The sequence below is a fragment of the Rhodococcus sp. 14-2483-1-2 genome (assembly GCF_002259405.1).
GTDB lineage: Bacteria > Actinomycetota > Actinomycetes > Mycobacteriales > Mycobacteriaceae > Rhodococcoides.
The window spans coordinates 1-114145 of the sequence record NZ_NPFW01000007.1; the positions used below are offsets into that span (position 1 = coordinate 1).

A 114145-nucleotide genomic window follows, 5' to 3' on the forward strand; every position below is an offset into this window, starting at 1 on the left:
GTCCCCGCCGCCCCCAGTCCCCGCAAATGCGCGCGCGTTTGCCATCCGCGCGCGATTTCGCGCCCGATCACCTCGCTATTCCGCGCGCACCTGACGAATGCGCGCGCGTTTGCCCCCCTGCCCCCCGCCGACGCGGTCGGCTCACTTACTCGGCGAGTCCTCTTCCGTCACCGAATCCGGCTCATCGTACGTGACGGTGATGTCCTGAAATCCCTTGTTGCGCTGCGCTTCTGCCTGGCCGGTGTAGGAGTTCTTGTCACCCTCGGTGAGTTCGACGTTGTCGGTGAACGGTGTCAACAGTGCCCGGGGATGTAGGTGGTCGACGCGTACGGCGTTGATTTCGATGCACAGCACGATCAGCACAGACGAGACGTAGAGAAAACCGAGCAGACCGAGGACTATCGCGAAGATGCCGTTGCTGGCGCTGGCATTGCCGACGACATAGCGAATGTAGATGCCGCCGAACGATTGCAGCGCCTGCCAGATCACGGCGGCGATCGCGGCACCGGGCAGAACCTCGCGCACGCTCAGGGCGCGAGCGGTCCCGATTCGGAACGCAGCGGTGAAGACCACGGCGTTGACCACGACCGCTCCGACGAGTGCCAGTGCACCGCCGGCAAACCCGAACACGCCCGAGGATGCGACTCCGTTGAGAACGGTCAGGCCGATGATGGCGGTGCCGACGGTACTGAGCAGCAGCAGCCCCCGCAGCCGACCCTTGATCGGATCCGGTTGTTCGTTTCGCGGGACGGACCATGCGGTGTTCATCGCGTACTGCGCGGCCAGTGACACCCCGAGTCCGCCGTACAGCGACCCCACCACGCCGATGACGATGGCCGTTGTTCCGCCGCTGAGTCGATCCGGCTGACCGAGTTGATCACCGATGACGGGGATCTGGCTCATTGCCGAATCGATGATGCGGGTCTGCAGTTCCGGGTCACCGGCCAGAACGATTCCCAGCACGGTGGTGAAGAGCAGCAACAACGGAAACAACGACAGGAACGAGTAGTACGCGATGAGAGCCGCGAGATATCCACCTCGGTCGTCGAGAAACTTGTACAGAACCGCGAGCGGGAAACCCGCCGACGGGTGTCTGCGCTGAAAGCTGTCCACCTTGCCGACCATCATCGATCGAATGTATCCGCCGCGCCGCTGCTGGAAACGTTGCCCGCGCACGTATCCTGTGTGACCCAGATCTCAGCGACCCGGCGTGCGCTTTTCGGTTCGAGCCTCGACCAACTTCTGACACCGCACGAAACGAGAAGGGAACTCACATGAGCTTCATCGACAAGGCCAAGAACGCTGCAGAAGATGCCATCGGCAAGGCCAAGGAAGTTGTGGGCGACGCCACCAACAACAAGGACCTCGAGGCCGAGGGCAAGAAGGACCAGGGTTCGGCAGGCGTGAAGAAGGTCGGCGAGAACATCAAGGACACCTTCAAGTAGGTCGCATTCGCGAGGGCCGTCGATCTCCGGATCGACGGCCCTCGCTGCATTCTCGGGTGTCGCTGCCGATGCACTTCGGTTCTAGGTACAACCTCCTGATGACAACGTATAAAGTGCACGGAGTCGACATTGTCGGCCGATACGGGCGTCCAGCAGAAGGCGTGTTCGTGGATCTCTCCGGCGAAGGCGGCGGAGGTCTTGTGCGAGAGGACTCTCTGAATGTCGCAACCATCGACCGGTGTACAGCTTCCCGGGTCTTCCCCCGCATCGTCGCTCGCCGAATTCGCGCGCTCCCTGCGCGACACTCGTCGGTCGATGCCGGAGACGGTGAGCGAGATTCTGCGCACAGCGATCCGGCTCATCCCGGGCGCGACCGTGGGATGTGTCACCACGGTGCGCAAAGGCGTGCGTACCGTCGTAGCGTCCACCGACCCCCTTGCCGAGAAGCTGTGTCGGCTTCAGTACGAGCTCGACGAAGGCCCGATTCCCACCGAGGTTCGCCACTTCGACGTCGTCGTATCGCACGACCTCACGGCGGAACCGAGATGGCCGGAGTTCGCGGTTCTGGCCGTGAAAGAGGGCTTCAAGTCCTTGGCGGCGTTTCAGCTCTTCAGCAATGCCGATGACCTCGGTGCGTTGATTTTCTACAGCGGCGAGCAGGGGGCCTTCGACGCCGACGCGGTCGAGATCGGCGAAGCCCTCGCAGCGCATGCCGCCATCGCGATGCTCAGCGCCCGCGACAACGAGCAGTTCCGGACCGGCCTGGCCAGTCGAGACATCATCGGCCAGGCCAAGGGCATGATCATGGAGCGCTACGACCTGGACGCGGTGCAGGCGTTCGATCTTCTGGCCAAGCTGTCACAGCAACAGAATCTCCCTCTGCACCGTGTGGCTCGTGACCTGGTGGAGACCGATCACCCGACGAACTCGACCTTCTGACGACCCGACGGGTTTCGATTCTCTGCTCACGAGGAATGGCTGTCAGTGGTATCGGCAGACAACACGCGATACCCGCGGGCGGTTATGTCGTTGAGACAACAGCGATCGACCGCTCGTCGCTACTGCTCCGGTTGGCACCTCGGACACCACCATGTCCGACGCCGATCGGGGTCACCGGGAACCTCCGCGACCACCCGAATCGACGTTCCACACCGCAGACACGGCTTTCCGGCTCGACCGGCGACCCAGTGCGCACGGCCCTTTCGTGTGTCTCCGGTGGTCACCTGCATCGCACCGGGAACTGTCGCCGAATGACGCATCGCTCGCTCGAGTAACGCGACCGATCTCTGCGCGTCGACATCACTCGACGGCGTCCAGGGCCACATCCCTCGGAGGAAGCAGAGCTCGTTCGCCCACAGATTTCCCGGCCCGGCGATCACCCGCTGGTCCAGCAACGTCGCGATGATCGGCCGCCGTCCCTGGGCGGCAATGTTGGCACTTGCGCGCTCGGCGTCGAACGTCGGATGCAGCGGGTCCGGTCCGAGATGCGCGATCAGCGCGTTCATGTCCCGCGTGTGTCCGTAGTCGACGACCGGCAGCAGAATTCCGTACGCCGTGGGCCCGTCGACCGTGGCGAGCCGGACGCGCACGTCGGGTCGGATGCGCTGCGGAATCGAGCGACCGGCCCGCACGACCGTCCACGATCCGCTCATCCGCAGATGCGTGTGCAGCGTGGTGTCGTCGTCGAAATCGGTGAGCAGATGTTTGCCGTGCGTCCGATGCGCGACGACGGTCCGGCCGGCCAGATTCTCCACTGCGTGCGCGGGCACCTGAAGCCTTCCGGCCCGCAACGATGCGCCGTCCAATGCTCGACGCAATCTCGCGGCCAATACGAACACGGTGTCACCTTCGGGCATGCGTGCTGTGTATCCCGGCTACGGAAAACGCAATCCGACGCCGCTCCTCACGGTGCAACCGACGACCGAAGGATGCCCGACGGCGTCGGCCGCAACACCGACGCGAGTTCCGCCAAGGGCACCGGCGCCTCGACGAGGGTCTCCCATGGATACTTCGCACCGGTGTCGTGCAGGAAGGCGACAGCCCGGTGGAGGTGACGAGGCTCGTAGTTGTGGATTCCGGTGATCGTCAGCCAGTTCCGCACCACTGCTTCGGGGTCGACGGCGATGGGTGCACCCGGCGCGACGGATCCGGCGAGCACGAGCCGCCCACCGATGTCGAGTCGCCCCAGGGCCGCCTGCACGGCCGAGGACGATCCGGAGAAGTCGATGGCCACATCCGTCCGTTCACCGTCGTCCTCCGCGGCCCCGAATACACGAGCTTGTCTCTGCCGCGCCGGGTCTCGATCGAGAACCGACACCGCTGCTCCTCGCTCGCTCGCCGCCGCGGCGGCGGTGACCCCCAGCATTCCTGCTCCGACGATCAGTACCCGTCGGCCGTCGACGACACCGGCGGCGTCGAGAGCGGCCATCACCGTCGCCGTCGCACACGCTGCGGGCGCGGCGACGGCGTCGGGCATGGTGTCGGGAATCCGGGCCACTGCGGTTCCGCGCGGGAGCACGATGTGTCGAGCGTAGGAGCCGCTGAGAACCCATGTGCTCTCGGCAGACTCGTGGCCCACCTTGCGCACGGACGAGCACTTGGCCGTGAACCCGCGGACGCATCGACTGCACCTGCCGCAGGGCACGGTCACCGACCAGACGATCCGATCCCCCACCTCCGCAGCCGACGTCGCGTCACCGACGGCAACCACACGACCGACGGCCTCGTGCCCGAGTACAGACGGGCACGCACCGTGTCGTCGCCCGGACACGGTGTGCAGGTCGCTGCCGCACACCGTGGCGAGGTCGACTCGCACCAGCAGGCCTCCCGGCTCGAGAGCGGGAATTCCTATGTCCCACATCTCGATCCCGCTCCCCGTCCAGACAGCGGCCTGCGTCAGACCAACAGTGATCTGATCCATCCGGAGATCCTTTCCACGATGTACACGACGACGAAGATGACGAGAACGATTGCACCGGCGACGTCGAAGTTCAGGGTACGAATCGACTCGAAGAGCAGGAAGCCGATACCGCCTGCACCGACTATCCCCAGGATCGTGGAGGTCCGAATGTTCACGTCGAGCAGATACAGGCTCGAACCGACCATCGACGGAATGGCCTGAGGAACAACGGCACTCAGAGTCCGGTTCCACCACCCGCCACCGACCGACGCCACCGCGTCGAGGGGACCGGGGTCGATCTCCTCGATCGCATCGGCGACGAGCTTGCCCAGGAATCCGACGGATCCGATGGCCAGTGCGCAGGTTCCCGCCACCGGACCCAGTCCGAGCGCTGCAACGAACACAACGGCGAGGATGAGTTCGGGGACGGCGCGAACCAGCAGGATCCAGGATCTCGCGACCCAGTACACCGCGGGATGCGGAGTTGCGTTGCGCGCAGCCAGGACTCCGACGGGTATGGACAGTACGATTCCGATTGCGGTGGCCACGACTCCGATGGCGACGGTCTGCACGGCGGCGTCGAACAGGTCCGCTCCCAGTGCGGAGAAATCCGGTGGGACCATTCGCCCGAACACCTCGACAGACGGTCCGATCCACGTCAGCAGCGACCGCGGATCCAGCTCGAGGACCACTAAGGACGCCACGACCGCGACGACGAGCACGGCCGACGCCCCGATTCGCATCAGTCGATCGCGCTGTGGGCCTGCCGCGGACGGCACCAGCAGCATGCGGCGAAGAGCCATCGCCGCCAATTCCATCGCGGCGATGATCACCAGGATCACCAGCACGATTCCGAGAGCACGCGGGTAGATCAGTCCGCGCAGAGCGTCCTGAAGGGCGAAGCCGATACCGCCTGCCCCGACGAAGCCGAGGACCACCGACATGCGCAGGTTGATGTCGATTCGATAGACGAAGGCTCCGATCCAGGCCGGAACAACCTGCGGAACAACGGCGTTGATCATCTCCCGGTAGTAACCGGCGCCAGCGGCACGGAGCGCCTCTCGCGGTCCCACATCGGTCTCTTCGATGGCGTCGGCGAACAATTTGCCGAGCATGCCGATGGAATGCAGTGCGAGCGCGAGGATGCCGGGCAGCACACCGATTCCCAACGCCCTGACGAACAGCACCGCGAACAGCAGATCCGGCATCGCCCGGCAGAAGGTGATGACGGCGCGAGCGATGCTGTACAGGATCGGGTGCGGCGAGGTGTTCCGCGCCGCGAGAAACGCCAGCGGTACCGAGACGATCGCGGCGAGCACAGTGCCCAGTACCGCCATGAGCAGTGTGTCGAGCGCGAGGGAGACGATCCTGCCGGTGTCGTCGACGCGGGGCGGCAGCATCCGCTCGAGTAGGTTGCCGACATCCTCCAGACCGTCGATCAAGGTCGTAGGCGCAAAGTCGATGTAGCCCGCCGAGAGCACGGTGAGAACGAGGGTGGCGACACCCAGCGCCGGGAACAACCATCGACGTCGCCGCGGATGATCCTGTACTGCAACGTTCGTGGGCTTCGGTTCCACGGTGACGGTCATGTCGGTGCCACCGTGGTCATGTTCCCTGGGTCGGGCGCGATCCTCTGATAGATCGGCATGATGTCCTCGCGCCGAAGACCGACGGCGGGGCGATCGAGCACCACCCGGCCGTCTCGCAGACCCACGAGGCGATGCGCCCAGCCGAGCGCGAGATCGACCTGATGCAGGGTGCACACCACGGTCAGCTTCTCTTCACTGCACACTCGCTGCAACAAGTCCATGACCACGCCTGCGTTCTCGGGGTCGAGTGAGGCGACGGGCTCGTCCGCGAGCACGATCCGCGGACGCTGCATCAGGGTTCGCGCGATTGCCACCCGTTGCTGCTGACCACCGGACAGAGTGTCGGCGCGGCGTTCGGCGAAGTCCGCCAACCCGACTCGGTCGAGGCACGCCCTGGCTTCCTCCCGCATCGCTTTCGGGTAGGTGAGCGCGCCGTAGCGCGGAATCGACAGGCGGCCGATGCCACCCACGAGTACGTTCTCGAGGCAACTCAACCGGCCCACGAGATTGAAGTGTTGAAAGATGAACCCGACGTCTCGGCGCAGTTCGCGTACTCGGCGCCGGTTCGCGAGGTCGACGCGAATGTCGAGTGCAGTGACGCTCCCCGAGGTGACGGGATGCAGACCGTTGATGCATCGCAGCAGCGTCGACTTGCCGGAGCCGGAAAGCCCGAGCAGTACCAGCATTTCACTGCGGTGCACGTCGAGGTTCACGTCCTGCAGCGCGGTGGTCGACCCGAACGTCTTGGTGACGTTGCGGACGCTGACCACCACGTCGCGCGGGTCCATCGGTGCGGATTTCATCAGCCCTGGCACTTCTCGGAACCGGTGACCTCGCATACGTGGCGCACGCCGTCGTAGTCGCTGTCCTGTGCCGGCACGACGCCCCAGGCGTCCTCGTCGGTGATGCGGCATTCCTCGGCGCAGATGCCGTCGGCGATGAAGGCATCCGAGTTCATGCCCTCGCTGAACACGTCCTGGAGTTTCGCGATGGCCTCGCTGCCGAGGTCGTTGTTGGCCGCGAAGAGCGATCCGGCGATCATCTCGGACTTCCACACCGTCTTGAGCTCACCCGGTGCGAGCTCGCCGTTGTCGATCATCGTGCGGTCGACCATGGTGTCGAATGCGAACCCGGCGTCGCAGTCACCGGCCTTGACTCCAAGTGCCGATGCGTCGTGCCCGCCCGCGTAGATCGGGGTCATGGCGGCGGAGATGTCTGCCTCCGAACCCGAGGTGATGACATCGTCCTCGATCAGTCCCGCTGTCGGATAGAGGAACCCGGAGGTCGAGCTCGGGTCGACGAAGCAGACCTTCTTGCCTGCGTAGTCGGCGAGACCGTTCACCGAGGCATTGTCCGAACGGGCGATTCCGTAGGACTGGTATCCGGGCGGACTTGCCTCGTCCTGAACGACGGCACCCAGCGGCGTCATGTCGGCTCCGTTGATTCCGGCAACGACGTAGGCGAAGGGACCGAAGAACGCGATGTCGACGTTGCCCGCGATCAAGCCCTCGACCACACCGGCGTAGTCCGAGGCCTGGACGAAGTCGACGGTCGCTCCGGTCTCGTTCTCGAGCCGCTCGATGACCGGGTCGTAGCTGGCTTTCAGATCCGTCGAGTTCTCGGCGGGAATTGCAGCGAGCGTGATGGTTTCGGGGAATCCCTGCTCGGTGGTGGCTCCCTCGGAGGAGCCCGAGCAACCGGCTACGACCAGAGCCGCGGCAGAGAGCACGGCTGCGGCGGTTCCGGCACGACGGCGAGAGGTGGTGATCATGGCATGGTTTCCGTTCGGTGACGTTCGAGTGTGGTGGTTGTTCGGGGCAGAGCTGTTCAGGGCAGAAGGACGGGCGGAAGGTCGGCGACGCTGTCGAGCACGTGGGTGGCACCCGCCTCGCGCAGCTGATTCTCGGAGTGAGCTCCGGTGAGCACACCGATCAGCAGAGATGCGCCGGCGCGGCGGCCGGACAGGATGTCGCTGGAGGTGTCACCGACGACGGCGACGGCGGACATGTCGGTCACCTCGGCGAGCAGGGCGGCCGACAGGACGAGATCGGGGTACGGACGGCCGCGACCGGCGCTCCCGGGTGCGAGGAACGCGTCGGGCAGATCCCGCCAGCCGAGCGCGTCGATGATGCGGTTCTGGGTGGGTGCCGAGAATCCGGTCGTCAGAACGACGGCGACTCCGGATTCGCGAAGCTTCGTGATCGCTTGGGCCGCACCGGGTACGGGTGAGACCCCGTCGTCGATGCGAGCGTCGTACGCCGACTCGAAGGCACGGTTGGCGGCCTGAGCACGGTCCTCTGCTCCGAACAGTGCACGAAACACCTCGATCTTGGACTGGCCCATCGTGTCCAGGACATAGCGGCGGGCCTCGTCACGTTCGGGACCGGCGTCGGCGAGTCCGACGGCGGTGGCAGCGGCATCGAACGATTCGAGGACCAGACCGTCGTCGGTGACCGTGGTTCCGGCCATGTCCAGAACGACGAGTTCGAAGGCCGTGCGGGTGTTCGGGCTGGTGGAGTTCGGCATGAGGGAGACACTGCCGTTTGGTATAGACCAATACGTGGAACTCGGGTGAACAGGCCGTGAACGTCGTACGACGAATAGGTCTAGACCAATTACTGCTATGGTTGGTCCATGGTCGTGGACACCGAACCTCGCGTACTCAAGCACCAGATCGTCCGCAGAAGTCTCGACGCCATGCTCGACGGCATGTCGGCGGGCGATGCGTTTCCTTCCGAGCGCGATCTCGCCGATCGATACGACGTGTCCCGCGAGACATTGCGTCAAGCCATCCGAGAACTGTTGGTAGCCGGTCGAATCGAACGACGGGGCCGTGCGACGGTTGTGGCCGAACCCAAAGTGGTGCTGCCGCTGGCCGTCGGCTCGTACACCGAGGCCGCACGCGAGAAGGGTATGAGCGCTACCCGAATCCTGGTCGGTTGGGACGTGTTCCGAGCCGACGACGTTCTGGCGGAACTACTCGGCATCGAGACCGGTTCGGAGGTGGTCCAACTCGAACGCGTCTTCACCACCGGTGACGTCCGAGTCGGACTGGAGACGACTCGCATTCCCGCGTATCGGATTCCCGGGTTGCAGGACAGTTTCGATCACCGTTCCTCGCTGTACGCCGAATTGGCCGCACGGGGAATCGCTTTCGGACGCGTAGTCGACACCATCGAAACCGTCCTCCCCGATGCCCGAGAAGCCGCACTGCTCACCGTCGACACCCGGACACCGATGTTTCTGCTCGGCCGCGTCTCCTACGACACGGCCGGGGTTCCCATCGAACACCGACGATCGCTCTATCGCGGAGACCGGATGACCTTCACCGCTGTCATGGACGCCTGACATGACCTCTCGAGAAAGACGCCTGACATGACATCGACGTACGACGTCGTGGTCGTCGGGGCCGGCATCGTCGGTCTCGCACACGCTTATCACGCCCATCGGCGTGGGCTCACCGTGGCGGTGGTCGATCATGCCGATCGTGTCGCAGGTGCCTCGGTGCAGAATTTCGGACACGCCTGCATCACTGCGCAATCCGGCACTGCACTCGAATACGCTCGAGTCGGCCGCAGTCATTGGCTCGACCTTGCAGGCAAGGCCGGCTTCTGGGCTGCGGAAGCGGGGACGCATTGTGTTGCCCGGCACGAGGACGAATACACGGTGCTCGAGCAGTTCGCCGAACTGCGAGGTAAGGAGCAGGTACAACTGCTCGACCGCGCCGAGATATCGAGCCGACTGCCCATCGCGCACGCCGACGTCGTAGGCGGCATGTACATGCCGACCGATGTTCAGGTCGACCCGCGTGCCGCCGCACCTGCCATCGCGCGCTGGCTCGCCGACTCCGGGGTGGACTTCCACTGGCGCACCGCTGCAACGTCGTTCACCCCGGGTGTCGTCCACACCTCGCGCGGCGAGCTGCATGCCGGCACCACGTTCGTCACCGTCAACCACGACATCGATCGCCTGTTTCCCGAGAGCGCCGAACGCGGCGGACTGGTGCGATGCAGGCTGCACATGCTGCGTGCCACGCTGCCGCTGCGTGCGCCGCTGCCCACCCCACTGTTCACCGGCTGGTCCCTGCTCCGGTACTCGGGTTTCGAGAACCTGCCGGCCGTCGCAGACGTCGCCGCCCGCCTGCAGGCCGAGTATCCCGAGTACGTCGAACTCGACCTGCACCAGATGTACACCCCGCAACCGGACGGCTCGATCCTGCTGGGCGACACACATGTTCGCGAGATCACCGCGTCGCCGTTCCAGAGCGAGCGCGGATTCGAGGTGTTGGTCACCGAAGCGAAGGCCCTGTTCGGGGTCGACCGCGTGGACGTCACGGAGCGGTGGCAGGGAACGTACTGCTCGGCACCGGGCTCGGAGTTCCTGCTGGAAGAACCGGTCGATCGCGTGTACGTCGCCACCGTCACCACCGGAATAGGCATGACGACAGCCATGGGCCTTGCGCTGTCCAACGTGGACAGCGCTCTGACCCCGGTCGCGCGGCGAGAGACCCGCCCTCGGCTCACCGCGCACAACTGAGCACATCTTCGTGTCAAGATGTAGCCATGCCGCCCGTCGTTCGTCCCTACCGAGGCGTCGCCGCCGACGAACGTCGACGTGAGCGACGCGAGAAGCTGCTCGACGCGTGCCTCGACGCCGTAGCGGAGTCCGGTGTCTCCACCGTCACGGTCGACGACATCTGTGCCCGCGCCGGCCTTTCCAAGCGCTACTTCTACGAGAGCTTCGGTGACCGCGACGCCATCCTCGTCTCTGCACTCGACGACGTGATCGATACCGTGGGAACCGCACTGAACGAGCTCGAGCAGGAACATGGATCGACGGAAGAACGCGTCGCACACACCGCCGCGGCCTTGGTGCGCGCTCTCACCGCCGATCCACGGTCCTCCCTGCTGTACACCGAGGCGTCGGCCAATCCCGCACTCGAGGACCGGCGCCGACAGATGGTCGACAGGTTCACCCCACTGCTGATGAAAGCAGTGCTCGACGCCGATCCTGCGGACCCCCGCGCCGAGGCAGCCACCGTGCTGATGATCGCCGGGACGACCGAACTTCTCGACCGATGGCTGCGCGGCACTCTGACATTCACCGAAGCCGAGTTCGTCGACACGTTGACCGCGCTCGGCGTCGCCCTGGCAACCTCGTTCTGAGTCGCGGGATCCGCACCTGTCGGCGCAGTCACCCGAGCAGGCTCTGACCCAGATAGCCGTCGTCGACCACTCCCGGCAGTATCGCGAACACCGCGGACCCGATCGGCGTCGTCCATTCGTTCAGTGCATCGAACTCGTCGAGGCGCTGCTGAATCGGTAGGAACTGGGTCAGCACATCGCGCTGATAGCTCGCGAACAGCAGCCCGGAGTTCGATACCGAACCGGGAGCAGGTGGATCGTCGTAGTTGTACGCCCGCCGGAAGATTCGCTCGCCGTCGTGAAGGTGCCGTGCCCTCGCGATGTGCGAGGACGGCGGGATGACCGGAATGCCGAATCGATCCGTCACGTCGAAATCGGCCTCGTCGAACTCTGCGGTTCCGGTCAACGGGGCACCGGTGTCGAGAGTTCTCCCCACCGACAACTCCCGGCCCGGTCGGTCCAGTTCGTCCCAGGTGTCCATCTCGATTCGTATGCGACGCAACACCATCGACGTTCCGTGCTGCATCCAGGGCTGGTCGCTGCCGTCGTCCCAGACCAGGCCGTCGAAGTCGGTACTTCCGGCCTTCGGATTGACGGTACCGTCGACCTGCCCCATCAGATTGCGCATCGTGGTGCCCGATTCCTCGGTACCCCGCGAGCGCCGGAACCCGCGCTGCGTCCAGGCGATCGTCACCAACGAGCGAACGTTCTTGGTGAGTACCCGAAGGGCGTGTGCAACGGTGACAGGATCGTCCGAGCACACCTGCAGCAGCAGATCTCCACCGGTGAATTCCGGTTCCAGACGGTCGATTCCGAAGGCAGGAAGCGGTGCCAGCCACGACGGCCGCCGATCCGGCAGACCGATCGCATCGAACACGCCGGGGCCGAGTCCGACGGTCACCGTCAGGCGTGCGGGCCGAAGCGCCAGTTCGGCTTCGGTATCGGCCAGCGCGGGTGCACCGGCAGTGAGCCGTCCGATGTCCTCGGTCCAGACCTTCAGAATCCCGATCAGCTCGTCGCGCCCGACTCGATCGTGCAAGGTCAGCCCGACGAACGTCGAGTGTGCCTGTGGCGGAACCGTATCGATGCCCGCTTGACGCAGGCCACGCCACGGCACCGTGTCACCTCCGGTGGCCGTCTCCTCGGCCCGGTTGCCGATGATTCCGTAACCGGTCGCGGCTCCCACCCCCGCGACTCCGAGCGCGGCGACGCCTCCACCGAGGAGACGTCGCCGGCTCAGCGAGCGTGGTGACCGGTTGTCGTTGTCAGCCACCGGGTGTCGGGGCAGGGGTTGCCGACCCGTCCATGTCCATGTCCATGTCCATGTCCATGCTGCCCGGCTCGTAGTTCTCCTGGGCACCGGAGAAGTCACGAACCTGCGCGGTGAACGTCGTACTCGACGCATCCTCGAACTCGAGAGTGAACTCCGCGTCGGCTCCTGGAGTGAGCGGAGAGGTCACATCCATGAGCATCAGATGGTCGCCGCCCGCGGCGAGCACATGCGTTCCGCCCGCCGGAATGACGAAGCCGCCCTCCTTCGGACGCATCACCATCGCTCCGTCGGCCCCGGTTGCCATCTCGTGCAGTTCCATTGTGCTCGACGCCGGCGACGACGCACCGACCACGTGCACATCGGAGTCGCCGGTGTTCTGCAATTCGGCGAACGCCGCGGTCATACCGGAGTCGGCGGCTTTGACCCATTGCTCGCGGACGACAACGGAATCGGACTCCTTCGCCGCGGCGACCGGCTCGTTGCTGGAACATCCGGTGAGGATCAGACCGGTGACCGACAGTGCGGCCAACATGGTCGAGGTACGTCGGGAGAGTGTCATGCGAGTTCGCTTTCGTGTCGAGAGGCAGCAGCATTGGCGGTTCTGGTCCGTGCTCGACGGATCGAGCCGAGGACCACGTCGACGGCGAGGAACGCCACCAGGCTCAGCCCGAGGAGTGGGACGAACCAGCCGACAGCAACCGCGACAACCGTCAGTGCGACGACGGACATCGGTGAGATTCGGCGAATGCCGCCGCGCAGCGGGGGACGCCCCGCAGTGAGGCCGGTTGCCTTGGTGGGACGGCGTTTCCACCACATCATGTAACCGCGGACGATGACCGATGCCAGAGCGACCGCAAGTGCAAGCAGCGCAAGCTGATTGGCTACACCGAACAGAGTCCCCATGTGCAGTTGGATACCCCAGGCCGAGAGCTTGGCAGCAAGGGGCCAGTCGGAGAAGTACAGGGTGTCGATCACCGTGCCGGTACTGCCGTCGATCGAGATGGAGTTGTTCGACATCACCCAGGGCTGACGGGTCTCGGCGACGACGAACGCTGCGTCGTCCGACGCCGGGATCGACGCCTCCACCGCCCCGTCGATACCGTTGGCCTTCGCGATGCCGAGGACCGAATCGATGCGACCGACGTTGTCGTCGGTCATCGACGCGTCGGCCGACATGTCCATCGAATGACCGCCGTGACCGGAGTGGTCACCCGTCGTCGTCGCCTCGGAGGAACCGATGGTCTTGGTGATGGCGGGGGTGGTCCAGCTCAGCGCCGTGCGGAGGTCGGTGACGTTCTCGCCCGCGTAGGTGGACCACGTGAGTCCGGTGGCGGACAGGAAGATCAGACCCACAGCGATCCAGATTCCCGCCACTCCGTGCCAGTTCAACGACCGATTGCGCCCATTCGACTTGCGATCGAAAGTGAGCAGTCGTGCCTTGTCGCGGTTGCGTCGATAGCGCTCGAACCACAGGTAGAGGCCGCCGAGCGCGATCACCCACAGCCACGAGGCGGCGAGTTCGCTGTAGAGGCGACCGGGTTCACCCAGGTGCAGATGGCGATGCAGCTCGGAGATCCAGGTACGCGCAGGCAATGAGCCGGACGAGCCGTACACCGTCAGCTCGCCCATGGAGGTCGCGGTCGCGGGATCGACGAAGACGGCCAGCCGCTTCGATTCACCGAGGGTGGGGTCGGTGAACATCACTCGGGTGGTGTCGCCTGCTTCGGCTGCGGGGCGAACGGCGGCGACGGTGAGATCGGGTCGTTCGGCCTGCGCTGCGCGTATCTGATCCGCTACCGGCACGGCCGGGCCGGTGGCGTCGACGTGCAGGTAGTCCCGATACATGAGTTGTTCGATGGTCGGTGCGACGGCGTACAGCCCGCCGCTGATGGTGGCGATGAGAATGAACGGTGCAACGAGAATGCCCGCATAGAAGTGCAGCCGCAGGATCAGCGGACGCCAGCTGCGAGGGCTTGTCGGACGGGTGGGCGGGGAAGGATCGGCGACGCGTTCCATTTCGGGTGTGGACACGAGGTCTCGTTTCGTGAAGAGATGAGTGGGCGCGCGGATGTGCGCGAGGTGGCATCGCCTACGGGACCGGGCCGCGCGGAGGCAGCGTGAATCACCGAGAGTGCGATGTGCGGTGTCGAATGCGGCAGCAACCCACTACCCGACGCCTGACGAGCAGGGCGGGCGAGACAGTGGGGTGTGCTCAGGCAGTCCGAGCCGGTGGTCCGCGGTTTCCGCAGCCCGAAAGGTCGAGAAGTCGTGGTGATCCCGGGATCCGGTACACCGGGAGTGGTGGGGCGATACGATTGTCGTCGACGACGAGCGCTGCCAGCATCGGCAGTGTTTCGCGGAGCGAGGTGACCGCGCGCCGGATTCCGTGCTCGGCTCCGCGGATGGCAAGTGCGCCGAACAGAACGGCAACGGCGTGCGCGGCGAGCATCTGCTGGGTGAGCATCGAACCGTGATGGTGACCGTCGACGGCGGTGAGCAGCAGGTGACCGATCGCCTGCGCCGTGGCCAGAACGACCAGCAGCTGCGCCCGGGGTGCTCCCGCTGTCGGTGCCACCGATGTCGCGTATCCGGCCGCCGCGCACACGAGCACCAGCAGCACTATCGCCGCGTCCGAGGGGAACATCCCACCGCCGAAGGTGTGTGCCGTGGCTGTGACCAGTGCGGACAGCGCGCCCACGGAGGCACCGCGCAGAGGCGCGAACCCATCCGTGGTGGCAGACATGAACGGGATACTACTACCAACTACTCGTCGTAGTAGCACGCAGCGGGCCGGCGAGCAGTCAGGACTTACCCACGACGGCCACGATCAACTCCGTCAGCTCCTCGGTTGCCTCGTCACGGGTGAGTGACCCCGAGACAGCGGCATGTGACAACGCATCCGCAGCACCGAAGATCGCCGTGAGCGCGGGCGTCGAGATACCACCGATGCTGAACGGCTCGAGTATCGCTCGGCAACGTTCGGAGTACGCCCGCTCGGCAGCGCGCTTGACCTGTTCGAGTTCCGGTGAACCTTCCAGCGCAGCAAGCACACCCGTCAGCTCCCGCCCCTGAGCCAAAGCGCAACCCACGTAGGAGTTCGCAATCGCCCGTGCGCGGCCGTCCAGCGACACCGATGCGGCGTCGAGGGATTCCTCGAGCATGGCCGTTTGCCGGTCGTCGAATTCCGTGAACAACGCTGCGAGCAATTCCGCACGTGAGCCGAAGTGGCTGTACACCACGGGCTTTGCAACACCGGCGTGTTCGGCCAGCCGGCCCAATGTCAGCGCGTCGGCGCCCTCGGCCCGCACGAGAGCCCACGAGACCTCGACCAGTTGGTCGTATCTGTCCGATCTGGACAGTCTCGTCCGAGCCATCACGGGCCTCCTTGCGCTATATACGAATAGTAACCTACTCTTGGTACATAGCCGTTCGCCTCATCGAAGGAACCAGCCATGACCACACTTGTCGTAGTTTCCCATTCCGATCCCGACTCCCTCACCCACCGTGCCGCCGGATCCATTTCGGACGCGATCCGCACCGCGGGCGACACGGTCGAGACGGCCGACCTCGCTGCGGAGAACTTCGATCCCCGATTTTCCACAGCTGACCTGAATCTGTTCCGCGGCAACGGAACCGTGCCTGCTGACGTAGTTGCAGAGCAACAGAGAATCGACCGAGCCGACCACCTGGTTCTGGTCTTCCCGATGTACTGGTGGTCGATGCCCGCCCTGCTGAAAGGGTGGATCGATCGCGTCTTCGTCAGCGGATGGGCGTACGAGTACAGCCCGGGAGTCGAGTTCGTCAAGAAGCTGGATCGCCTCACCGTCCACCTGGTGGTGATCGCAGGCGACGACGCCGAGAGCTTCGAACGCCACGGCGTGTACGACGCATTCCGCACACAGATCGAGCGCGGTATCGTCCAATACTGCGGAGCCACAGTCGGTTCCACCACATTCGTGTACGAGTCGGACACCAGAGACCGGGACGACCTCGCTGCCCAGATCACCGATATCGGTATCGCTGTTGCCGGTCGGACACGACATCGGCCACCGAGCGTCGACACTCGTCACACGCCGGCACTGGCCGACTCGAATCGAGTTGCTGCGATGCAGAACCGGTAAGGAGGCATCGTCCGGTCAGGCCGGCGTCAACCGAAAGATCGGGAACCGTCGCCCCTCGGCTGTCTCGACGTACTTCGCGAAGCCCTCGGACGCGTCCAAGAATTTCTGCCAGTTCGCGTCCCACTCGTCGTCGGGGATTTCCGACACGGTCACCGAGATGGTGCGGACGGCACCGTCTCCGGGAACCTCGACGTCGATTGCCGGGTGTGCGCGCAGGTTGTGCACCCAGGCAGGATCCTTGGGTGAGCCGGCGGCCGACCCGACGATCAGCCAGCTTTCGCCCTCCGGGATCGCCATCAAGGGGTTCAACCGAACCTCGCCGCTCTTGGCACCTATGGAGTGCAGAACGACGAGCGCATCGCCGAACCCCGCCGTGGACACATGTCCGCCGTTGCTGCGGAACTCATCGATGATCATCTGGTTGAAGTCGGCCATACAACGAGTATGACGCGCAGCACGTCGCACCGGACGTGATCGCATCCTGCGATTTCCATCGATGAGAACCAAAGGTTAGCCTGTGCTCATACGCACCTCGGTGCGCACCGCCGTCGGGCGATCCCCGACGGCTCGTTGCTGTCTGAACCCGAAGGACAATCTCACATGCTCGATGTTCGTCGCCGCGCAGGCACCCTCGCCGCCGCTGCCGCCCTGGTCGGATCGCTCGTCGCGTGCGGAGCATCCGAGGAGGTGCCGGACGCGGCCGCGGAAGCCACCGATGGTGGGACGTCCTATCCGCTGACTATCGAGAACTGCGGCGAAACGGTCACCTTCGACTCCGCCCCGCAGCGCGTGGTCTCGCTCGACCAGAACTCCACCGAAATCCTTCTCTCACTCGGTGTGCAGGACCGTATGGTGGGCACCGCGTCCTGGACCGATCCGGTCCGCGAGAACCTCGCCGACGCGAACGCCTCGGTTCCCCGACTGGCCGACAACGCCCCCACCTACGAGGTCGTGGTCGATACCGAACCCGACCTCGTCACCGCATCGTTCGGACGCCACTTCGAGCAAGGTGGCGTCGCTCAGCGGTCACGCTTCACCGAAACCGGTGCCGCCACGTACCTTTCACCCACCGACTGCGACGCCGGCCGCAGTGTCAACGGAGGCAACACCCGAACGACGCCGCTCACGATGGAGTCGCTGTACCAGGAGATCACCGAACTCGCAGCGATCTTCGACGTCAACGAGCGCGGTGCCGAGTTCGTCGACGAACTGAAGACCCGCATGGCCGACGCCACCGCTACCACGGCCGAATCGGATGTCTCCGTGGCATTCTGGTTCGCGGACACCAAGAGTCCGTACATCGCAGGCGGACGGGGATCGGCAGATCTACTCGCCAGATCGGTCGGCATGACGAACGCCTTCGCCGATACGGACGACGACTGGCCTGCTGTCGGCTGGGAGACCATGGTGGATCGGGATCCGACCGTCCTGGTATTGGGCGACCTGGCGCGCAACCGCTTTCCCGGTGACCTGCTCGCCGACAAGATCGCATTCCTGGAGTCCGACCCCGTCACCAGCACGATGGCCGCCGTCCGAGACAAGCACTACATCTCCTTGCACGGTGCAGAGATGAATCCGTCGATTCGGGCCGTCGACGGCGTCGAAAAGGTGTCGGCCGGACTGCGCGACCTGGGACTGTCGTCCTGACCGCGACCATCACCCGCCCGCGCATCGCCCAGCGATCGCAGACCTCCCGCCACCTGTGGCGTTGGGTGGCTGCCCTGCTGGGCGGTGTCGTGCTGTGCGTGGTGTCGATCCTCGTCGCCATCACCCTCGGGCCGGCGAACATCTCACTGGTCAACGTGCGCGATGTGGTGCTCAACCATCTCGGCGTCACCGACATCCCGGTGAAGGTATCGAAGAACGCGATCATCTGGGAGGAGCGACTCCCCCGTGCGCTCGTCGCCGCAGCCAGTGGCGTCGGACTCGGCATCTGCGGTGTCATCATGCAATCGCTCCTGCGTAATCCGCTGGCGGACCCGTTCGTACTCGGCGTCTCCTCGGGCGCCTCGACGGGTGCCGTCGTGGTCGGCGTTCTCGGTATCGGCGGGGCCGCACTCGGGCTGTCCGGTGGTGCGTTCATCGGGGCGCTCGTCGCGTTCGGACTGGTGTTGTTTCTCGCCCGAATGTCCGGCAGTGGAAACGATCGCGTCATCCTCGCCGGTGTCGCGACCACTCAATTGTTCTCGGCCCTGACGTCTTTCGTGATCTTTGCATTCGCGGACTCGGACGAGACGCGCGGCGTGATGTTCTGGCTCCTCGGTTCGTTCGAGGGTGTGCGATGGAACGACGTCGTGCTGTGTGTGACCGTGGCCGGCATCGGCGCGGTGGTGTGCTGCTACTACGCGTATGTGCTCGACGCGTTCGCGTTCGGCAACTCGGTGGCGTCTTCGCTCGGCTTCGATGTCAAGAGGGTCCGCTCGGCTCTGCTCGTCGGCACCGCCCTGATCACCGCGACGTTGGTCAGCGTGGCCGGTGCCATCGGTTTCGTCGGCCTCATCCTTCCGCACGCAGCGCGACTGTTGGTGGGTCCCAACCACAGCCGCCTCGTGCCCACCACTGCCGTCATCGGCGCGATCTTCATGGTGTGGGTCGACGCCCTCTCCCGAGTCGCGTTCGCCCCGACCCCACTGCCCGTGGGCGTCGGGACCGCGCTGGTCGGCGTTCCCGCCTTCATCGCAATCATGGCCCGTAAGAGGGGAATTCGATGACACTGCACGCGTCGAACGTCTCCTGGAAACGCGGCGGCTCTCTGGTCGTCGACGGAGTGACGCTGCACCCCGCGCCCGGCCGAACGGTGGGATTGTTGGGGCCCAACGGTTCCGGAAAGTCCTCACTGCTCCACCTGCTGGCCGGGGCGGTATCGCCCACCTCAGGCACCGTCGAACTGGACGGCACCGGGCTCGCTTCGCTCAAGCGCAAACACATTGCCCGCGCCGTCGCGGTCGTCGGGCAGCACGCGCACACCGACGTCGACGTGACGGTCGGCGATGTCGTGCGTCTGGGACGCATCCCGCATCGGGGGGCGTTCGGTGGAAGCGACCTGGACGACATCGCCGTGGACGATGCGCTCGCGCAGACCGGACTCACCGACAAAGCGGATCGATTGTGGCGCACGCTCTCCGGCGGTGAGCAGCAGCGGGCGCATATCGCACGCGCTCTCGCCCAGCAGCCCCGCGAGATGTTGCTGGACGAGCCGACCAACCACCTCGACATCCATCACCAGCTCGAATTACTGGCCCTCGTCGCTCGTCTGCCGATCACCAGCATCGTTGCGCTGCACGACCTGAACCTGGCCGCGATGTTCTGCGACGAGGTGTTGGTGCTCCAAGACGGCAAGGTCGTCGCAGGAGGCACACCTGCGGACGTGCTGACCGAAGAACTCATCGCCGAGGTGTATCGAGTGCGGGCGCGCGTTTCGGTGGACGGGGACGACGGACGAGTGCACATCCGCTTCGATGCAGCGGCCGGGTACGAGACCGTCGATGGGAAGCAGGACACCAGCGTGACAGCGGTTTCTCGCCTCTGATCGGCATCGGATTGCAGTCCCCCGGGGATTGGGTGCCACGATTCGTGGTACCCCTGAACCATGAGCGAATCCATCAGGCCTGAAGTGTCGACCACGAGCCTGCCCGCATTCGGGTTCGAGTCGACGTTGGCCGACGAGGTTCCCGGCGTCACGCTGCCGTGGCAGGGCGCCCACGCACCTGACCCTCGCGTGCTGATTCTCAACGACGGCCTGGCCCGGTCACTCGCGCTCGACCCGGTGTCCTTGGCCACCGCCGAGGGGGCAGGCGTGCTGTCCGGATCCATTCCTCCGGCCGAGACCGCCACCGTGGCGATGGCGTACGCGGGTCATCAGTTCGGCAGCTTCCAACCACTGCTCGGCGACGGCCGAGCACTGCTGCTCGGCGAGCTTCGCGACGATCAGGGGCGTCGAGTCGATCTGCATCTCAAGGGGTCCGGAGCAACGCCGTTCTCTCGTGGTGGTGACGGACGGGCTGTGGTCGCAGCCATGCTGCGCGAGTACCTGATCAGCGAAGCAATGCATGCTCTGCACATCCCCACCACCCGATCACTCGCGGTGGTCACCACCGGGGAACAGGTGGTGCGAGAAGGAGGTCCGCAACCCGGAGCGGTACTCGCCAGGGTCGCGTCCAGCCATCTGCGGGTGGGCACGTTCGAGTTCGCTGCCCGGCGTGAGGGGCTCACACAGCCCCTCGCCGACCATGCCATCGCCCGCCACTACCCCGCACTCGTCGAGCTGCCTGCCGAGGATCGCTACCTCGCATTCTTCGAGGCCGTCGTCGAAGCCCAAGCATCGCTTGTCGCGCAATGGATGTCGGTAGGATTCGTACACGGTGTCATGAACACCGACAACACGACCATCTCCGGCGAGACCATCGACTACGGGCCGTGCGCTTTCCTGGACGCCTACGATCCGGCTACGGTGTTCAGCTCCATCGACCACGGTGGACGCTACGCCTACGGCAATCAACCCGCAGTGCTCGGCTGGAATCTGGCCAGATTCGGCGAAACACTACTGCCACTGGTCGATTCGACGCCCGATACCGCAATCACAGCTCTCACAGCGGTCCTGGACACGTTCGGGGAACGCTACCGCCGGCACTACGCGGCCGCGATGTCCGCCAAACTCGGACTGGGAGACGGGGTCGTCGACGCGGAGTTGGTCGACGACCTGCACCGGGTGCTCACGGACCACCGCGTCGACTGGACCCTGGCCTTCCGCGCGCTCGCGGACAACCTGCGCGGGCACTCGTCACCGTTCGACTCCCTCGTTCCGCCGGACGCGTCCTCGACGTGGCTGAATCGTTGGCGTACTGCGGTTTCGGCACGGGGACAGGACTTCTCGTCGATCGCCGACGCCATGGACCGCGTGAACCCGGCGTACATTCCTCGTAACCATCTGGTGGACGCCGCACTCGGATCCGCCACAGCGGGCGATCTCGAGCCGTTCGAGCGTCTGCTCGACGTCGTCACGTCACCGTTCGACCGACGCGAGGACCGGTCGGACTACGCCCTGCCTGCGCCCGAGAACTTCAGTGCGGGATTTCAGACATTCTGCGGTACCTGAATCAGATCGTCGACCACTACTTCAACACGCCTGCCGAGGCCGAGTTCCGTTGTGCGAGTACTGCAAAAGCGTCTCTCAACTCCGCAGGGCCGACCACGTCGACATCGGCGTCGAAATGGTTCAGAGTTGCCGCGAGAGCTATCCACGACCACGACCCGCCCGTCAGACCACATCGGTCGGGCCCCAGATCCTCGACGACACTCTCGCCGGCGAACGGCAGAACCTCACGGGCCGGTCGGTGCAGAATCACGGTACCGACGCACGGCCATCGGTTCACCGAATCGGAGCCCTTGAACCTGGCCGAGACGAATTCCGCCGCATCGCCGCCCGGGATCGGTCGCGGCTCGAACCGTGGGCCGTCGGGCGTTCGTAAGGTGATGCGATCGGCACGAAAGACGCGCCAATCGGCGCGATCGCGACTCCACGCGACCAGATACCACCGTCCCAGCGAGGTGACGAGGTGGTGCGGTTCCACTGTGCGGGGCGGTCGCGCCTCGGCGTCGCTCCGGCCCCCGTAATCGAATCTGAGCACTACGCGAGACCGCACCGCGGCAGACAACGCAACGAGTACGTCCGTCGACACCGGGGCCGGATCGGTACCGCCCGGTGGATGAGTGATCGACGTGAATTGGAGTGCATCCACGCGATGCCTCAGCCGGGAAGGCAGCACCTGCCGGACCGTGGACAGGGCGCGCACTGCCGGTTCTTCCAATGCCGCGCCGACCGACCGCAGCGCCACCGTGAGCGCTACCACCTGGTCGTCATCGAAGAGCAACGGCGGCAACTGGTTTCCCGCGTCGAGGCGGTAGCCGCCCTCGGGACCCATCGACGCAGCGATGTTGTATCCCAGCTCGCGGAGGCGGTCGACGTCGCGTCGAACCGTGCGTGGGCTGACCTCCAAGCGCTCGGCGAGCACGCTGCCCGGCCAGTCCCGAGTGGTCTGCAGCAACGACAACAGGGTCAGCAGTCGGGAGGTGGTCGCCGTCATCTTTCCGATCGTAGGCGAAGTGGAGGACAGAAACTGACCTACATGACTGCCACAGTCGAATCACCGGGGAACGCCCCCGCACGTCGACGGCAGCAGGAGTACACGATGAGCATCCTCACCACCACCCACTTGAACTTTCGCGGTGACGCCCGAGCGGCCCTGGAGTTCTATGCGTCGGTATTCGGTGGACAGACGGCAATCTCGACCTACGGCGATTTCGGGATGCCCAAGGACCTTCCTGGGGCCGACAAGGTCGTTTTCGGTCAGGTGGAGAACCAGGACGGCTTTCGGATCATGGCCTACGACATTCCCGGCCGGACCGCCGATTCGACCGAGGTCACCGGCCACACCTACCGTGAACACGGCACCACCGTCACCGATCAGCCCTTCTTCGTCTCGGTCCGCGGCCACACCATCGACGAGGTACAGGGCTACTGGGACGCTCTCTGCACCGAGGGAAAGATCATCGAACCTTTCGCCGCGTCATCGTGGAGCCCCGGATTCGGGATGGTCACCGACCGGTTCGGTGTGACCTGGTCCCTCGACGTGGCGCCCGCGCACGCCGAATGACGAGTTGGGCTGCGACGTGAATTACTTTTCGTCGCAGCCCAACTCGTGCGTTCCGATGCTCACGAGGTCCGCTTCCGTTCCGCTCTGATCAAGCCACCGCCGACGATCAACCGCTGAATTTCGCTCGTGCCCTCGTACAACCGAAGCAGCCGTACATCCCGGTAGATGCGCTCGACCGGAACCTCCCGCATGTACCCGGCACCGCCGTGAATCTGGACCGCCAGATCGGCGACCCTGCCGACCATCTCGGTGCAGAACAACTTCACCGCAGACGGCGCGATACGTCGATCGGTCTCCTGCACCCATGCCCGCGCAGCCTCACGCACCATCGCCCGTCCCGCCATCACACCGACCTGCTGATCGGCGATCATCGCCTGCACCAACTGGAAGTTACCGATCGCCTCACCGCCCTGAGTGGACGCCGCGGCATAGGACACCGACTCGTCCAACGCACGCTGCGCCTGACCGACGGCCAGCGCCGCGATATGCACCCGCCCCCGCGCCAACGACGTCATCGCCGCCTTGTAGCCGATGTCGCCATTGCCGCCGACCAGTGCGTCGGCCTCGACCCGTACGTCGGCGAAGTTCACATCGGCCGTGCCGGAGCCCTGCTGCCCCATCTTCGCGTCCTTGACGCCCACGTCGATCCCGGCGGTGTCGGCAGGGACCAGGAATACCGCGATACCGTTGCCACTCTGCGGTTTCGGATCCAACTTGGCAAACACGACGAACATATTCGCAATCGGCGCATTGGTGATGTATCGCTTGCTGCCGTTGATGACCCACCCGGTGCCGTCGACCGTCGCCGTCGTCTTCAAGCCCGCCGGATTCGACCCGGCCCCGTCCTCGGTCAACGCAAAGGACGCCACGATGTCGCCCGATGCCATGCCCGGCAACCACGTCGCTTTCTGCTCCTCGGTACCGAACCCCACGAGCACCTGCCCGGCGATCCCGTTGTTGGTGCCGAACATCGATCGCAGCGACAACGAGGTGTACCCGAGCTCCATCGCGAACTCGACGTCCTGAATCAGGTTCAGGCCCAGCCCACCCCACTCCTGCGGAAGCGCGTAGCCGAACAGTCCCATCTCCGCGGCCTGCTTCCGCAGATCCTCGGGAATCGAATCGGTGTTCATGATCTCGAGCTCGCGAGGCACAACACGCGATCGCACGAACTGCGAGATCTGCTTCAACACGTCCGCGAAGACGTCATCCGGTACATCGGGATTCAGCGTGTCCATAGGACCACTATCGAGGAGGGCGAGCTCCTGCGTCCACTACGTGGAACGCACTTCCTGCTAGGCGGGGCGTATTTCCTCACGTCGGCGGAGTTGCCGGACGTTGTCGGCTCCGGCACCGAGCAGGTCCTTCGCGGCCCGCTCTCCTGCCAGCAGCGCCGCCTCGATGCCCGAGTGGGTGAGGAAGTCGCCCGCGAGTCGGAGGTTCGCGGGCATCGAATCCCTGGCGGTCCGCATTGCGGCGTAGTGCCCGGGAACCGGAGCGATCAGCGCCACATCCATCGGGAAGATGCGCGTGAAATCGGGCTCGGCATCCGAGAATGCCATGGCCACTGCCAGACGGGCTCTGGCGACCACCTCGACCTCCGACAGGCCGTCCGTCTGAGCCGCGTCGAGCCACACGCTGGCCGTTTGAGCACCCGTCGGCACCGATCGTGGAGCGCGTCTGCCGTTCAGCAGAACCCCGTAGTTGTGGTGCACTCCCGGCGCGCCGTGCACGACGAGGTCGTAGGGCACATCCGGCCACGGATCCCGGTGATATCCGAACACGACGTGATGGGCCGTCACCGGAACCACGGCGGACAGGGCATCGGTGATGGCGGAATCGACGACCCCGTCGAGCAGGGCCGCGGCGGTTCGAACATCGGTGGCGAGTACGGCTGCGTCTGCGTGGACCGGACCGTCCGCAGTGAGCACGGTGATCCCGTCGGTGTGGCGTTCGAGCGAGAGTGCGGGCGTACCGATCCGTACATCGTCGACGCCGTCGAGCAGCCACTCGGCAATGCGTCCGAGGCCTCCATCGGGAACGGTCAACTGGGTCCGATGCACCTGAGTCAGCAGGGTTTTGACGAATCCGGCCGAGATCTTCCTCGGATCGGCTCCGGTCAACGGGTCCATCAAGGGTCGCACGACGTACTCGAACGTTCGATCACCGAGCGAATCCCGTGACCATCTGTCCAGTGTGCGGCCGTCGTCGGCCGCGGCAAGGTCGTCGATATCGAACGGCCCCTGGTCGCGGCCCAATGCCAAGCGTCCGATCTGTCGTACGGCGCGCAGACGATCGCCGATGGTGAGTTGCGGCAACCTCAACAAGGTCCATGGACGATCGAGCCGCACTCGGTGTTTGCGACCTGCGCCGTCCAGCACTGCGGTTCGCGCATGCCATCTCCGCATCATCGACATTCGCCCCTGCTCCCGCAGGACGGCGCGGGTCCGTGCGTACGAACCCATGACGAAGATGGCCCCGGAATCGATTTCGAAGCCGTTGTGCTCGACGGTCCGCACCCGGCCACCGATTCCGTCGGCCGCTTCCAGTACGACGGGCTCGTGCCCTTCGCGCTTCAGGATTCTGGCGGCGGCAGCGCCCGCGACACCCGCACCGATGACGGCAACGCGCATCTCAGCCCCTCACCATCCCGAATTCCTGTGTGTCCTCGTCGAGACTGCGCATGACCGCCGCCCTGGCATCGGCCGGGAGGGTGTCGACGATGAGCCGTACTCGTTCCCTGCGTCGATCGACCGCCTGTCTGCGCGGCATTCCCGGCGTCGGCTCCATCTGCGGCATGATCCCCTCGATGTCGTCGACGCCGCCGAGGTGATGACCGGCCTCCATCAGTGCGATCTCCTCGCGCATCTGCGAAGAGTCCTTCTCCTCGCTCATTCCGATCGGACCCATCATCGTTCCGTTGAGGAACTGCTTGACCGCGGGCTCGTCCGACGTCAAGAGCACCTCTCGAGGCCCGAACATCACCAACTCCTTGCGGAACAACATGCCGATGTTGTCCGGCACCGTTCGAGCGAGATTGATGTTGTGCGTGACGATCAGCGTGGTCGCATCGATCTGGGCATTGATGTTGAGTAGCAACTGACTGATGTAGGTGGTGCGGACCGGATCGAGCCCCGAATCGGGCTCGTCGACCAGAATGATCTTCGGGTCGAGAACGAGCGCTCTCGCCAATCCGGCCCGCTTGCGCATGCCGCCCGAGATCTCACCGGGCAGCTTGTCCTCCGCACCGAGCAGACCCGTCAGTTCGAGCTTCTCCATCACGATCGCGCGGATGTCGGACTCGGACTTCTTGGTGTGCTCGCGCAGCGGAAAGGCGACGTTGTCGAACAGGTTCATCGAGCCGAACAATGCGCCGTCCTGGAACAGCACGCCGAACAGCTTTCGAATCTCGTAGAGCTCCCGCGAGGAACACTGCATGATGTCGGTGCCGTCGACGACGATCGAACCCTCTTCGGGGCGTAGCAGTCCGATCAACGATTTCAAGAACACCGATTTACCTGTGCCCGAGGGCCCCAGCAGTGCACTCACCTCACCCGCCGGCAATGTCAGAGACACGTCTTTCCAGATGCTCTGCGAACCGAACGATTTGGTGAGTCCACTCACCGAGACCTCGACGCCCATCCAGTGCTCCTTCGTTGTCCAGTGAAACCGTCTGTACCACTTGCATTTCGAGCGTCAGAAAATCCTTCGCATGATCTTCTTGGCCCGCTCGGTGTAGGGCGGATAGATGACTCGAATGTCCGGCTTGAGGGTCTTCGACAGCACGGACTTGCGGTGACTCAAGGTATGGAAACCCCATTCACCGTGGTACGCACCCATACCGCTGGCACCGACACCGCCGAACGGGAGCGCGGCCACGAGGCAATGCAGCGCAACGTGATTGATGACGACTCCGCCCGCGGGAATTCTGTCGGTCATGTCTCGGGCGGCCTTCTTCGACGAGCTGAAGATGTACAGCCCCAACGGCTTCGGTCTCCGGTTGACGAATGCGATCGCATCCTCGGTCGTACGGTAGCCGACAACCGGAAGAATCGGACCGAAGATCTCGTCCGACATCGCCGGTTCCGCCACATCGGGATCGACGATGATGGTCGGCTCGATTGTCAGAGCACCCTCGTCGACGCCACCGCCCGTTACGATTCTGCCCTTCGTTTCCGCGATGTACCCGGCAAGTCTGTCGAACTGTCGTTTGTTGACGATGCGCTGGCCACCGACCTGATCGGACCTGAACTGTGCCACGGTCGCAACCAACTTCTCGACCAATCGGTCGCGCACCTTCTCGTCGACCAGAACGTAGTCGGGTGAAATACACGTCTGCCCGGAGTTGAGCAGCTTGACCCACGCGATCCGCCGTGCGACCACGTCGAGATCCGCATCGGCGGTCACGATGGCCGGACTCTTCCCTCCGAGCTCGAGAGTGACCGGCGTCAAAGTCGGTGCCGCGGCTGCCATGATCTTGCGGCCGACCTCGGTGCCACCGGTGAACAACGCGTGGTCGAATCCGAGCGCGAGCAATTCCTGAGTTGTCGCTCCGTCGCCCTCGACGACGATGACGGCGTCGGGATCGACGTACTGCGGCAACAGTGTCGCCAACAGCGCCGAGGTTGCGGGTGCAAGCTCGGAGGGCTTGACCACGGCGCAGTTGCCTGCGGCAACCGCCGCGATCAGCGGTCCCAGCGTGAGGTAGACCGGGTAGTTCCACGGTCCGATGACGAGAACGACTCCGAGCGGCTCGTCCTGAACCCACGCCGAGCCCGGAAGTTGATTCAGCGGCAAACGAACTCGCTCGGGCTTCATCCATCGGCGTAGGTGCTTGATCGCGTACTCGGCCTCACCCTTGGTCGACGTCAGGTCGCCGAGCCAGGTTTCGACGGGACTGCGACCCAGGTCCTTCGCCAACGCCGCGGCGACATCGGCCTCCCGTTCGGTGACGAGGCGAACGATGCCCTCGAGCTGCTTCAGTCGCCATTCGATCGGCCGTGTCCGGCCCGATGCATGTACTGCCCGCAACGCCTGCACACGTCGTTCCAGTGCAGGCGAGGACATTTCGCGGGTCTCTGTCGTTGTCATGTCGGCTCAGAACTCCGGTACCGGCACCGAGCCGGACAGAACCGCGCCACCGGTTCCGCCGTCGACCGTGATCGTCTCGCCGTTGACCCACCTCGCGGAGTCGGAGGCGAGGAACAGAACGACATCCGCAATGTCCTCCGGGTTCGCGTGCCTGCCGAGCATCGTTTCGAGTCCGTCGATCGTGTCGTCACCCATGGTCTCGCGGAAGTCCTTCAGGATCGGCGTGTTCACCGGGCCCGGCAGGACGGCGTTGATACGAAATCCCATCTCGTGCAATGCCAGTCCCATGGACATGACGTAGACCGTGGTGACTTCCTTCGACCAGTTGTAGGCATTGCCCTGCTGCGGATTGCTCTTGAACCACTGTGCACCCTCCTCGAAGGTGTCGGTGGCGAGAACCTCACGAATGGTCTCGAGACGCTGTGGCCAACCGAAGCCCGCCGTGGACGAGACCACGACCACGTTGCCCTGCTCGCCCAGCCGATCGAGGAACGATTCCGTGAGGTGCCGGACCGCGAGCGAGTTGACCGCGAAAACCGTGTCGGCAGGCGCGGTTCCGGGGACGCCGGCCACGCTGAGCAGCGCGTCGAAGGTACCGTCGAGCTGTTCGATGGCCGCATCGATGCTGGATGGATTCGCCAGATCCACCTCGATGTGCCCGGTGACCGCTGCGGTCGGGGTGTTGCGATCGAGGCTGAACACCTCGGCACCTTCGGCAAGAAGCTTCTCGGTCACGCAATGGCCGATCCCTGATGCGGCACCGGTGACGACGTAGCGCTTTCCCGCGAATTCTGACATGTCTTGACCTTCCGAAAAGCTAGAGGGAGTACGGCAGTGATTTCACTGCGTGGACGAAGTTGCCGGCCAAATACGTCGGTTCGCCGACGGTGAGGCCGGGAGCGCGATGCAGCAGCTGATCGAAGATCTCGCGCAGTTGCATCTTCGCCACGAAATTTCCCATGCAGAAGTGCGGGCCACCACCGCCGAACCCTTGGTGCGGGTTGGGGTTTCGCGACAGATCGAACAGGTCCGGACGATCGAAGACCTTCTCGTCTCGATTGCCCGACGAGTAGATCATCGCGACCCAGTCCCCTGCCCGAATGTTCTCTCCACCGAGCACGGTGTCCTGGGTGGCGGTACGCCGGAATGTCATGACCGGAGAGTTGTAGCGAACGAATTCCTCGATCGCAGTGCCGATTCGGCCGTCGAAATCTCCGAGCAGGAAGTCTCGCTGGTCCGGATTCAGTTGCAATGCGCGCTGAGTGAGGCTGATCGTATTGCGCGTCGTGTCGTTTCCTGCGACCGACAACAACACGAAGAACGATCCGATCTCTTCGTCCGTCAACTTCTTGCCATCGACCTCGGCGTTGACCAGGTTGGTCATCAGGTCGCTGCGCGGGTGCGCCCGACGCTCGGCGGCGAGGTCCATTCCCAACATCAACAGACTGACGAGGGCGTCGTTGAGTACCTCACCCGGTTCTCTTCCGGCAGCGACGTCCTCGTCCGCCCACGAGACCATTCCGTCGGCATGGTGTGCAGCCTCGTTGCGTTTGTCTTCGTCGTCGAGACCCATCATTTCGTAGATGGTCCACATCGGCAGACGCTTGGACACCTGCGTGACGAAGTCTCCCGACGGTGTCTGCAGAACGTCGTCGACGATGCTGGCGGCCTGACGCTTGATCTGATCGTGGATCTTCGAGACCTGCTTCGGGGTGAACGCTGCGCTGACCAGTTTGCGCAGAGCGCCGTGGCGCGGCGAGTCCATCCCGAGGAACGACCCAGCTGCCTCCAGGATGTCGTCCGGGACTTCCTCGAACTGGAAGCCCTGTCCAGAGCAGAACAGCTCCGGATGCTTGCTGACCTCGGCAATCAACTCGTGTGAGGTACACACCCACACACCGTCGTTCTCCGGCGGCATGAGGCCACCCTCGAGCGGAGGGTGCCAGCTGATCGGTCGTTCCCGACGGAGCACCGAGAACGTCTTCTCGCGTTCGTCGGCAGTCGACGCCCAGAAACCGAGGTGCGAGACGGACAGCGGATCGTACGACCTACGAGGACTTTCGACGACAGACGTCATGACGACACCGCTCCTTGCACCTGGTAGGACTTTTCCAATTGACGCTTGACCAATTTGCCGGTGGGTGTCCGAGGCAGTTCGTCGACGAAATCGACCGAACGTGGTGCCTTGAATCGAGCGATGCGGGCGCGCACGTACTCGATGATCTCCTGCCCCAACTCGTCCGACGGCTCGACGCCCGGCTTGAGTTGAACGACGGCCTTGACCGACTGGCCCATCTCCGCATCCGGCACCCCGATGACCGCGATATCGAAGATCTTGTCGTGCATGGCCAGTACGTTCTCGATCTCCTGCGGGTAGATGTTGACCCCGCCGGAGATGATCACGAACGACTTTCGATCCGTGAGGAACAGGTAACCGTCGTCGTCGACGTATCCGAGGTCGCCGACGCTCGTCCACGTCGGATGATGCGGGTGGCGTGCTTCGTCGGTCTTCTTCTCGTCCTTGTGATAGACGAACGGCATGGTCTCGCGCGCGAAATAGACCGTTCCGATGTCACCCGGATTCGACTCGTTGCCTTCCTCGTCGCAGATGTGGAGGTCTCCGACGACCGCCTTACCGACCGATCCGGGCTTGCGCAGCCACTCGGCCGAGGACACGAACGTCATGCCGTTCTGCTCGGTGGATCCGTAGTACTCGAACAGCACCGGGCCCCACCAATCGATCATCGCTTGCTTCACTTCGGGTGGACACGGTGCCGCGGCGTGAACGGCCAGCCGAAGACTGGAATGGTCGTAGCGCGTCCGCACGTCCTCGGGGAGCTGCAACATGCGAACGAACATCGTGGGAACGAATTGCGCGATCGTTGCGCCGTACTTCTCGATGGCCGCGAGCGCGCCCTCCGCATCGAATTTCTCCATCATCACGACCGTGCCGCCGAGCGCGTGGACGGCACCGGACCACTTCAGCGGAGCTGCGTGGTAGATCGGTGCCGGTTGCAGGTACACGTCGTCGGGGCCGACCTTGAACATGTGGCCCAGCAGTCCCACGATCGGGTCGCCCGGCTGATCCACCTGGATCGGAAGCATCGCCGAGCGGATGCCCTTGGGCCGACCGGTGGTGCCGGAGGAGTACATCATGTCTGCGCCGCGCGGACGATCGACGAGCGGAATGCCGCCCTCGCTCAGCAGGTCCGAGTAGGACTCGTAACCCTCGATCGCGTCACCGAATGCGTAGGCGTGCGTCAGCGTCGGCAACAGTGCGCGAACGTCTGCGCCCAATCCGGAGAGAGCACCGGATACGAACAGCACCTTGGCATCACAATCGGTGACGATGTACGCCACCTCGTCGGCTGCGAGATTCTTGTTGACCGGCGTGATGTAGAATCCGGATTGCATTCCAGCCCAGTAGATCTCGAATACTTCTGCGGCGTTGTCGGCAAGGATCGCGATGCCGTCACCCTTCCGAAGACCGAGGCGATGCATAGCGGAGGCGAGGACGGTCGAACGCCGGTCGAGTTCGCCGTAGGTGACGGTCTGCCCGCTGCCTGCGAGGATGACCGCCGGCTTGTCCGGGTTGGACTTGGCATGGATGCCGGGATACATGTCTGTTCTCAGCCCCTTCAGACCAGCAGGTCGTCGCGGCCGTCGGCCTGAAGGGCCGCGACGTAGCTCGGATACAACTTCTTGCCCAGCGGTGCCAACTTCAGCAGGGACGCGACGTTGCCCTCGACCTTGATCTTGCTCTTGGCCATGGCCAGCGGCAGGTTGACCTTCCCCTGCCAGTACGCGTTGCCGGTGTCTGCGGACATCCGCATGGTCGCGGTCGAGGCGGACGATTCGTCGCCGCCCGTGACCTCTCCGGTCGTGGTGTCGATGACCAGGATCGACTCCGGATCGGTGTAGATCGTCTTGAGCACGATGCCGGTGTCCCTCAGCTTGGGACCGATCTCCGCGTCTGCGAACGCGGCCTCGAAGATTCCTCCGAGATACTTCTTGACCTCGTTCGAGTCTGTGAAGCTCACTGCTAAACCTCCTGGTAGACCGCCAGAATCATCTCTTTTAATCTTTGTTCGATTAGAAACAGATTCTGGACAAGCGAGTCGGAAACCCTCACACCTTGGCGCACCTGTGCGGTGCGTCACACGAACATAACTCGACTTACGGAATTACGCAAGCCTCGGACGGCCGAGGTTCCGGCAGGACCATGCCTGCCCCGTATCATCGAACGGTGAACGAACGAACATCCGTCCCGGAGCACCGGCCCGGGCCACCGCCCCGAGCCGGTGGCGACCTGAAGCGGCCGTTCTTCGAACACGCCCTCGTGCTGTTGGCGACGGTCGGCTACGGAGGCTTCAAGCAAGCCGCCCTGTGCAAATCCCTCGGTGTCACGACCGGCGCGTTCTACCACAGCTTCGGAGGGTGGAAGGATTTCTGCACCGAATTCCTCGACTTCTGGTATCAGGAACGAACCGTGCGGATCGCCGAAACCGCTCAGGCGCACAGCGATCCGGTCGAACGGTTGGGAATGCTCGTAGAGGCAGTCGGAAATCTCCCGCACCGTGCCGAGGCCGCCATCCGCGCCTGGGCCGCAGTCGATCCCACCGCAGCGCGCGTTCAACGAACGGTCGACCTGCAGCGGTACGACGTCGCCGAAGAAGCGTTCGAGCACGTCGTGTCGGACCCGCAGCTCGCGCGCCGCTACGCGCTCGCCGGGGTCGCGATGCTCACCGGGTTCGAACAATCGGTGTTGCACGACGAGGATGCCGCGGACCTCGAATGGTCACTGCGACTTCTGCTCGACGCCGCCCGCCGGGATGCGCCGTCGACTCCTCAGCCCTGAAAGGCCGCTCCGGACTCGAGCAACGGCTCAGGATCGACACCCCACTGCAGTAGTACGTCCTCGGTATGCTGCCCGACCGCGGGCGGCCCCGCCGTGACGGTCGGTTCGATGCCCGAGAATCTCGGCGCAGGCATCGGCTGCACCAGGCCGTTGTCCCGCACCACGGAACCACGCCGGCGGATGTGCGGATGATCGAGCGCCTCCAGCATGCTCAGCACGGGTGACACGCACGCGTCGGTACCGCCGAACACCGCCGTCCATTCCCGTTGCGTCCGAGTCATGAACGCAGACGCGATCACCGATGCCGTTGCCGCCCAGGTGCTCCTGTCGTTCTGAGCACCTGGGTCCAGTGCCGTCACGCCGAGTCCGTCGAGCAGCAGCGCATAGAACTTCGGCTCGATGGCTCCGACTGCCATGTGTCGGCCGTCCCGGGTCTCGTACACCCCGTAGTACGGCGCTCCGCCGTCGAGCATGTTCACTCCGCGGGTATCGGACCACGTACCGGTGTTCATCAGCGCGTGGGTACCCGCCAGCAGGTGCGCAGTGCCGTCGACGATCGCCGCGTCCACCACGCGACCACGCCCGGTCACCCTCGATTCCAGCAATGCCGCCAGGACGCCCATCACCAGATAGGTACTGCCGCCACCGAAGTCGCCGACGAGGTTCAGCGGAATCTGCGGAGGGCCGCCCGCATCACCGATGGCGTGGAGCGCGCCGGTGATGGCGATGTAGCCGATGTCGTGTCCGGCGCTGGTGGCCAGCGGACCGTCCTGACCCCAACCGGTCATCCGGCCGTAGACCAGCGCGGGATTACGTGCGTGACAGTCGTTCGGTCCGATTCCCAGCCGCTCGGCGACACCCGGCCGCCCACCTTCGATCAGAATGTCGGCACGCTCCACCATCGTCAGCACGGCATCGACCGCATCGCGAGACTTCAGGTCCAGACCGACCGAGCGTTTGCCTCGATTGAGGATGTCCTGCTCCGGCTTTCCCGGGAACACTCCGAGTCCGCCTGGACGTTCCACCCGAACGACCTCGGCACCCATGTCCGCCAGAGTCATTCCGGCGAACGGGGTAGGTCCCATTCCCCCGATCTCGAGAACCCGGATGCCCGAGAGGGGTCCGGGATGCTCAGCCAAGAGGGTTCGATCCCACGCGCGCGCCGCTCAGATCGGTGATCTCCGACCACCGTTCGGCGACGACACCGACCGACGGGGGCGTCTCGAACCTGACGCCGTCGTTCTGGAACTGAGCAACCCGATACACCGCTCCGCCGCCCGCGACGAAAACCGAGCCCGTGGTGGTCGACTCCTCGGTCAGCAGATATCCGACCACCGGTGCCACGAAGGCGGGCGGAAGCGTGTCCAGAAGGTCCTGCGGAGCGATGCCTTCGGTCATCCTGGTTGCGGCCATCGGCGCGACAGCGTTGACGAGAATGTTGCTTCGCTCCCCCTCGATCGCCAGCGTGTTGAGCAACCCGACCAGCCCTGCTTTGGCGGCGCCGTAGTTGGCCTGACCGAAGTTCCCGAACAAGCCACTCGTCGAGGTGGCCATCACGATTCGCCCGAATCCCTGTTCCTTCAGGTGCGGCCACGCTGCGCGAGTGATGTTGAAGCTGCCGTACAGGTGCACCTTCATCACGGCGTCCCACGATTCGGGGGTCATCTTGGCGAAGGACCCGTCACGGAGGATTCCGGCGTTGTTGACGATCCCGTGGACCGCTCCGAAAGTCGATATCGCAGTATCGATCACCCGCTGGGCACCGTCGGTGGTCGAGATGTCGTCGTAGTTGGCGACCGCCTCACCGCCCGCGTCGCGGATTTCGGCGACCACGTCGTCCGCCATCGCCGAACCGCGTCCCGAACCGTCCTTGGATCCGCCGAGGTCGTTGACGACGACCCGAGCGCCTTCCGCGGCCGACAGCAATGCGTACTCGCGGCCCAGTCCGCCGCCGCTTCCCGTGACGACCACGACGCGGTCCTTGACTCCTGGCATGTCGATTCTCCTTGGCATTCGAGTTGATGTTCGAGATCACCGGCCGATCGACGGCGTCCATCGATGCGAACCTCGCATCGTCGACACTTTTTATCACATGTTAAATTCGATGAGAATGCCCGACCCGTTTCACCAGCGAGGGAGTACCGGCCGTGAATGGATCCACTCGAGCACCGGAGTGCACCACCACCACACCTCCGATCGAGGTGGGCCGGTGGGAATTCGTGGCCGACAACGTCCTGCGAATACCTCTGCCCCTTCCGATACCGGAACTGAAGAGCGTCAACTGCTACGCCCTGTTGGGCACCGACGGAGTCACCCTGATCGACCCGGGTTGGGTATCCGAGGACACCGAGAAGTCGCTGAACACCGCTTTGACAGAGGCCGGCTCCTCGATGGACGAGGTCTCGACAATGCTTGTCACGCACTCGCATTGGGACCACTACACCCAGGCATACGCACTGCACCGAGAGCGTAGAACCACCCTGCTGCTCGGACGGAACGAGCAACACAGCATTCGGGCGTGGGCCGAACTCGACGGGGCATTCCCGAACCAGGTCGGATTGCTCGACGGGGCAGGCGCGGACGAACATGCGAGACGACTCGAAGCCACGCCGGTTGCCGACACCGAGAAACACACGGCGTACGGGCATCCGACCCAGTACCTCGACGGGGACGAGAACCTTCGACTGTCCGGAACCGTCGTCAAAGTACTGTCCACACCGGGACATACACGCGGACACCTGGTGTTTCACGACAAGACGAGCAACCTGTTGTTCAGCGGCGATCACGTACTGCCCCGGATCACCCCGTCGATCGCTTACGAGCGCTCCCCGGACCGGATGGCCCTACGGTCCTATCTGACGTCACTTCGACTGCTCGTCGATCATGCTCCGGCCGAGATGATGCCGGCCCACGGAATCCCGCAGCCGGTCGTTCACGAGCGAGCTCAGGAATTGATCGACCATCACGAAGCCCGACTACGTGAAGTACACGAACTGATCGACGCCGGAGCATCGACCGGACTCGCCATCGCGTCGGCCATGAAGTGGACACGACGCAACATCGGTTTGGCCGAACTGGCCCCGAACCAGCAGTGGACGGCGATCCTCGAAGCCGTCGCGCACGCAGACCTCCTCGAATGGCGCGGCTACGTCTCCCGAACCACCGACGGCCTGACGGACTCGTACCGCCCACTCTGACTCACACCGGGTGCAGGTCCGAGATCTTCCATCCCTGATCGGTATCGACCAGTGCCACGACGACTCTGCTGCCGGCAAGAGCGGGTGCCGGATCCGCGGTAGTGGTCGTCGTCTGGTTGACGAACATGAGCAGGGTCGCGGAATCGACGTCGACGTCGACGATCGAGGACTCCACCACGGTGGCGTCGGTCGTCACGCCCTTGTCCTTGGAGGTCGGGGCGATCACCGTCGTCGAGAGCTCACCGAACTGGTCCTTGAACTCCCCGGTGAGTGCATCGGACGCGTCGGTCAAGGCAGTATCGACCGTGTCGGGTGTGTAGGAGAGCAGACGCGGAACCTGTTCGCCGGCAACCGCCGTCGCCGCTGTCCGTGCGGCACCGATCTGCTCGTCCGTACGGGCCTCGGACCAGGTCCAGGCCGCTCCTGCGATCGCTCCGACCGTCAGCACTCCGAGAATCGACGCGGTGACCTTCGCGGTTCGCCGCGACCACCGCCCAGGACGCCTCATGCGACGAACTCCACGTTCGACACGAGCCAGGACTCGTCGATGTGTTCCAGGCTGATCTTCATGCGATACGTCCTTTCCTCCCCATCGGGAGCTTCCGTGTTCTTCACGGTGGACGTCACTGCCGCCAACACCGTCGCGGCGTTCTCGTCCGACGTGACGACGCCTGCTTCGTTCACCTGTCCCGTCGAGTCGACCTGCCCGTCACCGAGTACCTTCTCGAAACTGCCGGACACATCGGAGAATTGGTTCCGAAAATCACCCGTCGTCGATGCCAGAATGCGGTCCAGGTCGTCACGAGCGGACGAATATCGAAGCGTGACGAGATTGACCGCAGCGGCGCGGGCAGTGCTGAGCACCGCGTCGTTGCGAGCGGTGACCTCACGACCGTCGCGGCTCTGGACGGTGAACACCGTCGCCGCGGCCACTGCACTCACGAACAGTACGAGCAACACCGCGCACAGCGCGGTCAGCCGTCGGCCCGCACCGTTGCCTGCGGTGGATGTGCGCTCTGCACCGGAATCCTCCACCGGCTCATCCTGTGTCGCTACTTCCTCAGTGGGGTCAACCACAGATCCTGCCATGTTCGAAGCTCCTTTCCATTGTTCGTGTCGTCGACGCCGGAGAGCGTGTACATCTTTCCGTCGGGAGCGAAGAAGTTGCCCGTGGACGGGTCGTACGGCACCGATTCACCCGTGTCGCGGAACCCGAACATGCCCTCCTCCGCTTCGGTCGTGGGTTCCGTTGCTGCCGGCACCGACTCGGCAACGGGCGCAGCCGGAGCGACCGGAGCGACCACGGGCGCAGGCACGGTCTGGCCGGGGCCCGTGGCACCGTTGGGGCGTGCCAACATCTCGGCCCAGGTCGAGGGCAGCCCGCGGGGGCAATTGGCCACCTCTGCTGTCCGCACCGACCGATCGGTAGCACACGGCTGGTTTCGCGCACTGCGCACCGCACGTGGATCATCCTGAGGGAGTGTGCAATACGCATTGGTGTCGGGGTCCATGGGCGAGGTGTCGGACGGGTCGCGGCGCTCGATACCGCCGAACCCCTCCGTGCAGGGTGCGGGCCGCTGTGTACTGCCGAGCTTGACATCCAGTGGACCCTGCCCCCGATCGGGATCTCCCCCGAGCGGGAATTCGCGGAACACGTTGCCCACAGCCGAGGACAGTGCCGGGTAGACGACCAGAACGTGTTCGATCCCGGGGAGATTGACCTGCGCAACCTGACCGACGGTCTGCAGGTTCGCCAGCATCATCGGTAGGGCCGGCTGGAGTTGGGTGAACGCAGAGCTCACCGTGTCGGCAAAGCCGGGACCGACGTCGAGGGTGTCGCGGATCTGCGCGTCGTTCGCCACCAACTGCTCGGAGAACCCGTTCAGATCCGACACCGAGGACAGCGTCTGTGGGCGAACGTCGATGCCGGTGTCCAGCAACGGTTCCGAGTCCTCGATCAGGCGAACCGTGGGATCGACGTTCGCCAACGCGAGTGAGACCAACGACTGGGACGAGTCGAGCAGCCGCGCCAGATCCGGCCCGAGACCGTTGAAGGCGTCGAACGATTCGTCGATCGTCGTACGCAGGTCTTCGCCGGGAACCGACGCCAGTAGAGCCTGGGCGTTGGACAGCAGCGTTCCCGTCGAGGTCGGCACCGACGTCGAGTCGACCGAGACTTCGGATCCGTCCACCAGGAACGGGCCGTCCTCCGATTCCGGTGTGAAATCCACATACTGCTCGCCGATGGCGGAGACGCTCTTGACGGCGGCTGCAGACGACGCCGGGATCGAATACTCCGAGTCGATCTGGAGCTCGGCAACCACATCGGTCGACGTGACCGAGACGCTGCGGACCAACCCGACGTCGATGCCGCGATACGTCACGATCGCGTTCTCGTACAGCCCCGCCGCATCGACGAAATGGGCCTCGACGGTATAGGTCCCGATCCCGGTGACCCGTTTGAGTCCGAGGTAGTTGTAGGTGACGTACGACAGGCTCACCACGGTCAGGACCAGAAACACCACCAACTGGGCACGAACGAACTTGGTCATCGCGGTTCCCCTCCGCCCACGGGAGCGAGCAACGGGTCGACGGCACCGGTGGCCGTTCGTATTCCGAGCAACGAGGCCGGGTCGGGAATGCTGCCGAGTACGTCGTTCTGCAGAGTCGGAATCGAGATGTCGAGATTCATGAACAGGTTGATGTAGTCACCGCGAATCGTGTTGGCGGCCGTCGTGACCGGGAACGGAATCGTGCCTGCAATGATCAACGAATTGGCCAGTGTGGAGCCGGTCGCAGCCAGTTCGGTCAACGTGGGAGCCAGGTTCGCCAGGTTGGCGGTCAGATCGTCCTTGCTCGCGTCGAGTGCCTCGTTCGCCACTGCGGCCGCCGATCCCACCGACCCGAGCATGTCGCGCAGCAACTGCTGCTGGTCGTCGAGCACCTCGAGCGCCGGTTGTATCGACGTCACCGCCCGGTCGATGGTGCCCGTCTGAGAAGCGAGTTCACCGCTGAGCCGGTCGAGTGAGTCGATCGCTCTGACGATGTCCTGACGCTGCGAATCGAGACCGTCGACGAAGGTGGCCACCCGGCCGAAGAGAGCGTTGATCTCTTCCTCGTTGCCACCGAGCGCAGCGTTGGATTCTCGGGTGATCGTTCTGATCTGCTGCAGTCCACCACCGTTGAGCAACAGCGAGAGCGTGGACAGCACCGATTCGGTTTCTGGAAAGCGGCTGGTCCGCGACAGCGGGATGACGTCACCGTCGCGCAGCTGCCCGACGGTCTCCTGCCCCGCCGGCGTGGCGAGTTCCAGGTACTGCGCACCGAGCAGGCTCTTCTGCGCCAGCGTCGCCGTGGAGTTCGAGCCGAGGTGCGCATCCTGCCGAAGATCGACGGTCAGTACTGCGATCGAGGAATCGACCCGAACCGATCGAACGGTTCCGATCGTGACGTTGCCCGCCTTCACCTCGGAGTTACCGACCAGGTTCTGCACGTCCGCCATCTCGACCTCGATCGTGAACACCGGCTCTCCCTCGGTCGAGTTGCCGGGAAGCGCAAAGGAATTGAGGCCGTCGAACGAGCATCCCGTGACCGCCCCCATGGCAGCCAGTGTTGCCGCAGCGGCGACGCCGCGTACACGCCTGTTCATCAGCGTTCACCTTCTTCGGGGCTGTCCGCGGCCGGTGCCGGTGGAGCCGCGTACGCAGCCACACCACCGAGTTGAGCTGCGATGTCGGCACATTGATTCTGGGGTGCTCCCACGGTCGTGAGCAGTCCGCAGATGAAGTTGAGCGGGTCGCCCCGATCCGGCACCGCCAATGCTCCGGTCAGTGAATTGGCCGACGGATCCCAGATGTTGTACAGGTTGGACAATGCTGTCGGTGCCACGTGCAGCAGCTCGGCGATGTCGTCCTCACGATTGACCAGAAGCTGTGTGATGTCGACCAACTGGGTGACATCGGTACTCAACTGGTCCTTGTTGTCCGCCACGAACGTGCGCACCTGCTCCATCGCCGGAACCAGCTCCTGCAGTGCTGCATCGAATTCGGTTCTGTTGTTGTTCAACAGAGTCGACAGGTCCGCCAACTGCCGAACGAAACGATCGACTTGTTCGTCGTTGGCCGAGAGCGCGGAGACGAAAGCCTGCAGATTGCGGACCGTAGCGAAGATGTCCTCGCCGCTGTCGTTCAACGTGGTCGTCGCCTCGGACAGGCTTCGCACCGTTTCTCCCAGTGTGGAGCCGTTGCCGGACAGCGCGTCTGCCGACGAGGCCAGCAGCTCGTTGACCGAACCGTCCGCGTTGAGACCTTCCGGGCCGAGATCTGCCGTCAACTGCGAGAGCTGGTCCTTCAGTTGGTCGAACTCCACCGGAACCGCGGTGCGCTCGACGGGAATGGCGGCGCCGTCGCTCAACGTCGGCCCACCCGAATACGTCGGAGCCAGTTGAACGTAACGTCCTGTCACGAGCGTCGGGGCGACGATCGCTGCGCTCGCATCGGCGGGCACGTCGTACGCGCTGTCGAACGTCAGGTGCACACGAACGGTTGCGCCCTGGGGAGTGATCGCGTCGACGGTTCCGACCGGGACACCGGCTATGGTGACCGGGTCTCCCTCGTACAGCCCGACCGAGTTGGTGAAATCGGCGGTGACGCTGATCTTCGACATATGTCCCACGGCCACGATCGCCACCGATGCGAGTAGAGCGCACACGACCAGACCTATCACCAGAGGTCCGGTGGCGGGCATCCATCGACTCGCGCGCTTCATCGCTCTCCTCCGAAGCTGTTGGGGAGCTGACCACGTAGATCGGTGGGGACGACGTTCTGGATGATCACCTGGAAGTAGGGACCGGACGCCACCGACTCGCCCAGTTGCCGTACGAACGGGGCAGCCCTGGTCAAGCTCTGGTTCAGGTTGTCGTAGTTGTTCTGCAGCAGCTGCGCGATCTTGTTCAGCTGGTCGAGTGTCGGCCCGATCTGCTCACGGTTCTCCGACACGGTCGCCGTCAACTGTGCCGATACCGATCGAATGTTCAGTAGCAGCGAGTGCACGGTGTCCGACCGCTCGTTCAACGAGGTGAACAATGCTTGGCCATCGGTGACGAGTTGCGAGAGTTGGGTATTGCGCTCGGCGAGTACGCCGGTCACTCCGTCGGCGTGCTCGAACAGTGAGTGCAACTCGTCGTTTCGGGACGAGACCGTCTGCGAGAGCCGGTTCACGCCCTCGAGTGATCCGCGCAGATCGGCGGGCAATCGATCGAAGACCTGACCGGCGGTGTCCAAGGTTCCCGACAGGTCCGGCACATCGGTGTCCGTGACCGTTCGGGTCAGATCCGACAACGAGGTACTGACGTCGAAGCTGGCGCGCGTGCGCTCACGTGGAATGGTCGAGCCCGGCCGCAGCACGTCGGAACCGGCCGGCTCCAGATCGAGATAGCGTCGTCCCAGCGCGGTCTGGACCTTGATGGCGGCCTCGGTTCGGTCGCCGAGAACCACGTCGGTCGTCGTCGCCGAGAACTCCACCTCGACGACGCCGTCGTCGAGTCCGATGTCGGCTACCTTTCCGACCTTGACACCGCTGATCTGCACGTCGTCTCCCGTGTGCAGACCCGAGGCATCGACGAACTCCGCTGTGTAGGTGTTGCTTCCGTTCAGGAACTGAAGCGAGTCGAAGTTGAAGGCAACGACGAGCGCGAGAACTATGCCCACTGTTCCTGCGATCCCGATGGGGACCGGGTTCCTGTCTCGGAACGGCTTCATTTCTGGTACCCCTCGATCATTGCTGGCACCTCTGCGTCGGCGATACGGCCATGGGGGTGGTGAGCTGGTCACTGAACTTGATTGCCACACCGCAGAGGTAGAAGTTGAAGAAGCTGCCGTAGGTGCCACGGCCGAGCAACTTGTACGCCTGGGGAAGCTGGCCGAGCACCATGTTCAACGTGTCGCTACTGGCGTTCAAGTTCGACGACAATGCGCCCAGCTGCGTGATGTCCTGTTGCAGAGAGGGTCTGGATTCACTCAGGACGGACGACAGCGTCGCGGTCACCGCATCGACGTTCGTGATCGCGTCTGTCACGCGCACCCGGTCATCGGACAGTCCTGTGACTATCTTCTGCAGTCGATCGATCATCGACGAGAACTGTCCGCGCCTGCTGTCGACGGTGACCAACACGTTGTTCAGGTTCGTGATCACTCGGCCGATCACCTCGTCCTTGTCCGCCAAGGTTCCGGTGAGCGAACCGATCTGCTGCACCAACGAACCGATGACCTGCGACTGTCCGTTGAGCACTTGGACGAGTGAGGACGTGAACATGTTCGTGTCCTCGGGACTGAGCCCCTGCAGCAGCGGCTTGAAGCCGTTGACGAGTTCGTCCAGATCGAGGGCCGCCTGGGTCTTGTCCAGGGGCACCGTCGATTCGTCGGGAAGGGCGTCGAGACTGCCTGGGCCCTGGGACACTTCGAGGTATCGATCACCGATGAGATTCTTGAACTTGATCGCCAGTGTGGTGCCCGAGGTCAAGACGATCGCGCGGTCCACCGTGAACGAGACCTTGCTGACGACGTTCGAGCCGTCCATCGCCAGGTCGACCGAATTCACCTTGCCCACCGGGACCCCGGCGAGCTTGACGTCCTCGCCCGACACGATTCCCGACGCGTCCGCGAACACCCCCACGAACGTCCGAGTCGGTCCGAATCTCATGTTTCCGACCACCGTTGCCAGAAGCGCGGTAGTGAGCGCCGTGATGATCATGAACACGATCAACTTCAGGCCCGGAGCTCTGGCGGTCATCGGCCGAAGATGAAGGTCGGCCCGTACAACAGTTTCAGCAACGGGGAGTCGGCGAGTTCACCGGCGGTGAACTCTCGTGTGTAGGCCTCACTGCCGTCGTGGAATTGCACGTGCGGAGGCAGTGGATCGCTGTAGTCGACGGGAGTGCTCCGGCAGTTGGGTCCGTCGTCGAGACCTACCAGAGGCAGGTTGTTCGGGTAGGTGTACTCGGGCTGGCCGACGATGATGGTGGACTGCACGTTCAGTCCCGGCTTCGTTCCACCGATCACCTGCTCGAGCCGCGGAACGTTCTGGCTCATACCTTGGAAGAAGCACACGGTCTGTGGTGAGTACCGCGCCAACAGAGCCGTGGTCGGCCTCAGTGCGGACAGTGCTGAGATCATCGGTTCCTTTACGTTCCGGAAGAAGTCCTCGCCCGTGTTGCCCAATGCGGTGAAGCTGACCAGGAACGCAGTGAGCTGCGCCTGCTTGTCGACCACGGTGTCGCTGGTCGTGCTGACATTTGCAGCGAGAGAGAGGAATTCGGGTGTTGCATCGGCGAAGGTATCGAGGTTGTCGGCAGTTTTCGGGATGTCACGTTGCAGCGTGGGGATGCTGCCGTTGAACTGTGCGAGGTACCGGTCGAGATCGGTGAGCAGGGTGCCTGCCTGCTCGCCCCTACCGGCGAGGGCGGTCGCCACTGCACTCAGAGTCGCATTGACCTTCTGCGGGTCCACGACGTCGAGCAACGACACCAGTTTCGCGAACACGTCGTTGACTTCGACGGTGACGGAGCCGCCGTCGATGGTCGACCCCGGACGCAGCGAGGACGGCGACGGGTCGGCCGGCATCTCGAGTGTGACGAATTTGCGACCGAAGACCGTGGTCGGTTCGAGATGCACAGCGACGTTCGACGGGACCTTGCGAAGTTCGTCGGGCGTGATCGCGAGGGTGAGAACGGCGCTCCCGTCCCGATATTCGACTGTGTCGACGGAGCCGATCACCACCCCTCGCAGCTTCACATCCGACCCTGGATCCATGAGAAGGCCGGATCGGTCGAGTTCGAGCGTGATCGCCTCGGTTGTGGTGAACAGACCACGGTAGAACGCAGTGGACAGCCAGGCCAACGCCACCACGGCCACGATCAGCACCGCCCCGAGTACCAGATACACGGACGGGGACACCTGGCCCGCTGGGCGCGTCCGCGTGCGCGTCATCCCGAAATCCGAACGTTGGACGCAGGGCCGCCGAACACGGCGATACCGATCAGGAGGTCGACGAGCATGATGGCGATCAGCGACGTTCGGACCGCGCGCCCCACTGCCACACCGACGCCTGCCGGGCCGCCGCTGGCGTTGTACCCGTGGTAGCAGTGGACCGACATCACGATGAGCGCCATGGCAAGGACTTTCAGCAGCGACCAGAGCACGTCGCTGGGCACGAGGAAGACGTTGAAGTAGTGGGCGTAGGTGCCACTCGACTCACCTGCCAGCACCACGGTGACCAATTGTGTTGCGAGATAACCCATGATGAGCGCGATCGCGTAGAGCGGGATTACCGCCACGAAGCCGGCGATGATGCGCGTCGTCACCAGATACGGCATGGACGGCACCGACATCGATTCGAGTGCGTCGATCTCCTCGCTGACTCGCATGGCACCCAGTTGTGCGGTGAATCCGGCACCGACCGTGGCAGTCAACGCCACTCCGGTCACCACGGGAATGGCCTCGCGGGTATTGATGAATGCCGAGACGAACCCGGCGAGCGCGGCGATACCCACGTTGCCGAGAGTCTTCGTTCCCTGCTGACCGACCTCGTATCCCGCTGCCGCAGTGAGGAAACCGATGACCACGACGCTCCCACCGATCACGGCCAGAGCGCCTGTCCCGAGTGAGACCTCGGCGATGAGTCGGACGACTTCCTTGCGATAGTGCACGATGGTGCGTCGGATCCACAGGAAACTGCGGAGATGAAAATGCACCTGCTGACCCAGTCCGACCAACGCATCCTGGGGCTTTCGCGTCGTGCGCAGTACTCCGCGAGCAAAACGGGATCCGCCTGCTCCGGATTTCGTCAACGAATCGAACACGCTCGGCCTTCCTGACTACTTCAACTGAAGTGAGATGGTCGTGATGATCGAGTTCGCGAGGAACAGCAGCACGAAGCTGAACACGACCGTTTGGTTGACAGCGTCACCGACGCCCTTCGGTCCGCCTTTGGCACGAAGACCCAGGTGGCAGGCAACCAACCCGGCGAGTAGTCCGAACACTGCAGCCTTGAGTTCACTGACGATCAGATCGCCGAAACTGGTGAGCACCGGAATGCTGGTGATGAATTGTCCTGGTGTCGCACCCTGCAGGAACACCGCGAACGTGTAGCCGCCGACCAGTCCGACAGTGGTCACCAGTCCGTTCAGGAAGAGAGCCACGACCATGGAGGCGAGCACCCGTGGAACGACGAGGCGATGAACGGGATCGATGCCGAGCACTTCCATCGCGTCGAGTTCCTCGCGAATCTTCCGCGATCCCAGGTCGGCGCAGATCGCGGTTGCACCGGCTCCGGCCACCACCAGCACGGTCACAACCGGTCCGATCTCGCGTACCACAGCCAATCCTGCTCCTGCACCGGAGAAGTCGACAGCGCCGATCTCGGTGAGCAGGAGGTTGATCTGGAAGACCACGATGACGCAGAAGGGAATCGCCATCAACAGAGTCGGGACGATCGAGACACTGGCGATGAACCACGCCTGCTGCACGAATTCACGAAAGTGGAACGGCGGCTTGAACATCAAGCGAAACACGTCGAGCGCGGTCGCGTAGAAGTTACCGATCTGACGTGGGGCTCCGACGGCAGCCTGTTCTATCACGTTTTTTACTTTGCGTTCAGAACTCACGACAAGCCGGTCCCCTCTCGATTCCTACGTCGGTTGTCCGCGGACGCATTTCGCTTCCTGACCGCAGCGCACCCTGCCTGTCCGGCAGCGGCGACGAACCGGCTTCCCCGCGGGCCGCTCGCGCCTGTGAAGCCTGTCACAAGCGTCGGCCGATGTGCAAGGCCTAACGCTCATTAACTTTATTCTTGGATAAATTAAACCTTCGGTCGGTTTCAGGACTCCTGAAGAACGGTGAGCGCCAGCAACTCGGTGACGTGGGCCAGACGATCCTCGTCGGTTCGCTCGAGCCGGACCATGTCGGTCACCACGCGACGGGCCGCGAAGACACGCACGCGTGCGTCGTTCACGTCGAGTCCCGGCCTCGATCGCATGACTGCCTCGACCCACCGATCGACATCTCGTGCCATCGACTCACGGAGCCGACGAGCGTCTCCGAGAGGCACGTTTCCGGCTTCGGTGATGTAGACCCCGAACAACTCTCGGTTCGCGGCAGCGACTGCGCAATAGCTGCGCACCAGCACCCGCAGCTTCTCGTCGGGCGTCCCAGCCTGCGCCAGAGCCGTGCGCGCACCATCGGCCACCATCGTCACCGCCCTGAACAGGACGTCGACCAGCAGCTCCGATTTGGACGAGACGTAGTGGTAGACACTCGGACCCGTGATTCCGGCCGCGGCTCCGATGTCGTCCACGGTCACCGCGGCGTAACCGACCCGGTAGAACAGTCCGACGGCCGCGTCCTCGACGGCCGTGACCCTCGACCCGGTCCTGCCCTCATCGGAGCCAGGGCGCGCACCATCGCCGAGAGCCCCGACACCGTCACGGCGCGCCGGAGTCCGGCGAAGGTCGAAGGACAGCAGTGCGAGTTCGATGTTCTCCAGGGCCGCTCTGTAGCGGCACAGGTCCATGTCCACCGGATCGGTCGACGGACTGCCCGCAACCGAGAGCATCGCGCATGCGATCAGATGGCAGTTCTCGTCGGACAGGTCAGCGTGCGAGGCGGCGACCGATGCGGTCACGCTGTGCACGATCGCGGCATACCTTCCTTCGATCACACGTCTGTCGTCTGCATCCAGATGTCGGACCTCTCGCTGCACCAGAGTCCAGATCTCGCGTCGCTCGAGCGCCACCTCGACCATCGGCGCGACGAGGTACGAGACGTCACGATCGGCGTACTGCCGCAACACCGACTCGGCGGGCGCAAGGGTGGTCGCCACGGTCGCCATCAACAACTGTTCCTTGGACGAGAAGTGCCGGTACAGAGCAGGTGCCGTGAGATCCACTCGTCGAGCAACTTCCGCGAGTGTCACGTCCTCGTAGCCACGCTGATGGAACAGCTCGGCCGCGACGGCGGTGATCTGTTCTCGTCGCGCCCGCCCGCGTGCTGTGACGGGCCGGGTAGCAGCGTCGTTCCGCGGAGGCATTCTTCTCGTTCCGTGCTTTCGAAGTCAGGTTCGAACAGTGCACCATATCCAGTGCTGCAACATCGGTCGGAACCGTGAATTGTGCCCGGCACATCTATAGTCGGACCATGGCACGAAAAGCGACCGCGAAGCTCACCGACGAGGGCGAACTGCCCGAATCGAAATCCGCACGGACTCGCGGCCGCATTCTGGACGCGGCTGCTCATGTGCTCAGCATCAAGGGGTATGCGGGAACGCGGCTGACCGATGTCGCGGAATACGCGGAACTTCAGGCACCGGCCATCTACTACTACTTCCCCTCACGCGAAGAACTCATCGAGGAAGTGATGTGGGTCGGCATTGCCGACATGCGCCAGCACGTGCTCGCGGTATTGGACGCGGTCGATCCGGCGTCGAGCCCGATGGACCGCATTCTGGTGGCGGTGGAGGCACACCTGCGACACGAACTCGAGATCTCGGATTACACGACCGCGTCCATTCGCAATGCCGGTCAGCTTCCGGAGTCGATCCGAGCGCGGCAGGTGGCCGAAGAGGCCAAGTACGGCAAGATCTGGCAGAAGCTGTTCAAGGATGCTGCAGACGAGGGCCAGATTCGCGACGACCTCGATGTGAAGATGGCGCGGATGCTCGTCATCGGAGCGTTGAACTGGGCGGCCGAGTGGTGGAACCCACGCCGGGGCTCCCTCGACACCGTGGTCGCCACCGCCCAGTCCATCGTCTCGGCCGGCTTGTCTCCCAAGCCCACGTCGACTGTTGCTGCGGCGCCGCGCAAGACAGCGGCACCGGCACGGCCTCGTCGCCGCTCCGGTCAGACCGCGATCTGACCGGAGCGAGACGCCGGCCTCGTCACGGTCAGACTTTCGCCGCCGCGATCAGTTTGCGCTTCTCCGCGAACTCCAACGCTGCCGACCAGTCCGTCTTCTTCGAGATGAGCACGCGGTACTTCATGATGTCCGCCTGTCCGTTGACGGTGAGTGCGCCGACGACGGTCTCGCCTTTGCGGTAGAGCGCCACCCACTTGCCGGGGACGTCGACATCACCCTCCACCAGGACGACCTCGTCGGCATCGGTGATTCCGACGAATTGGATGCGGCTGTCGTACCAGTCCGACCAGAAGTACGGGACCGTCGAGTACGGCTTGGCCGCCGCCGGATCCAGTGCGTTTCTGGCCGCAGCAGCACCCTGCTCCGCCGCGCTGGTCCAGTGTTCGAGCCGCTGGTGGCGGTCGAAGAGTGGGTTGCGCCAGTTGGCCACGTCACCGGCTGCGTAGATGCCGGGAATTCCGGTGAACAGCGTCTCGTCGCACAGGACCCCGTTGTCCAGGGTCAATCCCGAGCCTTCGAGCCACCCGGTGGCAGGAACGGTGCCGATGCCGACGATCACCAGTTCTGCCGGGAGCACGGTTCCGTCGGCCAACACGACCCGCTCGACCCGGCCGTTCCCTTCGACGCGGTCCACTCCGACTCCACACCGCAATTCGGTGCCGTTACGGTTGTGCAGCGACGCGATCGCCGGACCCATCGACGGTCCGATCGCGCGCACGAGCGGAGTCGCCAGCGCCTCGACGACGGTGACGGGGATGCCACGCTTGTTGGCGTTGGAGGCCACCTCGGACCCGATGAATCCCGCGCCGATGACGACTGTCCGAGCACCCGAATCCAGTGCAGCCCGAACGGCGATCGCATCGTCGATGGTGCGTAGTCCGTGCACTCCGTCGAGATGTTCGGTACCGGACAGAGCTCGCGCCTGGGCCCCGGTCGCGATGATCAGCAGATCGAACGGGATATCCGAATCCCCCACCTGCACAGTTCTTTCCTCGATACTCAACCCGGTGGCCGGGTTGCCGAGCAGCATCGTCACGTCGAGTTCGTCGGCGAAGGTCTCGGGAGTACGAAAGAAGGGGACGTCCGGGCTCGACCCGTCGACACCGGGTTCGAGATATGCCTTGGACAGCGGCGGCCGGTCGTACGGAAGATGTTTCTCGGCACCGATCAGGGTGATCGTGCCTTCGAATCCGGCTTTCCGCGCACTCTCGACCGCTCTGAGTCCGGCCAGCGAGGCACCGACGACAACCAGACGCCTGCTGTCGGCCGACACACCGGTCATGTGACGGTGACCTTGCCGGGGGTGTCCAACACGGTCAGTGCTCGATTCGCAAGGCTTCGGTGGGGCAGCCGGCAATGGCTTCCTCGACCTCGGCCAACTCGTCGGGCTCGATGTCCTCCTTGAGCGCGAGCAGATCACCGGAATCATCCACCTCGAAAAAGGCAGGTGCCAGGGATTCGCAGATGCCCAATCCGGTGCACTTCGTTCGATCGACGACGACCTTCATCGTATTTCCTTTCACTCGGCTCACCGCCCCTCTTCGGGTACGGTCAGCGACCTTCGAATTGTGGTGCTTGCTTACCGACGAACGCGGCGATGGCACCTCGCGCATCGGACGTCCCGCCGGTGATCGCAAGAGCGTCGATCTCGTCGAGCAAGTGCTCGGACAGGGTGTTGGTCGACGATTCGCGAAGTAGTCGGCGCATCTTCCCGAAGGCTCGAGTGGGGCCCGACGCAAGCGATACTGCAAGCGAGAAGGCCGTGTCGGCCAGCCGGTCGGCGTCGACGACCTCGGTCACCAGCCCCCACTCCACCGCCTCTTCGGCTCCTACCCGGTAGTTCTGGAAGAACATCTTCGCGGCACGCCGTGGTCCGACGAGCCGGGGCAGGTACCAGCTTCCGCCCCCGTCGCCGGACAATCCGATCGCTGCGAACGCCGTCGAGAAATGCGCGTTCGGAGCCGCCAGCACGAAGTCGGCGGCGAACACGAAGCCGAGACCGCCGCCGGCAACGGCACCTTGCGCAGCAGTCACGATGGGTACATCGAGCATGCTGAACAGCCGAAACGCTTCGTGGAACGGGCCGGTCATCCGCCGCAGCAGCGGTCCGATCTGCTCGGGGTCGCCGTCGACGAAGTAGGTGATGTCGCCGCCGACAGTGAGGTTGGTTCCCGATCCTTCGATGAGCACCGCTCGCACGGTCGGATCCGCCGCGCACCGTCGGGCCACTTCGAGCGTGTCCTCGGCCAGGGCGAGATCGATGGCGTTGCGCTGTTCCGGCCGATCGAGGGTGATGCGCGCAACCGACTGTTCGACGCGATATCGGATGGTCGTCAGCTGCCGTTCGCCCCGCGCTGTTCGATCGACTGCCTCGTGCCAGCGTTGTGAGTCGGTCAGCTGCACCAGTTTCGAGACTTTGCCGTCGACGAAGGTCAGCACGTGTACGAACTCCGCGTCCAGGGTGGCACCCGTCGACCTACCGGTGCCGACATACCTTCCCGCCACGTAGAGCCGTCCGTCCTCGAGCCCGACGAATTCTTCCGGGCGGGCCGCCGCCGAGTATTCCTTGGCGATGCCACCCCAGAAATTCCGCCGCATGTCTGCCGCGTCGGAGTAGTCTCCGCCGAGGCCGAACGGGAGCCCCTCCGTTGCGTGGCCACGAAAGCTGGGATGCAAGACGTTCTTCAGCACCTCACGGTCACCACTGGCCAACGCCGCATACAGCGCGCGAGCGGTCTCGATCGTTCCGGCCTCCGCCATGATGCCCCTTCCTCGTGGTTGTCGAATTTAATATAAATAAAAATAGCCTAGCCCGTCAAGGCGCTGCTCGACTATCGACTCGGCGCGTTGCCGACGACCGAGACGAAGGAGACGCAACCGCCGGGACGACCACCCAGATTGTGCGTCAGCGCCAGCCTTGGGTCGTCCAATTGGCGACGCCCTGCGCGCCCGGAGAACTGCAACCAGCACTCGTAGAGCATCCGCAGCCCGCTGGCACCGACCGGATGCCCGAAGGACTTCAGGCCGCCGTCCGGGTTGACGGGAAGGCTGCCGTCGGAGTCGAAATCGCCGGCCAGCATCTCCTTCCAGGCCTGTCCCCGGTCACTGAAACCGAGGTCCTCCATCAGGACGATCTCGGTCGGAGTGAAGCAGTCGTGCACCTCCGCCAGCGACAATTCTCGGCGCGGATCCTCGATACCTGCCTGCGCGTAGGCGTCGCGTGCACTGTGGACCACCTCGGGGAAGGTCGTGAAGTCGTAGGCCGGATCCACCGCACCTCGCATCGGCCCCGCAGCCAGCGAGAGGCCTTTGACGTACATCGGTGTGTCCGTGTAGTTCAGCGCGTCCTCGGCCCGGACGATCAGCGCGCAGGCAGCCCCGTCGGACACTCCCGAGCAGTCGAAGACACCGAGTCTTCCTGCCACCTTGGCGGCACCTTCGATCTTCGAGCGTTCGACTTCCTTCCGGAACTGAGCCTTGTCGTTCTTCGACCCGTTGACGTGGTTCTTCCACGCCACGTGCGTCATCGCGGTGCGCATGTCGTTCGGATCGACGCCGTACTTCGCGCAGTAGGCAGGATCGAGCAACGAGAACGCCGCCGGTGCCGTGAGTGACAACTCACTGGCTGTGCCGTCCGCAGGCGGATCCGCACGCAGCAAACCCGAGAAGCCCGAGTCCTTGAGCTTCTCGACGCCGACGGCCATCACCGTGTCGTAGGCACCGGAGGCAACCGCATAACACGCATTGCGGAAGGCCTCGGAGCCGGTGGCGCAGTAGTTCTCGACCCGGGTGACGGGTTTGTAGTCGATGCCCAACGGCCTGCTCAACGCCAGTCCGGACTGTCCGGATCCGAGAGTGCCGAGCCAGTACGCGTCGACGTCCGCCAGGCTCAGCCGTCCGTCGGCCGGCAGACATTCCTGCACGGCATCGATCACGAGATCGTCGGCAGATTTGTCCCACCGCTCACCGAAGGCGGTGCAGCCCATCCCGACCACCGCAACACGGTCTCGAATCCCATTGCTGGTCATACCGACTCCTCCACTGCGGAACGACCCTCGCTCACCGGTCGCGCCTTCCAGAAATAGTTGTGCACTCCACCCGCGGTGAACAGCCGTCGAAACGACAGCTCGACGCGACTTCCCACCGTCACCGAGGACGCCGCGCCGTCGGCGACCTCCAGTGAGTACCGGCCACCGCCGTCGAAGTCGACGACGGCCTCCACCACCGGAGGCGACGGCGAGAACGCCAGGCGATCGATCGTCGACGTAGCCACCGTCCCGCGCGCACCTCGCCGAGATTCCGGGTGCATGGAGTCGACGCTGCCGCAACCGCGACACACTCTCGCGGGCGGAAGGTGGACGAATCCGCAGCGATCACAACCGGATCCGACGAATGCGAACTTCCATGCCGTCGCGCGTCCCGAGGGCGGCGCGGCCGGTCGATCGGGTTCGGGCCGTCGCGGCGGCTCACGGTCGAGGAGCCCACGCCACGACAGGTAGGTCAGATACGAGATCCGGTGTCCCCCGCTGCGTTGTTCGGCAACAGGACGTCTCGCACGATGGTTCACGATGCCGGGAAGGACGCGCAGAACCAGAGCATCGCATCCGTCGACCGCGGACAGGACCAGAACGGTCTCCCCCGGCGCAGCCGAGTCCAATACCTCCGCCAGCGCGATCCCCACGTCGGCAGCACCACTGAACCCCAACGTCGACGTGACCGTCGAGACGGTTCCGGAGGCCAACGCGGTCAGCCGCTTTCGAATTCCACTGTTCGGCGAGGTGAGTACGACGTGGTCCGGTGCATCGACACCCGCGGCAGCGAGCGCCCGGCGCTGCACCTCCGCGATCAACGGGGTGTACTCCTCCTGGCCGTAGCGCTCTTCCCACTGGCTCCCGCCGATCGACGCCGGATCCCGCCAGCGATCGAGGAATTCGAGCGTCGACGACGCCGTGGACAGCAATGCTGCGATTCCGGTGCCCTGTTCGGTGGTCTCGGCGAAGACGAACGCAGCTCCGCCGTCGCCGCCCGACCGTTCGTCCGAGGAACCGGGTCGTCCGGTCCGCACGTCGGACATGACGGCCATACCGCCGGATTCGGCCGCGCACCTGATGGCGGCCATCGACGACTTTCCGGTGCCACCGAAATCCGCGCAGAACACGTCGGAGGGCAAACCCAAGGCAGCATGAACTGCAACGGCATTGGTCTTGTCCGCGTATGCGTGAGACGAGCTCGCGAAGTACACCGTTGCCGGTACGTACTGCTCCGCCGACGCGGCGGAGGCTGCCTCCACGGCGATGGTCGTGCTGTCCTCGTCGAACGAGGCCACCACCCGATCTGCTCCGCCCACTCGGCCACCGATGTCCTCGGGTGCCAGTCGGTAGGTGGGGAGGTAGGCGGCGTAGGACACCAACTCGGCAGTCATGTCAGGCCCTCTCGAACATGGCGGCGATTCCCTGGCCGCCGCCGATGCACATGGTCTCGAGTGCGTACCGCCCCCGGCGACGCTGCAGTTCGTTGAGCATCGTCGTCATGATGCGTCCGCCGGTGGCACCGATCGGGTGCCCGAGGGAAATACCGGAACCGTTGACGTTGAGTCTGGAATCGACGTCGTCGAGTGTCAGACCCCAGCCGGACAGCACCGCCAGAACCTGTACAGCGAAGGCCTCGTTGATCTCGATCAGATCCAGATCCGCGAAACCCAGGCCGTTCTTGGCGAACAACTTCTGCACTGCGCCGACCGGTCCGATCCCCATCATCGACGGCTCGCATCCGACGGCCGCCCAACTGTGCAGGAAGCCGATGGGCTCGAGACCCAACTCGTCCAACCTGTCCTCGGCCACGACCAGACAGGCACTCGACGCGTCGTTCTGCTGGGCCGCGTTTCCCGCGGTGACCGTTCCCCCGGCGATGAGGGGACGCAGGCGAGAGAGAGTCTCCATCGACGAGTCGGGTCGAACCCCCTCGTCCCGGGTGACCGTGATCGGATCACCCTTGCGCTGGGGAACATTCACCGGGACGATCTCGGCGTCGAACGAACCGTCCGCCCATGCTCGAGCGGCGGCGCGGTGACTGCGCACCGCGAACTCGTCTGCCCGCTCGCGGGATATCTCGTACTTCTGCGCCAGATTCTCGGCCGTTTCGATCATTCCGCTGATACGCCCGAACCGCCATTCCGGCTGCGACCGTTCCCGCCCGCGATCGAGCCGGTCGTACAGTGCGAGGTTTCCCGACCGAGAACCCCAGCGAGCCGAGGTGGTGTAGTGCTCGATGTTGCTCATCGACTCCACCCCACCCGCAAGGACGACGTCCGCCGCGCCCGTCTGGATCATCATCGACGCGGTGACTACAGCTTGCAGCCCGCCCCCGCATCGCCGGTCGGTCTGAAAGCCAGGAACTGCCACCGGGAGTCCGGCATCGAGCGCAGCCCATCGTCCGATACACGGGGCTTCGGAGTTGGCATACGACTGCGCGAACGCCACGTCCTCGATCCGTTCGGGATCGACTCCCGACGCAGCCACCACGGCCTGGATCACCGCCGAGGCCAGGTTTTCGGCCGGAACCGGGCGCAGGGCACCGCCGAAGGCACCCACCGGGGTTCTCAGTGGTGCCACGATTGCTGCGCGTCTCATCTGACAGTTCCTCTCGTCGACTGATGTTCTCCTCGAAGAATCGGCTCGGCCGCGGCCGCTAGTTCGCCGCGGTGCACCGGGTCGGCCAGCCTCAGCATTTCCTCGACCCGGCGTTCGAGCGACAACCCCCGAAGGTCGGCAATGCCGTTCTCTGTCACGATGATTGCCGCGTCGGCCCGCGGTGTGCTGACCGGACCGCCGAGTGCGGCCACGATTCTGCTCCGCCCGCGGGCCGCCGACGGCAGAGCCACGATCGGCAAGCCGCCCCGCGATGCGGCAGCGCCGCGCAGGAAGTCCATGGCTCCGCCTACTGCACCGACGTACTTCCCCGCCGCGACCTCGGCGTTGACCGCTCCGAACAGGTCGACCTCGATGGCCGAATTGATGGCGGCAAGAGCATTCTGCGCGGCGAGCGTCACCGAATCATGCGTGTACGTAGTCGATCTGACGTTCACAGCCGGGTTTCGATCCACGAAGTCGAAGAGTCGACGCGTACCGGTGACGAACCCCGCGACGGCGATGCCGCGGTCGAGTGACTTGTGTGCTCCCGTTGCGACGCCCATCTCCATCAATTCCATGGCGGCTTCGTTGAGAACCCCGCTGTGGATACCGAGATCGCGTCGACCGTGCAGCTCACGCAGCACTGCCTCGGGTACGGCACCGATCCCGAATTGAAGGGTCGCTCCGTCCTCGATCAACGACGCCACGTTCCGCGCCACTGCGTGCACGACGTCGCTCGCGTGAGCCGACTCCATCTGCGCCGGCTCACGCGAGCTGCGAACGGCCGCGGTCCACTCCCCTGGGCCGAGAGTCCTGGCACCCGCAACCACCGGTGCCCTGTCGTTGATCTCGACGATCACGACGGCGGCCGAATCGATGACGGCCGAGAGGTAGTCGTCGGTCAAGCTCATCGAATGTCGACCGGTCTCGTCGGCAGCCGAGACCTGAACGAACACCACATCGGCCCGCGCCGGACCGGACGTCAACAAGTCCGGAATGCGCGAGTAGTGCACCGGTGCGATCTCGAGCAATCCTGCCTGGTGCAGTGCGGCATTGCTGCCGGTCCCGCAGTACGAGGACAACGAGAGTCCGTCGACCGACTCCGGCTGCAGGATCGACCGAGCCGGAATTCCGACAAAACACCGAACCGGTCCGATCTGATGGCGTTGTGCAACAAGAAGTTCGGTCAGAGTCTGCGGCTCACCGCACGCCTGACCCCATACGATGCTGTCGCCGGGCCGAACGAATCGCGTGAGATCGAGTGACTGTTCTGCGCCGATCACGCTACCCGGCACTGTTGTTGTTCCATCTGTCGGACGACGGATCGAGCAACTGATTCAGATGGCCGTCGCTGAGCCATACGATGGTCTCCAGTTCCAACGCATCGAGAAACCGAACCCGCCCGGTCCGCAGATCCTCCAGGCGAAGCCGAATGCCGTTGCCGGAGCGGTCGAACGTCACCTCGACTTCGGCGAACTCGCTGCCGACGATGTCGCCGGGCGAGGTATCGCCTGCGTCGGAACTGCCTGTCCCCACCACCGTCATATCAAGAAACCCAGTGTGGCAACGGCTTTGTCGTGATCGACGAGCACGACCTTCTTGTAGGCCAGCGCGAAGCCGGTCTCCGTTCGTCGCAGCCGATACGTGGTGCGTCCGCCCCAGATCTCGTTGCCTCGTGTCCTGGACTCGAAGACGATGAAATTGCACCCGACCTCGATATCGACATCGCCTGCCGCGGAACGACGGCCGCCCAGAATCTCGACGTTGGACAGCAGGCGACGCATGTGCGACGGCGGTGCCTGGGCATACCGCTTTCCGGTACGAACCTGCTTCAGCCGAGTCGAAATACGATTCCTGTTGTCGTAGATGATCGACACACAGGTCAGCGGGTCCGAGTCCATGTCCGAGGCGGGAACCCAGTAGATGGCGTCGTCGGTCCACAGCGCCTCCCACGAGTCGTAGTCGTTCTCGTCGGCGAATCGTGCTTCTCGATAGAGGAACTGCTCGACCTCACGAAGATCGGTTCCTGCCGGCACATCGACGAGTCCGTCGGCGATCTCTGCTGTTTTCACTGGTCGGCCTCCATCAGTTTCTTGTAGTGAGCCCAGAAGCCGCGCATCCCGACCTCGTCCGTGGCCGTGCCGATCGTGAACCCGTTCTCGTCGGTCTGCTCGCGATGGATACCGCGACGCACGTCGAGCCACTCCGGTGCGAGCATGCCGACGCCGCGCTGGTTTCGCTCGTACATCTCGGTGTCGTCCGCGAGCAGCATTCCGGCCGGTCCGACGGAGCCGATCGACTGAGAGATCATGCGCTTGTTCAGTTCCGGCGCTCCGGCGAGCTGCACCGCGGTTGCATACTGCACGCACTCGTCCGCGGCGACAGGCTGAATGTTGAAGACCTGGATCTCGGCGATGAACAGGTTGGGGAACACCATGACGTGGGGTGCGCCCTCGACGAGAATTCGTTCGGCATCCTCACCGTGACGGGCCCGGATCGCCTCGACGTAATCCGGTACCCGAGATTCCGTGGTACCGAACCAGCGCATCGGTTCGTCGAACTTGCGGAACTCCGGTCGAAGGTCGTTCTCGCTGTGGCCGTTTCCGAGGTTTCGCGTCACGGCCGTCGACGCATCGCTGTACAGCGCGCCGATCGGCGAGCCGGTCACGCCGAATATCGATCCGTGGACGAACTGCGGGTGATAGCCGTCGGTCTCGTTCTCGGTCAGCAGCTTCCAGTTGGCCTTGGTCTTGTGTTGCAGCCACCCTGCGGTGAGTTCGACCTTTCCCTCGGGCGAGAGATTCGCGAGCCGATCGATCTCACCGGCGGCTCCGCCCAGGTGCTCGACGAGGCTGGGTCCGTCCTGCGCGAAGCTGCCGAACACGAAGCCCTGGTAGGACGCGACTCGTGGGACCTTTCCCATGGTCAGGTCGAGGTTGTTCTTACCGCCGTACCCCTTGTTGTACGGATACCCCAGCAGCTCACCGGTGTTGCGGTACGTCCACCCGTGGTACGGGCAACGGAACGAACTCGAGTTGCCGCGCGCGTCGTCGCACACCAGATTCGCTCGGTGTGCACACCGGTTCAGCAACAGATGCACCTCGCCGTCGCGGTCACGGGTCATGACCACGTCCTGCAGGCCGAGCTTCTTGCGGATGTAGTCGTTGGGCTCGGGGATCTCACTTTCGTGACCCACGAACACCCATGTGGCGTACCAGATCTTGGCAAGTTCCTCGGCGAAGATCTGTTCATCGGTGTAGAGCGATCCGTGCACGCGGGTCGGCTCGATCAATCGGGAGTACTTCGACTCCCCGGACGGACTTCCGGTACCGGTGGTGTCCATCCCTGCGGGGACGACTGCGGTCATACTCCACTTCCTTCCATGGATTGGGCTGCTGCCGCTGTCGCCAGCTGCACCAGTCGAAACTTCTGCACTTTGCCGGTCGGGGTTGTCGGAAGCTCCTCGGCGTCGAGGAAGACGACCTTCTTCGGTACTTTGAATCGCGCCAGATTCGATCGGCACAGCTCGATCAGCTCGGCTGCTGTGACGGTCGAGCCGGGTGCGCGAACCACGACGGCACAACCGATCTCGCCCCATCGGTCGTCCAACAGGCCTATCGCGAAGACCTGGCTGATGCCCTCGTGTGCCGCGAGCAGATCCTCGATCTCCTTCGGCATGACCAGCTCGCCGCCGCTCTTGTAGAGCTCCTTGCTGCGCCCGGTCACCTGGAGGTACCCGTCGTCTCGGACCAGGCCGAGGTCGCCCGAGTGGAGCCACCCGCCCCGCAGCGCCGCCGCAGTTTCCTCGGGCTTGTTCCAGTACCCCTTCATCGTCGAGGGACCCGAGGACACCAGTTCGCCTTCGGAGCCGTTCGGCTGCAGTTCACCGGTGAGCGGATCGACGGTGCGATAGATCACCAACGAGTCCGATCCTTCGATGCTGGCCGCGCCGGCGAGTTTGGGGCGGCCGACGGTATCGGATGTCAGGGAGAGCGGGTCCTCGGGCAGCGTGAGTGTCATTGCCCCGCCGCACTCGGTCATGCCGTATCCGGTCACGATCTCGGAGACGCCGAATTCACGTTCGACTTTCTCCCACAGCCACACCGGGGCCGGGGCCGATCCGCACAGGATCGCGGTCAGTGACCGGAGATCGTACTTGTGCCGGTCGGGATGTTCGACGATCGCCACAGCCATCGTCGGCACGCAGAGAATGTCCGTTGCCCCGAATCGTTCGATTCCCGCGAGATAGCCGACGGGGCTGAACGAGGTCTGGGGAACGATGGCACCGCCGACGAACATGACCGACAGCAGACCCTCGACGTAGCCGAACATGTGATAGCACGGTAGCGAGAACAGGATTCGACGTCCGTCCTCGTACGCTCTGGTCAGGGCGGACGCGTACCCGGTGCGCAGCACCGCATCGTGGGTGACGAGTACACCTTTGGGCGAACCTGTGGTCCCCGAGGTGTAGAGCATGTCGCCGATGTCGGTCGGATCCGCACCGTGGCCCACGGCCGCGTCGGCATTCTCGATGCCGAGGTCCGACAGGTCGGCCACGGTCATGGCACTCACGCGTCGAGTACCGCCGGTGTCGAGCACGACGACCGAACGCAGAGCGGGCACCGCGTCGGCGGCCGAATCGGGCCGTGTCGCGAACGACAGGGAATCCCACCCCGGTGCGATCTCGTCGAGCATGGCCACGTAATCGAGCGTCGAGTATGCGTTCATGGTGATCAGCACCCGGCACTCGGACTGCTGCAGAACGTATTCCAGTTCGTTCTGGCGGTACAGATAATTGAAGGGGATGGCGATCGCTCCGACGCGCGCGATCGCGAACTTGAGGGGGACGAACTCGGGGTGGTTGGCCATGAGCAGGCCGACCCGATCACCTCGCTGGACCCCGAGCGAGGCCAGGCCGTCCGCAAGGCGGCGTGACTGTTCGGCCACGTCGGAGTACGAGTACGTGACCTCCTCCGTCAGCACCAACGGACGGTGCCGATAGCGATCTGCGCACTCGTCGAGCCAGCCGTCCAGAGTGCGTGGTATCCACTCGGGATGCTCGCTCATCAGCGCACTGCGCCGATCCTCGATACCGGTAGTCATGCCAGCCTCACTTTATTCTCCGTTAGATTAATAAATGTACCCGAGCGCAGAGAACCGTTCATCCCTCACCGACCCACGAATTGCGGTCGACGTCTCGCATGAAATGCCTGCACACCCTCGGCGAAGTCCTCGGTGTCGAACAGAACCGCTTGGTTCTCCACTTCCAGATCGAGCCGCGCATCGCGGTCGACGATCCCGCTCGCCAATGTCGCCTTGATCGCCGCCAACGCCAACGGGGGACCTGCTGCCGCAGCGGCCGCATCGGCCAGCGCGGCGTCGAGAGCGGCACCGGATTCGACGACGGAATCGACCAGACCGAGTTCTCCCGCTTCCGATCCCGAGATGCGCCGCGGGAACATCAGCAACTGCTTCGCTGCTGCGACTCCGATGCGATCGGGCAGGCTGGTGAAGATTCCCATGTCCCCTGCCAGCCCCACCCCGGTGAACGTGGTGCCGAACAGGCTGTCTCGCGCGGCGACCACACGATCGCAGGCCAGCGCCAGCGCCGTGCCCGCCCCGAATGCCGGGCCCTCCACGGCCGCGATCACCGGCTTACCTCGCCAGAGTGCACGAATCACCCGCTGCGCCGCCTGCGCTCGCGGGCGGGTCAGCTCGGGAGCTTGACGCGCCATCGTCGAGATGTCACCACCCGAGCAGAACGCCCCGCCTGCACCGGTCAACACGATCGCTCGCACCGAGTCGTCGTCCATCGCCGCTTCCACTGCCTCGGCAAGGACTACGCGCAGTGGCATGTCGATCGCGTTCTTCACCCGCGGACGGTTGAGTGTGAGAACTCGGACGCTGTCTCGATCCTCGACCGTCACCAGGGTGTGTTCGTCCGTCGTCACAGTTCGACTCACCGCCCGACGAACGTGGGGGTACGACGCTCGAGCACGGCCGCCAGTCCTTCGAGCGCGTCTGCCGTTCCGGACAGCTCCGATACCGTTCGCGCTTCTTCGGGAAGCTGACCTGCCACGCCTGCACCGATACCGGCCCACACCAACCGCTTGGTCGCGGCCAGCGCGAGAGGGGGCAGCTGCGCCAGTCCGAGCGCGAGTTCGTCTACTGCGCTGGGCAACTCGGCGTCGGGGACGACCGACGTCACGATTCCGCAGTCCTTGGCCTCCGCCGCCGACAACACCGAGTTGGTGAGCAAGATTTCCATCGCCTTGCGCAGTCCGACGAGCTGGGTCAACGTCACCGTCACGCCCGCATCCGGTGCCATCCCGACGCGGACCGCGCCGGAGAAGAACTTCGCCGACTCCGTTGCTATCACCAGGTCGGCTGCGCACACCAGGCCGAAACCCCCGCCGCCTGCGGCGTATCCGTGGACCGCGGCGATGACCGGGACTTTCAGCTGAATCAGTGCAGATGTGGCGATCTGCAGCCACGCCGTGGCTTCCCGAAGATATTCCGGTAGGTCGGCTCCCTTGGACTGGAAGGTCTTCACGTCACCGCCGGTGCAGAAGTTCCGGCCTTCCCCGGAGATGACGACGACCTTCACGGTGGGCTCGGAGTGGCATCGGAGAATCGCTGTGTGCAGCGCGACCAGGAACTCGACGTTCATTCCGTTGGACGATTCCGGGCGATTGAGCCGCAGTCGCGCGACGCCCGAATCCTCGACCTCCAGCAGTACCGGACCGGTCTCGATCAATGTGTTGCTCACTGTCATCGAATTCCTCTTCCTCGGGGATGCGTTGGACTACCTGCTGTTGAAGCTGGATACACCGGAGCCCCCGGCCTCGCCGGATATGTGGGCGACAACGGCCTCGCGTTCCATGGCGAGGCCCTCGCTCAGAGATGTCGCGGACCCATCGCACACCAACCGTTTGATGCCCACGAGTGCGTCCCTGCGCTTTTCGGTGAGTCTCCGAACGAAACCGTCAACACCGGAATCGAATTCGTCGGGCTCGAACCCGCGATAGGCAATTCCCCACTCGACTGCATCCCGGCCCGACAGACGATCGCCGGAGAGGATATGCCCCAGTGCTCGTTGCCTTCCGACAAGTCGAGGTAGCCGCTGCGACCCGCCACCACCGGGTACCTGGCCGAAATTCGAGTGATTGTCCGCGATCTTGGCGTCGTTGCGTACCAGCACTATGTCGGCGGCCTGCATGAACTCGAATCCGCCTGCCATGGCGTAGCCCTCGACGACGGCGACGACCGGCACCTCGACCTCCGAAATCGCGGCGCAGGCCGCGCCGAAGTTGTCGAACAGGGGTTGCAATGCCGCCGGGCCCGACTCCCGCAATCTCTCGACCTCGCCGAAGTCGCCACCGACGCAGAAGTTTCCGCCCCGGCCGCGAACGACGACGACGCAGACATCCGGCCGAGTTCCCAGGGTCCGGATCGCATCCTCCAACTGACGACCAAGCTCGATCGTGATGGCATTCATCTGTTCGGGCCGATTCAGAAAGACTCGGCCGACGCGGCCGTCCACGACGGTGTCGACGACGCTCACATCAATCGACCTCCGCCGACCTCGAGGACGCCGCCGGTCATGTAGCTCGACAACTCACTGGCGAGGAAGAGCACTGCATTGGCCACTTCCCGAGGCTCTCCCGCGCGCTTCATCGGGATCGCGGCCTCGCGCTCGGCGAACACCTCGGGCGGCATCGCCTCGGTCATCGCCGTTCGGATCAGCCCGGGCTGTACCGAATTCACCCGCACGTTGTGGTGTGCCAACTCCTTGGCCGCTGCCTTCGTCAGGCCGACGATGCCGGCCTTGGCGGCGCTGTAGTTCGTCTGGCCGGGATTGCCCGACTTCCCGGACAGGGACGAGATGTTGATGATCGACCCGGACTTCTGCTCGCGCATCACGGCCGACGCTGCCCGAACACCGAGCCAGGTACCACGCAGATGCACGGTGATCACAGCATCGAAATTGTCGACCGTCATCTTCTTCAGGGACGCGTCCCGCGTGATTCCTGCGTTGTTGACCATGATGTCGAGGCTGCCGAAATGCTCGACGGCCCTCGCCACCAGGGAGTCGACCGCGGCCTCGTCCGTGACGTCCGCACCGACTCCGATTGCACGGTCACCGAGGGCCACTGCAGCTGCAGTGGCCGCTGCGGCGTCGAGATCCGCCAGGACGACCGACGCACCACCTGCGTGCAGCACCCGAGCGATCTCGAGGCCTATCCCCTGGGCTGCACCGGTGACGATCGCCGTCCTACCCTGCACCAGGGCCACGTCCACTACGTGCCCGCTCATCCGATGTACCGCACGACGGACTCGATGACGCTCGCCGGCTTGGTGGCACCCTCGACGTTCATCGTCGTCACGAACACCGCCTGCACCGCACCCTCCAGGCTCTGCACACTGTCGATCCGGGCGGAGGCCGAGAGCCGGGCACCGACACGAACCGGGCTGGGAAAACGCACCTTGTTCATTCCGTAGTTCACAGCCATCGAAATGTTGTCGACCCGGTAGAGCTGGTTCAGGAACAGCGGCAGCAGCGACAGCGTGAGCAGGCCGTGGGCGATGGTGCCTCCGAACGGCCCGGACGCAGCTCGCTCGGGATCGACATGGATCCACTGGTGATCGCCGGTTGCATCGGCAAACAGATCGACCCGCTCCTGGTCGACGACCAGCCAGTCGGTGGTTCCGAGATCGCATCCGGCTGCGTCCTTCAGCTCGTGCAACCCCTCGAAGATCTTCATACAGCGCCCCATCTCGTAGGTATAGTATTTGAATTGAATCTAAATTAAAGTAAGCGTCCAGTCAATCGTCGGACGGCAGCGAAGGGGCAAGAATGGATCTCGGATTGGTCGGCGCGCGGGTGCTGGTGACCGGAGGCGCGTCCAACATCGGACGGGGCATCGTCCACGCCTTTGCGGAGGAAGGCTGCCGGATCGTCATCAGCGACATCGACGGCGAGCAGGCGGACAAGGTTGCCGCAGAAGCCCTCGCCCTGGGTGCGGAGTCCGCGCTGGTCTGCGCGGGCGACCTGACCGACCCGGACGCCGCCGACGCAGCCGTCGATACGGTCACGAGCAACTGGGGCGGCATCGACGTCCTGGTCAACAACGCGGGGTGGAGCGTGCCGGGGTTCCTGAGCGAGGATACCGATCGCGCACGCTGGCAACGGACCGTCGAGGTGAATTTCTACACCGCGGTAGCAACCACCCAGGCAGCCCTGAAGCCGATGACCGAGGCGGGGTGCGGCTCGATCGTCTTCATCGCCAGCGACGCGGCGTTCGGACAGATTCGCCAGGGGATCTACGGGGCCACCAAAGCGGCGGTGGTCGCGCTGGCCCGAACGACCGCAAAAGAGCAGGGCAGGCACGGAATTCGATCCAACATCGTCTGCCCCGGCCTGGTCATCCCGGACGGACCGGAGGCGGTGGGCAGCGGAAGCCTGTGGTCGGTCGGACAGGACGCCGTCTTCAACGACAAGCAGATCGAGTATCTACGGAAGGACACTCCCCTACGCCGGCTGACGACCGCCGACGACGTCGCCAAGTCGGTTCTGTGGCTGTCCTCCGAATCCGCCGCCCGCCAGGTGACCGGTCAGATGTTCTCCGTCAGCGGCGGATACACGATGCCATGAGCACGCCGTGAAGCCGAGCAACACCAGAACCTCGTCGCTCACCCGCGATCGCGGCGATGCCACTCGCCAGCGAATATTGACCGCTGCGGCCACGGTGTTGAGCACCAAAGGGTATGCAGCCACCCGATTGTCCGATATCGCCGCCGAGGCCGACGTACGAACTCCCGGCGTCTACTACTACTTCGCGTCTCGGGACGAATTGATCGCCGAGGTCATGCGAGTGGGTCAGCGTCGAGTGCGCGAGCACGTCGAGTCCGCCCTGGCCTCGGTTCCCGATGATGCCGGGCCCCGTGAACGAATCCGAGTTGCGGTCGAGGCGCACCTGCGGGTGGAACTCGAGTTGTCGGAGTTCGCCACGGCGGTCACCCGGAACACCAGCCAGCTGACGGAACAGGTCCGCGGCGCCCAGCAGGCGGAGAGCGACAGGTACCACCGGATGTGGCGCACGCTCCTCGAAACCGCACGCAGCGAGGGCCTGCTCCTACCGGACCTCGACCTCGGGATTGCGCGCATGCTCGTCATCGGGGCACTGAACTGGACGCCGGAGTGGTGGCGCACCTCGACCGACTCGATCGACGTGTTGGTCGCCACTGCGCAAAGCATCGTATGCGCCGGGCTTTTCGGGATCCCCGCAGATCCGGGCGACGGTGGTTCCACTTTTGATTCTATGTTAAATTCTTGAAATATCGCCAGCAACCAGGAGGACACATGCCCGAGGCCTATATCGTCGACGCCACCCGTACCGCTGTGGGACGCCGGAAAGGAGGTTTCGCACAGTCACATCCGGCCGACATGGCCGCACACGTCATCAAGACGCTCGTCGAGCGCAATTCGTTCGATCCCGCCGCGATCGACGACGTGATCCTCGGTTGCCTGGACAACATCGGCTCGCAGGCAGGCGACATCGCCCGGACCGCAGCCCTCGCTGCCGGTCTGCCGGAAACGGTTCCCGGCGTCACGATCGACCGCCAGTGCGGATCCGCCCAGCAGGCAGTACATTTCGCTGCACAGGGCGTCATGAGCGGCACCACCGACCTGATCGTCGCCGGCGGCGTCCAGAAAATGAGCCAGTACCCGATTCTGAGCGCCTTCACCGCCGGCGAGCCCTTCGGCTCCACCGATCCCTGGACCGGTTCCGACGGCTGGGCCGCTCGATACGGCAGCGAAGAGATCTCCCAGTTCCGCGGAGCCGAGATGATCGCCGAGCGCTGGAACATCAGCCGACAGGACAGCGAGGCGTTTGCGCTGCGCAGCCACCAACGCGCGCTTGCTGCCATCGCCGCCGGGCACTTCGAGCGGGAGATCACCCCGTTCGCAGGGATCTCGACGGACGAGGGCCCGCGCGCCGACACCACCCTCGAGAAGATGGCCTCGCTGCAGACTCTCACCCCGGGCGGCACCCTGACTGCCGCTGCCGCAAGCCAGATCTCGGATGGCTCGGCCGCCCTGCTGATCGCCTCGGAGGACGCCGTCGCACAGTACGGCTTCACTCCGCGTGCCCGTATTCACCACATGTCGGTCCTCGGAGCAGACCCCGTGATGATGCTGAGCGCTCCCATTCCGGCAACACAGCACGCCCTCAAGAAGACGGGCATGTCCATCGACGACATCGACGTCGTCGAAATCAACGAGGCATTCGCGCCGGTCGTGCTCGCCTGGTTGGCCGACATCGGTGCCGACCCGGCGAAGGTCAATCCCAACGGCGGCGCGATCGCTCTCGGTCACCCGATCGGCTGCACCGGGGCACGGCTGATGGTCTCGATGCTGCACGAGCTGGAGCGCACCGGCGGACGCTACGGCCTGCAGACCATGTGCGAGGGCGGCGGCCAGGCCAACGTCACCATCATCGAAAGGCTCTGACATGGATCGTCAGCTCTACACCGAGGATCACGAGATCTATCGGGAATCGGTGCGCGACTTCCTCGCTCGCGAGGTCGAGCCGCACAAGGACAAGTGGGACGAGGCCCGGTGGATCGACCGCGAGGTCTTCGCGAAGGCCGCCTCGCAGGGCTTGTACGGAATCCAGATCCCCGAGCAGTACGGCGGTTCCGGCGAGACCGACTATCGATACCGCATGGTCGTGTGCGAAGAAGTCGCCCGCATCAACGCACTGTCGTTCGGCCTCACCGTCGCTCTGCAGGACGACCTGTTCCTGGCGTACCTGCTCGATCTGACGACCGACGATCAGAAGCAGCGGTGGCTGCCCTCGATCGCCTCCGGTGAGAAGATCGGCGCGCTGGCGATGACCGAGCCGGGAACCGGAAGCGATCTGCGTGGCATCAAGACCTCTGCCCGACGCGAGGGCGACGAGTTCATCCTCAACGGCCAGAAGACGTTCATCTCCAGCGGAATCATGGCCGATCTGCTCGTCGTCGCTGTGCGTACCAACCCCGAGGGCGGCTCGCGTGGCTTCAGCCTCTTCGTCGTCGAACGGGACACACCGGGTTTCGAGCGGGGCCGCAAGCTCGACAAGATCGGCCTCCCCGGCCAGGACACCGCGGAACTGTTCTTCGAGGATGCGCGTGTTCCGGCGAGCAACCTTCTCGGTGAGGAGGGGCTCGGACTGCAGTATCTGATGGGCCACCTCCCGAGGGAGCGGCTCGGGGTCACCGCCATGGCGCTGGCCACCACCCGGGCGATCTTCGACATCACCGTGGCGTACTGCAAGGACCGCAAGGCATTCGGCAAGCCGATCTCGACCTTCCAGCACATTCAGTTCGAGCTGGCCGAGATGTCGACCGAGATCGACATCGCCGAGGCCTACGTCGATCGCTCTGTGCGCGCGTACAACGACGGCACCCTCAGTGACGTCGATGCAGCCAAGGGCAAGTGGTTCGTGAGCGAACTGCAGAAGCGGGTCATCGATCGGTGCCTGCAGTTGCACGGCGGGTACGGATTCATGAACGAATACGCCGTCGGAAAAGCGTACGTGGACACTCGCATCCAGACGATCTACGGCGGCACCACCGAAATCATGAAGCAGATCATCGGTCGCGACCTGATCGCATGAAAGACAACGGTGACGCTCGAGTGCACAGATCCTCGGGCGTCACCGTTCTCGACCACCTCGTCGGGTATCGAGCCGACGAGACCACGGACCTCGGACGGAGTGGAATGTCCCTCAGCGGCCATCGAAGGCGATCGGTGCTCATCGCACCGGCATCCGACGAACGCAAAGCGCTCAAAGCCCTGCACTCGGACGCCGACGAGGTCGTTCTCGATCTCGAGGATGCCGTGGTGCCGGCGCAGAAGCAGATGGCTCGCGATACGGCAGTGCGTCTGGCCGACGAGCATGCGGCCGGGCGCACCGTGTCGGTACGCATCAATGCGCCCGACTCTCCCTGGTACGCGGACGACGTGGCTGCTGTGTCGCAGTGCGCTCACCTCACCGGCATCGTCCTTCCGAAGGTCCACTCGCGCAGGGACATCGAGGATGTCGACCGGGCTCTCGAGCACAACTCAGGACTGCGGATTCAAGCCCTGTTGGAGACACCCGAGGGGATTCTGAACGCGCGCGAGATCTGCGCCGCTTCGGAGCGACTGAGTGCGGTGATCATCGGTTACGCGGACCTCGGCGCAGCGATCGGACGATCCCCCGCGGACATCCGACAGTGGATCTCCATCCAAGATCGGGTTCTGCTCGCGGCCCGCGCGGCAGGGGTGGCTGCCATCGACGGCCCGGCCCTCGGGATCGCCGACGACGAGAAGTTCCGGAGTGCGGTGACGTGGTCGGTCCAGCTGGGCTTCGACGGCAAATGGGTCATCCATCCGGCACAGATCGCCACGGTGACAACGGCGTTCACACCCACTGCCGAACAGGTGGAGCACGCTCGGCGCGTCGTCGAATCACTCGCGGTTGCCGAGGACGCGGGTGCGGGCGCGGCGTTGCTGGACGGACAGATGCTGGACGAGGCCGTTGCTGTCGCAGCCCGTCGCGTACTGGCGCAGGCCGGTCGGCGATGAGCGAGGACACCGTACGGTCCCCCGTCCTGGTCGGTGGCCCGTACTTCGACGAACTGTCGGTCGGCCACGTGTTCGACACGGCCCCGACGGTGACCTTCACCGACGGAATGGCCGCAGTTCATCAATCGATACTCGGGATTCGGCTCCGCCTACCACTCGATGCCGGTCTGTCTCGACGCGTCGCCGGCCACGGCGGAACCCTGGTGAACCCGGCGCTGGTCTGCGATGTCGCCATCGGCCAATCCACCACGGCCACACATCATGTGAAGGCAAACCTCTTCTATCGGGGTCTGCGCTTCCACACGCTCCCACGAATCGGCGATTCGCTCACCACGGTCACCACCGTCACCGGCCTACGCGAGAACTCACCGAAGCCAGGACGTCGATCGACCGGGCTGGCAGCGCTGCACATGAAGTCCACCGATCAGCGCGGGCGTACCGTCTTGGACTTCCATCGATGCGCCATGCTGCCGATCGGCGACGACCCCGACGAAGGACGAGTGCGTCACGACGACACTCTCGAGCCCACCGCACCTGCCGGCACCAAGGAGGGCGACGCCATCGTCGGCGGGCTCGACCTCCCGACGTTCCGGACAGGAGCGAAGGGACCGCACTTCTCGCCGGAGCTCGCGGGCGTGACATTCGAATGCAGCGCCGACGTCGTCACCAGCGCACCGGAACTGGCGCGTTTGAGTCTCAATACCGCAGCAACACACCATGATCAGCGCTCGGGCCCGCTCGGACGGCTGGTGTACGGAGGTCACACCATCGGCCTCGCGCTGGCTCAGGCCACGCGGGCACTGCCGAACATCGTCACCGTTCTGGGCTGGGAATCGTGCGATCACCTCGCACCCGTCCGCGAGAACGACACCCTGACCAGCACCGTATTCGTCGAACGCGCCGAACCGCTGAGCGAGGGCGGGATCCTGCACCTTCGCTCGGTCGTGCACTCGGTCGGCGACGGGGACTCCACAGACGTACTCGACTGGCGCTTCTCCGCCCTGATGGCCTGATCGCCCGCATTCCTGCCTTGCCTACCTGACAACGATCGAGAGGAAACCATGAGCGCCCTATCTCAAGACGAGGCAATGATCGTCGATGCCGTTCGAGCGTGGGTGGACAAAGAGGTGCTTCCTGTCGTCCACGTGCTCGAGCACTCGAACACGTACCCCGAAGCGCTCATCGAGCAGATGAAAGATATGGGGATCTACGGACTCGCGATTCCCGAACCGTACGGTGAAGCGCCCGTCAGCATGCCCTGTTATGCCAGGGTCACCGAGGAACTGTCCCGAGGCTGGATGAGCCTCGCCGGCGCAATGGGCGGACACACCGTGGTCGCCAAACTGATCCTCGCGTTCGGGACCGAAGAACAGAAGAATCACTACCTGCCTCGGATGGCCACCGGCGAGATCAGAGCCACCATGGCGCTGACCGAACCGGGCGGTGGCTCCGACCTCCAGGCGATGACGACGGTGGCGCGCAAGGACGGCGACGACTTCGTGGTGAACGGATCCAAGACGTGGATCAGCAATGCCCGCCGCTCGCAGCTGATCGCGTTGCTGTGCAAGACCGATCCCACGGCCGAGCCGAAACATCGCGGTATCAGCATCCTGCTCGTCGAACACGGCCCAGGACTGACGGTCTCGCGTGATCTGCCCAAGCTCGGCTACAAGGGTGTCGAGAGCTGCGAGCTGACGTTCGAGGACTTCCGCGTACCGGTGTCCGCCGTACTCGGCGGGGCGGAGGGCAAAGGCTTCGCGCAGATGATGAAGGGCCTCGAGACCGGCCGAATCCAGGTCGCATCACGGGCTTTGGGCGTGGCCGGGGCTGCGCTCGAGTCGGCACTTCGCTACTCGCAGGACCGAGAGAGCTTCGGCAAGCCCATCTGGAAGCACCAGTCGATCGGCAACTACCTCGCGAACATGGCCACCAAGCTCACCGCTGCTCGCCAGCTGGTGCTCTACGCCGCCGAGAAGTTCGAGGCAGGCGAACGGTGCGACATGGAAGCCGGCATGGCCAAGCTGTACGCATCGGAGGTCGCCATGGAGATCGCCCTCGACGCTGTTCGCATCCATGGCGGCTACGGATATTCCACCGAGTACGACGTCGAGCGATACTTCCGCGACGCACCGCTGATGATCGTCGGCGAAGGCACCAACGAAATACAGCGAAACGTCATCGTCTCGCAGCTCGTGGCACGCGGTGGCCTGGACAGCTGATGAGTGACGACGCTGCGCGGCAGTGCCTGCACGAGGAAGTGAACAGTCGACACCGCGCTGGGACGGATGTCGCTCGGCCGGACGCCGTCGAACATCAGCACCGTCGCGGAAAGCTCACGGCGCGAGAACGAATCGACCTACTGACCGGCGAGGGCGAGTTCTTCGAGTTCGGCGCGCTGGCCGGGCCGGGGCCGTCACAACCGGGCAGCCCCACCCTGGTGGCACCGGCCGACGCCATGGTGACCGGCATCGGCTATGTCGACGGCAGGGCAACGGCCATCGCCGCGTTCGATTTCACGGTTCTGGGCGGGAGCACCGGGGCCGTCGGCATGGCCAAGCTGTCGCGATGCGCCGAACGCGCATTGCTGGACCGCATTCCCCTGATAGTGCTGAGCGACAGCGGCGGGCACCGAATGCAGGAAGGTCTCGACTCCCGGCACGCGGCGCTCGGCTCACCGCTGTTTCAGCAGTTCGACGATCTGTCCGGATTGGTACCGATCGTCACCGTCATGATGGGTCCCGGCTTCGGAGTCGGAACGAATCTGGCGGCCCTGTGCGACTTCGTCGTGATGGTCAAAGGCATTTCGACCCTGGGAATGTCCTCGTCACCGTTCGTCGCGGCAGCCACCGGTGAGCACATGACCAACGAGGAGATCGGCGGTGCCGAGGTTCAGGCCGGCCGCGGAGTCGCCGACTTCGCTGCGGAGGACGAGCACGAGGCTATCGACGCAGTCCGCGCGTATCTGAGCTTCCTCCCGTCCAATTCGCTCGAGGCCCCGCCTCGGATGATGGGTGCCCGGTGGCCCGAGGACATCGATCTGGACACTCTCGTTCCGCTGAGCGGACGCCAGGGTTACGACGTGCGGGATGCCGTTCGCGGCATCTGCGACGAGGATTCGATACTGGAGCTACGCGAAACGGCAGCCCCCAACGTGGTGACGGCCTTCGCTCGCGTCGACGGTCGCGCCGTCGGAGTGGTGGCCAATCAGCCCCTGCACCTCGGCGGCGCACTCGACAGTGCCGCCTGCGAGAAGGCGGCACACTTCATCGCGGTGTGCGATGCCTTCGGTCTACCGCTGTTGATCTTGATCGACCTGCCGGGATTCCTGATCGGATCGGCAGCCGAGACAACACAATTGGCCCGGCGCAGCGGCCGTCTGGTGTACGAGCTGGCCGAGGCCACCGTTCCGCGAATCAGCATCGTGGTGCGCAAGGCCTACGGAGCCGCGTACATCGCCATGGGCGGTGGGCGCGGGTACTCACCGGATCTGGCTCTGGCATGGCCCACCGCGCAGATCTGCGCGATGCCGGTGGACGGAGCCGTCGACATCGCCTATCGCCGTGACTGGCAATCCGCGGAGGATCCGGCTGCTCGACGGGCGGAGCTGATCGCCGGGTTCGAGAAGAACATCGACCCGTTCCATGCGGCCGACGGATTCGGGCTGGACGACGTCGTACTGCCGTCGCAGTCTCGCCGGTTGATAGCCGAGACACTCTCCCGCGTCGCTGCCCGTCGCCCACCGCGGGTGCCGCACAAACGCAGATCCATCTCCCCGATCTGAGCTCGGCCTCTTCGATCCCGGCTTCGAAACGACTCGGCCGGTGCCGATGCCTTCGTGGAGGCATCGGCACCGGCCGAGTTCCGTTCAGCTCAGGTGAACGAGAGGGAAGCTCTCGATCACACTGTCGGCCACGATCTTTGCTGTTTCAGCGCAAGCCGTGGTTCCGCCGTTGGCAAATTCCTTGACTCCGTCACCCACGTTCCACAGGCCCGTGATCGGTGTCGTGTTCGGTAGATCGAAGCCGGCCACTGCCCGCTGCGGTGGCCAGCCGTCACGAGTGACGTTGACCGAGAGCACCCGTGCACGTGAGTCGAAGTTCTCGATCGCGTCGCGCAGGTCCTCCATGACCAGTTCGACCTCGGTGTCGGAATCGAAATCGCCGACCGAGGGTTCGGGAATTGCGCCACCCACGTACAGGTTCCACCCGTCCGGAGCCATTTCGGGGCAGGTCTCGGTGAAGTTGGCGATGTACGCGAGGCGACGCGATTTCGCGAAGCTCAGCATTCCGGGAACGTCGACGAGGCGCTCCTGGCTGGCGAAGTTCACCGCGATCATCGAGCACGGACGATCGGCCGCACGTACCTGGGCGGCGTAATCCGCACCCACGGCGTCGTCGCCGGTCAGCTTCAGCGTTGCGCTAGGACCGACGTCGCTGATCACCACGCGCGCCTCGACCGTCGTCTCGACTCCACCACGTGTTGCCACGATTCCGCGCACCACGCCGTCCTCGACGAGAATGCGGTCTGCGGACGTCGACAGCCACACCTGCCCGCCGTTGCCTTCGATGGACTCGACCAGCGACTGCCAGACACCGATGGTGCCCTGGGGGTGGAAGCCGAACTTCTTGAACGCACTCTTGCGCGTGAAGTAGGTCAGGAACACCTTCGCAGGGAGCTCGGTGGAGCTGACGGCGAACACCGACGCACACATGTTGCGGAAGATCCCGTGCACACCTTCGTTCTTCGTGTACTTCGAGACCCACTCCGCGGTGGACAGCTCGTCCTCGGGCATGCCGCTGTCGTTGCGGGCAGCACCGAGGCCGCTGACCAGTTTGGCACCCTGTCGGGTCAGTTTGGAGAGCAGGAAGCCCCACCCGCCACCGGTGACGTCGACGTTCTTGCCACCGATGCTGTACAGAATCGGAGGGGAGGGCATCCGGATGTCGAATTTCGCCCCGACCTCCGCGAACGTCTCCTCGGTGATGCCACCCAACTCGATGACGATTGCGCCGTTGTTGACCTTGAATCCGTCGATCTCGTCGGTGGATGCGCGTCCGCCGACCTTGTCGAGGGATTCCACCACCAAAGTCCGATACCCTTTGTGCGCCAGCCGAGCTGCGGTGAACAGGCCACCTGCGCCCGCACCGACCACCACGACATCGAACTGCTGTGTTTCCGGTGTATTCATCGTTCTGTGCTCCTCGAGATCAGCTCACCGAAACCAGTTCGGCGCGTTGGCTTTGTGTCGGTACGGGGTGTCAGTACGAGCGCGGCAGCCCCATGGTGGTCTGCGCGACGAAGTTCAGGACCATCTCTTTGCTCACCGGTGCCGTACGCATCAAGCGAGTGACGAACCACAACTCCGCCAAGCCGTATTCGTGGGTGAGTCCGTTTCCACCGTGTGTCTGGATCGACTGGTCCAGCGCCTTCAGAGCGGCCTCGGAGGCCGCGTACTTGGCAATGTTCGCGGCCTCGCCCGACGGCTTGCCTGCATCGAACAACTCGGCACTCTTCGCCGTGGCGAGACGTCCGAGCTCGACGTCGATCTGCGCTGCCGCAAGCGGGTGGGCCACACCCTGATGCGACCCGATCGGAACCGACCAGACCTCCCTGGTCTTGGCGTAGTCGACGGCCTTGTCCAGCGCGTAACGACCGACCCCACCACAGATGGCACCGACCAGAATCCGCTCCGGATTGAGTCCGGCGAACACCTGCTTCAATCCCTGGCCGGCCGCACCGATCAGTGCGTCCGGTCCCACCCGCACGCCGTCGAGGAACACGGTGAATTGCTTGTCGGGCGAGACGATCGCGGTGTCGATCTTCTGCAGGGTCAGGCCGGGAGTATCGGTCGGAACGACGAAGAGCGACAGCGCCTTGCGCTCGCCCGTCGAATGCTCGACGTCCTTGGCCACCACGAGAAGCGCGTCGGCCTCGTCCACCGCCGAGATGTAGTACTTTCCGCCGTTGAGTACCCAGCCGTCGCCGTCGCGCGTCGCTGTCGTCTTCAGAGCATGACTGTTCGAGCCCGCATCGGGTTCGGTCAGTCCGAAGGACATCTTCTTCGATCCGTCGGCCAGCGCCGGCAGCCACTTCTGCTTCATCTCGGTCGACCCGTGCATGTTGACGATGGAGCCGCAGATGGCCGGTGAGATGACCCAGATCAGCAGCGGGAAACCGTGCGCAGCGAGTTCTTCGACGACAACCACGGCCTCGGCCATTCCGCCGCCACCGCCGCCGAACTCCTCGGGTAGATGCACTCCGAGAAGGCCGGATTCTCCCAGTTCCTTCCACAGCTCGTCGATGTTCCCGTTCGCCCGCGCGCGCTCGAGGAAGTACGCGGCACCGTATCGGTCCGCGATCTTGGCGACGCTCTCTCGGATCAGGCGGTGCTCGTCGTTGTCGTTGATCAGACCCTGCACGGCTGGACCGTCCCTTGTTCGTGTGGGTGGCCGGCGCGATCGCACCAGCTCGTTCATAATCTAATATAGATAAAAATATATCGGAGTCAACCGAGTCCTCGCTTCTGCCGCAGACGGCGAAGTCAGAGCAACTCGTGGAACTCGTCGTTCCGAATGCCCTCGACAACCCGGAACTTACGGATCTTGCCGGTCGGAGTCAGCGGTAATTCTTCGGCCAGGAACCACCGACTCGGCACCTTGTACGGCGAAAGGACCGCCCGAGCATGCCGCTCGAGCTGCTCGCGCAAGTCCGCGGCGGCCTCACCGCGAACTCGAACCACCACGGCCACCACCTCACCCAGCCGGGCGTCGGCAAGTCCGATCACGGTGGCGTCCAGAACAGAATCGACGGCCAGCAGCGCCGACTCGATCTCGAGCGGGGAAATGTTCTCCCCTCCCCTGATGATGAGATCCTTGAGCCGACCGGCCAGCGTCAGGTAGCCGCGCGAGTCCATCGAGCCCAGATCGCCGGTGCGCACGAAGCCGTCGCGGTCCAGCGCTCGCGCGGTCGCGTCGGGATCCTTCCAGTACTCCAGGAACTGCAGGTAACCGCGAGCGCAGATTTCACCGACCTCGCCGATCGGCAGCACGTCGCCCGTCACCGGGTCGATCACCTTGCAGTCCACCTGGGCCAACGGGTGTCCGACGGTCGTCAACTGGTCCCGCCGCGAATCGGTCCGCCGGGTCGCGGACAGCACCGGCGATAGTTCTGTCTGCCCGAACACATTCAACACCGCCGATCCGAACACTCTCTCGGCAGATTCGATCATCGCCGAGGGCACTGGTGCGGCCCCGCCGAACATCGTGGTCACGTGCGGTGCGTTGCCCTCCTCACCTCGAACGGATTCGAGGATGGCCCCGAGTACGGCCGGCACGTAGAACAACAGGTCCGCTGATTCACGCCGCGCGGTCTCGATCACCGGAGCCGGGGCGAACTGTTCGATCAGGACCACCGTGCCACCGACCCACACCGGCCCGAGCGTCGCGACCACACACGCTGCGGTGTGGAACATCGGCAGCGGATTGACCGCGACCGATCCCGACTCGATCCCGACGTACTCCATCGTGAGCTTGGCAACGTTGACCAGAGATCGGTGACAGAGCAGCACCCCCTTCGGCTTTCCCGTGGTCCCCGAGGTGTACTGCAGCATGACGGGCGCGAGAGGATCGTGGGGAACGTTGGACAACGTATCGGCGGCTACCTCGTCCGCCCGCCAGCGAGCGCGCTCGGACAGGCTGATCACGATCAAGTCCGATCGATCCCCCGCGATGCTCGACGCCACCTCGGCCATGTCGTAGTCGCGGCTCGAATCCGCATGGATCAGAACGCGTGCGCCGGAGTGCCCGAGTGCGTAGTCGAGTTCGCCGCGTCGAAGAACCGGGTTCAATGCAACCAGGACGACGCCTGCGAGGGCCGCACCGAACTGAATTATCGGCCACTCGACGTTGTTCGGTGCCCACAGGGCGACGAACTCCCCCGGCTCGGCCAGCTGCCGCAGAGCCGTCGCCACCTTCAGCGCCTCCTCGTACAGTTCGGCGTAGGTCAAGCGAAGCTCCGCACCGTCTCCGTGGCGAGTTCCGATCAGCGCGGTCACCGCGGAGTGAGTGACCGCGCGTTCGGCGAGTACGCCACCCACCGTGTGGTCGACCAGATCCGAGCTCGTGTCTCGTTCCCAGAACGACATGACGAGAGGATCGCGCTCTCGATCGGCCGGGCGAGTCTCCAGTGTTGTCATATGTCCTCCGTTTCGAGCACAGACCAGCGCGCGACTCCTGATCGCGTCCTTGCAGTTTTACATAATGTGGATTAAAAATTACGAGAATACGTCGGTGAAGTTCACCGCGAGAACACCGATCAGGAGAGCAATGCGAATCGGAACCATGATCGACTACTCGGGCGGTTTCCGAGAATCCGCAGCCGAGGTGGCCGAGCTCGAGAAGGTCGGGCTCGACATCATCTTCGTCCCGGAAGCGTATTCCTTCGACGCCGTCAGCCAACTCGGCTACCTTGCTGCCACTACCTCGACGGTGCAGCTCGCGTCGGGCATCATCCAGATCTACACCCGCACACCGTCACTGACAGCAATGACTGCCGCAGGCCTCGACTACGTATCGGACGGCAGATTCGTCCTCGGCCTGGGCGCGTCCGGTCCGCAGGTGGTCGAAGGCTTTCACGGGGTCACCTACGACGCTCCCCTCGCTCGTACCCGAGAAGTTGTGGATATCTGCCGACAGGTGTGGCGACGGGAGCGCGTTCAGCACCAGGGCAAGCACTACCAGATTCCGCTTCCGGCCGACAGAGGAACCGGACTCGGGAAGCCGCTCAAACTCATCAATCATCCAGTTCGAGAGAAGATCCCGATCCTCGTTGCGGCTATCGGGCCGAAGAACGTCGAGCTCACGGCCGAGATCGCCGAAGGCTGGCAACCGATCTTCTTCGCCCCGGAGAAGGCGCACTCGGTGTGGGGCGATGCGCTGGCCGCGGGCAAGGCCAGACGGGATCCGTCGCTGGGCGAGCTCGACATCTATGCCGGACCGACCTTGGCCATCGGTGACGACGCAGACAAATACCTCGCCGGTGTGAAACCGCATCTGGCGCTGTACATCGGCGGCATGGGAGCGAAGGGCAAGAACTTCTACAACGATCTGGCATGCCGATACGGCTACGCAGCCGAGGCGGCGACGATCCAGGACCTGTATCTCGCGGGGAGAAAGGACGAGGCGGCCGCTGCGGTACCCGACGACCTGGCCCGAGCCGTCAACCTCATCGGACCCGCCGGTTACGTGAAGGAACGAATCGCCGCGTTCGCCGAGGCCGGCGTCACCACACTCAACGTCACCCCGGTCACGAAGGACTCGGCCGAGCGCATTGCCCAGATCGCATTGCTCCGCAACCTGATCGGATGATCTCGGCCCGGTGCCGCTACCGGTCGGCACCGGGCTCACCGATCACGACCGGCAGGCAAGCAGGGAAGTAACTCTCGGTCAGGCGATCGTGACGCCGACCTGGTCGAGGACGGTTGCCAGGTCCCAATAGTCCTCGTGGCTCGTCAGTCTTCCGTCGTCGCCGTACTCGCAAATCGCCACCCCGAACACCGTGAACTGCTTGCCCGACGCGTCGATCACCTTCCCGTTGCGTAACCGGAGGGGGCCGCCATAGGTACCGGACCACCGCCACTTTCCGTAGAAGCGGCCATCTGCGGCTCGAATGTCCTCGAACTCGATGAACGAGTCGGGCGCGAACTTCGACATGTACCGATGAAATTTCGAGATTGCCTCACGTCCAACATACTTCGGCTCGAACGCCATGTCGCGGTAGTAGGCTTCGGGTGCAAAGAACTCCACCAAGGCATCGGGGTCGTCGGTCCACGCCTTCGAGAACGCCTGGGTGAACTCCGGGTCGGTAGGATGGGGCGTCATGATCTCTCCTCTGTAGTTGCAAATAATCTATCCTAGATTCGATTATTGTCACGGACTTCGTGACACCCGGTCGACATTTCCGGAAGGACTCGCCATGAAGGCCCTGCTCTGTGACGACACAGACCTGAACGAGCTGCGCGTGCAGGAGGTCGCCGACCCGCTCCCCGGGCCGCGCCAGGTACTGCTCGACATACGCGCGGCCTCGGTCGACTTCGTCGATACCCTCGTCATGCGGGGGATCTATCAGATTCCCGTGCCTCGTCCGTTCGTTCCGGGGAACAACGTTGCCGGCGTCGTCGTCGAGGTAGGAGATGCGTGCACGCGATTCTCGGTGGGCGATCGCGTACACGGACTGGCATTCGTCGGAGGCTTCGCCGAGCGCATTGCGATATCCGAGGACAAGCTCCGCCCGACCCCCGATGCCCTCCCCTTCGACCTGGCCTGCTTGGCCGGTGTGCCGTACCGGACGGCATACGACGCGATCGTCTCGAAGGGCTCGCTGCGGGAAGGCGAGGACCTGGTGGTCCTGGGAGCCTCGGGTGGGGTGGGCAGCGCTGCCATCCTCATCGGAAAGGCGCTCGGTGCCAGAGTGATTGCCTGCGCGTCCACAGCGGACAAGCTGCAGTTCTGCCGTGACATCGGGACCGACGAAGTGGTGTCGTATACCGAACCCGGGTTCAAGGACGCTCTCAAGGCCGTGTGCCCACAGGGCGCGGACGTAGTACTGGACATGGTCGGAGGAGACATCACCGAACCTGCGCTTCGGGCAACAGGTTACGGCGGTCGGTTCGTGATCGTGGGATTCGCCGCCGGCGGGCCGGCCCGGGTACCGATGAATTTGGTTCTGCTCAAGGGCTCGTCCATCATCGGATACGAGATCGCCGACTTCGAGAACCGCGAACCCGTGCAGGCTGCCCAGAACCGCGACGCACTGGAAGAACTGCTCGCCTCCGGCCGGATCACCCCGCCCATCACCGGACGCTTCACGCTCGACGACGCCGCCGACGCGGTACGTCTGGTCGCAGGACGCGACAAACTCGGCACCACCATCATCGAAGGAATCTCATGACGAACGACATCCGATCCGTCCTCGATACCCGCCGCTCGTCCGAGCTACCGGACGGCGCCGTCGACACCCTGAATCATCTGATGGCGGTGCGCACGAGTTGCCGCTCGTTCATGCCCGAACCCTTACCACGCCAGACAATTCGGTCGATTCTGGACACCGCTCAGCGGACGGCGTCCTGGTGCAACAGCCAGGCGTGGCAGCTCTCGATCACCAGCGGTGCGGGAACGGACAGGCTCCGGAGCGCCCTGACCGCGGCCGCAACGGAGGGCCGCACGGATTCACCGGACATCCCCTTTCCCCGTGAGTACCGGGATGTGCACCGAACGCGTCGTCGCGAGAGCGGTCTGCAGCTCTACAACGCGCTCGGCATCGAACGCGGCGACCACCAGCGACAGATGGAGCAGTCGCTTCGCAACTTCTCGTTCTTCGACGCCCCGCACGTAGCGATCGTGCATTCCGACGAGGCGCTCGGTTCCTACGGAGCCGTCGACTGCGGCGGATACGTCAGCAGCTTCCTGCTTGCGGCGACGGCCCACGGGGTCGGTAGCATCGCACAGGCCGCGCTGGCCATGTACCCGAGCGTGATTCGCGCCGAACTCGGCCTCGCAACCGACCGTACGATCGTCTGCGGAATCTCGTTCGGATACGCCGACACGGACGACCCGACGAACAGCTTCCGAACCAGCCGGGCCGACATCGACGAGGTGGTCGACTGGATCGACTCCTGACGAGGAATCCTGCTCAGACGAGGTTCAGCACCACGATGGCACCACCGATAGTGGTGAACCAGATGCCGAAGGCAATCTTCAGCGCGCGGGGGGCGTGCCGCACCTCCATGAAATCGGCGACGATGAAATACACCTTGGCGAAGGCCAGCGCGATCACCAGCGCCGACGCAACCCGTGTGTCGGTGCTGCCGAACGGTTGGTGTGTGCCGAGCCAGAACGTCGAGATCGTCAACGCCACCAACAGCACCCATACGATCACCGCCCGCTGCGGGAAGGTCGTGGTCTCGTCGTTCATTCGGCACCCACCAAGTAGACGAGAGTGAAGATGACGATCCACAGCAGATCGACCATGTGCCAGTAGACTGCAGCCGATTCGACGAAGAGACGGTCACGGCTCCACGAGTTGTCGCGTCGCGCGACTCGCCACCATCCCCCGAGAAGCAACGCACCGACCAGCACATGCACCAGGTGAATACCGGTCAGCGCGAAGTAGAAGAGAAAGAACGTGTTCTCGGTCGGCGTATGGCCGGCCTGAATCTCGAGCGTGTACTCGACCGCCTTCAGTCCGGCGAAGGTGACGGCACACAGACCAGCACCACCGAGGTACCGAATTGCCGATGGCCGACGACCGACCCGATGTGCATGCAGCGCGAGTACCACCAGCAGCGAACTGACCAGAAGGACAAGGGTGTTGACCACGCCGATCGGTTGGTACAGGGCAGCCGATGACCTCACGAACAGACCCTCGTCGCGGCGACGCTCCCACATGAACACGAGGAAGAACCATCCGAAGACCGTCATGTCCCCGAGTACGAACAGCCACAGGCCCGTTTCCGCGGGCAGTCCCGGTGTCTGCGGGCGCGGCACACCTCGCTCGGCCACTACGGATCTGCTGTCCAATTCTTCATCGTCCCAGAGAAATTCGGGCATACGCTCGCTCATGACGATCTCGGAGCCCTCATGAGGAGGACAGTACGGTCTCGTCCCGACGACGTGGGCGGTCCAGCGCGCTGCCGAGTGTGGCGTTGGCCCGCAGGCATGCCCACGTCATCGCACACAAGAAGATGCAGTAGGTCGTCAGAGCGAGCCAGAACACGAAGACGCCGTTCCATGCGAGGGGGCCCGAGTGGAAGAAGAAGGCGAGCGGATCGGGAACGAACGACAGCGCGACGAAGAAGTTCAGATATCCGAGCCACCGCGGGAAGACCGAGCCGTCACTGGTGACGACCGCCAGGCCGATCGAGACGTTCTGCAGGCAGAACAACATGATGCCCGGGAAGAGGATGAGCCAGCCCATGTCGTGCAGAAGCAGGACGGTGTCGGCGCTCCGGTCGGTCCGGAACGTCGCCAGTGCCCACAGCAGCATGGGCAGTCCGTTGATGAGCAATGTCGCTGTGCCGGTGGCCAACTGAGTGAAGGTCAGCACCGGCCTTCTCCCCTCGATGCGCAGCATGTGCATGGTCGTCAGTGCGACCAGCGGCGCATAGAGCACGATTCCCAGCGAGGCGATGACGAAGCCCGTACCGGTCCTGACGCTGTTGTCGAGGTAGAAGCTCATGACCTCGGCCTGTGGAGCGCCCGGGCCGATCGGCAGCGGCAGCACCCCTGCGATCGACCAACCGACGAGAGTGACGATCACCGCAGCCGGGCCGCCGAGAGCGCACACCGTGAGCACACGTGGGTTCATTCGATTTGTCTCCGATGGTCTTTCCGCACATGGAGGCCGGATTCGATTGTGGATTAGAAACTTAACGTAGGCCGCAGCGAGGAGTCAATGGCCCCTCAGCCCATCGGGGCGAGCAGGTAGAAGCCGACGATCATCAGCGTCACCCCGAGGACCCAGACTTCGAGTATCACCTGTGGAATCCGACCGGCATCGCGTAATTCCATGAAGTACCGCATCACGAGCCGGACCTTCGAGCCCGCGATGAGCAGGACGACCATTGAGGCGACCTCCCCGCCGACAGCTCCGTCGGAGAGTACCCACGTGGTGAGGACGGTGGCGGTCATCAACAGCAGCCACACGCCGGTGACCGAGGAAACCGGACGTAGCGCTTTCACTTCAGAAGGTAGAGCGTCGGGAACAGAAAGATCCACAGCAGATCCACCATGTGCCAGTAGATCGCCATGCTCTCGAATCCTGCGGAAGCACCCGCGCGTGCAGCGCGCGTGTGGACGAGCGCGAAGACCGTCAAACCCACAGTGCCACAGAGGACGTGCACCAGATGGATACCGGTCAGCGAGTAGTAGTACATCGAGAACTCGCTCGACGCAGGGGTGAATCCGTGCCGGATCTCCCGGGCGTACTCGAAGGCCTTCGAGACTGCGAACACAGCGCCGAGCGCTGCCCCTGCGCCGATCCAGCGCCGCCCCTGCCCGACCCTTCCCGCCCGCAGGGCACGGAGCGCCTGCACGACGAACCACGAACTCGTCAGCAGAACGAGCGTATTGAGCCCACCCCAGTCGGGAGAGAGGAATTGCCGTCCGGACTCGAACTCCGGAACCGCTGTCGACCGTGCATGCACGAACGATCCGAACAGGAGGGTGAAGATGGCCAGGTCACCACAGATGAGCACCCACACGCCTTCGATACCGGGCAACCGCCCGGATTTCGCACGAGCATGTCCGACGTCGATCACACTCGTGAATCTTCCGCCTGCAGAGCGCGCAATGCTCTGTACGCGTACGGACTCACGACGAAGATCATGATGAAGAACATGACGAACACGGCCCAGAAGTTGATCAGGCCATGCCATGCGAAGGGACCCGACTGGAAGAACGGGACCCCGACCAACGGCACATAGGTCACTGCGGTGAGGAAGCACACCCACGCGACCCAGCTGGGGAACAGAGGCGTCGAGCGTCGATCCCGCAGGATTGCCACTCCCAACGCGACACTCTGCAACGACGAGCAGACGAAGGTCAGGTCGAAGAACAGCCAGCCGTAGTCGTAGAAGAGCGCAATCGTCTCGTCCGACCGAGCGTCGACGCGGAATGCGGCCGTCGCCCAGATGACTGCGGGGGTGAATGTGACGAGCCCGGTCAACAGGCCACCCAGCAGTTCGACGCTCGACAGCACGCCCATCGGACCCTCGATGCGGCTCACGATCTTGGAAAGCACTGCGCTCCAGACGAAGTAGAACGGCCCGCACATTGCCATCAGCACCATGCCGATGCGAATGTCGACGCTGTTCTCGCGGAAGAAGTCTCCGATCTCCCGCGCCGTCAGGCTCTCCGCAGGCGGCGGCCAGAATCCGGCGAACACCGCGAATCCCAGCAGGCCGAGCACCACGTAGGCGGCTCCGGAGTACACGCAGACGCGGAGAATTGTGTAGTCGATGCCGTGGCTCGCAGTGACGGCAGGTGATCGGTCGATCGGACTGACGCCCGGCGGGGTGGTCGGAGTTGCCACAGCATGAGCTCCTTCGAGGTTCGGAGAGGTGGGACACCGCCGAAATTCTCAGAGAATCGAATCTGTATTCAATTCTGATGCCCTGATGTTTTGCGCGGCTACGTCCTGGGTCACATGGAACTTAGCCGAGGCGACCGCCCCTGACAACACTCGACCGGTCGCACCCCAGCGAGAACGAGTGGTGGGCGAGAAATATAACGGTACGTAAATTTGAGCTACAGTCCCAGGAGAACGTCTACGAGGGGACAACTCCTGATGCAAGATTCGGCAACATCGGCGCTACTGAGTCGCGATGCGGCGGCCGCCGCCATGGGCGTGCGCTACGTGCGATCGGACCACGGTTCGGTGTCGTTCGCGCAGAACACGATTCTTTCCCTCGCCGACGACGTGGGCCGATTCGGACTCCCGATGTTCGGTGTGCTCTTGGATTGCACAGTCGGGTCCGCAGGGTATTGCGCAAGCGAGACGCAACCGATTGCCGTGGTCGCCAGCATGACGATCGCGCTGACCGGCGCGACGTCCCACTCCGCGGAACTGGTCGCCGACGGTTGGCCGGTCCACGTGGACGACACGACGGGCACAGCGCTCGGCCGCGCAGAGGTTCGGACCGGCGACGGGGTGGTGCTGGCGACCGCGACCGCCCGCGCTGCGAAGGTGGAGCGGTCGATGATCGACGGCATACCGGCCCTGTCCCCCGCCGATCTACCTCTCGGTCCGACAGCGACCACCGACAGCGGCGGCCCGGCCGATGTCTACGGCCTGACGGTCGTCGACAGGTCGGCAGGGACGACCACCGCGAGCGTCGAGCCGGAGTCCTGGATGCTCAATCCCTTCGGTTCGGTACAGGGCGGTGTTCTCGTCGGCCTCATGGCTACTGCCACCGAAGTGGCCGCCCGGCCACTTGCCGAACGAGGACAGGGCTTCTATCTCGCCGACATCGGCGTCGATCTCATCCGCTCCCCCGCGCTGTCCATGGGCGAGTTGATCATCGAGACCACCTTGGTGCGACGGGGTCGCCGATTCTGCCTACTCGATTCGGAGCTGCGCACCGCGGACGGTAAGACCCTCGTACGATCCCACGGCACGATCCTGCTGACCTGACCCTGTTCGGAAGCCGGCTGTCAGCGCCCGCCCAGACTGTCCAGGGTGTGCACGGTGCCCGAGGAGTACAGCTCCTCGATCTCGGTTGCGTATTTCTCGGAGATCGGCTTGCGCCGCAGCTTGAGCGTCGGGGTGAGCTCGTCACCACCGGCGTCCCAGACCGCACCCAGTATGCGGTGGCGTTTGATCTGCTCCACCCGCGAGAGGTTCTCGTTCGCCGCTGCGATCCCCTCGGCCACCACCGCCTCGATCCGTTCGTCCTGCGCCAGAGTTTCGCTCGGGATATCGCCGATTCCCAGCCTGGCGGCAAGTGCCGCGGCTGCGTCCGGGTCCAACGTCACCAGTGCCACGTTGAACGGTCTCGCATCGCCGATGACGGCGACGGTGGCGATCAGCGGACACGCGGCCTTCACTGCGTTCTCGATGTTCGCCGGCGACATGTTCTTACCGGCAGCGTTGATCAGAATTTCCTTCTTGCGATCGACGATGCGCACGTACCCGTCCGAATCGATGGTCGCGATGTCCCCGGTGCGCACCCATCCGTCACCGTCGATGGCCTCCACGGTCAGTTCCGGCGCATGCCGGTAACGACCGAAACAGACCGGCCCTCGAACGAGCAGCTCTCCGTCCTCGGCCACCGAGATCTCGTTTCCGGGGAACACCCTTCCGACCGAACCGAGCCGAACAGCATCCGGCGGGTTCATCGTTCCGATTCCGGTGGTCTCCGTCATGCCCCACACCTCGACGACGGTGATCCCGATGGCAAGGAAGAACTCGAGCGTCGCGGGTGAAATGGGTGCCGAGCCACAAATCGACGCACGCGCCTGATCCAGGCCGATGGCGGCGCGCAGCTGCGACAACACCCGAGCGTCCAACGTCCGCCACTCGGCGGCGTCCTCGGCGGACAAGTCGGGTCCGCCGAGCCGGGCGCGTGAACGCCGGCGCCCCAGTTCGATTGCTCGACGGGTGGTTTCCCGAGCGGAGTCGTCGGTCATGGAATCGACCTTCGCTTCGAGCGCTGCCCGAAATTTCTCCCACACCCGGGGAACCGCGAACCACACCGTGGGCCGCGTGTCGATCAACGCGGGGAGAATGGCCTTGGCGTCCTCGACGTAGGTCACTTGCATGCCGAGGATCGCCATCCAGTACAGACTCGAGACCCGGTCCGCTATGTGCGCGGCAGGCATGAACGAGGTGATTCGATCGCCGAATTCGATGGGGATCACCGCATTCAGGCCGAAGGCCGCAGCAAGGACGTTCGCGTGCGAGATCTCGACGGCCTTGGGATCGCCGGTGGTGCCCGAGGTGTAGACGAGCGTGACGATGTCGTCCGGTTTCGTTGCTTCCCAGCTACTTTCGAAATCGAGGGTAGCGGACTGCATCGTTTCCAGTTCCGCGAAGGTCAGGTCCGCACCCTCGACGGGGCCATCCATCGACACGAGGTGATCGAGCTCGGCTCCGCTGGCCACGACAGTGGAGACCATTCCGCTCTCGCACAGCATGATTCGGGCACCGGAATGACCGAGAACGTACGCTACCTGCGCTGCGGAGGACGTGTTGTACACCGACAGTGTCGTAGCACCCACATGCAGTGCGGCAGTGTCCACGAGCGCAAAATCGGGACGGTTGCGCATCATCAGGGCAACGACGTCGCCGCGGCGCACACCGAGAGCATGCAAACCGGAGGCCAATGCCCGCACCCGAGAGTCGTACTCGGCCCACGTCACCGTGACCGCGTCACCCGGGGTACGGAATGCGACGGCACCGGGATCGATCTTTCTGGTCCGCTGAAACGCCTCGCATACCGTCAGCGGCGAACCGATCCCTGTGCTGTTCAACGGCCTTCTCCTGCCGGACGGATCGCGCGCGCGACGGGCTTGCGGTGGCCGAGCGTCGGTATGTCCAGCGGTTTGGGATGCCGCGTTCCGAAGTGATCGGACCAGGATCGGTGGGGCCGATGCGGGCGAACGCCCTGAAATGCCAGGTAGGCACCGATTGCCGGCGGCACCACCCGCCGGTAGCCGGCCGACGGGTCGGGCAGCCGATGGAGTGCACGCAGGTCCTCGGTGAACACCGACAGCAGAATGCCGTCTGCGAAGCGCTTCGTGTGACCGGGGAACCACCGCTCCTGCCAATCGAGGAACAGTTGATCGACGATCTTGCGTGCCCCGTCGGTGTGCTCGTAGCGGGCCTCGTAGTCGAAGGTCCAGCGCAAGAAACCTTCCCGCGTCTGCGGAACGTCGAGTCCCATGTATTCGCCGACCTGGCGCCAGAAGTGAAAGCGCGCCTCGCGCTCGTTGTCGGTGAAGACGTTCAACCCGAGGTGTTCGACGATGCGATCCGGCTCGAAAGCCAGCGATCCCAGCGTGTACAGCTTGTCGTCGTCGGTGATGCCGAATCGCGAGTGGATCTGCTCCATCCGGTCGATGACCGATCGGCCGTATTCGCTCGAATGCCCGTGATGGAGCATCTCTCCGAAGAAGAGCAACGTGTCGTCGTTGCGTCTGCGTACGTCATGCATCATGTCGCCGGTTCCGGTCCGGTACAGAATTCGCGCAATGGACGGAATCGCCACCTGACGGGCAAAGGCCACGGTGTATGCGGCGTGAGCGAAAACGGCGTCCCCATAACGCACTTCGAGGCTCAGATGAGTGGCTTCCTCATTGCCGACGACCGGGTCGAGTTCCTCGATCCGGCGGCCGACCGCCCGACCCGTCACCCATTTCCGAGACATCAATGCTGCGCTCGACGCCATGACCGTTCCTCCGCATTCCGTCATCGGCACCAATCAGGAACGGCACCGTTCTCAGTTCACTATGCAACTAGGAACGCCTTCGTGTCAATATGTAATCGACGATCGGACGGATCGAACTAACCAGGAGCGAACGATGACAACCCTCGACTCGGTCGACCCATTGATGGCATTTGCGGTGGCATGGGAGCCGTACGGAGGCGCGTCGGCGGCAGATGTGTTCGTGGAGTTCGGGCTGCACATGGTCGAATATCGACGTCGGCTTGCCGAGCGGCTGAGAAGCCCGGGCACGGAACACCTCGAACCGGCGCTCCGTGAACGCCTCCTGAACTACTCGACGCGACCTCCCCTGCGCTCACGCCGCATCGGCGAATGACAGGGGCTCAGATTTCCGTCGCGAGGTCTCGATCGTCGAGGAAGACGAACAGACCGACCATCAGCGGCAATCCGGTCCGAGCAGCCGGTCCAGCGCCAAGTCCTTCCACAATGCCAGATCCGGCTCGCTGCTCGGCCTCCGTCGGTCGAACGCGTACGTCAGCGCCACACCGCGCATGCTGGTGTTGAGCAGTTCACGCACCACCGGGTATGCCGGTGCGTCGATGAAGGGCACTCCGAACATCGCGTCGGTCGCGGTGCGGACTCGCTTGTTCAACGAGCGTTCGACCGGGACCAGCGCACGGCGGAGTCCGTCGTTGTGCCGAGCCCCGATCCACAGTTCGGTCGCCGCCCAGAAATAGTCCTGCTGGTACGTCGACCACATCGCATCCACCACGGCACAGATCCGTGCGCCGGGTGCGGCGGGCCAATCGACCTGCGCGCCGGCGTCATCGACACGAGCCGACGCCAGGTGCTGAACGGCCGCGACCAACAGCTCGTCCCGCGACGGATACTGGTGCAGCATGCGGCCTCGGCTCACGTCCGCCAGTTCCTGAATCTTCACCGTCGACGCGCCCGCATAGCCGAACTCGACCAGGGCCTGCACTGCGGCATTCAGAATGCGGTTCTGCGTGACGAGGCTGCGTGATTGCATACGTCGAGTGTTGCCGCTGAGTGCGCCCACAGCAAACGCACCACTCGCGAACGTGTCGCAATACTGCCGTGCGCGAGCGTGTCTGGACCATCGAGCCAAAAGCAGTCAGTCTTGACTGTGTGGTGAAATCGATGTTCAATCCAAAGGCACGCACGGGACTCTCCGCAGTCGCCGGCAGACGACCGCTCCTCTTCACAGCCCGCCAGTACTCGAACGAAAGCAGTCACCGATGACCGAACGAAGCTTCGAAGGACGAACCGCAGTGATGTCGGGAGGTAGTCGTGGGATCGGGTTGGCAATCGCCATCGCCATCGCCGAACGCGGCGGAAACGTCGTACTCCTCGCCAAGACGGACACCCCCGATCCCCGCCTTCCCGGCACCGTCCACACTGCGGTCGCCGACATCATCGCCGCCGGCGGCGACGCAGTTGCCGTGGTCGGCGACGTGCGCAAGGACGAGGACATCGCCAAGGCCGCTTCGACGGCAGTGGACCGATTCGGCGGAATCGATATCGTCGTCAACAACGCCAGCGTGCTCAATCTCGCTCCTACGCAGGAGCTTCCGCTCAAGCGGTTCGATCTCATGCAGCAAGTGAACGTCCGTGGCACGTTCGCGTTGACCCAGGCGTGCCTCCCTCACCTCGTCGAGTCACCGAACCCGCACGTTCTCACGCTGTCGCCGCCGCTGAACATGTCACAGAAGTGGCTCGGCGAACATCCGGGCTACATGCTCGCGAAATACGGCATGACGCTCGCGACACTCGGGTTTGCTGCAGAATTTGCACACCTTCCGATTTCGAGCAACTGCCTGTGGCCGCAGAGCACGATCGCCACGGCTGCAGTGGAGAACCTCCTCGGAGGCAAAGCCGGAGTGGCACATTCGCGATCCCCCCGGATCATGGCCGACGCCGCGGTCGCCGTGCTCGATCGCAAACAGGGAGAGATCAACGGTCGAACTCTGATCGACGTCGACGTCCTTGCCGAATCCGGAATCACCGATCTCGGTCCGTACGGCGGGGAAGAACCCATCTCTCTCGACATCTTCGTCGATCCCACTGCGTGACATCCATTGACCCGTTGGTGAATCAGCTTCGGTGATCAAGAGGGTGTGCTCGAAGCGGCTGGACGCAGGCCGCGGCATCGGCCACAGTGGAGTGGTGGATACATCCCCTCGGATGCCGGGCACACGCACGTACTCCGTCATGGTCGCATTGGGCAGCTCGTTCGCTGCCGGACCCGGAATCGACCCCGTGGTCGACGACAAGGCGATGCGGTCCGGGAGAAACTACGCACACCTCGTCGCAAAGGACCTGGGTGCCGCGCTCACGGATGCAACGGTGTCGGGTGCCACCACGGCCACGATCCTCGAGAAGAAGCAACGAGTCTCGACGAAGCGGTTCGCGCCACAGATCGACGCAGTCCGAACCTCCACCGATCTCGTGACGATCACCGTCGGTGGAAACGATCTGGGCTATCTCGGCGCACTGCTCGGGTGCGCTGCGGCGAACCGGGTAGCGCACCGCTGGTACGGCCGTCCGGCGGGATGGTTGTTCCGAAAGGCGCTGTCCAAGAAAGACATCACCGACGGTCTCGTATCGGACACCACAGACTCCGTCGTCAGGATCATCGACGAGGTACGGCGGCGTGCACCACACGCGCGGGTTGTGATGGTCGACTACGTCCCCATCGTCGACGACACCACTGTTCCCAGCGACACCGTTCCTCTCACCGCCGAGGAGATTGCGTTCGCCCGCAACGTCTCGGCGACGTTGTCCGACATCTACCTCGCCGCCGGAGCGAAGACCGGGGCAGAGATCGTGTCCGCGTCGTCCTTCGAGTCCGGCCACGGTATCGGTACCGCACAACCCTGGGTTCACGGCTTCCGACCCAACGGACTTCTCGCCGGGTCGTTCCATCCGACAGCAGAGGGTATGCGCGCTGCAGCAGATCTGGTGTTGGAACTTCTCCGACGCAGCGACGGGACCGGGAACGGATCGAGCTAGGAATCAGAAAAGACGGGCCGAACGTCAGACGGCCGAGTTCCGAGACACGCCAGTTCTACTCGGTCCATCGATAGTCGAGGAACTTCCCGTCGAACGTCACCACGACACGATCTCCGTCCTCGTGCGGGCGGCGTTCGACGTTCATCGTGAAGTTGATGGCACTCATGATGCCGTCGCCGAACTCCTCGGCGATCAGTTCTTTGAGCGCCGGGCCGTACACCTCCAGCGCCTCGTGGAATCGGTAGACCGTGGGGTCCGAGGAGATGCCGAGCGACCCACGATAGGGGGCCAGGGTCAGCTCGAACAACGAGCCTTCGGGCATGTTCAACTTCTCTGCGAGCACATCGGCCTGAGCGACGCTCAGCGGATGCTGGCCGTACAGTGCCGACACCGTCCATGCCACCGGCATGTCGATGGCCTCGGCCAATCCGGCCCAACTGAATCCGGCACGTGCGCGTGCCAGTCGAATCTCCTTGATCAAAGGCTTGTCTTCGAAACCGGTCACGAGCTCTCTCCTACGTAGTCGTTCTGCACGCTCGGCCTCTCGAAACCACGCGCCTGGCTGCCCGACGTCCCAGTCTCAGCCGAGAACGTCTGTCTCGCAACATGTGGTCTCGACATCTCCGGCGCCGTCCGATGTGTGTCGAGCCGCATCGAGACTTCGGTCGACATGCATGCTGGTATCCATATCCGTGGATCTTGTGCACCTTCACCGCTCGGACACAACGAAAGTACTGACGACATGACGCAACTCGGTCTCGGCCTTGCCGCACTCGGACGTCCCGAGTACCTGACGGTGGGGCACTCGGCTTCGATAGAAGGTCGTTTCGATCCGGCCGCCCTCGAGCAGCTGTGCCACGCGGTACTGGACGCCGCATGGGACAGCGGAGTTCGACACTTCGATGTCGCGCGCTCCTACGGGTTGGCCGAACGGTTCCTCGGCAGCTGGTTGTCTCGACAGCCGAATCGGCGCGCTGACCTCGTGATCGGCTCCAAGTGGGGATACGCCTACGTCGCCGATTTCCAGCAGGGAGCCGAGGTTCACGAGCTGAAGGAACACTCGGTTGCCCGTTTGGCCGAGCAGTGGCCGCAGACCCTCCACGAACTCGGCGGTACGCCCGACCATTACTTGATCCACAGCGTCACCCCGGACAGCCCGGCCCTGAGCGACGATGCACTGCTCGACGACCTACGGGCCGTGGCAGACAGCGGTACCCGAATCGGCATCAGCACGAGCGGGCCACACCAAGCCGACGTCGTTCACGCAGCGCTCGAGACAGGGGTCTTCAGCTCGGTGCAGTCGACGTGGAACCCACTCGAGCCGTCCGCCGGTCCCGCACTGGCACGCGCACACGACGCCGGCTGGTTCGTCGTCGTCAAAGAGGCAATGGCCAATGGCCGACTCGTGGCCGAAGATTCAGCACTCGGCCGGGTCGCGGATTCGGCCGGCATCGGCCGCGACGCGCTCGCGCTGGCGATCGCACTCGCGCAACCGTGGGCCGACGTCGTGCTGTCCGGCGCGGCCACAGCTGCCCAACTCGAGCAGAATGTTGCCGCACTCTCCGTCGACCGCGAGCTGATCCTGGCGGCCGGCCTGAACAGCGCAGAGAATCCAGAGCGCTACTGGAACAACCGCTCCCGCCTGCCGTGGACGTGACCGCCGGTTCCACCAGGCTGTGTTGCCGGGCATACTCGAGTCGATGTGGCGGGCCCTCTCATCGACGCATCGCGGCGAACACGTCGACCGGATGTGGCACCCGGGGCCTGCCATCGGAACCGAGCACCGAGACCGCATCCAGGTAGGCCCGTACCGGCCCGCGCAGATCTGGCGTCAGCCGGGCCTGTACGGAGAAGTCGAGCACCTCGTCGCTCGCGGAAGAGAGGTCGATCTGCGCGTCCAGAGCGACCACGTCGTCGAGAAAGATCCCGGCGTCGACGAACGCCTTCTCGACGTCGGCGCTGAACCACTGCCGGTGGCCCTGCAGCGCCGGGGCGAGGACGCCGACCAACGCGTTGAGCGCAGCCGTCGGCGCAATGGCCACCCAGAGCTCGCCGCCGGGTCGCAACAATCGGAGCGCGGCACGCAGCGTCGCGCCCAGGTCGGGGACGTAATACATCGAGTGCACGAACATCACGACATCGAAGGTTTCGTCCACCGGGGCGTCGTCGAACGACGCGACGTACGCGTCGGAGCTGAGCTCGTCCGCCTCGAGCGCGGACATTGTGGCGGAGAAGCGCTCCGCGCTTCCGACCCAGGGGTCGACGCCGACGTACCGCACCGGTCGGCCGGGTACCCCCTGTATCAGCCCCGCGGCGAGCCGGGCGTCCAGCGAGCCGTCACCGCACCCCACCGACAGCACCGAGACCGGTCCGTCCCCGATCGCTGCCAGCCGGTCGGCGAAGTGCTCGGCGATCAGGCCGCGCTGGTCGGAGAGGCGCTCGAAGGCGGCATGCTCGCGTGCGTAGGACTCGGGCTCGAGGCCGGCCAAGGCCGGAGCACCACGCCGTGCCGCTCGCACACCGTCCAGAAGGACGGCCGCGATGTCGGTCGGAAGATTCGGAGCTATGTTGGACGTCACAGTGAGTCCATCATGACGCACCCACCCGGTGCTTTGCGGTCGGCTTCCAGAAGGAGTGGCATGAGCAGCGGAGATACAGCCGAACGCAGTCTCGAGCATTGGAGCGAAGCCGGTCGCACGGGTATGGAGGCGTTCTATGCCCTGGCCACCGAGGACTACCACCAGCTGGCCCTGGCCGCCGACTGGCCCGCACTGCTCGCCGCCCACGCGCACGACGGCTGGTCGCTGCTCGACGTAGCCTGCGGCAGCGGCAAGTTCCCGACCGCATTGCGCCGATACACCGATCTGTCCGCGGTACCCGAGGTGGCCTACGACCTGCTCGACCCGTCTGCGTTCTCTGTCGCCGAGGCGCGTGGGTCGCTCGGTGCGCCGTTCGTGGCTCGACACGACCTGGTGATGACGCTGCAGGACCTGCCCGCCGACCACACCGGCTACGACGTCGTATGGGCCACCCACGCCCTCTACGCACTTCCTCCGGCCGAGCTCGACGCCGCCGCCGAGCGGTTCGTGGCTGCGCTGGCCCCCGGCGGTCTCGGACTCGTCGCGCAAGCCACCGAAGCGTCCCACTACATCGCGTTCTACGACGCCTTCCGCGCAGGCGTCCGCGAAGCGACGCCGTACACAACGGCCGAGCAGGTGCGCGACGCGCTGATACGCGCCGGTGCGGACGTGCGCGACCAACGCGTCACCTACACAACCTCGACATCCGATCGCCTTGTCGCCGAGGGCTTTCTGCAGCGCTGCGCCTTCGACGACTCCGTGTCACTGGAGGAGATGGAGGCGGCACCGGTGTTGGGTGACTACCTTGCCTCCTGTCGCGACGCGTCCGGTTCCTACACCTTCTCGCACGAGGCGGCCCTGTTGTGGCTCTGAACCCGATGACCAATGAGCTTCTCCCAGAACAGAATCGCGACGGCGGTATCGATCAGGACTGGGCAGGTGACGATCAGGACTGGTGGGACTGGTACGTCACGCTGGCCGCCAACGACACGATGCCGACCGAGTTGGTCGACGGGCCGGGCCTGCCGGACGTCGACGCGGCCACGGACGAGCAGGTCGAGCGTGAGCTTGCCGATCCGTACGACCTCGACCCGGCCGCGGTCGAGTCCTTCGCCCGGGAGGCCTTCGTTCGGCTGCCCGCCGTGTTCTCCCCTGCCGTGGTACGACGCCTCGCCGAGCGCCTCGAGGAGCTACTGCGCGCCGAGCACGGCGAGAACGTCGCCGGTCGGTTCACCGCACTGGAGCAGATGTGGCTCCACGACGACCTGATGCGTGCCGTGGCACTCTCGCCCCGGATCGGCGGCCTGGCCGCAGCCTTGCTGGACGAACCGGCCGTGCGGCTCTACCACGACAACGCGCTGTCCAAGGAGCCCGGCTGTGGACGCACGCCCTGGCATCACGACGCGGAGCATTTCCCACTGCAGACCGTCCAGGCGGTCACCGCGTGGATGCCGATGTCGGCGATCCCCGGCCGAATGGGTCCGCTGTCGTTCGCCCGCGGCCGAGAGGTGCTGAACGAGGTTGCCGACCTGGAGTTCGACAAGGTCGGCACCTCGTACGACGAGGCCGTCGCCCATCGCTTCGTCGAGTGCGGCGTTGCCGTGGAGTCCGAGCCGTTCTCGGTAGGAGACGTGTCGTTCCATTCCGCGCTGTGCTTCCACACTGCGGGGCCGAATCGGACGACGCAGCCGCGCCGAGCGCTGGCCACCACCTACTTCGCCGACGGGGCTCGTGTAGTGGAGTCGCCGACGCTGATCAGCGGCACCTGGCGCGAATTCTTACCAGGCGTGGAGCCCGGTGGCCTCGCGGCCTCGGAACTGAACCCGGTGGTGGGTCACCGAGACTGAACCGGTCACGGGCAGATGAACCCATCGTCCACCATCAGACACCGCTTGGGGTTGGTGGGGATTCTGCCCTCGAACGCTTCGCCGATACTGAGTGCACCGTCACCGTTGCTGTCGAGCCCCGGAGACAGGGACGCTGGCAACAGCGGTGCATCGAGCACTTCACCGACGGTGACCGCACCGTCGTTGTTCGGATCGAAGGCAGGAGCGGCCGACGCTACCCCCGGCACGACGAACAGCCCTGCAACCGTCAATGCCGCGATCGTTGCCACTTTCAGCGGAAGTCGTCCAACCGTCATCGGCTCTCTCCTGTTCGAGGGGAAATACCGGACAATAGTGGCACGGCGGCCGGGTGGTGTCCTAGAAAACCGACGACCCATTCGAGTGAACATACGTACACTAAAAACGGTGGGGACGAGAACTCAGCGCACGCAGGAGTGGGGCGAACTCGGCGAGCTCGCCTTTCGAGAATTGGCGTCGGCCGCGGGTGGTGTTCGCGCAGTTCACTCGGCAATCGCGCGACGCACATTCGCTGCCGTGAAACTCGGCGTCGGACCGGCCGTCCTGCCGACACAGCTGATGCACGACGCTATCGCCGCCGGCACCTATGCGAGCATCGCGGCCGCCTGCACCGGCGCAGCCAAGGCCGTCGGCGCGCTGACCGGAGGCGACGCCGCGATCGAGGACGATCCCCGGCCGTCGCCGTCGCACACTGCCCTCGGGGCACAGACCATCGCGGTCCTACACGGTCTCATCGGCGACGACATGGAAAAGACCGCCCGAGTGCTCGCCTACCCGATGTCGATTCGCGTCGACGGTCGCCCGGTACTTCCGAAGTACCGCGCCCTCGCCGCGGCGTTCCCCGACGCGGGAGCCCACCTCGTGTTGTTCCTGCACGGGCTCGTCGAGACAGAATCGGCATGGGGACTCGGCGGGCGGCCCACCTACGGGGAACGGCTGGACTCCGAAGCCGACACCACCTCGATCTTCCTGCGCTACAACACCGGACGTCGAATCGGGACGAACGGTGCCGACCTGTCGGACCTAGTGGAACAGCTCGTGACGGCCTGGCCCGTCAGGGTTCACCGGATCACGTTGGTCGGGCACTCCATGGGCGGCTTGGTCTCACGCAGCGCCGCTCATCACGCGGCCGAGAGCGGCCGACGGTGGGTGGACCTGTTGACGGACGTATTCACACTCGGGACACCGCATCTGGGTGCACCGCTCGCGCACGGCGTCCATGTCGCTGTGGCGGCGCTGGCACTCGCGCCCGAAACCCGGCCGTTCGCACACCTGTTGGCGCGTCGAAGCGCCGGAATCCGCGACCTGGTCCATGGATCGATCACCGAAACAGAGGGACATGCCAGCTACGCCGACGGATTCGACGTCGGAACGGCCGCGGACATCACGGTCCCGGAAGGGGTTCGGCATCATCACGCCTCCGCGGTCGTCACCGGAAACCCTCGACATCCGGTCGGGACCTTCGTCGGCGACGGCCTGGTCCGCACCGACAGCGCCGGTGGTCGAAACAAGCTCCGCGACATAGGACTTCGTCCGGACGACGGTTTGGCGATCAACAGCGCACATCACTTCACCTTGCTCAACGACGAGAGGGTGTACTGCTGGATGCGACGCGCATTGGTCGGTGACGACACAACTGATGCCTCGGATCTCGGCTTCGTCATCGAATCGGCCCCTCGGCTCTGAATTCCGGCCTCCGATCGGCGTCGGATGTCCGAAGCCTCCCGAGAAGTCCACTTTCTTGGCGGATAGAGCGTTGACGTACGCAATTCACTGAGAATAGTCTCAGCGAATGAGAGAAACGTCTTCCAAAGAGGGGTCCGCACATGCACGCATGCGGCGGGATACTCACGCCCGCCTCATTCAAGCGGGTGGTCGCGCATTGGCTCAGGGAGGCTTGGACGGTGTCAAGACAGCCTCCGTCGCACGAGACGCGGGTGTTGCCAACGGAACTTTCTACCTTCATTTCGACGACAGAGACGCTCTGGTAGCAGCCGTCGTCGGCCAGGCAGTGGAAGAGCTTGCGCGAGCGCTATGGGAAGTCAGACAGGATGATTCGTCGTTGTCGGCCACAGATCGTCGAGCCGTCGACGCCATCGTGTCGTGTGCCGAGCAGAACCGCGATCTGTTCGTCGGCGCGATGCGCGCATCCTCGCTACTCGCGGGTGCCGACCCGTTCGACGCCCTGCTGGAACAGCGACGACTCGAACTCGTCGCCGCTCGAACATCGACCACGAGCACGGTCGATCCTGACCAACGAGTCACCGTTCGGGCAGAGTTCGCGATGCTCACCGGCACCCTCTCGTGGTGGCTGACGGAAGACACCGGAGTCAGTCGCGACGCTCTGATCGACACGCTGGTCGCGATCATCGGTGCCGTCGGTGGCGCGTGACGTGAAACCGCACATTCACAGCGAGGGAAGGAACCAGGAAGTAGCTATGTACGAACACCCCACTTGCCCTCGAACCGAGCATGCTGACGCGGACCCAGCCACTCGCCGTGAGCGATACCGTTCATCGTCGTCGAATTCGGTTCCGACTTACGACGTGGATCTGTACTCGGCGCATGCCATCGCCGATCCCTATACCCACTACCGCGCACTGCGGCAACTCGGGCCGGTCGTGTGGCTTTCGAAACATGACATGTACGCCGTCTCCAGGTATTCCGAGGTTCATGACGTCCTGGCCGACGATTCGACGTTCCGGTCCGGAGATGCGATCGCACTCAACAAGTTGGCGCGCTTCTTCGGAAGCAAGACCGCTCTCGTCAGCGACGCCGATGTGCACGCTGCTCGCCGAAAGCTCGTAACCAGCCGACTGACTCCGAAAGCTTTGCGGCCCTTGCGGGCCGAAGTCGCCGACCTGGCACAGGGGCTTGTGCAGACCGCCGTGTCCCGTGGCGATATCGACGGCGTGGCGGACCTGGCTCTCGCCCTGCCGCTGACGGTCGTTCCCAACTTGATCGGGTGGCCCGAGTACGGGCGCGCGAAGCTGTTGGACTGGGGCATTGCGGGATTCGACTTCGCCGGACCCACGAACCGCCTCTTTTTCAAGTCGCTGCCCCGTGTCATCGCTATGCGCATGTTCGTCGGAAAAGTCGTTCGCCGTCGGGATTTCGCACCCGATAGTGCCGGAGAGGAACTCCTGGCAGCGGTAGACGACGGCACTCTTTCCAAGTCCGAGTGCGCGTCCCTGCTGATCGACCTGTTGGCACCGTCGATCGACACGACAGCGAGCATCATTGCCGCCGCACTGCAGTTGTTCGCCGACAATCCTGATCAGTGGAACGCACTGCGCAACGACCGATCGCTCATGCCCAAGGCAATCAACGAGGTCGTCCGACTCGCGTCTCCTCTGAGAGCGTTCCAGCGTCGCGTGAACAACGACACGGTCGTCGCGGGCACGAATCTGGCCGCCGGCTCACGACTTCTCATGCTCTTCGCCTCTGCCAACCGCGACGACCGAGTCTGGGACGACGCCGACGCATTCGACATCACGAGGGATCTGGTAGGTCACGTGGGCTTCGGCTACGGCGTACATTCCTGCGCCGGACAAGGTCTCGGCCGGTTGGAGACCAGTTCGATCCTCGAGGCGTTGCTCGACCACGTCGAGTCCATCGAACGTCGCGGACCTGGCAAGAGAGCGTCCAACAACGTCATCTACCGCTGGGAGGAACTTCCGCTTCGACTGGTGCCGCTGAGCGGTGAGAAGTGAGAGCCCACGCGCCCGGATACCGCATCGATCGCTCGATTACTATTTCTGGAGGTGAGCCATGCTGTTTGCGATCCAATCGCTTGTGACCATCAGCATTCTCGCGTACGCCGCCGTAGCCGCAGCGGCCGACCTCAACAGCACCCACGCCACCAACCCCCTGTGGGGCGGCCATGCCCGATTTCATGTGGTGTGGCAGGTATTCACTCACATCGGGGTGGGAGTTGTTGCGCTGGTGCTGGTCTGGGTACCGCTCGGATCCATCGAACTACGCCTGGTGACGGCCATGTCCCTCACATTCGTCGTCCTCTTGGGATTCTTCGTCTCCGCCCTCGCGATGCCGCTCTACGACGGCCGACTCGCGGATCCGAACGGCTACCCGCAGTTGGCGATACCGATCGGTCGACGTAGGTACGGCCTCGACTTGAACGTCCTGCTGTTCGGCACCGCGATGATTGTTCTCGCAACGGCAGCTGTGCTCACCGTGACCAACGGAGGTTTCCCATCATGAAGCTCGCTACCGGTCGCATCGGCGACCGCGATACTGTGCTGTCCCAGAACACCGACGGCCATCTCGTCGATGTCGGGTTCGTTGCGAGACAACCAAAATTGAGCATGCGCGAGCTCATCGAGTTGGACCCGACCAGCCGAGGGCATCTCCTGGATCGAGTACGCCACGCCACACACGAGGCAGTGGTGAGCATCGACGAGATCACCTGGCGACCACCGATACTCACCCCATCGAAGATCGTCGGTGTGGCCCTGAACAACGACGTGTTCAACTATCTCGCGTCGCGGAAGATGAACGCCCCGATGTACTTTCTGAGCCCGTCGACGGCCATGACCGGGCACCGCGGCGCCATTCGCATCGATCCTGCATGGGGACTGGTACATCCTGAGCCCGAACTCGCAGCAGTGATCGGTACCGAGATGAAGAACGTGGCACCAGAGAAGGTGCTGGACGCGATATTCGGGTACACCATCATCAACGATGTCACGTCTCCTGGTTTGAAAGCGGACGACAGCGTCGAACTCGTCATGCCCGAGGGCTTCGATGTGAACGAACCGTGGCGCACCATGCGTGGCCCCCAGGACACGTCGCTCTACCTCACGTATCACGCTCGCTCGAAAGGTACCGATACATTCGCGCCCATCGGACCATGGATCACCTTGGCGCACTCGGTACCCGACCCCAATGCGCTCGGTGTTCGGGGATACCTCGACGACGAACTGGTACTGGAGGATTCGACCGCGAACTTGACCTTCTCCATCGAGACAGTATTGGCGCACCTGTCCCAATCCATGACACTCCTGCCCGGAGACATCGTGCACTTCGGCACGGCAGCTCGGCCCACTCGACCGGATCGGTTCCCGACCATCAGATCGATCGATCTGTCACAGTTCGGCGGAACCGTGTCGATCGAAATCGATACTCTCGGTCGTCTGGACAACTCGATCTGCAGATCGAGCAATCCCTGAGTGCCACCCCGCGGTACTGCTCCTTTCGAGGCGCGAATCAGTATGTAGCTCAGTGGAATCGGTCAGGCTCGCACCCGCGGGGGTGATGGCCGGTGCCGTCGAGTCCGCTCCCCGAACACGCTCGAACAGAAAGTTGAAGGCAATGCCCATCGCTCTGGAGCATCGTTCCGCCATTCACGACTTGGTCGCCGAATTCGCTTGGCGCGTAGACCACAACGACGGCGTGGGGGTCGAGAACCTCTTCACCGAACACGGCGTATACGACATCGCCGGCTGGATGATCAGCGGGCGAGAGGACATCAAGCACTTCTACGACGACCGTCGGGCTCGCGGCTCACGAACGTCGCGACATCTGTTCACCGGACTTCGATTGACAGCCAACGACGATGCCATCACGGGAATCAGCGTGCTGACCTTGCACGCCGAGCAGGGTGCGCCTCCCCTTCGACTCGATCCGGTGCTCGTGGCCGACTACTCCGACACCTACGTCAGAGATGAAGACGGCCGCTGGCTGTTCGACAACAGGGCGGTGACGCCCTTGTTTCTCAGGGACGTTCCGAATCCGTAGCCGAGAAAGCGTTGCGACGTCAACGTGGTTCGCGAGTAACATCCGGATCGTGGGCCGTCCAGGTCCTGGCCTCACTGAAGGAGATGACGCGTGCAGCTGTTCCGAAAAGCCGTCGAGGCGAACGACCACGACGCCATGGCCTCCACCCTTGCTGACGACGTCGTCTTCAGCTCCCCCGTCGCCTTCAAGCCGTACCACGGCAAGCAGACGACCGCGGCGATCCTGCGCGCCGTCACACGCGTGTTCCGCGACTTCCACTACGTCCGAACCGTCGACGACGTCGGCGGCCGCGACCACGTCATGTTCTTCGAGGCCCGCATCGACGACGTGACCGTCCACGGTTGCGACATCCTGCACCTCGATTCCGATGGCCTGATCGACGACTTCACCGTGATGGTCCGTCCGCTGTCGGCGGCGCAGGCACTCTCCCGCGCTATGGCTACGGAATTCGCCGCCGAGATTGCCCCGGTCGCTCCCACTGACAAGTCCGGCTGACGCAGGCCCAGGTCGCGTCCCCGAAATTCACGTTCGGCAGTCCGGATCTGTGCGCTGCTGTGATCTACTTTTCGGCGAGACCTAGTGCCGCTGAGAGATATAAGCCTTTTTGCCGGGGTAACCAGCCTTGACCTTCGAGCGCAACCGCAAAACCGCATCGACCGCGTCATCGACGGCAGACGACTGCTCATCGGAGCCCGATTCGGCAGCAGAGACTCGCGCAATCTCAGCCTCCAGTCCAGTAAGCAAAGTGGCGAGGTACTCGAGATCGCTCATCAACTCACGATGTCTCATTCGTCGGCCACCCCAGCGGATCAGCTCCTCCGTTCGGGATATCTGACTTCGATCGGCGTCGGGGATGCCAAACCGGGGAGCTGATTCGCCACGGGAATGGGAAGAGAAACGGCAGGCGGAGCTCAGGCTGCCTACCGAATCCCCAGTGGTCGAGAGGTAGTTACTTTTCGACCAACCTTTGCGTGAACATCGATCCCAGGCATGCTCGCAGCGAGGATGGATTTGGCCGGCAGACCCTTCGTACCGTCAGTAGGACGCACGTCCACCGCTGATGTCGAAGACAGCGCCGGTCGAGAAGCTGAGTTCCTCGGATGCCAACCACGCAACGAGTTCGGCAATCTCCGCGGGTAGTCCCATGCGAGCCATAGGGGTCAGGCTTTGCGACCGCGCGAGAATCGCTGGGTCGGTGCCCGCGTTCATCGGACTCGATACCGCCGCAGGCGCAACCACATTGGCGAGCACGCCGGTGGTGGCTATCTCCTTGCCCAAGGATTTCGTCAGTGCGATCACAGCGGCCTTCGACGCGGAGTAGGCGCTTTGGAGCGGGTTCCCGTCCTTGGCTGCGATGCTGGCGAGGTTGACGATCCGGCCCCATCCGTTGTCCACCATGGCCGGAACGAACGCCTTGCACATCAGGAAGGTGCCGTCGACATTGATTCGGAATGTCCGACGCCACTCGTCCAGTTCCACATCGACGAGAGGGGCCGACGGCCCCACGACACCTGCACTGTTGATCAAGATGTCCACTTGTCCGATCTTGCTTCGCAGGTCATCCACCGCGCGTGCGTCGGACACATCGAGGAATTCGTCACCGCCGAAAATATCGGCAGTAATTACCCGTACCCCCGAGTCCCTCAATCGTGTCGCGCAGGCTGCCCCGATTCCGCTGGCACCGCCCGTGATCAGCGCAGTGGCGTCGGCGGGGTAGCTAGTCATGGCGTGAGCTCCTTCGATCGAGTGGCAGCACCACATTCTCTATGTACATATGGCACATAAAATGTGATTCACTGTATTCTCAACGGACTATATGACGTGGGGCACAGTAGTCAACCTCCACCCTGACGACCGGAGAAATCTCGTGGAAATTCGCTGGCTCGAATCATTCGTAGCCGTTGCCGAAGAACTTCATTTCGGCCGTGCCGCGCAACGACTAAGAATGGCTCAATCTCCGCTGAGTCAGACAATCCGCAAACTCGAGAAAGATCTCGGGACAACCCTGTTCGACAGAAGCACACGAAGTGTGGAGCTGACTGCGGCCGGCCATGCGTTTCTCCCGCACGCACACCGAGTCCTCGAAGGTATCGAAACCGCTCGGCACGCGACCCGTGCATCCGAGGGAGGTGTGTACGGAAGAATCAGGATCGGCTTCACCGGCGTTCTCAACCATCGCGCGCTACCGCCGCTCACCCGAACGCTTCGCCAGCGCCATCCAGATATCGAACTGACCCTCGTCGGGCGGATCATGACTCGTGATGCAGTGAACCAGATCGAAAGTGGAGCCCTCGACCTGGCCTTCGTCGGCTTGCCCGTGACGTCGCCGTCGGTTACCACTCGACTCATCCGACGCGAACCGTTCGGCGCAGTACTGCCGTCCGATCACCGGCTGGCCGGCGAGGCGAAGATCGATCTGCGCGACCTGTCCGACGACGGGTTCGTCACCACACCGATCTCCGCAGGATCTTCACTGCAGGAAATTGCCATGCGGGCCTGCCTGGACGCCGGGTTCCGTCCGCAGATCGTTCAGGAGATCACCGACCCGTACATGATCTTGATGCTGGTGGCCGCTGGAGTGGGCGTCGCTCTGATGTCGGACGGCATTGCGGAGATTCTTCCCCCAGGCACTGTGTTCGTCCCGCTGACCGGTGAGCCGGTGTACATGCCACACGCGATTGCGTGGTCCAGCGCACCGCCGAGTCCCGCCATGGCGGTCGCGCTCCGGATCGCAGAGGAAATCTTGCCTACCCCGGTTCAAGACTGATCCAGTCTTTATCTCAGATTTTTTTAGTGTTGGACGCGGCATAGTCGGGCGTGACACTCTCGTTTTCTGTAGCCCGTTGTGAAGCACGTCATACCAACGACGTCCCAGCGAGCCCCGACCGTCACCGTCGCCGCCACGTGCAGCGCGAGAGAGAAGGAACTGTCATGGCAAGCAAATCCGCTTCTGCCACCGCCCATCCGAACAGGAATGCGCGGCGCGCGGCGGCCTCAGGCTTCCTCGGAAGTGCACTCGAGTACTACGACTTCTTCATCTACGGCTCCGCCGCCGCGCTCGTGTTCCCCGCCATCTTCTTCACCGGCGGCGGACCGACCGCCACCCTGCTGTCGATCGGAACCCTCGGTGTCGCCTACATCGCACGGCCCCTCGGAGCGGTTCTGTGGGGCCACCTCGGTGATCGCTACGGCCGAAAGAACGCGTTGCTGGGCTGTCTGCTCATGATGGGCATCGCTACGGTTCTGGTCGGCTGCCTCCCCACATACGACACCATCGGAATCGCTGCACCGATCATCCTCGTCATTCTGCGACTGCTGCAGGGCCTGTCCGCCGGCGGCGAGTCACCGGGGTCCTCTGCATTGACGCTCGAACACGCACCAGCGCACCGTCGCGCATTCTTCACCTCGTTCACGATGAGCGGCATCATGTTCGGCATCGTCATCTCGAGCCTGGTGTTCATCCCCGTCGCAGCGCTACCCGACGAAGACCTCTATTCCTGGGGATGGCGTATACCGTTCCTGCTCAGCATCATCGTCACAGCCGTCGCGATCTGGCTGCGACGCAGCCTCGACGAGCCCGAAGTTTTCGAGGAACTCAAAGAGCAGGACGAGACCGCGGGTGTTCCCGTCGTCGAGATGTTCCGATCCCATTGGCGCACGGTCATCCGCATCAGCCTCAGCGCCAGCTTCGCGATGATCAACACGATCGTCAACGTCTTCGCTCTCGCCTACGCGGTGAACGTCGTCGGTTTCGAGCGCACCACGATGCTGCTCGCCATCGCGTCCGCAAATTTTGTCGCCGTCCTCACCCAGCCGCTCTACGGCATCCTTGCCGACCGCATCGGACGCAAACCGGTCTTCGTCGTCGGCGTCCTCGGCGCAGGTGCCATGGTGTTCGCATTCTTCCATGCCATCGGCACCGGCAGCGTACCAATGGTTTTCGCTGCGGGCATCGTTCTGATCGGCGTCTTCTACGCCATGCCCAACGGCATCTACCCGGCATACTTTCCCGAGCAGTTTCCCGCCAAGGTTCGCTACACCGGTATGGCGGTGAGCCTCATGCTCGGCCTTCTCGCCGCCGGCTTCACCCCCGCCATCGCTCAGTCGATCACCTCCGGCGACACCAGCAACTGGGGACCGGTCGCCTGGATGTGCATGGGCTTCGCCGCTCTGGCTGCTGTCGCGGTTCTGACCGGACCCGAAACCTTCCGCACTCCCACCGAGGAACTCGGCGAGAAAGCCACTGAGCAGGCGCAGGCCGGAAAGCCTGCCAAGCTGCTTGCGGACAACTCCGCCTGACCCGGAATTCCTCTCGCGCAGTTTCGGATTCGACACAATCGAAGGGCTCACCGTGTCCACGAACACGCACCATCACATCGGACTGATCGGCAGCGCGATTTCGACATCGCTCTCGCCCGACCTGCACAACCGCGAGGCCTCCCGTCTCGGCCTCGATGACTACTGCTACGAACTGATCGAACTCGACATGCAGTCGGATCCGGGCCGCCCTCTGCACGAGGCGATCTCGGCCGGCTACACCGGATTCAACGTCACCCACCCGTTCAAGCAAACGATCATCGATTCGTTGGACGAGTTGTCCGACGATGCCCGGATGCTCGGTGCCGTCAACACCATTGCCGTGCGTGACGGCAAATCCATCGGATTCAACACGGACCACACAGGATTCATGTCCGCGCTACGCACCGGACTCCCCGGAGCCGAGCTGGGCCGCGTGGCACTGATCGGAGCAGGCGGGGCCGGCTCTGCCGTCGCATTCGCTCTTGCGGCCGCAGGAGTGACGGACCTCCGTATCTGTGATGTCGACCGCAACCGCTCGCAGGAGTTGAGCACACGTCTCTCGCAGTCCATACCGACAGCGACGGCAACACCGTTCACACCCGACGCGATCGAATCGATTCTCGCGACATCGCACGGAGTGGTCAACGCCTCTCCGATCGGAATGACCGGCCATCCCGGCACCCCGTTCGACACGGCGGCTTTGCGCGCGTCCATGTGGGTGGCGGACATCGTCTACCGACCGATGCAGACCGAGCTCATCTCCGCCGCACGCGTCGCCGGATCCCCAGTGCTCGATGGCGGACGAATGCTCGTCGCCCAGGCCGCAGACACGTTCGCCCTCCTCACCGGGGCGGCCCCCGATCGAGAAAGAATGCGTCAACATCTCACCGAACTCGTTGCTGCGCAATCGATCGCAGCGTGAGAGGAACAACAGTGAGTACACTTCCCTCGTTCGCCCAGCCGCTTCGAATCGGCACACTCACCCTCCGAAACCGATTCGTCTCCGCACCGATGGAGCGCAACTATTGCGAGATCGACGGCACCATGACCGATCGCTACATCGCCTACCTCGAACGCCGAGCCGCAGGCGGAGCGGCCCTGATCTTCACCGAAGCCAGCTACGTCCGCGCCGACGGTAAGGGACGCATCCGACAGATGGGCGTCGACGTCGACGAACGGATCCCCGGAATCAGAAAGATGGCCGATGCGCTTCATGCCCACGGAGCACTTGTCGGCGTCGAACTCAACCACGGCGGCCGGACTGCCCAAGGAAGTGTCAGCGGATTCACCCCCGTCGCCCCGTCGCCCGTTCCCTGCGCGGTCGTCGGCGGCGAGATGCCCGAACAGCTCGAGGAGGACGATATCGAGCACATCATCGAATGCTTCGGTGAAGCTGCCCGTCGATGCCGTCAAGCAGGAGTCGATGTCATCTCCCTGCACGGGGGACACGGCTACCTGATCCACCAATTCCTCTCCCCCGCTTACAATCTCCGTGACGACAAATGGGCCGAGCCCACACTGTTCGTCAACCGCGTCATCGACGCCGTACGCGCAGCAGCTCCGGACGTGGCTCTCGGAATTCGGTTCTCTGCGTTCGAGGGGATCGACAACGGTCTCGACGCCGAGACCACCCGCGCCAGAATCGACGCCATCGACACCGACCGCCTGGACTTCCTCGACGTCTCGGCAGGAAACTACGAAGCTGGCCAATGGATCATCCAGCCCGGCGAGTGGAAGCGCGGACTTCTCGCGCCGTATGCGGAGCAATACACCCGTGACTTCGAGATCCCCGTCGGTGTCGCAGGACGAATCAGCAGCCCCGAGGCCGCCGACGCGGTGATCTCCTCCGGCCAAGCAGATTTCGTGAGCATGGCACGAACCCTGCACGCTGATCCTGACTTCCCGAACCGCGTCCTCGCCGGCGAGCGGTACCGCCCGTGCATAGCGTGCAACTACTGCATCGACTCCCTTGCCGCGGGGCCGATTCCGTGCTCGGTCAACCCATGGGTCGGCCGGGAGATCGACCAACCGAGCCTGCGTGTGTCCGACGCGTTCGCTGCAGCGGTCGTCGGCGGTGGCCCCGCCGGCATGGCGGTGGCGCGTGAACTCGCTCTCACAGGCCATCGAGTGGACCTGTTCGACGAGAGGCCTACTCTCGGAGGTGATTTCGCGCTCGCATCGAGCCTGCACGAGTACCCGGAGTACCGGCAGATCGTGCAGTGGTATCTCGACGAACTGGCCGATCTGAACGTCACCACCCACCTCGGCGAGACCGTCGAGGGGCGAGCGCTGGCCGAGGGGAACTTCGATACGATCGTCCTCGCCACCGGAGGGCGCGGACCTACGATCGACCTTCCGGGTTCACATACCCGCCGCGTGCGAGACGTCCGAGAGTTCCTACTCGCAGCGGAATCACCACCGCCCGCGATCACCATCTTCGGTGCCGACCGCGAAGCAGCAGCAGTCGCCGACGACCTGTTGCAACGCGGAACGCGTGTAGTGATGGTGGGGCCACAGCAGCAGATCGCCCATGACGTAGGGCGGCGCGGCAAGATCGTGCTCCTTCCTCGCCTCGCAGCGGCTGCCGGTCTGACCACGTACCTGTCGTCGATCGTCACCGCCGTCGACCATGGCCGAGTCGAGATCCGCACCGACGGACAGACCCGCTGGGTCGACGCACCCGGCGAGTTGCTCATATCCCACGGCATCGAGCCCCGTACGGATTTGCTGGACATCGCGAGATCCCTCGAGCCGCGTTTGGGAGTTCATACCGTCGGTGATGCAAGCGGCGACGGTGGTTCCATCCACGCTGCACTCGTCACTGCCGCCGACGTGGCTGCCCGCATCACCGTCGACGCGGCTGCAGTCTCGAAGGAACAGGTCGACGCATGACGCTGCCCCGCTCCCGGCCCACCATCGATATCCGCGAGGCCATCCCCGCCATCGGGCTGGGCACGTGGCCACTGACCGGTGGACCCGCCACCGATGCCGTCCTGACCGCAATCGAATCCGGATACCGGTCCATCGACACCGCAGCGGTGTACGAGAACGAGGAGGCAGTGGGAAGAGCATTGTCCGAGTGCATGGTTCCCCGAGGCGAGCTGTTCGTCTGCACCAAACTCCGCGGTACCGACCACGTCTCCGGTGATGTTCGCGGTGCGATCGAACGCAGTATCGACCGACTCGGCCTGGACTACCTGGATCTGTTCCTGATTCATTGGCCACTTCCCAAGCACAACAGGTACGTAGCGGCCTTCGAAGCACTGCTCGACTGCCGTGACGCCGGGCTCGTGCGATACGTGGGAGTATCCAACTTCACCGAGAAACATCTTCGGCGGACAACTGCTGCAACCGGAGAAGCACCGGCTGTCAACCAAATTCAGATGGATCCGACACTGGCACGCCGCCCGATCCGTCGGGTACACGACGAACTCGGCGTCGTGACCCAGTCGTGGAGCCCCTTGGGTCGCGGAGAGGTCGTCGCCTCCGATGTCGTCGCCGCCATCGCAACGCGCCTCGGGTGCACGCCTGCACAGGTCGCGCTGGCCTGGCACCTGCACAACGGGGTGGTTCCGATCGTGAGATCCGCGAACCCGGCCAGACAAGCAGAGAACCTGGCAGCACGCGGGATACAGCTCGCCGACGACGATATCGCCGCACTCGCTGATCTGGACCGGGGCGAATCGGCCGCACGAAATCCAGAGAAAGAGGAGCACTACTGATGGCACTGCGTATCGGCATCGTCGGATGCGGACGGATCGCGCGCAATCACGCCCGAGCCCTGCGGCTGATCGACAGCGTCGAGGTGGTCGGATGCTGCGACACCGATCTCGATCGCGCTCGAAAGTTTCCCGTCGACAACGGCATTGCTTTCGGAGTGCGCAGTGTCGAGGAGTTGATCGCACATGGGCTCGATGCGGTAACCGTCTGCACCCCGCATCCAGTACACGAGCAGGTCGTACTCACCGCAGCCGCTGCGGGTCTACATGTGTTGTGCGAGAAGCCGATAGCAGTGGACCTGGCCGCGGCCGACCGAATGATCGACGCGACCGACCGCGCGGGGGTCACCTTCGGCGTACTTTTCCAGCGACGATTCTGGCCAGCTTCCCAGCGAATCAGAGCTGCCATCGACGACGGACGACTCGGAGTTCCGATGCTCGGGGAAGCCTCGGTCGTTCTGCATCGGCCCTCGGCGTACTACTCGGCGGACGCATGGCGCGGCCGTTGGGACACCGACGGAGGAGGCGTACTCATGACCCAAGCGATCCACCAGATCGACATGCTGCAATGGTTCATGGGCGAGGCCGTGTCCGTCGCCGGTTTCATCCGCACCCACACTCACGGTGACCATATGGAGACCGAAGACTCCGCCTCCGCAGTCATCTCCTTCGCTTCCGGCGGGACGGCGACTGTCACTGCCACCACCGGTGCCAACCTCAACCTCGGCAACCGGGTGACCGTCGTCGGCAGTACCGGTGCCATAGCCAGCGTTCTCGAATTTCCGGAGGGCAGCGAAGGCGTGAACGAGCTGTGGACCGTTCCCGGTGAGGTATCGCTCGGCACCGTGTTCTCCGCGGATACCGATGCCAACCTCGATGTCGACGAGGTCAACGCTGGACTCGCCGACTTTCACACTCTTCAGGTTCAGGACTTCGCCGAGGCGATCCTCACCGGGAGTCGCCCAGCCGTGACCGGACGCGACGCCCGGGCCTCGCTCGCGATAGTGGCCGGAATCTACGAGTCCTCACGGACCGGCCGCGTCGTCGACCTCACTCCTACAACGACACTCGTCTCGGAAGGATCTTGACATGACACCCACCGACAATATCTACGACGTCGTCGTCATCGGGTCCGGTGCGGGTGGTCTGTCGACCGCAATCGCGGCCGCTCGAGGTGGTGCCTCGGTTCTCGTCGTCGAGAAAGCCGATGTCTGCGGAGGTGCCACCGCATGGTCCGGCGGATGGATGTGGACACCGCGCACCAGGTTCGCCCACGCCGCCGGGCTCCATGAAGACCGCGAAACCCCGCGCACCTACCTCGAACACAGACTCGGCGAGAACTTCGACGCCGCCAAAGTCGACGCCCTACTCGACGGTGCACCGGAAATGGTCGAATTCTTCGAGAAGAACACCGCGCTGCAGTTCGTCCCCGGTACACACGTCGCCGACATCCACGGCGACACCCCCGGAGCCGGCACCGGCAATCGCTCAGTGGCTCCGAAACCGGTCGACCTCCGCACGCTCGGACCCGACGTTGCAGTCCTCCTGCGGCGGCAACTCTACGAAACCTCCTTCCTCGGAATGGGAATCATGGCCGGACCCGATCTGCAGGGATTCCTGCACGGCACCAGATCGGTGTCGGCATTCGCGCATTGCGCCCGACGCGTCACCCGACACATGTTCGATCTCGCGACAAAGCGGCGAGGACAGCATCTCGTCAACGGCACAGCACTGGTCGGTCGCTTGCTCCGGTCCGCGCTCGACTCCGATGTCGATATCCGAGTTCGCACCGCAGCGACAGCTCTGATCACCGATGAGAGCGGCCGCGTCGTGGGCGTTCGTCTCACCGGGCCTGATGGTGCCTACAGCGTGCACGCACGCAGCGGTGTCGTCCTGGCGACCGGCGGATTCACCCATGATCTCGATCGTTGTCGAGAGTTGTTCCCGCGCAGCCCATCCGTCACCGAACATCGCACATTGACTCCGGAAACGACCACGGGAGAGGGGATCTCGCTCGGCGAATCGGTGGGTGGACGACTGGATACGTCACTCGCCTCGCCCGTCGCCTACTGCCCGGTTTCGATCATCAAGTATCGCAACGGAAAAGAAGGCGTATTCCCACACATCCTCGATCGCGGTAAACCTGGGGTGATCGGCGTCCTCGCCGACGGGCGACGATTCGTCAACGAGGCGCTGGGATACCACGATTACACCCTGGCGATGATGGACACGGTTCCCGATGGCGAGGAAGTCTGTTCGTGGCTGATCGCGGACCAGCAGTACATTCGCTACCTCCCTCTCGGAATGGCGAAGCCTTTTCCGATCCCCACCTTGCCGTACCTGCGGTCCGGCTACTTGCAGCGCGGAAAGACCGTGCGAGAACTTGCCGAGAAGATCGGAGTGGATCCCGACGGCCTCGACAAAACCGTTGCTGCGTTCAACGAGGGGGCACGAGACGGCGTCGATCTCGAGTTCGATAGGGGAACAACCGCATTCAATCGAGCATCCGGGGATGCGTCGAACCCGTGGCCGAATCCTTCACTGGCTCCCCTCGAGAAGGGACCGTTCTACGCAGTGAAGGTCATCCCGGGCAGCTTCGGCACGTTCGCGGGATTGATCACCGACGCATCGTCTCGGGTCCTCGATGCCGGCGACGAGCCGATTGCCGGTCTTTCCGCAGTGGGCGTCGATCAAGCCAGTGTGATGGGTGGGCACTACCCCTCCGGCGGAATCAACCTCGGACCCGCAATGACATTCGGCTACCTCACCGGCCGTCGCCTCGCCACACAGACAGGAACACCATCATGACGCCAGCTCTGGGGCTCGCCGCGCTCACTGTGCTCGACAGTGCACCACTCGAGCAAGTGGCGCTGGCCGAGAAGCACGGCTTCGACACCATCGGCGTCCGACTGCTGCCCGCTTCCCCAGGGACCACGGCCTATCCGCTGCACGAGAACCAAGCGGATCTCGACGAGCTGGCCCGACGCCTGGCGGACTCCTCGGTCACGGTCTTCGACCTCGAAATCGTCCGTCTGGGAGAGGATTTCCGGTCGTCCGAGTACGAACGCTTCGTGGCTGCCGGTGCACGTCTCGGAGCCAAAGCCGTATTGGTCGGCGGCGATGACCACGACCGCTCTCGGCTCACCGACTCCTACGCGCAATTCGCGGCGCTGTGCGCTGACTACTCGATGGTTGCCAGCCTCGAATTCATGCCCTGGACAGCGGTACCCGATGCCCGCGCTGCACTCGACGTCGTCTCGCAGGCCGACGGTCCCGGCCGGAGCATCCTCATCGACGCACTGCACGTGGACCGTTCGGCGACAACGCTGGCAGAACTGGCCGAGATCCCACGGGACTGGCTGCACTACGCACAGCTGTGCGATGGAAGTGTCCCAGCGCCGACCGAGACGGCCGAACTCATTCGTCACGCCCGCGAAGAGAGACTCGTCCCGGGCAGCGGCGGCATCGACCTCGATGGAATCTGGGCGACGCTACCTGGCGACCTCCCCGTGAGCATCGAGCTTCCCAACGAGCCACTGCGCCAGGAGGTCGGCACCGACGCCTGGCTCGATTCCCTCGTGTCGGCTGCACGGGAGTTGCTGGCACGCAAATGACCATCGCTGCGGAGCGAAGATCGACAACGACAGCACCCACCCACTGAACATCCACGCCGAACTCGCAAACACGACACCCCATCACCGAGCACCGGAAGGTCCAAGAAGGACGTCCGCACTGGGTTTCTGAACTATTTGCGAAGCAGCGTCGTCGACAGGCAAGATCTGCGGCCGGCCTGGTCGATCATCTACGTAGTCGGCGATTTCCGGTGCCAGGGCGGCATCCCGCGAAGCCGCAGAACAGGCGGGTGCGCGTGATGCTGTCCGGACGCGGTTCGGCATGCGGGTGTCGGATCACTCCGACCGGCGACGTGCCCCGAGAAACGCACTCGCAGCGCGCGCCGTCGATCGGCGATCTCGAGCAGCCTGTCCTGGGACTGTGGGCGCGACAACTCCATGATCGACTCACACAGCCACGGCTCGAAATACCGCAGCGCCTCATCCGCACGCACCGATCCCGACTCGTCGGTGAGCACCTGCAACTGGTTTTCGCGCAGCAGGTTCAGCAATTCGTTTTGGTCGATCGGCTCCGGCCCACCCGGTACCGACGGATCGGGATCGATATCGCTCCACCGCTGCAACTCCAGTTCGCAACGACGTGCGTTCGTCTCGATCACCGCAGCGACAGCGTCGGAACTCACACCGTCGGGCAATGCCGCAATCACTTGCGCCGCAGCCGCTTCGAAGCGAGCCCACCCCTGACGATCACCGGTTCGGTGCCACCACGTCATCGCGGCAGCGTGGTCCCACACCCGCACCAACTCCTGCTCCCGTTTGGGTAGAGACCGCATTGCCTCGCCGATCGCGAACCACCGATGCTGGCAATACCTGCGCGCTACATCTGCGGCATGCCGATCATCGGCGCTGCCGGTAATCTGCGCAGTACGCGCCAGCTTCTGATGATGCAGAAACGCTTTTCGTGCTCGGGACACCACCGCCGCGGTCTGCACTCGCGCAGTTCTACGCCTCCCGGGCAACCACGACTCCCAGAACTTCATCACATTCATCGTGTGTCGGACCTTTTCCGCTTCACGGCGGCCGCACCCACGACACAGAGACCGATCTCCCATCCGGTCATCGTTTTCGTGGGGCATCATCGGTATCCCCCTCGTCGAGATCTGCGTCGTCGAGATCCGCGTCGTCGAGATCTGCATCGTCGACGAAGACGAGCACACCGGTCTCGAGCGCGACCGCCCATCGCCGCGGTTGCGCCCAGTCTCGACCGAGGTCGTTCGAGGCCGACAACACATCGACGAAATCCTCGACGATGGTCCCGGCGCAGACCCCGCTCTCAGGTCGAACTACATCGACGACATCACCGATAGCGCGCGAATTATTTGTGTTACCTCCCGACACAGGCATATCGATATCTAAACACTTCGTCGCAAATTTCGCACGGGCGACGGTCCGATCCAGCAACTTTTCAGGCATCAACATCTTCACCCGTGCCCGCGGCTGACACCCGCTCACTTACGATACCTCGCACGGGAACGCAATCACGAAACCGGAACGGCTGAACAGCTCGAAGTACATCGAAAGCCGGCTTCGATCCAGTACTTACGGCAAATTGTGTCGAATCCCGATCCGGATGTCACCGTTGACCAGCACCGCCTCATCTACCGGGTTTTCCTACCTGACATGTTCGAGGCACCGTCACCCCTCGAACTGCGTCGGCAGACTGGTTAACCTTCAGCAAGCACGCAGGGGGCGGGTAACGTACGCCCCCGAATCGGCTCCTCCGTTTCGGATTCCCGACTCCGATCGGCGTCGGATTTCCGAAAGCGAGGAGCTGATCCAACGCGGGGCGCGAACGAAAGAACTCCGACCCCCGGGATCGGGATCGGAGCAGTGGAACCTCCTGACAGGATCGAACCGTTGACCTGCAGTACATAACCGGGTTCAGGAACCAGGCACCG

118 protein-coding genes are annotated in these 114145 nt (G+C 64.1%); 47 read left to right on the forward strand and 71 right to left on the reverse strand.

What is annotated here, in order from left to right; genetic code table 11:
- Positions 1 to 141: 141 nt before the first annotated feature.
- Positions 142 to 1125 carry a YihY/virulence factor BrkB family protein gene (locus CH295_RS04670; RefSeq protein ID WP_094740266.1) on the reverse strand — a complete coding sequence of 328 codons (984 nt, stop codon included), beginning with the start codon at positions 1123 to 1125 and terminating at the stop codon, positions 142 to 144.
- Between the two features lie 149 nt (positions 1126 to 1274).
- Between CH295_RS04670 and CH295_RS04675 the strand changes: the two genes are divergently transcribed.
- Positions 1275 to 1445 (forward strand): CsbD family protein, encoded by a 171-nt coding sequence (locus tag CH295_RS04675; protein ID WP_027495724.1) that lies wholly within the window; start codon positions 1275 to 1277, stop codon positions 1443 to 1445.
- 219 nt (positions 1446 to 1664) lie between these two features.
- A complete protein-coding gene (locus CH295_RS04680; protein WP_094739923.1) occupies positions 1665 to 2384 on the forward strand; it encodes a GAF and ANTAR domain-containing protein in 720 nt (239 codons plus the stop codon).
- A 119-nt stretch (positions 2385 to 2503) separates the two neighbouring features.
- Here CH295_RS04680 and CH295_RS04685 read toward each other — a convergent pair whose 3' ends face one another.
- Genes CH295_RS04685 through CH295_RS04710 form a run of 6 tightly spaced genes read right to left on the reverse strand, consistent with a single transcriptional unit; the run spans position 2504 to position 8459 of the window.
- Positions 2504 to 3301, reverse strand: a complete 798-nt coding sequence (locus CH295_RS04685; protein WP_094739924.1) for a DNA-formamidopyrimidine glycosylase family protein — start codon at positions 3299 to 3301, stop codon at positions 2504 to 2506.
- Between the two features lie 47 nt (positions 3302 to 3348).
- A complete protein-coding gene (locus CH295_RS04690) occupies positions 3349 to 4365 on the reverse strand; it encodes a zinc-binding dehydrogenase (RefSeq protein ID WP_094739925.1) in 1017 nt (338 codons plus the stop codon).
- Positions 4341 to 5933: a phosphonate ABC transporter, permease protein PhnE gene (phnE, locus tag CH295_RS04695; protein ID WP_094739926.1), complete on the reverse strand. Its 1593-nt coding sequence runs from the start codon at positions 5931 to 5933 to the stop codon at positions 4341 to 4343. The genes CH295_RS04690 and phnE overlap by 25 nt, the downstream gene beginning before the upstream one ends.
- Positions 5930 to 6736 (reverse strand): phosphonate ABC transporter ATP-binding protein, encoded by an 807-nt coding sequence (gene phnC / locus CH295_RS04700; protein WP_170945751.1) that lies wholly within the window; start codon positions 6734 to 6736, stop codon positions 5930 to 5932. Before phnC ends, phnE begins: the two co-directional genes overlap by 4 nt.
- Positions 6736 to 7704 (reverse strand): phosphate/phosphite/phosphonate ABC transporter substrate-binding protein, encoded by a 969-nt coding sequence (locus CH295_RS04705; RefSeq protein WP_037194408.1) that lies wholly within the window; start codon positions 7702 to 7704, stop codon positions 6736 to 6738. The genes phnC and CH295_RS04705 overlap by 1 nt, the downstream gene beginning before the upstream one ends.
- Before the next feature lie 56 nt (positions 7705 to 7760).
- Complete coding sequence (locus CH295_RS04710; protein ID WP_037194405.1) at positions 7761 to 8459, reverse strand: phosphonatase-like hydrolase; 699 nt, start codon at positions 8457 to 8459, stop codon at positions 7761 to 7763.
- Between the two features lie 108 nt (positions 8460 to 8567).
- Here CH295_RS04710 and CH295_RS04715 point away from each other — a divergent pair, with 108 nt between their 5' ends.
- Genes CH295_RS04715 through CH295_RS04725 form a run of 3 tightly spaced genes read left to right on the forward strand, consistent with a single transcriptional unit; the run spans position 8568 to position 11098 of the window.
- Complete coding sequence (locus CH295_RS04715) at positions 8568 to 9281, forward strand: GntR family transcriptional regulator (protein WP_037194403.1); 714 nt, start codon at positions 8568 to 8570, stop codon at positions 9279 to 9281.
- A 27-nt stretch (positions 9282 to 9308) separates the two neighbouring features.
- Positions 9309 to 10469 (forward strand): TIGR03364 family FAD-dependent oxidoreductase, encoded by a 1161-nt coding sequence (locus CH295_RS04720; protein ID WP_094739927.1) that lies wholly within the window; start codon positions 9309 to 9311, stop codon positions 10467 to 10469.
- A 26-nt stretch (positions 10470 to 10495) separates the two neighbouring features.
- Entirely contained in the window at positions 10496 to 11098 is a 603-nt protein-coding gene (locus tag CH295_RS04725; protein WP_037194399.1) for a TetR/AcrR family transcriptional regulator, read from the forward strand.
- Positions 11099 to 11126: 28 nt separating this feature from the next.
- Here CH295_RS04725 and CH295_RS04730 read toward each other — a convergent pair whose 3' ends face one another.
- The 5 genes from CH295_RS04730 to CH295_RS04750 form a co-directional block, all read right to left on the reverse strand.
- Positions 11127 to 12350, reverse strand: a complete 1224-nt coding sequence (locus tag CH295_RS04730; protein ID WP_094739928.1) for a Dyp-type peroxidase — start codon at positions 12348 to 12350, stop codon at positions 11127 to 11129.
- Positions 12343 to 12909: a copper chaperone PCu(A)C gene (locus CH295_RS04735; RefSeq protein ID WP_094739929.1), complete on the reverse strand. Its 567-nt coding sequence runs from the start codon at positions 12907 to 12909 to the stop codon at positions 12343 to 12345. The genes CH295_RS04730 and CH295_RS04735 overlap by 8 nt, the downstream gene beginning before the upstream one ends.
- Positions 12906 to 14381 (reverse strand): PepSY-associated TM helix domain-containing protein, encoded by a 1476-nt coding sequence (locus CH295_RS04740; RefSeq protein ID WP_252341906.1) that lies wholly within the window; start codon positions 14379 to 14381, stop codon positions 12906 to 12908. Before CH295_RS04740 ends, CH295_RS04735 begins: the two co-directional genes overlap by 4 nt.
- A 181-nt stretch (positions 14382 to 14562) precedes the next feature.
- Positions 14563 to 15093, reverse strand: coding sequence for a hypothetical protein (locus CH295_RS04745; protein ID WP_037194391.1), 531 nt, complete (start codon positions 15091 to 15093; stop codon positions 14563 to 14565).
- Positions 15094 to 15151: 58 nt separating this feature from the next.
- Positions 15152 to 15724 (reverse strand): TetR/AcrR family transcriptional regulator, encoded by a 573-nt coding sequence (locus tag CH295_RS04750; RefSeq protein WP_094739931.1) that lies wholly within the window; start codon positions 15722 to 15724, stop codon positions 15152 to 15154.
- A gap of 78 nt (positions 15725 to 15802) precedes the next feature.
- Between CH295_RS04750 and CH295_RS04755 the strand changes: the two genes are divergently transcribed.
- Positions 15803 to 16471: an NAD(P)H-dependent oxidoreductase gene (locus tag CH295_RS04755; RefSeq protein ID WP_094739932.1), complete on the forward strand. Its 669-nt coding sequence runs from the start codon at positions 15803 to 15805 to the stop codon at positions 16469 to 16471.
- A 15-nt stretch (positions 16472 to 16486) separates the two neighbouring features.
- Here the strand turns inward: CH295_RS04755 and CH295_RS04760 are convergent, their stop codons facing one another.
- On the reverse strand, positions 16487 to 16906 hold the full coding sequence (locus CH295_RS04760) for a nitroreductase/quinone reductase family protein (protein ID WP_094739933.1): 420 nt from the start codon (positions 16904 to 16906) through the stop codon (positions 16487 to 16489).
- A gap of 165 nt (positions 16907 to 17071) precedes the next feature.
- On the opposite strand from CH295_RS04760, the gene CH295_RS04765 reads away from it, so the two are divergent.
- From CH295_RS04765 to CH295_RS04780, 4 genes are all read left to right on the forward strand, one after another.
- Complete coding sequence (locus CH295_RS04765) at positions 17072 to 18118, forward strand: ABC transporter substrate-binding protein (RefSeq protein WP_094632922.1); 1047 nt, start codon at positions 17072 to 17074, stop codon at positions 18116 to 18118.
- Between the two features lie 65 nt (positions 18119 to 18183).
- Complete coding sequence (locus tag CH295_RS04770; protein ID WP_502694464.1) at positions 18184 to 19182, forward strand: FecCD family ABC transporter permease; 999 nt, start codon at positions 18184 to 18186, stop codon at positions 19180 to 19182.
- Complete coding sequence (locus CH295_RS04775) at positions 19179 to 20000, forward strand: ABC transporter ATP-binding protein (protein WP_094739934.1); 822 nt, start codon at positions 19179 to 19181, stop codon at positions 19998 to 20000. Before CH295_RS04770 ends, CH295_RS04775 begins: the two co-directional genes overlap by 4 nt.
- A 60-nt stretch (positions 20001 to 20060) precedes the next feature.
- Entirely contained in the window at positions 20061 to 21566 is a 1506-nt protein-coding gene (locus CH295_RS04780; protein WP_094739935.1) for a protein adenylyltransferase SelO, read from the forward strand.
- A gap of 16 nt (positions 21567 to 21582) precedes the next feature.
- Here CH295_RS04780 and CH295_RS04785 read toward each other — a convergent pair whose 3' ends face one another.
- A complete protein-coding gene (locus CH295_RS04785) occupies positions 21583 to 22554 on the reverse strand; it encodes a helix-turn-helix transcriptional regulator (RefSeq protein WP_094739936.1) in 972 nt (323 codons plus the stop codon).
- 105 nt (positions 22555 to 22659) lie between these two features.
- Here CH295_RS04785 and CH295_RS04790 point away from each other — a divergent pair, with 105 nt between their 5' ends.
- Positions 22660 to 23124: a VOC family protein gene (locus CH295_RS04790; protein WP_037194682.1), complete on the forward strand. Its 465-nt coding sequence runs from the start codon at positions 22660 to 22662 to the stop codon at positions 23122 to 23124.
- A 59-nt stretch (positions 23125 to 23183) separates the two neighbouring features.
- On the opposite strand, the gene CH295_RS04795 is transcribed toward CH295_RS04790, so the two are convergent.
- Genes CH295_RS04795 through CH295_RS04830 form a run of 8 tightly spaced genes read right to left on the reverse strand, consistent with a single transcriptional unit; the run spans position 23184 to position 32255 of the window.
- A complete protein-coding gene (locus tag CH295_RS04795) occupies positions 23184 to 24362 on the reverse strand; it encodes an acyl-CoA dehydrogenase family protein (RefSeq protein WP_094739937.1) in 1179 nt (392 codons plus the stop codon).
- 57 nt (positions 24363 to 24419) lie between these two features.
- Positions 24420 to 25757 (reverse strand): FAD-dependent oxidoreductase, encoded by a 1338-nt coding sequence (locus CH295_RS04800; protein WP_094739938.1) that lies wholly within the window; start codon positions 25755 to 25757, stop codon positions 24420 to 24422.
- A gap of 1 nt (position 25758) precedes the next feature.
- On the reverse strand, positions 25759 to 26766 hold the full coding sequence (locus tag CH295_RS04805) for an ABC transporter ATP-binding protein (RefSeq protein WP_037194373.1): 1008 nt from the start codon (positions 26764 to 26766) through the stop codon (positions 25759 to 25761).
- A 54-nt stretch (positions 26767 to 26820) separates the two neighbouring features.
- On the reverse strand, positions 26821 to 28215 hold the full coding sequence (locus CH295_RS04810; protein WP_094739939.1) for an aldehyde dehydrogenase family protein: 1395 nt from the start codon (positions 28213 to 28215) through the stop codon (positions 26821 to 26823).
- 6 nt (positions 28216 to 28221) lie between these two features.
- A complete protein-coding gene (locus CH295_RS04815) occupies positions 28222 to 29013 on the reverse strand; it encodes a coniferyl-alcohol dehydrogenase (RefSeq protein WP_094739940.1) in 792 nt (263 codons plus the stop codon).
- Between the two features lie 19 nt (positions 29014 to 29032).
- A complete protein-coding gene (locus CH295_RS04820; RefSeq protein WP_032367169.1) occupies positions 29033 to 30292 on the reverse strand; it encodes a cytochrome P450 in 1260 nt (419 codons plus the stop codon).
- A complete protein-coding gene (locus CH295_RS04825) occupies positions 30289 to 31836 on the reverse strand; it encodes an acyl-CoA synthetase (protein WP_094739941.1) in 1548 nt (515 codons plus the stop codon). The genes CH295_RS04820 and CH295_RS04825 overlap by 4 nt, the downstream gene beginning before the upstream one ends.
- 17 nt (positions 31837 to 31853) lie before the next feature.
- On the reverse strand, positions 31854 to 32255 hold the full coding sequence (locus tag CH295_RS04830) for an SCP2 sterol-binding domain-containing protein (protein WP_032367170.1): 402 nt from the start codon (positions 32253 to 32255) through the stop codon (positions 31854 to 31856).
- A 206-nt stretch (positions 32256 to 32461) separates the two neighbouring features.
- Between CH295_RS04830 and CH295_RS04835 the strand changes: the two genes are divergently transcribed.
- Entirely contained in the window at positions 32462 to 33073 is a 612-nt protein-coding gene (locus CH295_RS04835) for a TetR/AcrR family transcriptional regulator (RefSeq protein ID WP_052047992.1), read from the forward strand.
- On the opposite strand, the gene CH295_RS04840 is transcribed toward CH295_RS04835, so the two are convergent.
- Both CH295_RS04840 and CH295_RS04845 read right to left on the reverse strand, forming a co-directional pair.
- Entirely contained in the window at positions 33064 to 34212 is a 1149-nt protein-coding gene (locus CH295_RS04840; protein ID WP_288143174.1) for a CaiB/BaiF CoA transferase family protein, read from the reverse strand. The genes CH295_RS04835 and CH295_RS04840 overlap by 10 nt on opposite strands.
- Positions 34205 to 35068: an SDR family NAD(P)-dependent oxidoreductase gene (locus CH295_RS04845; RefSeq protein WP_037194368.1), complete on the reverse strand. Its 864-nt coding sequence runs from the start codon at positions 35066 to 35068 to the stop codon at positions 34205 to 34207. The genes CH295_RS04840 and CH295_RS04845 overlap by 8 nt, the downstream gene beginning before the upstream one ends.
- Before the next feature lie 152 nt (positions 35069 to 35220).
- On the opposite strand from CH295_RS04845, the gene CH295_RS04850 reads away from it, so the two are divergent.
- A complete protein-coding gene (locus CH295_RS04850; RefSeq protein WP_094739942.1) occupies positions 35221 to 36270 on the forward strand; it encodes an MBL fold metallo-hydrolase in 1050 nt (349 codons plus the stop codon).
- A gap of 1 nt (position 36271) precedes the next feature.
- Here CH295_RS04850 and CH295_RS04855 read toward each other — a convergent pair whose 3' ends face one another.
- The 11 genes from CH295_RS04855 to CH295_RS04905 all read right to left on the reverse strand — a co-directional run bounded on the left by CH295_RS04855 (position 36272) and on the right by CH295_RS04905 (position 47352).
- Positions 36272 to 36778, reverse strand: a complete 507-nt coding sequence (locus CH295_RS04855; protein WP_094739943.1) for a hypothetical protein — start codon at positions 36776 to 36778, stop codon at positions 36272 to 36274.
- On the reverse strand, positions 36775 to 37359 hold the full coding sequence (locus CH295_RS04860; RefSeq protein ID WP_141216953.1) for an Rv1363c family protein: 585 nt from the start codon (positions 37357 to 37359) through the stop codon (positions 36775 to 36777). Before CH295_RS04860 ends, CH295_RS04855 begins: the two co-directional genes overlap by 4 nt.
- Entirely contained in the window at positions 37323 to 38822 is a 1500-nt protein-coding gene (locus CH295_RS04865; RefSeq protein ID WP_094739945.1) for an MCE family protein, read from the reverse strand. The genes CH295_RS04860 and CH295_RS04865 overlap by 37 nt, the downstream gene beginning before the upstream one ends.
- A complete protein-coding gene (locus CH295_RS04870; protein ID WP_094739946.1) occupies positions 38819 to 39919 on the reverse strand; it encodes an MCE family protein in 1101 nt (366 codons plus the stop codon). The genes CH295_RS04865 and CH295_RS04870 overlap by 4 nt, the downstream gene beginning before the upstream one ends.
- Positions 39919 to 41037 carry an MCE family protein gene (locus tag CH295_RS04875; RefSeq protein WP_094739947.1) on the reverse strand — a complete coding sequence of 373 codons (1119 nt, stop codon included), beginning with the start codon at positions 41035 to 41037 and terminating at the stop codon, positions 39919 to 39921. Before CH295_RS04875 ends, CH295_RS04870 begins: the two co-directional genes overlap by 1 nt.
- Complete coding sequence (locus CH295_RS04880; RefSeq protein ID WP_094632908.1) at positions 41034 to 42029, reverse strand: MCE family protein; 996 nt, start codon at positions 42027 to 42029, stop codon at positions 41034 to 41036. Before CH295_RS04880 ends, CH295_RS04875 begins: the two co-directional genes overlap by 4 nt.
- Positions 42030 to 42045: 16 nt before the next feature.
- Complete coding sequence (locus CH295_RS04885) at positions 42046 to 43059, reverse strand: MCE family protein (protein WP_252341907.1); 1014 nt, start codon at positions 43057 to 43059, stop codon at positions 42046 to 42048.
- On the reverse strand, positions 43056 to 44255 hold the full coding sequence (locus tag CH295_RS04890) for an MCE family protein (protein WP_094632907.1): 1200 nt from the start codon (positions 44253 to 44255) through the stop codon (positions 43056 to 43058). The genes CH295_RS04885 and CH295_RS04890 overlap by 4 nt, the downstream gene beginning before the upstream one ends.
- Positions 44252 to 45115, reverse strand: coding sequence for an MlaE family ABC transporter permease (locus CH295_RS04895; RefSeq protein ID WP_371828148.1), 864 nt, complete (start codon positions 45113 to 45115; stop codon positions 44252 to 44254). Before CH295_RS04895 ends, CH295_RS04890 begins: the two co-directional genes overlap by 4 nt.
- Before the next feature lie 27 nt (positions 45116 to 45142).
- Positions 45143 to 45826 (reverse strand): MlaE family ABC transporter permease, encoded by a 684-nt coding sequence (locus CH295_RS04900; RefSeq protein ID WP_094633173.1) that lies wholly within the window; start codon positions 45824 to 45826, stop codon positions 45143 to 45145.
- A 317-nt stretch (positions 45827 to 46143) separates the two neighbouring features.
- Positions 46144 to 47352, reverse strand: a complete 1209-nt coding sequence (locus CH295_RS04905; RefSeq protein WP_094632906.1) for a TetR/AcrR family transcriptional regulator — start codon at positions 47350 to 47352, stop codon at positions 46144 to 46146.
- A gap of 107 nt (positions 47353 to 47459) precedes the next feature.
- On the opposite strand from CH295_RS04905, the gene CH295_RS04910 reads away from it, so the two are divergent.
- Complete coding sequence (locus CH295_RS04910; protein WP_094632905.1) at positions 47460 to 48176, forward strand: TetR/AcrR family transcriptional regulator; 717 nt, start codon at positions 47460 to 47462, stop codon at positions 48174 to 48176.
- A gap of 28 nt (positions 48177 to 48204) precedes the next feature.
- Here the strand turns inward: CH295_RS04910 and CH295_RS04915 are convergent, their stop codons facing one another.
- The 16 genes from CH295_RS04915 to CH295_RS04990 form a co-directional block, all read right to left on the reverse strand.
- The gene (locus CH295_RS04915; RefSeq protein WP_094739948.1) at positions 48205 to 49458 is read right to left on the reverse strand and encodes an NAD(P)/FAD-dependent oxidoreductase; all 1254 of its coding nucleotides are present in this window, start codon (positions 49456 to 49458) and stop codon (positions 48205 to 48207) included.
- 34 nt (positions 49459 to 49492) lie between these two features.
- Entirely contained in the window at positions 49493 to 49684 is a 192-nt protein-coding gene (locus CH295_RS04920) for a ferredoxin (protein ID WP_032367183.1), read from the reverse strand.
- A 43-nt stretch (positions 49685 to 49727) separates the two neighbouring features.
- Positions 49728 to 50936, reverse strand: coding sequence for an enoyl-CoA hydratase-related protein (locus CH295_RS04925; RefSeq protein WP_094739949.1), 1209 nt, complete (start codon positions 50934 to 50936; stop codon positions 49728 to 49730).
- Between the two features lie 71 nt (positions 50937 to 51007).
- On the reverse strand, positions 51008 to 52204 hold the full coding sequence (locus tag CH295_RS04930; RefSeq protein ID WP_094739950.1) for an acetyl-CoA acetyltransferase: 1197 nt from the start codon (positions 52202 to 52204) through the stop codon (positions 51008 to 51010).
- A complete protein-coding gene (locus CH295_RS04935; RefSeq protein ID WP_094739951.1) occupies positions 52201 to 53598 on the reverse strand; it encodes an OB-fold domain-containing protein in 1398 nt (465 codons plus the stop codon). The genes CH295_RS04930 and CH295_RS04935 overlap by 4 nt, the downstream gene beginning before the upstream one ends.
- 1 nt (position 53599) lies before the next feature.
- Positions 53600 to 54805, reverse strand: coding sequence for an acetyl-CoA C-acetyltransferase (locus tag CH295_RS04940; protein ID WP_032367187.1), 1206 nt, complete (start codon positions 54803 to 54805; stop codon positions 53600 to 53602).
- On the reverse strand, positions 54802 to 56100 hold the full coding sequence (locus CH295_RS04945) for an acetyl-CoA hydrolase/transferase family protein (protein ID WP_252341908.1): 1299 nt from the start codon (positions 56098 to 56100) through the stop codon (positions 54802 to 54804). Before CH295_RS04945 ends, CH295_RS04940 begins: the two co-directional genes overlap by 4 nt.
- A complete protein-coding gene (locus CH295_RS04950) occupies positions 56090 to 56296 on the reverse strand; it encodes a hypothetical protein (protein WP_032367469.1) in 207 nt (68 codons plus the stop codon). The genes CH295_RS04945 and CH295_RS04950 overlap by 11 nt, the downstream gene beginning before the upstream one ends.
- A gap of 50 nt (positions 56297 to 56346) precedes the next feature.
- Positions 56347 to 56877, reverse strand: a complete 531-nt coding sequence (locus tag CH295_RS04955) for an aromatic-ring-hydroxylating dioxygenase subunit beta (RefSeq protein WP_094737134.1) — start codon at positions 56875 to 56877, stop codon at positions 56347 to 56349.
- Positions 56874 to 58148, reverse strand: coding sequence for an aromatic ring-hydroxylating oxygenase subunit alpha (locus CH295_RS04960; protein WP_252341953.1), 1275 nt, complete (start codon positions 58146 to 58148; stop codon positions 56874 to 56876). The genes CH295_RS04955 and CH295_RS04960 overlap by 4 nt, the downstream gene beginning before the upstream one ends.
- Positions 58149 to 58168: 20 nt before the next feature.
- The gene (locus CH295_RS04965) at positions 58169 to 59908 is read right to left on the reverse strand and encodes a class I adenylate-forming enzyme family protein (RefSeq protein WP_094739953.1); all 1740 of its coding nucleotides are present in this window, start codon (positions 59906 to 59908) and stop codon (positions 58169 to 58171) included.
- 65 nt (positions 59909 to 59973) lie between these two features.
- A complete protein-coding gene (locus CH295_RS04970) occupies positions 59974 to 60756 on the reverse strand; it encodes an enoyl-CoA hydratase/isomerase family protein (protein WP_252341909.1) in 783 nt (260 codons plus the stop codon).
- Positions 60757 to 60764: 8 nt separating this feature from the next.
- On the reverse strand, positions 60765 to 61574 hold the full coding sequence (locus tag CH295_RS04975) for an enoyl-CoA hydratase/isomerase family protein (protein WP_371828455.1): 810 nt from the start codon (positions 61572 to 61574) through the stop codon (positions 60765 to 60767).
- Between the two features lie 36 nt (positions 61575 to 61610).
- Entirely contained in the window at positions 61611 to 62369 is a 759-nt protein-coding gene (locus tag CH295_RS04980) for an enoyl-CoA hydratase/isomerase family protein (RefSeq protein WP_037194334.1), read from the reverse strand.
- Positions 62366 to 63106 (reverse strand): 3-oxoacyl-ACP reductase FabG, encoded by a 741-nt coding sequence (gene fabG / locus CH295_RS04985; RefSeq protein ID WP_094632896.1) that lies wholly within the window; start codon positions 63104 to 63106, stop codon positions 62366 to 62368. Before fabG ends, CH295_RS04980 begins: the two co-directional genes overlap by 4 nt.
- Before the next feature lie 11 nt (positions 63107 to 63117).
- Entirely contained in the window at positions 63118 to 63570 is a 453-nt protein-coding gene (locus CH295_RS04990) for a MaoC family dehydratase (protein ID WP_032367194.1), read from the reverse strand.
- Positions 63571 to 63662: 92 nt separating this feature from the next.
- Here CH295_RS04990 and CH295_RS04995 point away from each other — a divergent pair, with 92 nt between their 5' ends.
- The 8 genes from CH295_RS04995 (at position 63663) to CH295_RS05030 (ending at position 72204) form a co-directional block, all read left to right on the forward strand.
- The gene (locus CH295_RS04995; protein ID WP_094739954.1) at positions 63663 to 64460 is read left to right on the forward strand and encodes an SDR family NAD(P)-dependent oxidoreductase; all 798 of its coding nucleotides are present in this window, start codon (positions 63663 to 63665) and stop codon (positions 64458 to 64460) included.
- Between the two features lie 7 nt (positions 64461 to 64467).
- The gene (locus CH295_RS05000) at positions 64468 to 65142 is read left to right on the forward strand and encodes a TetR/AcrR family transcriptional regulator (RefSeq protein WP_094739955.1); all 675 of its coding nucleotides are present in this window, start codon (positions 64468 to 64470) and stop codon (positions 65140 to 65142) included.
- Between the two features lie 26 nt (positions 65143 to 65168).
- Entirely contained in the window at positions 65169 to 66320 is a 1152-nt protein-coding gene (locus tag CH295_RS05005; protein WP_037194328.1) for an acetyl-CoA C-acetyltransferase, read from the forward strand.
- A gap of 1 nt (position 66321) precedes the next feature.
- Positions 66322 to 67470 (forward strand): acyl-CoA dehydrogenase family protein, encoded by a 1149-nt coding sequence (locus CH295_RS05010; RefSeq protein ID WP_094739956.1) that lies wholly within the window; start codon positions 66322 to 66324, stop codon positions 67468 to 67470.
- Between the two features lie 104 nt (positions 67471 to 67574).
- Positions 67575 to 68423: an HpcH/HpaI aldolase/citrate lyase family protein gene (locus tag CH295_RS05015; protein ID WP_094740272.1), complete on the forward strand. Its 849-nt coding sequence runs from the start codon at positions 67575 to 67577 to the stop codon at positions 68421 to 68423.
- Positions 68420 to 69436, forward strand: a complete 1017-nt coding sequence (locus tag CH295_RS05020) for a hotdog family protein (protein ID WP_094739957.1) — start codon at positions 68420 to 68422, stop codon at positions 69434 to 69436. Before CH295_RS05015 ends, CH295_RS05020 begins: the two co-directional genes overlap by 4 nt.
- Positions 69437 to 69484: 48 nt before the next feature.
- On the forward strand, positions 69485 to 70642 hold the full coding sequence (locus CH295_RS05025) for an acyl-CoA dehydrogenase family protein (RefSeq protein WP_094739958.1): 1158 nt from the start codon (positions 69485 to 69487) through the stop codon (positions 70640 to 70642).
- Positions 70642 to 72204: an acyl-CoA carboxylase subunit beta gene (locus tag CH295_RS05030; protein ID WP_094739959.1), complete on the forward strand. Its 1563-nt coding sequence runs from the start codon at positions 70642 to 70644 to the stop codon at positions 72202 to 72204. The genes CH295_RS05025 and CH295_RS05030 overlap by 1 nt, the downstream gene beginning before the upstream one ends.
- Before the next feature lie 84 nt (positions 72205 to 72288).
- On the opposite strand, the gene CH295_RS05035 is transcribed toward CH295_RS05030, so the two are convergent.
- From CH295_RS05035 to CH295_RS05045, 3 genes are all read right to left on the reverse strand, one after another.
- Positions 72289 to 73611, reverse strand: a complete 1323-nt coding sequence (locus tag CH295_RS05035; protein ID WP_094739960.1) for a phytoene desaturase family protein — start codon at positions 73609 to 73611, stop codon at positions 72289 to 72291.
- Between the two features lie 70 nt (positions 73612 to 73681).
- On the reverse strand, positions 73682 to 74842 hold the full coding sequence (locus CH295_RS05040; RefSeq protein ID WP_032367203.1) for an acyl-CoA dehydrogenase family protein: 1161 nt from the start codon (positions 74840 to 74842) through the stop codon (positions 73682 to 73684).
- A 122-nt stretch (positions 74843 to 74964) separates the two neighbouring features.
- Positions 74965 to 76617: a class I adenylate-forming enzyme family protein gene (locus CH295_RS05045; RefSeq protein ID WP_170945752.1), complete on the reverse strand. Its 1653-nt coding sequence runs from the start codon at positions 76615 to 76617 to the stop codon at positions 74965 to 74967.
- A 130-nt stretch (positions 76618 to 76747) separates the two neighbouring features.
- On the opposite strand from CH295_RS05045, the gene CH295_RS05050 reads away from it, so the two are divergent.
- On the forward strand, positions 76748 to 77788 hold the full coding sequence (locus CH295_RS05050; protein ID WP_094739961.1) for an LLM class F420-dependent oxidoreductase: 1041 nt from the start codon (positions 76748 to 76750) through the stop codon (positions 77786 to 77788).
- Positions 77789 to 77866: 78 nt separating this feature from the next.
- Here CH295_RS05050 and CH295_RS05055 read toward each other — a convergent pair whose 3' ends face one another.
- Positions 77867 to 78301 (reverse strand): nuclear transport factor 2 family protein, encoded by a 435-nt coding sequence (locus tag CH295_RS05055; RefSeq protein WP_094739962.1) that lies wholly within the window; start codon positions 78299 to 78301, stop codon positions 77867 to 77869.
- A 94-nt stretch (positions 78302 to 78395) separates the two neighbouring features.
- On the opposite strand from CH295_RS05055, the gene CH295_RS05060 reads away from it, so the two are divergent.
- Positions 78396 to 79370 (forward strand): NADPH:quinone oxidoreductase family protein, encoded by a 975-nt coding sequence (locus CH295_RS05060; RefSeq protein WP_094739963.1) that lies wholly within the window; start codon positions 78396 to 78398, stop codon positions 79368 to 79370.
- Positions 79367 to 80098 (forward strand): nitroreductase, encoded by a 732-nt coding sequence (locus CH295_RS05065; protein WP_170945753.1) that lies wholly within the window; start codon positions 79367 to 79369, stop codon positions 80096 to 80098. The genes CH295_RS05060 and CH295_RS05065 overlap by 4 nt, the downstream gene beginning before the upstream one ends.
- 13 nt (positions 80099 to 80111) lie before the next feature.
- On the opposite strand, the gene CH295_RS05070 is transcribed toward CH295_RS05065, so the two are convergent.
- The 6 genes from CH295_RS05070 to CH295_RS28085 form a co-directional block, all read right to left on the reverse strand.
- Positions 80112 to 80393, reverse strand: coding sequence for a cytochrome C oxidase subunit IV family protein (locus CH295_RS05070; protein ID WP_052073961.1), 282 nt, complete (start codon positions 80391 to 80393; stop codon positions 80112 to 80114).
- Positions 80390 to 81040: a cytochrome c oxidase subunit 3 gene (locus CH295_RS05075; protein ID WP_080736217.1), complete on the reverse strand. Its 651-nt coding sequence runs from the start codon at positions 81038 to 81040 to the stop codon at positions 80390 to 80392. Before CH295_RS05075 ends, CH295_RS05070 begins: the two co-directional genes overlap by 4 nt.
- A gap of 16 nt (positions 81041 to 81056) precedes the next feature.
- Positions 81057 to 81785, reverse strand: coding sequence for a hypothetical protein (locus tag CH295_RS05080; protein WP_252341910.1), 729 nt, complete (start codon positions 81783 to 81785; stop codon positions 81057 to 81059).
- Between the two features lie 95 nt (positions 81786 to 81880).
- The gene (locus tag CH295_RS05085; RefSeq protein ID WP_252341911.1) at positions 81881 to 82159 is read right to left on the reverse strand and encodes a cytochrome C oxidase subunit IV family protein; all 279 of its coding nucleotides are present in this window, start codon (positions 82157 to 82159) and stop codon (positions 81881 to 81883) included.
- Complete coding sequence (locus CH295_RS05090; RefSeq protein ID WP_212556141.1) at positions 82156 to 82737, reverse strand: cytochrome c oxidase subunit 3; 582 nt, start codon at positions 82735 to 82737, stop codon at positions 82156 to 82158. Before CH295_RS05090 ends, CH295_RS05085 begins: the two co-directional genes overlap by 4 nt.
- The gene (locus CH295_RS28085) at positions 82734 to 83510 is read right to left on the reverse strand and encodes a hypothetical protein (RefSeq protein WP_037194312.1); all 777 of its coding nucleotides are present in this window, start codon (positions 83508 to 83510) and stop codon (positions 82734 to 82736) included. Before CH295_RS28085 ends, CH295_RS05090 begins: the two co-directional genes overlap by 4 nt.
- 255 nt (positions 83511 to 83765) lie before the next feature.
- Here CH295_RS28085 and CH295_RS05095 point away from each other — a divergent pair, with 255 nt between their 5' ends.
- Positions 83766 to 84611 carry a PaaI family thioesterase gene (locus CH295_RS05095; RefSeq protein WP_094739965.1) on the forward strand — a complete coding sequence of 282 codons (846 nt, stop codon included), beginning with the start codon at positions 83766 to 83768 and terminating at the stop codon, positions 84609 to 84611.
- Between the two features lie 20 nt (positions 84612 to 84631).
- Here CH295_RS05095 and CH295_RS05100 read toward each other — a convergent pair whose 3' ends face one another.
- Together CH295_RS05100 and CH295_RS05105 are read right to left on the reverse strand one after the other, a co-directional pair.
- Positions 84632 to 86449: an AMP-dependent synthetase/ligase gene (locus CH295_RS05100; RefSeq protein ID WP_252341912.1), complete on the reverse strand. Its 1818-nt coding sequence runs from the start codon at positions 86447 to 86449 to the stop codon at positions 84632 to 84634.
- Complete coding sequence (locus CH295_RS05105; protein WP_170945754.1) at positions 86446 to 87366, reverse strand: oxygenase MpaB family protein; 921 nt, start codon at positions 87364 to 87366, stop codon at positions 86446 to 86448. The genes CH295_RS05100 and CH295_RS05105 overlap by 4 nt, the downstream gene beginning before the upstream one ends.
- 133 nt (positions 87367 to 87499) lie before the next feature.
- Between CH295_RS05105 and CH295_RS05110 the strand changes: the two genes are divergently transcribed.
- Positions 87500 to 87739, forward strand: a complete 240-nt coding sequence (locus tag CH295_RS05110) for a hypothetical protein (protein ID WP_094739967.1) — start codon at positions 87500 to 87502, stop codon at positions 87737 to 87739.
- A gap of 60 nt (positions 87740 to 87799) precedes the next feature.
- Here CH295_RS05110 and CH295_RS05115 read toward each other — a convergent pair whose 3' ends face one another.
- Complete coding sequence (locus CH295_RS05115) at positions 87800 to 88393, reverse strand: TetR/AcrR family transcriptional regulator (RefSeq protein ID WP_094739968.1); 594 nt, start codon at positions 88391 to 88393, stop codon at positions 87800 to 87802.
- A 229-nt stretch (positions 88394 to 88622) separates the two neighbouring features.
- Between CH295_RS05115 and CH295_RS05120 the strand changes: the two genes are divergently transcribed.
- Both CH295_RS05120 and CH295_RS05125 read left to right on the forward strand, forming a co-directional pair.
- Complete coding sequence (locus CH295_RS05120; protein ID WP_037194304.1) at positions 88623 to 89456, forward strand: SDR family oxidoreductase; 834 nt, start codon at positions 88623 to 88625, stop codon at positions 89454 to 89456.
- A gap of 112 nt (positions 89457 to 89568) precedes the next feature.
- Complete coding sequence (locus CH295_RS05125) at positions 89569 to 90396, forward strand: SGNH/GDSL hydrolase family protein (RefSeq protein WP_037194302.1); 828 nt, start codon at positions 89569 to 89571, stop codon at positions 90394 to 90396.
- Positions 90397 to 90451: 55 nt separating this feature from the next.
- Here the strand turns inward: CH295_RS05125 and cynS are convergent, their stop codons facing one another.
- Positions 90452 to 90901 (reverse strand): cyanase, encoded by a 450-nt coding sequence (cynS, locus tag CH295_RS05130; RefSeq protein ID WP_094632878.1) that lies wholly within the window; start codon positions 90899 to 90901, stop codon positions 90452 to 90454.
- A 237-nt stretch (positions 90902 to 91138) separates the two neighbouring features.
- Here cynS and CH295_RS05135 point away from each other — a divergent pair, with 237 nt between their 5' ends.
- Positions 91139 to 92053 carry an aldo/keto reductase gene (locus CH295_RS05135; protein WP_094739969.1) on the forward strand — a complete coding sequence of 305 codons (915 nt, stop codon included), beginning with the start codon at positions 91139 to 91141 and terminating at the stop codon, positions 92051 to 92053.
- Positions 92054 to 92111: 58 nt separating this feature from the next.
- Here CH295_RS05135 and CH295_RS27460 read toward each other — a convergent pair whose 3' ends face one another.
- Entirely contained in the window at positions 92112 to 92975 is an 864-nt protein-coding gene (locus CH295_RS27460) for a class I SAM-dependent methyltransferase (RefSeq protein WP_170945755.1), read from the reverse strand.
- A gap of 60 nt (positions 92976 to 93035) precedes the next feature.
- On the opposite strand from CH295_RS27460, the gene CH295_RS27465 reads away from it, so the two are divergent.
- Positions 93036 to 93848: a class I SAM-dependent methyltransferase gene (locus tag CH295_RS27465; RefSeq protein ID WP_170945756.1), complete on the forward strand. Its 813-nt coding sequence runs from the start codon at positions 93036 to 93038 to the stop codon at positions 93846 to 93848.
- Between the two features lie 5 nt (positions 93849 to 93853).
- Entirely contained in the window at positions 93854 to 94822 is a 969-nt protein-coding gene (locus tag CH295_RS05145) for a phytanoyl-CoA dioxygenase family protein (protein ID WP_094740277.1), read from the forward strand.
- Between the two features lie 5 nt (positions 94823 to 94827).
- Here CH295_RS05145 and CH295_RS27685 read toward each other — a convergent pair whose 3' ends face one another.
- Positions 94828 to 95118 (reverse strand): hypothetical protein, encoded by a 291-nt coding sequence (locus CH295_RS27685; RefSeq protein ID WP_170945757.1) that lies wholly within the window; start codon positions 95116 to 95118, stop codon positions 94828 to 94830.
- A 109-nt stretch (positions 95119 to 95227) separates the two neighbouring features.
- Here CH295_RS27685 and CH295_RS05150 point away from each other — a divergent pair, with 109 nt between their 5' ends.
- The 7 genes from CH295_RS05150 to CH295_RS05180 all read left to right on the forward strand — a co-directional run bounded on the left by CH295_RS05150 (position 95228) and on the right by CH295_RS05180 (position 101092).
- Entirely contained in the window at positions 95228 to 96526 is a 1299-nt protein-coding gene (locus CH295_RS05150) for an esterase/lipase family protein (RefSeq protein WP_170945758.1), read from the forward strand.
- 106 nt (positions 96527 to 96632) lie between these two features.
- The gene (locus CH295_RS05155; protein ID WP_094632873.1) at positions 96633 to 97232 is read left to right on the forward strand and encodes a TetR/AcrR family transcriptional regulator; all 600 of its coding nucleotides are present in this window, start codon (positions 96633 to 96635) and stop codon (positions 97230 to 97232) included.
- 154 nt (positions 97233 to 97386) lie between these two features.
- Positions 97387 to 98553, forward strand: a complete 1167-nt coding sequence (locus CH295_RS05160; protein ID WP_252341913.1) for a cytochrome P450 — start codon at positions 97387 to 97389, stop codon at positions 98551 to 98553.
- A gap of 58 nt (positions 98554 to 98611) precedes the next feature.
- Positions 98612 to 99061, forward strand: a complete 450-nt coding sequence (locus CH295_RS05165; RefSeq protein ID WP_094632872.1) for a hypothetical protein — start codon at positions 98612 to 98614, stop codon at positions 99059 to 99061.
- Positions 99058 to 100029: a fumarylacetoacetate hydrolase family protein gene (locus CH295_RS05170; RefSeq protein ID WP_094632871.1), complete on the forward strand. Its 972-nt coding sequence runs from the start codon at positions 99058 to 99060 to the stop codon at positions 100027 to 100029. Before CH295_RS05165 ends, CH295_RS05170 begins: the two co-directional genes overlap by 4 nt.
- Positions 100030 to 100171: 142 nt before the next feature.
- Positions 100172 to 100597 (forward strand): nuclear transport factor 2 family protein, encoded by a 426-nt coding sequence (locus tag CH295_RS05175; RefSeq protein ID WP_094633162.1) that lies wholly within the window; start codon positions 100172 to 100174, stop codon positions 100595 to 100597.
- A gap of 90 nt (positions 100598 to 100687) precedes the next feature.
- Positions 100688 to 101092: a nuclear transport factor 2 family protein gene (locus tag CH295_RS05180; RefSeq protein WP_094632870.1), complete on the forward strand. Its 405-nt coding sequence runs from the start codon at positions 100688 to 100690 to the stop codon at positions 101090 to 101092.
- A gap of 81 nt (positions 101093 to 101173) precedes the next feature.
- Here CH295_RS05180 and CH295_RS05185 read toward each other — a convergent pair whose 3' ends face one another.
- Both CH295_RS05185 and CH295_RS05190 read right to left on the reverse strand, forming a co-directional pair.
- The gene (locus CH295_RS05185) at positions 101174 to 101368 is read right to left on the reverse strand and encodes a hypothetical protein (RefSeq protein ID WP_252341914.1); all 195 of its coding nucleotides are present in this window, start codon (positions 101366 to 101368) and stop codon (positions 101174 to 101176) included.
- A 264-nt stretch (positions 101369 to 101632) separates the two neighbouring features.
- Positions 101633 to 102322 (reverse strand): SDR family NAD(P)-dependent oxidoreductase, encoded by a 690-nt coding sequence (locus CH295_RS05190; protein ID WP_094632869.1) that lies wholly within the window; start codon positions 102320 to 102322, stop codon positions 101633 to 101635.
- 142 nt (positions 102323 to 102464) lie between these two features.
- Between CH295_RS05190 and CH295_RS05195 the strand changes: the two genes are divergently transcribed.
- From CH295_RS05195 to CH295_RS05230, 8 genes are all read left to right on the forward strand, one after another.
- Complete coding sequence (locus CH295_RS05195) at positions 102465 to 103364, forward strand: LysR family transcriptional regulator (protein ID WP_094632868.1); 900 nt, start codon at positions 102465 to 102467, stop codon at positions 103362 to 103364.
- A gap of 164 nt (positions 103365 to 103528) precedes the next feature.
- Positions 103529 to 104896 carry an MFS transporter gene (locus CH295_RS05200; protein WP_094632867.1) on the forward strand — a complete coding sequence of 456 codons (1368 nt, stop codon included), beginning with the start codon at positions 103529 to 103531 and terminating at the stop codon, positions 104894 to 104896.
- Between the two features lie 52 nt (positions 104897 to 104948).
- Positions 104949 to 105818 (forward strand): shikimate dehydrogenase, encoded by an 870-nt coding sequence (locus CH295_RS05205; RefSeq protein WP_094632866.1) that lies wholly within the window; start codon positions 104949 to 104951, stop codon positions 105816 to 105818.
- Positions 105819 to 105829: 11 nt separating this feature from the next.
- Positions 105830 to 107788 (forward strand): oxidoreductase, encoded by a 1959-nt coding sequence (locus CH295_RS05210; RefSeq protein WP_094632865.1) that lies wholly within the window; start codon positions 105830 to 105832, stop codon positions 107786 to 107788.
- A complete protein-coding gene (locus CH295_RS05215) occupies positions 107785 to 108618 on the forward strand; it encodes an aldo/keto reductase (protein ID WP_094632864.1) in 834 nt (277 codons plus the stop codon). The genes CH295_RS05210 and CH295_RS05215 overlap by 4 nt, the downstream gene beginning before the upstream one ends.
- Positions 108618 to 109703, forward strand: a complete 1086-nt coding sequence (locus CH295_RS05220; RefSeq protein ID WP_094632863.1) for a Gfo/Idh/MocA family protein — start codon at positions 108618 to 108620, stop codon at positions 109701 to 109703. Before CH295_RS05215 ends, CH295_RS05220 begins: the two co-directional genes overlap by 1 nt.
- A 1-nt stretch (position 109704) precedes the next feature.
- On the forward strand, positions 109705 to 111423 hold the full coding sequence (locus CH295_RS05225; RefSeq protein WP_094632862.1) for an FAD-dependent oxidoreductase: 1719 nt from the start codon (positions 109705 to 109707) through the stop codon (positions 111421 to 111423).
- Positions 111420 to 112229 carry a sugar phosphate isomerase/epimerase family protein gene (locus tag CH295_RS05230; RefSeq protein WP_094632861.1) on the forward strand — a complete coding sequence of 270 codons (810 nt, stop codon included), beginning with the start codon at positions 111420 to 111422 and terminating at the stop codon, positions 112227 to 112229. Before CH295_RS05225 ends, CH295_RS05230 begins: the two co-directional genes overlap by 4 nt.
- A 188-nt stretch (positions 112230 to 112417) precedes the next feature.
- Here CH295_RS05230 and CH295_RS05235 read toward each other — a convergent pair whose 3' ends face one another.
- Together CH295_RS05235 and CH295_RS27690 are read right to left on the reverse strand one after the other, a co-directional pair.
- Complete coding sequence (locus CH295_RS05235) at positions 112418 to 113236, reverse strand: hypothetical protein (RefSeq protein ID WP_141216956.1); 819 nt, start codon at positions 113234 to 113236, stop codon at positions 112418 to 112420.
- A gap of 67 nt (positions 113237 to 113303) precedes the next feature.
- Complete coding sequence (locus CH295_RS27690; protein WP_170945750.1) at positions 113304 to 113477, reverse strand: hypothetical protein; 174 nt, start codon at positions 113475 to 113477, stop codon at positions 113304 to 113306.
- Between the last annotated feature and the right edge of the window lie 668 nt (positions 113478 to 114145).

Coding starts and splice junctions, on each gene's coding strand:
- CH295_RS05185 (WP_252341914.1), bottom strand. CDS start 101,368: ATGAGCGATCTCGAGTACCTCGCCACTTTGCTTACTGGACTGGAGGCT.
- CH295_RS05105 (WP_170945754.1), bottom strand. CDS start 87,366: ATGGCGTCGAGCGCAGCATTGATGTCTCGGAAATGGGTGACGGGTCGG.
- CH295_RS04745 (WP_037194391.1), bottom strand. CDS start 15,093: ATGTCTGCCACCACGGATGGGTTCGCGCCTCTGCGCGGTGCCTCCGTG.
- phnE (WP_094739926.1), bottom strand. CDS start 5,933: ATGACCGTCACCGTGGAACCGAAGCCCACGAACGTTGCAGTACAGGAT.
- CH295_RS05235 (WP_141216956.1), bottom strand. CDS start 113,236: ATGAATGTGATGAAGTTCTGGGAGTCGTGGTTGCCCGGGAGGCGTAGA.
- CH295_RS04790 (WP_037194682.1), top strand. CDS start 22,660: ATGAGCATCCTCACCACCACCCACTTGAACTTTCGCGGTGACGCCCGA.
- CH295_RS05115 (WP_094739968.1), bottom strand. CDS start 88,393: ATGCAATCACGCAGCCTCGTCACGCAGAACCGCATTCTGAATGCCGCA.
- phnC (WP_170945751.1), bottom strand. CDS start 6,736: ATGAAATCCGCACCGATGGACCCGCGCGACGTGGTGGTCAGCGTCCGC.
- CH295_RS05190 (WP_094632869.1), bottom strand. CDS start 102,322: ATGACTAGCTACCCCGCCGACGCCACTGCGCTGATCACGGGCGGTGCC.
- CH295_RS04715 (WP_037194403.1), top strand. CDS start 8,568: ATGGTCGTGGACACCGAACCTCGCGTACTCAAGCACCAGATCGTCCGC.
- CH295_RS04900 (WP_094633173.1), bottom strand. CDS start 45,826: ATGTTCAAGCCGCCGTTCCACTTTCGTGAATTCGTGCAGCAGGCGTGG.
- CH295_RS05065 (WP_170945753.1), top strand. CDS start 79,367: ATGACGAACGACATCCGATCCGTCCTCGATACCCGCCGCTCGTCCGAG.
- CH295_RS04855 (WP_094739943.1), bottom strand. CDS start 36,778: ATGAGGCGTCCTGGGCGGTGGTCGCGGCGAACCGCGAAGGTCACCGCG.
- CH295_RS04860 (WP_141216953.1), bottom strand. CDS start 37,359: ATGGCAGGATCTGTGGTTGACCCCACTGAGGAAGTAGCGACACAGGAT.
- CH295_RS05135 (WP_094739969.1), top strand. CDS start 91,139: ATGACGCAACTCGGTCTCGGCCTTGCCGCACTCGGACGTCCCGAGTAC.
- CH295_RS05080 (WP_252341910.1), bottom strand. CDS start 81,785: ATGAACCCACGTGTGCTCACGGTGTGCGCTCTCGGCGGCCCGGCTGCG.
- CH295_RS05050 (WP_094739961.1), top strand. CDS start 76,748: ATGCGAATCGGAACCATGATCGACTACTCGGGCGGTTTCCGAGAATCC.
- CH295_RS05145 (WP_094740277.1), top strand. CDS start 93,854: ATGACCAATGAGCTTCTCCCAGAACAGAATCGCGACGGCGGTATCGAT.
- CH295_RS05025 (WP_094739958.1), top strand. CDS start 69,485: ATGAGCGCCCTATCTCAAGACGAGGCAATGATCGTCGATGCCGTTCGA.
- CH295_RS04735 (WP_094739929.1), bottom strand. CDS start 12,909: ATGACACTCTCCCGACGTACCTCGACCATGTTGGCCGCACTGTCGGTC.
- CH295_RS27465 (WP_170945756.1), top strand. CDS start 93,036: ATGAGCAGCGGAGATACAGCCGAACGCAGTCTCGAGCATTGGAGCGAA.
- CH295_RS05110 (WP_094739967.1), top strand. CDS start 87,500: ATGACAACCCTCGACTCGGTCGACCCATTGATGGCATTTGCGGTGGCA.
- CH295_RS04815 (WP_094739940.1), bottom strand. CDS start 29,013: ATGTCAGAATTCGCGGGAAAGCGCTACGTCGTCACCGGTGCCGCATCA.
- CH295_RS05035 (WP_094739960.1), bottom strand. CDS start 73,611: ATGAATACACCGGAAACACAGCAGTTCGATGTCGTGGTGGTCGGTGCG.
- CH295_RS04685 (WP_094739924.1), bottom strand. CDS start 3,301: ATGCCCGAAGGTGACACCGTGTTCGTATTGGCCGCGAGATTGCGTCGA.
- CH295_RS05070 (WP_052073961.1), bottom strand. CDS start 80,393: ATGAACGACGAGACCACGACCTTCCCGCAGCGGGCGGTGATCGTATGG.
- CH295_RS04750 (WP_094739931.1), bottom strand. CDS start 15,724: ATGGCTCGGACGAGACTGTCCAGATCGGACAGATACGACCAACTGGTC.
- CH295_RS05215 (WP_094632864.1), top strand. CDS start 107,785: ATGACGCTGCCCCGCTCCCGGCCCACCATCGATATCCGCGAGGCCATC.
- CH295_RS05005 (WP_037194328.1), top strand. CDS start 65,169: ATGCCCGAGGCCTATATCGTCGACGCCACCCGTACCGCTGTGGGACGC.
- CH295_RS04890 (WP_094632907.1), bottom strand. CDS start 44,255: ATGACGCGCACGCGGACGCGCCCAGCGGGCCAGGTGTCCCCGTCCGTG.
- CH295_RS04930 (WP_094739950.1), bottom strand. CDS start 52,204: ATGACCAGCAATGGGATTCGAGACCGTGTTGCGGTGGTCGGGATGGGC.
- CH295_RS05230 (WP_094632861.1), top strand. CDS start 111,420: ATGACGCCAGCTCTGGGGCTCGCCGCGCTCACTGTGCTCGACAGTGCA.
- CH295_RS05020 (WP_094739957.1), top strand. CDS start 68,420: ATGAGCGAGGACACCGTACGGTCCCCCGTCCTGGTCGGTGGCCCGTAC.
- CH295_RS04870 (WP_094739946.1), bottom strand. CDS start 39,919: ATGAACAGGCGTGTACGCGGCGTCGCCGCTGCGGCAACACTGGCTGCC.
- CH295_RS05155 (WP_094632873.1), top strand. CDS start 96,633: ATGAGAGAAACGTCTTCCAAAGAGGGGTCCGCACATGCACGCATGCGG.
- CH295_RS05060 (WP_094739963.1), top strand. CDS start 78,396: ATGAAGGCCCTGCTCTGTGACGACACAGACCTGAACGAGCTGCGCGTG.
- CH295_RS04680 (WP_094739923.1), top strand. CDS start 1,665: ATGTCGCAACCATCGACCGGTGTACAGCTTCCCGGGTCTTCCCCCGCA.
- CH295_RS04905 (WP_094632906.1), bottom strand. CDS start 47,352: ATGCCTCCGCGGAACGACGCTGCTACCCGGCCCGTCACAGCACGCGGG.
- CH295_RS04865 (WP_094739945.1), bottom strand. CDS start 38,822: ATGACCAAGTTCGTTCGTGCCCAGTTGGTGGTGTTTCTGGTCCTGACC.
- CH295_RS04960 (WP_252341953.1), bottom strand. CDS start 58,148: ATGGACACCACCGGTACCGGAAGTCCGTCCGGGGAGTCGAAGTACTCC.
- CH295_RS04800 (WP_094739938.1), bottom strand. CDS start 25,757: ATGCGCGTTGCCGTCATCGGTGCGGGTGTCGCGGGCGCTGCCGCCGCC.
- CH295_RS04795 (WP_094739937.1), bottom strand. CDS start 24,362: ATGGACACGCTGAATCCCGATGTACCGGATGACGTCTTCGCGGACGTG.
- CH295_RS04825 (WP_094739941.1), bottom strand. CDS start 31,836: ATGTATCCCGGCATCCATGCCAAGTCCAACCCGGACAAGCCGGCGGTC.
- CH295_RS04725 (WP_037194399.1), top strand. CDS start 10,496: ATGCCGCCCGTCGTTCGTCCCTACCGAGGCGTCGCCGCCGACGAACGT.
- CH295_RS05045 (WP_170945752.1), bottom strand. CDS start 76,617: ATGACAACACTGGAGACTCGCCCGGCCGATCGAGAGCGCGATCCTCTC.
- CH295_RS04705 (WP_037194408.1), bottom strand. CDS start 7,704: ATGATCACCACCTCTCGCCGTCGTGCCGGAACCGCCGCAGCCGTGCTC.
- CH295_RS04940 (WP_032367187.1), bottom strand. CDS start 54,805: ATGAGACGCGCAGCAATCGTGGCACCACTGAGAACCCCGGTGGGTGCC.
- CH295_RS05095 (WP_094739965.1), top strand. CDS start 83,766: ATGCAAGATTCGGCAACATCGGCGCTACTGAGTCGCGATGCGGCGGCC.
- CH295_RS04710 (WP_037194405.1), bottom strand. CDS start 8,459: ATGCCGAACTCCACCAGCCCGAACACCCGCACGGCCTTCGAACTCGTC.
- CH295_RS04785 (WP_094739936.1), bottom strand. CDS start 22,554: ATGACGGCGACCACCTCCCGACTGCTGACCCTGTTGTCGTTGCTGCAG.
- CH295_RS05055 (WP_094739962.1), bottom strand. CDS start 78,301: ATGACGCCCCATCCTACCGACCCGGAGTTCACCCAGGCGTTCTCGAAG.
- CH295_RS05200 (WP_094632867.1), top strand. CDS start 103,529: ATGGCAAGCAAATCCGCTTCTGCCACCGCCCATCCGAACAGGAATGCG.
- CH295_RS04920 (WP_032367183.1), bottom strand. CDS start 49,684: ATGAAGGTCGTCGTCGATCGAACGAAGTGCACCGGATTGGGCATCTGC.
- CH295_RS04990 (WP_032367194.1), bottom strand. CDS start 63,570: ATGAAGATCTTCGAGGGGTTGCACGAGCTGAAGGACGCAGCCGGATGC.
- CH295_RS04965 (WP_094739953.1), bottom strand. CDS start 59,908: ATGACTACCGGTATCGAGGATCGGCGCAGTGCGCTGATGAGCGAGCAT.
- CH295_RS05030 (WP_094739959.1), top strand. CDS start 70,642: ATGAGTGACGACGCTGCGCGGCAGTGCCTGCACGAGGAAGTGAACAGT.
- CH295_RS04690 (WP_094739925.1), bottom strand. CDS start 4,365: ATGGATCAGATCACTGTTGGTCTGACGCAGGCCGCTGTCTGGACGGGG.
- CH295_RS05075 (WP_080736217.1), bottom strand. CDS start 81,040: ATGAGCGAGCGTATGCCCGAATTTCTCTGGGACGATGAAGAATTGGAC.
- CH295_RS04875 (WP_094739947.1), bottom strand. CDS start 41,037: ATGAAGCGCGCGAGTCGATGGATGCCCGCCACCGGACCTCTGGTGATA.
- CH295_RS04670 (WP_094740266.1), bottom strand. CDS start 1,125: ATGGTCGGCAAGGTGGACAGCTTTCAGCGCAGACACCCGTCGGCGGGT.
- CH295_RS05175 (WP_094633162.1), top strand. CDS start 100,172: ATGCCCATCGCTCTGGAGCATCGTTCCGCCATTCACGACTTGGTCGCC.
- CH295_RS04885 (WP_252341907.1), bottom strand. CDS start 43,059: ATGACCGCCAGAGCTCCGGGCCTGAAGTTGATCGTGTTCATGATCATC.
- CH295_RS05170 (WP_094632871.1), top strand. CDS start 99,058: ATGAAGCTCGCTACCGGTCGCATCGGCGACCGCGATACTGTGCTGTCC.
- CH295_RS04760 (WP_094739933.1), bottom strand. CDS start 16,906: ATGGCCGACTTCAACCAGATGATCATCGATGAGTTCCGCAGCAACGGC.
- CH295_RS04915 (WP_094739948.1), bottom strand. CDS start 49,458: ATGACCGGTGTGTCGGCCGACAGCAGGCGTCTGGTTGTCGTCGGTGCC.
- CH295_RS05120 (WP_037194304.1), top strand. CDS start 88,623: ATGACCGAACGAAGCTTCGAAGGACGAACCGCAGTGATGTCGGGAGGT.
- CH295_RS05220 (WP_094632863.1), top strand. CDS start 108,618: ATGGCACTGCGTATCGGCATCGTCGGATGCGGACGGATCGCGCGCAAT.
- CH295_RS04880 (WP_094632908.1), bottom strand. CDS start 42,029: ATGAAGCCGTTCCGAGACAGGAACCCGGTCCCCATCGGGATCGCAGGA.
- CH295_RS04805 (WP_037194373.1), bottom strand. CDS start 26,766: ATGGGCGTCGAGGTCTCGGTGAGTGGACTCACCAAATCGTTCGGTTCG.
- CH295_RS04810 (WP_094739939.1), bottom strand. CDS start 28,215: ATGACAACGACAGAGACCCGCGAAATGTCCTCGCCTGCACTGGAACGA.
- CH295_RS04780 (WP_094739935.1), top strand. CDS start 20,061: ATGAGCGAATCCATCAGGCCTGAAGTGTCGACCACGAGCCTGCCCGCA.
- CH295_RS05225 (WP_094632862.1), top strand. CDS start 109,705: ATGACACCCACCGACAATATCTACGACGTCGTCGTCATCGGGTCCGGT.
- CH295_RS05125 (WP_037194302.1), top strand. CDS start 89,569: ATGCCGGGCACACGCACGTACTCCGTCATGGTCGCATTGGGCAGCTCG.
- CH295_RS04935 (WP_094739951.1), bottom strand. CDS start 53,598: ATGACTGCCGAGTTGGTGTCCTACGCCGCCTACCTCCCCACCTACCGA.
- CH295_RS04720 (WP_094739927.1), top strand. CDS start 9,309: ATGACATCGACGTACGACGTCGTGGTCGTCGGGGCCGGCATCGTCGGT.
- CH295_RS05010 (WP_094739956.1), top strand. CDS start 66,322: ATGGATCGTCAGCTCTACACCGAGGATCACGAGATCTATCGGGAATCG.
- CH295_RS04675 (WP_027495724.1), top strand. CDS start 1,275: ATGAGCTTCATCGACAAGGCCAAGAACGCTGCAGAAGATGCCATCGGC.
- CH295_RS04845 (WP_037194368.1), bottom strand. CDS start 35,068: ATGCCAGGAGTCAAGGACCGCGTCGTGGTCGTCACGGGAAGCGGCGGC.
- CH295_RS04820 (WP_032367169.1), bottom strand. CDS start 30,292: ATGACGTCTGTCGTCGAAAGTCCTCGTAGGTCGTACGATCCGCTGTCC.
- CH295_RS04775 (WP_094739934.1), top strand. CDS start 19,179: ATGACACTGCACGCGTCGAACGTCTCCTGGAAACGCGGCGGCTCTCTG.
- CH295_RS05165 (WP_094632872.1), top strand. CDS start 98,612: ATGCTGTTTGCGATCCAATCGCTTGTGACCATCAGCATTCTCGCGTAC.
- CH295_RS27685 (WP_170945757.1), bottom strand. CDS start 95,118: ATGACGGTTGGACGACTTCCGCTGAAAGTGGCAACGATCGCGGCATTG.
- CH295_RS04995 (WP_094739954.1), top strand. CDS start 63,663: ATGGATCTCGGATTGGTCGGCGCGCGGGTGCTGGTGACCGGAGGCGCG.
- CH295_RS04755 (WP_094739932.1), top strand. CDS start 15,803: ATGACCACACTTGTCGTAGTTTCCCATTCCGATCCCGACTCCCTCACC.
- CH295_RS04765 (WP_094632922.1), top strand. CDS start 17,072: ATGCTCGATGTTCGTCGCCGCGCAGGCACCCTCGCCGCCGCTGCCGCC.
- CH295_RS04925 (WP_094739949.1), bottom strand. CDS start 50,936: ATGGCGGAGGCCGGAACGATCGAGACCGCTCGCGCGCTGTATGCGGCG.
- CH295_RS04910 (WP_094632905.1), top strand. CDS start 47,460: ATGGCACGAAAAGCGACCGCGAAGCTCACCGACGAGGGCGAACTGCCC.
- CH295_RS05015 (WP_094740272.1), top strand. CDS start 67,575: ATGTCCCTCAGCGGCCATCGAAGGCGATCGGTGCTCATCGCACCGGCA.